Annotated in this window: 103 protein-coding genes, 1 tRNA gene and 1 pseudogene (1 of these 105 running past the window's edge); 59 read left to right on the top strand and 46 right to left on the bottom strand. The window is 70.3% G+C overall.

What is annotated here, in order from left to right:
- Positions 1-977: the 5' portion of a septum site-determining protein Ssd gene (gene ssd, locus ACFWYM_RS13765; protein WP_384834933.1), read on the bottom strand. 139 nt of this gene lie to the left of the window's left edge; the window shows 977 of its 1,116 coding nt (coding positions 1-977); the start codon lies at positions 975-977; the stop codon falls past the left edge of the window.
- Positions 978-1,504: 527 nt separating this feature from the next.
- Between ssd and ACFWYM_RS13760 the strand changes: the two genes are divergently transcribed.
- Positions 1,505-2,338, top strand: a complete 834-nt coding sequence (locus ACFWYM_RS13760) for an HAD family hydrolase (RefSeq protein WP_384834930.1) — start codon at positions 1,505-1,507, stop codon at positions 2,336-2,338.
- Positions 2,339-2,742: 404 nt separating this feature from the next.
- Here ACFWYM_RS13760 and ACFWYM_RS13755 read toward each other — a convergent pair whose 3' ends face one another.
- Entirely contained in the window at positions 2,743-3,567 is an 825-nt protein-coding gene (locus ACFWYM_RS13755; protein WP_384834927.1) for an oxidoreductase, read from the bottom strand.
- Positions 3,568-3,668: 101 nt separating this feature from the next.
- Here ACFWYM_RS13755 and ACFWYM_RS13750 point away from each other — a divergent pair, with 101 nt between their 5' ends.
- Positions 3,669-4,649, top strand: coding sequence for an ATP-binding protein (locus tag ACFWYM_RS13750; protein WP_384834924.1), 981 nt, complete (start codon positions 3,669-3,671; stop codon positions 4,647-4,649).
- On the opposite strand, the gene ACFWYM_RS13745 is transcribed toward ACFWYM_RS13750, so the two are convergent.
- Positions 4,639-5,919: a hypothetical protein gene (locus ACFWYM_RS13745; RefSeq protein WP_384834921.1), complete on the bottom strand. Its 1,281-nt coding sequence runs from the start codon at positions 5,917-5,919 to the stop codon at positions 4,639-4,641. The two genes, ACFWYM_RS13750 and ACFWYM_RS13745, sit on opposite strands and share 11 nt — an antisense overlap.
- Positions 5,920-6,215: 296 nt before the next feature.
- Between ACFWYM_RS13745 and ACFWYM_RS13740 the strand changes: the two genes are divergently transcribed.
- The 6 genes from ACFWYM_RS13740 (at position 6,216) to ACFWYM_RS13715 (ending at position 14,127) form a co-directional block, all read left to right on the top strand.
- A complete protein-coding gene (locus ACFWYM_RS13740) occupies positions 6,216-8,573 on the top strand; it encodes a bifunctional SulP family inorganic anion transporter/carbonic anhydrase (protein WP_384834918.1) in 2,358 nt (785 codons plus the stop codon).
- A 100-nt stretch (positions 8,574-8,673) separates the two neighbouring features.
- On the top strand, positions 8,674-10,632 hold the full coding sequence (acs, locus tag ACFWYM_RS13735) for an acetate--CoA ligase (RefSeq protein ID WP_384834915.1): 1,959 nt from the start codon (positions 8,674-8,676) through the stop codon (positions 10,630-10,632).
- 229 nt (positions 10,633-10,861) lie between these two features.
- On the top strand, positions 10,862-12,262 hold the full coding sequence (nhaA, locus tag ACFWYM_RS13730) for a Na+/H+ antiporter NhaA (RefSeq protein ID WP_384834912.1): 1,401 nt from the start codon (positions 10,862-10,864) through the stop codon (positions 12,260-12,262).
- A gap of 38 nt (positions 12,263-12,300) precedes the next feature.
- Positions 12,301-12,801, top strand: coding sequence for a phage holin family protein (locus ACFWYM_RS13725; protein WP_384834909.1), 501 nt, complete (start codon positions 12,301-12,303; stop codon positions 12,799-12,801).
- A complete protein-coding gene (locus ACFWYM_RS13720) occupies positions 12,798-13,757 on the top strand; it encodes an alpha/beta fold hydrolase (RefSeq protein WP_384834906.1) in 960 nt (319 codons plus the stop codon). The genes ACFWYM_RS13725 and ACFWYM_RS13720 overlap by 4 nt, the downstream gene beginning before the upstream one ends.
- Before the next feature lie 172 nt (positions 13,758-13,929).
- Positions 13,930-14,127 carry a hypothetical protein gene (locus ACFWYM_RS13715; RefSeq protein WP_384834903.1) on the top strand — a complete coding sequence of 66 codons (198 nt, stop codon included), beginning with the start codon at positions 13,930-13,932 and terminating at the stop codon, positions 14,125-14,127.
- 26 nt (positions 14,128-14,153) lie between these two features.
- Here the strand turns inward: ACFWYM_RS13715 and ACFWYM_RS13710 are convergent, their stop codons facing one another.
- The 3 genes from ACFWYM_RS13710 to nth all read right to left on the bottom strand — a co-directional run bounded on the left by ACFWYM_RS13710 (position 14,154) and on the right by nth (position 17,492).
- Positions 14,154-15,353, bottom strand: coding sequence for a MarP family serine protease (locus ACFWYM_RS13710; RefSeq protein WP_384834900.1), 1,200 nt, complete (start codon positions 15,351-15,353; stop codon positions 14,154-14,156).
- Positions 15,354-15,404: 51 nt separating this feature from the next.
- On the bottom strand, positions 15,405-16,103 hold the full coding sequence (locus ACFWYM_RS13705) for an NUDIX hydrolase (protein ID WP_384835220.1): 699 nt from the start codon (positions 16,101-16,103) through the stop codon (positions 15,405-15,407).
- A 321-nt stretch (positions 16,104-16,424) separates the two neighbouring features.
- On the bottom strand, positions 16,425-17,492 hold the full coding sequence (gene nth, locus ACFWYM_RS13700; protein WP_384834897.1) for an endonuclease III: 1,068 nt from the start codon (positions 17,490-17,492) through the stop codon (positions 16,425-16,427).
- 391 nt (positions 17,493-17,883) lie between these two features.
- Between nth and ACFWYM_RS13695 the strand changes: the two genes are divergently transcribed.
- Both ACFWYM_RS13695 and ACFWYM_RS13690 read left to right on the top strand, forming a co-directional pair.
- Entirely contained in the window at positions 17,884-18,558 is a 675-nt protein-coding gene (locus ACFWYM_RS13695; protein ID WP_161304336.1) for a Crp/Fnr family transcriptional regulator, read from the top strand.
- Between the two features lie 235 nt (positions 18,559-18,793).
- On the top strand, positions 18,794-19,648 hold the full coding sequence (locus ACFWYM_RS13690; protein WP_384834894.1) for a nucleotidyltransferase domain-containing protein: 855 nt from the start codon (positions 18,794-18,796) through the stop codon (positions 19,646-19,648).
- Between the two features lie 19 nt (positions 19,649-19,667).
- Here the strand turns inward: ACFWYM_RS13690 and ACFWYM_RS13685 are convergent, their stop codons facing one another.
- The 4 genes from ACFWYM_RS13685 to ACFWYM_RS13670 form a co-directional block, all read right to left on the bottom strand.
- The gene (locus ACFWYM_RS13685; protein WP_384834891.1) at positions 19,668-20,504 is read right to left on the bottom strand and encodes an MBL fold metallo-hydrolase; all 837 of its coding nucleotides are present in this window, start codon (positions 20,502-20,504) and stop codon (positions 19,668-19,670) included.
- Positions 20,501-21,424 carry an NUDIX hydrolase gene (locus ACFWYM_RS13680; protein ID WP_384834888.1) on the bottom strand — a complete coding sequence of 308 codons (924 nt, stop codon included), beginning with the start codon at positions 21,422-21,424 and terminating at the stop codon, positions 20,501-20,503. Before ACFWYM_RS13680 ends, ACFWYM_RS13685 begins: the two co-directional genes overlap by 4 nt.
- 77 nt (positions 21,425-21,501) lie before the next feature.
- Positions 21,502-21,975 (bottom strand): RidA family protein, encoded by a 474-nt coding sequence (locus ACFWYM_RS13675; protein ID WP_384834885.1) that lies wholly within the window; start codon positions 21,973-21,975, stop codon positions 21,502-21,504.
- The gene (locus tag ACFWYM_RS13670; protein ID WP_003975360.1) at positions 21,972-22,133 is read right to left on the bottom strand and encodes a DUF4177 domain-containing protein; all 162 of its coding nucleotides are present in this window, start codon (positions 22,131-22,133) and stop codon (positions 21,972-21,974) included. Before ACFWYM_RS13670 ends, ACFWYM_RS13675 begins: the two co-directional genes overlap by 4 nt.
- A 72-nt stretch (positions 22,134-22,205) precedes the next feature.
- Here ACFWYM_RS13670 and ACFWYM_RS13665 point away from each other — a divergent pair, with 72 nt between their 5' ends.
- On the top strand, positions 22,206-23,189 hold the full coding sequence (locus ACFWYM_RS13665) for an ArsA-related P-loop ATPase (protein ID WP_384834882.1): 984 nt from the start codon (positions 22,206-22,208) through the stop codon (positions 23,187-23,189).
- Positions 23,186-24,478 carry an ArsA family ATPase gene (locus ACFWYM_RS13660; RefSeq protein WP_384834879.1) on the top strand — a complete coding sequence of 431 codons (1,293 nt, stop codon included), beginning with the start codon at positions 23,186-23,188 and terminating at the stop codon, positions 24,476-24,478. The genes ACFWYM_RS13665 and ACFWYM_RS13660 overlap by 4 nt, the downstream gene beginning before the upstream one ends.
- Positions 24,479-24,601: 123 nt before the next feature.
- On the opposite strand, the gene ACFWYM_RS13655 is transcribed toward ACFWYM_RS13660, so the two are convergent.
- A complete protein-coding gene (locus ACFWYM_RS13655) occupies positions 24,602-24,946 on the bottom strand; it encodes a WhiB family transcriptional regulator (RefSeq protein WP_016642765.1) in 345 nt (114 codons plus the stop codon).
- 384 nt (positions 24,947-25,330) lie between these two features.
- On the opposite strand from ACFWYM_RS13655, the gene ACFWYM_RS13650 reads away from it, so the two are divergent.
- Positions 25,331-27,658, top strand: a complete 2,328-nt coding sequence (locus tag ACFWYM_RS13650) for a transglycosylase domain-containing protein (protein ID WP_384834874.1) — start codon at positions 25,331-25,333, stop codon at positions 27,656-27,658.
- A gap of 121 nt (positions 27,659-27,779) precedes the next feature.
- Here the strand turns inward: ACFWYM_RS13650 and ACFWYM_RS13645 are convergent, their stop codons facing one another.
- Positions 27,780-28,247 carry a GatB/YqeY domain-containing protein gene (locus ACFWYM_RS13645; RefSeq protein WP_384834871.1) on the bottom strand — a complete coding sequence of 156 codons (468 nt, stop codon included), beginning with the start codon at positions 28,245-28,247 and terminating at the stop codon, positions 27,780-27,782.
- Between the two features lie 76 nt (positions 28,248-28,323).
- On the opposite strand from ACFWYM_RS13645, the gene ACFWYM_RS13640 reads away from it, so the two are divergent.
- The 5 genes from ACFWYM_RS13640 to ACFWYM_RS13620 all read left to right on the top strand — a co-directional run bounded on the left by ACFWYM_RS13640 (position 28,324) and on the right by ACFWYM_RS13620 (position 32,762).
- Positions 28,324-29,253 carry a metallophosphoesterase gene (locus ACFWYM_RS13640; protein ID WP_384834868.1) on the top strand — a complete coding sequence of 310 codons (930 nt, stop codon included), beginning with the start codon at positions 28,324-28,326 and terminating at the stop codon, positions 29,251-29,253.
- A 126-nt stretch (positions 29,254-29,379) separates the two neighbouring features.
- The gene (locus tag ACFWYM_RS13635; RefSeq protein WP_384834865.1) at positions 29,380-30,177 is read left to right on the top strand and encodes a Pr6Pr family membrane protein; all 798 of its coding nucleotides are present in this window, start codon (positions 29,380-29,382) and stop codon (positions 30,175-30,177) included.
- A 55-nt stretch (positions 30,178-30,232) separates the two neighbouring features.
- Positions 30,233-30,306: transfer RNA gene (locus ACFWYM_RS13630), tRNA-Pro, on the top strand.
- 282 nt (positions 30,307-30,588) lie between these two features.
- Positions 30,589-31,353: a hypothetical protein gene (locus tag ACFWYM_RS13625; protein WP_384834862.1), complete on the top strand. Its 765-nt coding sequence runs from the start codon at positions 30,589-30,591 to the stop codon at positions 31,351-31,353.
- 197 nt (positions 31,354-31,550) lie between these two features.
- Entirely contained in the window at positions 31,551-32,762 is a 1,212-nt protein-coding gene (locus tag ACFWYM_RS13620) for a cation:proton antiporter (RefSeq protein ID WP_384834859.1), read from the top strand.
- Between the two features lie 7 nt (positions 32,763-32,769).
- On the opposite strand, the gene ACFWYM_RS13615 is transcribed toward ACFWYM_RS13620, so the two are convergent.
- The gene (locus tag ACFWYM_RS13615) at positions 32,770-33,261 is read right to left on the bottom strand and encodes a hypothetical protein (RefSeq protein ID WP_384834856.1); all 492 of its coding nucleotides are present in this window, start codon (positions 33,259-33,261) and stop codon (positions 32,770-32,772) included.
- 131 nt (positions 33,262-33,392) lie between these two features.
- On the opposite strand from ACFWYM_RS13615, the gene ACFWYM_RS13610 reads away from it, so the two are divergent.
- From ACFWYM_RS13610 to ACFWYM_RS13600, 3 genes are all read left to right on the top strand, one after another.
- On the top strand, positions 33,393-33,782 hold the full coding sequence (locus ACFWYM_RS13610; RefSeq protein WP_384544009.1) for a hypothetical protein: 390 nt from the start codon (positions 33,393-33,395) through the stop codon (positions 33,780-33,782).
- A gap of 47 nt (positions 33,783-33,829) precedes the next feature.
- A complete protein-coding gene (locus ACFWYM_RS13605) occupies positions 33,830-35,839 on the top strand; it encodes an FUSC family protein (RefSeq protein ID WP_384834853.1) in 2,010 nt (669 codons plus the stop codon).
- Positions 35,840-36,208: 369 nt separating this feature from the next.
- A complete protein-coding gene (locus ACFWYM_RS13600) occupies positions 36,209-36,619 on the top strand; it encodes a hypothetical protein (RefSeq protein WP_384544013.1) in 411 nt (136 codons plus the stop codon).
- Positions 36,620-36,661: 42 nt separating this feature from the next.
- Here the strand turns inward: ACFWYM_RS13600 and ACFWYM_RS13595 are convergent, their stop codons facing one another.
- The 5 genes from ACFWYM_RS13595 to ACFWYM_RS13575 all read right to left on the bottom strand — a co-directional run bounded on the left by ACFWYM_RS13595 (position 36,662) and on the right by ACFWYM_RS13575 (position 41,721).
- Positions 36,662-37,861, bottom strand: coding sequence for a winged helix DNA-binding domain-containing protein (locus ACFWYM_RS13595; protein ID WP_384834850.1), 1,200 nt, complete (start codon positions 37,859-37,861; stop codon positions 36,662-36,664).
- Positions 37,862-37,878: 17 nt separating this feature from the next.
- On the bottom strand, positions 37,879-39,039 hold the full coding sequence (locus tag ACFWYM_RS13590; protein ID WP_384544017.1) for an epoxide hydrolase family protein: 1,161 nt from the start codon (positions 39,037-39,039) through the stop codon (positions 37,879-37,881).
- A 134-nt stretch (positions 39,040-39,173) separates the two neighbouring features.
- A complete protein-coding gene (locus tag ACFWYM_RS13585) occupies positions 39,174-40,679 on the bottom strand; it encodes a LacI family DNA-binding transcriptional regulator (RefSeq protein ID WP_384544019.1) in 1,506 nt (501 codons plus the stop codon).
- A 32-nt stretch (positions 40,680-40,711) separates the two neighbouring features.
- Entirely contained in the window at positions 40,712-41,089 is a 378-nt protein-coding gene (locus ACFWYM_RS13580) for a helix-turn-helix domain-containing protein (RefSeq protein WP_384544021.1), read from the bottom strand.
- A gap of 125 nt (positions 41,090-41,214) precedes the next feature.
- Positions 41,215-41,721 carry a helix-turn-helix domain-containing protein gene (locus ACFWYM_RS13575; protein WP_384544023.1) on the bottom strand — a complete coding sequence of 169 codons (507 nt, stop codon included), beginning with the start codon at positions 41,719-41,721 and terminating at the stop codon, positions 41,215-41,217.
- 294 nt (positions 41,722-42,015) lie between these two features.
- Here ACFWYM_RS13575 and ACFWYM_RS13570 point away from each other — a divergent pair, with 294 nt between their 5' ends.
- The 5 genes from ACFWYM_RS13570 to ACFWYM_RS13550 all read left to right on the top strand — a co-directional run bounded on the left by ACFWYM_RS13570 (position 42,016) and on the right by ACFWYM_RS13550 (position 47,227).
- On the top strand, positions 42,016-43,284 hold the full coding sequence (locus ACFWYM_RS13570) for a DUF3631 domain-containing protein (RefSeq protein WP_384544025.1): 1,269 nt from the start codon (positions 42,016-42,018) through the stop codon (positions 43,282-43,284).
- A gap of 338 nt (positions 43,285-43,622) precedes the next feature.
- Positions 43,623-44,306 carry a DUF2637 domain-containing protein gene (locus ACFWYM_RS13565; RefSeq protein ID WP_384544187.1) on the top strand — a complete coding sequence of 228 codons (684 nt, stop codon included), beginning with the start codon at positions 43,623-43,625 and terminating at the stop codon, positions 44,304-44,306.
- Between the two features lie 331 nt (positions 44,307-44,637).
- On the top strand, positions 44,638-45,039 hold the full coding sequence (locus tag ACFWYM_RS13560) for a plasmid mobilization protein (protein ID WP_384544027.1): 402 nt from the start codon (positions 44,638-44,640) through the stop codon (positions 45,037-45,039).
- A 4-nt stretch (positions 45,040-45,043) separates the two neighbouring features.
- Positions 45,044-46,744 (top strand): mobilization protein, encoded by a 1,701-nt coding sequence (locus tag ACFWYM_RS13555; RefSeq protein ID WP_384544029.1) that lies wholly within the window; start codon positions 45,044-45,046, stop codon positions 46,742-46,744.
- Between the two features lie 102 nt (positions 46,745-46,846).
- The gene (locus tag ACFWYM_RS13550; protein WP_384544031.1) at positions 46,847-47,227 is read left to right on the top strand and encodes a hypothetical protein; all 381 of its coding nucleotides are present in this window, start codon (positions 46,847-46,849) and stop codon (positions 47,225-47,227) included.
- Here ACFWYM_RS13550 and ACFWYM_RS13545 read toward each other — a convergent pair whose 3' ends face one another.
- Positions 47,228-47,797 carry a flavoprotein gene (locus tag ACFWYM_RS13545; RefSeq protein WP_384544033.1) on the bottom strand — a complete coding sequence of 190 codons (570 nt, stop codon included), beginning with the start codon at positions 47,795-47,797 and terminating at the stop codon, positions 47,228-47,230.
- Positions 47,794-49,074 carry a helix-turn-helix domain-containing protein gene (locus ACFWYM_RS13540; RefSeq protein ID WP_384544035.1) on the bottom strand — a complete coding sequence of 427 codons (1,281 nt, stop codon included), beginning with the start codon at positions 49,072-49,074 and terminating at the stop codon, positions 47,794-47,796. The genes ACFWYM_RS13545 and ACFWYM_RS13540 overlap by 4 nt, the downstream gene beginning before the upstream one ends.
- Positions 49,075-49,127: 53 nt before the next feature.
- On the opposite strand from ACFWYM_RS13540, the pseudogene ACFWYM_RS13535 reads away from it, so the two are divergent.
- The 8 genes and pseudogenes from ACFWYM_RS13535 to ACFWYM_RS13500 form a co-directional block, all read left to right on the top strand.
- A pseudogene (locus ACFWYM_RS13535) lies at positions 49,128-49,595 on the top strand (ATP-binding protein); the annotation flags it as partial.
- Between the two features lie 129 nt (positions 49,596-49,724).
- Complete coding sequence (locus ACFWYM_RS13530; RefSeq protein ID WP_384544189.1) at positions 49,725-51,008, top strand: UDP-N-acetylglucosamine 1-carboxyvinyltransferase; 1,284 nt, start codon at positions 49,725-49,727, stop codon at positions 51,006-51,008.
- On the top strand, positions 51,005-52,240 hold the full coding sequence (locus ACFWYM_RS13525; protein WP_384544037.1) for a bifunctional metallophosphatase/5'-nucleotidase: 1,236 nt from the start codon (positions 51,005-51,007) through the stop codon (positions 52,238-52,240). The genes ACFWYM_RS13530 and ACFWYM_RS13525 overlap by 4 nt, the downstream gene beginning before the upstream one ends.
- Entirely contained in the window at positions 52,237-52,776 is a 540-nt protein-coding gene (gene dcd / locus ACFWYM_RS13520; RefSeq protein WP_384834847.1) for a dCTP deaminase, read from the top strand. Before ACFWYM_RS13525 ends, dcd begins: the two co-directional genes overlap by 4 nt.
- Positions 52,773-53,309, top strand: coding sequence for a deoxycytidine triphosphate deaminase (locus ACFWYM_RS13515; RefSeq protein ID WP_384544041.1), 537 nt, complete (start codon positions 52,773-52,775; stop codon positions 53,307-53,309). The genes dcd and ACFWYM_RS13515 overlap by 4 nt, the downstream gene beginning before the upstream one ends.
- A complete protein-coding gene (locus tag ACFWYM_RS13510; protein WP_384544043.1) occupies positions 53,306-54,427 on the top strand; it encodes a glycosyltransferase family 4 protein in 1,122 nt (373 codons plus the stop codon). Before ACFWYM_RS13515 ends, ACFWYM_RS13510 begins: the two co-directional genes overlap by 4 nt.
- Before the next feature lie 88 nt (positions 54,428-54,515).
- Positions 54,516-55,559 carry a serine hydrolase domain-containing protein gene (locus ACFWYM_RS13505; RefSeq protein ID WP_384834844.1) on the top strand — a complete coding sequence of 348 codons (1,044 nt, stop codon included), beginning with the start codon at positions 54,516-54,518 and terminating at the stop codon, positions 55,557-55,559.
- A gap of 222 nt (positions 55,560-55,781) precedes the next feature.
- Complete coding sequence (locus ACFWYM_RS13500) at positions 55,782-56,717, top strand: alpha/beta fold hydrolase (RefSeq protein WP_384544047.1); 936 nt, start codon at positions 55,782-55,784, stop codon at positions 56,715-56,717.
- A gap of 183 nt (positions 56,718-56,900) precedes the next feature.
- Here the strand turns inward: ACFWYM_RS13500 and ACFWYM_RS13495 are convergent, their stop codons facing one another.
- Positions 56,901-57,275 (bottom strand): hypothetical protein, encoded by a 375-nt coding sequence (locus tag ACFWYM_RS13495; protein WP_384544191.1) that lies wholly within the window; start codon positions 57,273-57,275, stop codon positions 56,901-56,903.
- A gap of 153 nt (positions 57,276-57,428) precedes the next feature.
- Positions 57,429-58,115 carry a DUF317 domain-containing protein gene (locus ACFWYM_RS13490; RefSeq protein WP_384544049.1) on the bottom strand — a complete coding sequence of 229 codons (687 nt, stop codon included), beginning with the start codon at positions 58,113-58,115 and terminating at the stop codon, positions 57,429-57,431.
- A 281-nt stretch (positions 58,116-58,396) separates the two neighbouring features.
- Here ACFWYM_RS13490 and ACFWYM_RS13485 point away from each other — a divergent pair, with 281 nt between their 5' ends.
- Positions 58,397-59,257: an abortive infection family protein gene (locus ACFWYM_RS13485; RefSeq protein WP_384544051.1), complete on the top strand. Its 861-nt coding sequence runs from the start codon at positions 58,397-58,399 to the stop codon at positions 59,255-59,257.
- A gap of 655 nt (positions 59,258-59,912) precedes the next feature.
- Here ACFWYM_RS13485 and ACFWYM_RS13480 read toward each other — a convergent pair.
- The 3 genes from ACFWYM_RS13480 to ACFWYM_RS13470 form a co-directional block, all read right to left on the bottom strand.
- Complete coding sequence (locus ACFWYM_RS13480; protein ID WP_384834841.1) at positions 59,913-61,430, bottom strand: LacI family DNA-binding transcriptional regulator; 1,518 nt, start codon at positions 61,428-61,430, stop codon at positions 59,913-59,915.
- 26 nt (positions 61,431-61,456) lie between these two features.
- Positions 61,457-61,834, bottom strand: coding sequence for a helix-turn-helix domain-containing protein (locus ACFWYM_RS13475; protein WP_384834838.1), 378 nt, complete (start codon positions 61,832-61,834; stop codon positions 61,457-61,459).
- A 131-nt stretch (positions 61,835-61,965) separates the two neighbouring features.
- The gene (locus ACFWYM_RS13470) at positions 61,966-62,481 is read right to left on the bottom strand and encodes a helix-turn-helix domain-containing protein (protein WP_384834834.1); all 516 of its coding nucleotides are present in this window, start codon (positions 62,479-62,481) and stop codon (positions 61,966-61,968) included.
- A gap of 298 nt (positions 62,482-62,779) precedes the next feature.
- Between ACFWYM_RS13470 and ACFWYM_RS13465 the strand changes: the two genes are divergently transcribed.
- The 4 genes from ACFWYM_RS13465 to ACFWYM_RS13450 all read left to right on the top strand — a co-directional run bounded on the left by ACFWYM_RS13465 (position 62,780) and on the right by ACFWYM_RS13450 (position 67,470).
- Positions 62,780-64,057: a DUF3631 domain-containing protein gene (locus ACFWYM_RS13465; protein ID WP_384834831.1), complete on the top strand. Its 1,278-nt coding sequence runs from the start codon at positions 62,780-62,782 to the stop codon at positions 64,055-64,057.
- A gap of 211 nt (positions 64,058-64,268) precedes the next feature.
- Positions 64,269-65,033, top strand: a complete 765-nt coding sequence (locus ACFWYM_RS13460) for a DUF2637 domain-containing protein (protein WP_384834828.1) — start codon at positions 64,269-64,271, stop codon at positions 65,031-65,033.
- Positions 65,034-65,165: 132 nt separating this feature from the next.
- Positions 65,166-65,768: a plasmid mobilization protein gene (locus ACFWYM_RS13455; RefSeq protein ID WP_384834826.1), complete on the top strand. Its 603-nt coding sequence runs from the start codon at positions 65,166-65,168 to the stop codon at positions 65,766-65,768.
- Positions 65,769-65,772: 4 nt separating this feature from the next.
- Positions 65,773-67,470, top strand: coding sequence for a mobilization protein (locus ACFWYM_RS13450; protein WP_384834823.1), 1,698 nt, complete (start codon positions 65,773-65,775; stop codon positions 67,468-67,470).
- A 10-nt stretch (positions 67,471-67,480) separates the two neighbouring features.
- On the opposite strand, the gene ACFWYM_RS13445 is transcribed toward ACFWYM_RS13450, so the two are convergent.
- Genes ACFWYM_RS13445 through ACFWYM_RS13435 form a run of 3 tightly spaced genes read right to left on the bottom strand, consistent with a single transcriptional unit; the run spans position 67,481 to position 69,985 of the window.
- Positions 67,481-68,218 carry a WbqC family protein gene (locus tag ACFWYM_RS13445; protein ID WP_384834820.1) on the bottom strand — a complete coding sequence of 246 codons (738 nt, stop codon included), beginning with the start codon at positions 68,216-68,218 and terminating at the stop codon, positions 67,481-67,483.
- Positions 68,219-68,252: 34 nt separating this feature from the next.
- The gene (locus ACFWYM_RS13440; RefSeq protein WP_384834817.1) at positions 68,253-68,942 is read right to left on the bottom strand and encodes a YdcF family protein; all 690 of its coding nucleotides are present in this window, start codon (positions 68,940-68,942) and stop codon (positions 68,253-68,255) included.
- Positions 68,939-69,985 (bottom strand): helix-turn-helix domain-containing protein, encoded by a 1,047-nt coding sequence (locus ACFWYM_RS13435; RefSeq protein WP_384834814.1) that lies wholly within the window; start codon positions 69,983-69,985, stop codon positions 68,939-68,941. Before ACFWYM_RS13435 ends, ACFWYM_RS13440 begins: the two co-directional genes overlap by 4 nt.
- A 119-nt stretch (positions 69,986-70,104) precedes the next feature.
- On the opposite strand from ACFWYM_RS13435, the gene ACFWYM_RS13430 reads away from it, so the two are divergent.
- Genes ACFWYM_RS13430 through ACFWYM_RS13415 form a run of 4 tightly spaced genes read left to right on the top strand, consistent with a single transcriptional unit; the run spans position 70,105 to position 72,611 of the window.
- Positions 70,105-70,515 carry a hypothetical protein gene (locus tag ACFWYM_RS13430; RefSeq protein ID WP_384834811.1) on the top strand — a complete coding sequence of 137 codons (411 nt, stop codon included), beginning with the start codon at positions 70,105-70,107 and terminating at the stop codon, positions 70,513-70,515.
- The gene (locus ACFWYM_RS13425) at positions 70,515-71,021 is read left to right on the top strand and encodes a hypothetical protein (protein WP_384834808.1); all 507 of its coding nucleotides are present in this window, start codon (positions 70,515-70,517) and stop codon (positions 71,019-71,021) included. Before ACFWYM_RS13430 ends, ACFWYM_RS13425 begins: the two co-directional genes overlap by 1 nt.
- Positions 70,931-72,055 (top strand): adenosylhomocysteinase, encoded by a 1,125-nt coding sequence (locus tag ACFWYM_RS13420; RefSeq protein WP_384834805.1) that lies wholly within the window; start codon positions 70,931-70,933, stop codon positions 72,053-72,055. Before ACFWYM_RS13425 ends, ACFWYM_RS13420 begins: the two co-directional genes overlap by 91 nt.
- 13 nt (positions 72,056-72,068) lie before the next feature.
- The gene (locus ACFWYM_RS13415; protein ID WP_384834802.1) at positions 72,069-72,611 is read left to right on the top strand and encodes an NUDIX hydrolase; all 543 of its coding nucleotides are present in this window, start codon (positions 72,069-72,071) and stop codon (positions 72,609-72,611) included.
- Between the two features lie 720 nt (positions 72,612-73,331).
- Here ACFWYM_RS13415 and ACFWYM_RS13410 read toward each other — a convergent pair.
- Entirely contained in the window at positions 73,332-74,039 is a 708-nt protein-coding gene (locus tag ACFWYM_RS13410) for a GAF and ANTAR domain-containing protein (RefSeq protein ID WP_384834799.1), read from the bottom strand.
- A gap of 46 nt (positions 74,040-74,085) precedes the next feature.
- Positions 74,086-74,826: a GAF and ANTAR domain-containing protein gene (locus ACFWYM_RS13405; protein WP_384834796.1), complete on the bottom strand. Its 741-nt coding sequence runs from the start codon at positions 74,824-74,826 to the stop codon at positions 74,086-74,088.
- Between the two features lie 511 nt (positions 74,827-75,337).
- Here ACFWYM_RS13405 and ACFWYM_RS13400 point away from each other — a divergent pair.
- The 7 genes from ACFWYM_RS13400 (at position 75,338) to ACFWYM_RS13370 (ending at position 86,180) form a co-directional block, all read left to right on the top strand.
- Positions 75,338-76,099 carry a GAF and ANTAR domain-containing protein gene (locus ACFWYM_RS13400; protein ID WP_384834793.1) on the top strand — a complete coding sequence of 254 codons (762 nt, stop codon included), beginning with the start codon at positions 75,338-75,340 and terminating at the stop codon, positions 76,097-76,099.
- A 49-nt stretch (positions 76,100-76,148) separates the two neighbouring features.
- Complete coding sequence (locus ACFWYM_RS13395) at positions 76,149-76,844, top strand: GAF and ANTAR domain-containing protein (RefSeq protein WP_384834790.1); 696 nt, start codon at positions 76,149-76,151, stop codon at positions 76,842-76,844.
- 212 nt (positions 76,845-77,056) lie between these two features.
- Entirely contained in the window at positions 77,057-77,869 is an 813-nt protein-coding gene (locus tag ACFWYM_RS13390; RefSeq protein WP_384834787.1) for a GAF and ANTAR domain-containing protein, read from the top strand.
- Between the two features lie 7 nt (positions 77,870-77,876).
- Positions 77,877-78,608, top strand: a complete 732-nt coding sequence (locus tag ACFWYM_RS13385; protein WP_384834784.1) for a GAF and ANTAR domain-containing protein — start codon at positions 77,877-77,879, stop codon at positions 78,606-78,608.
- A 731-nt stretch (positions 78,609-79,339) separates the two neighbouring features.
- Positions 79,340-80,683, top strand: coding sequence for a hypothetical protein (locus tag ACFWYM_RS13380; protein ID WP_384834781.1), 1,344 nt, complete (start codon positions 79,340-79,342; stop codon positions 80,681-80,683).
- A gap of 644 nt (positions 80,684-81,327) precedes the next feature.
- A complete protein-coding gene (locus tag ACFWYM_RS13375; RefSeq protein WP_384834778.1) occupies positions 81,328-85,275 on the top strand; it encodes a hypothetical protein in 3,948 nt (1,315 codons plus the stop codon).
- A gap of 137 nt (positions 85,276-85,412) precedes the next feature.
- A complete protein-coding gene (locus ACFWYM_RS13370; RefSeq protein WP_384834775.1) occupies positions 85,413-86,180 on the top strand; it encodes a glycosyltransferase family 2 protein in 768 nt (255 codons plus the stop codon).
- A 112-nt stretch (positions 86,181-86,292) separates the two neighbouring features.
- Here ACFWYM_RS13370 and ACFWYM_RS13365 read toward each other — a convergent pair whose 3' ends face one another.
- Together ACFWYM_RS13365 and ACFWYM_RS13360 are read right to left on the bottom strand one after the other, a co-directional pair.
- Complete coding sequence (locus ACFWYM_RS13365; protein ID WP_384834771.1) at positions 86,293-87,222, bottom strand: FkbM family methyltransferase; 930 nt, start codon at positions 87,220-87,222, stop codon at positions 86,293-86,295.
- A gap of 109 nt (positions 87,223-87,331) precedes the next feature.
- A complete protein-coding gene (locus ACFWYM_RS13360) occupies positions 87,332-88,570 on the bottom strand; it encodes an amidohydrolase family protein (RefSeq protein ID WP_384834768.1) in 1,239 nt (412 codons plus the stop codon).
- Between the two features lie 170 nt (positions 88,571-88,740).
- Here ACFWYM_RS13360 and ACFWYM_RS13355 point away from each other — a divergent pair, with 170 nt between their 5' ends.
- On the top strand, positions 88,741-89,193 hold the full coding sequence (locus tag ACFWYM_RS13355; protein ID WP_384834764.1) for a DoxX family membrane protein: 453 nt from the start codon (positions 88,741-88,743) through the stop codon (positions 89,191-89,193).
- 152 nt (positions 89,194-89,345) lie between these two features.
- A complete protein-coding gene (locus ACFWYM_RS13350; protein WP_384834758.1) occupies positions 89,346-89,966 on the top strand; it encodes a hypothetical protein in 621 nt (206 codons plus the stop codon).
- A gap of 125 nt (positions 89,967-90,091) precedes the next feature.
- On the opposite strand, the gene ACFWYM_RS13345 is transcribed toward ACFWYM_RS13350, so the two are convergent.
- Positions 90,092-91,507, bottom strand: coding sequence for a helix-turn-helix domain-containing protein (locus tag ACFWYM_RS13345; protein WP_384834755.1), 1,416 nt, complete (start codon positions 91,505-91,507; stop codon positions 90,092-90,094).
- Between the two features lie 478 nt (positions 91,508-91,985).
- On the opposite strand from ACFWYM_RS13345, the gene ACFWYM_RS13340 reads away from it, so the two are divergent.
- On the top strand, positions 91,986-92,960 hold the full coding sequence (locus ACFWYM_RS13340; RefSeq protein ID WP_384834752.1) for an esterase/lipase family protein: 975 nt from the start codon (positions 91,986-91,988) through the stop codon (positions 92,958-92,960).
- Positions 92,961-92,998: 38 nt separating this feature from the next.
- On the opposite strand, the gene ACFWYM_RS13335 is transcribed toward ACFWYM_RS13340, so the two are convergent.
- Both ACFWYM_RS13335 and ACFWYM_RS13330 read right to left on the bottom strand, forming a co-directional pair.
- On the bottom strand, positions 92,999-94,063 hold the full coding sequence (locus tag ACFWYM_RS13335) for a DUF3533 domain-containing protein (protein WP_384834749.1): 1,065 nt from the start codon (positions 94,061-94,063) through the stop codon (positions 92,999-93,001).
- Between the two features lie 251 nt (positions 94,064-94,314).
- Positions 94,315-95,160 (bottom strand): alpha/beta fold hydrolase, encoded by an 846-nt coding sequence (locus tag ACFWYM_RS13330; protein ID WP_384834746.1) that lies wholly within the window; start codon positions 95,158-95,160, stop codon positions 94,315-94,317.
- A 150-nt stretch (positions 95,161-95,310) separates the two neighbouring features.
- Between ACFWYM_RS13330 and ACFWYM_RS13325 the strand changes: the two genes are divergently transcribed.
- From ACFWYM_RS13325 to ACFWYM_RS13315, 3 genes are all read left to right on the top strand, one after another.
- Complete coding sequence (locus ACFWYM_RS13325; protein ID WP_384834743.1) at positions 95,311-95,859, top strand: PadR family transcriptional regulator; 549 nt, start codon at positions 95,311-95,313, stop codon at positions 95,857-95,859.
- Between the two features lie 175 nt (positions 95,860-96,034).
- On the top strand, positions 96,035-97,918 hold the full coding sequence (locus tag ACFWYM_RS13320; protein ID WP_384834740.1) for a hypothetical protein: 1,884 nt from the start codon (positions 96,035-96,037) through the stop codon (positions 97,916-97,918).
- A gap of 86 nt (positions 97,919-98,004) precedes the next feature.
- A complete protein-coding gene (locus tag ACFWYM_RS13315; RefSeq protein ID WP_384834737.1) occupies positions 98,005-98,541 on the top strand; it encodes a GNAT family N-acetyltransferase in 537 nt (178 codons plus the stop codon).
- A gap of 146 nt (positions 98,542-98,687) precedes the next feature.
- On the opposite strand, the gene ACFWYM_RS13310 is transcribed toward ACFWYM_RS13315, so the two are convergent.
- Together ACFWYM_RS13310 and ACFWYM_RS13305 are read right to left on the bottom strand one after the other, a co-directional pair.
- Positions 98,688-98,861 (bottom strand): hypothetical protein, encoded by a 174-nt coding sequence (locus ACFWYM_RS13310; protein ID WP_384834734.1) that lies wholly within the window; start codon positions 98,859-98,861, stop codon positions 98,688-98,690.
- A 94-nt stretch (positions 98,862-98,955) separates the two neighbouring features.
- Positions 98,956-99,786: a class I SAM-dependent methyltransferase gene (locus ACFWYM_RS13305; protein ID WP_384834731.1), complete on the bottom strand. Its 831-nt coding sequence runs from the start codon at positions 99,784-99,786 to the stop codon at positions 98,956-98,958.
- Positions 99,787-99,856: 70 nt separating this feature from the next.
- Here ACFWYM_RS13305 and ACFWYM_RS13300 point away from each other — a divergent pair, with 70 nt between their 5' ends.
- The gene (locus ACFWYM_RS13300) at positions 99,857-101,686 is read left to right on the top strand and encodes a S9 family peptidase (protein WP_384834728.1); all 1,830 of its coding nucleotides are present in this window, start codon (positions 99,857-99,859) and stop codon (positions 101,684-101,686) included.
- Between the two features lie 137 nt (positions 101,687-101,823).
- On the top strand, positions 101,824-102,642 hold the full coding sequence (locus ACFWYM_RS13295; RefSeq protein ID WP_384834725.1) for an SURF1 family protein: 819 nt from the start codon (positions 101,824-101,826) through the stop codon (positions 102,640-102,642).
- Positions 102,643-102,663: 21 nt separating this feature from the next.
- On the opposite strand, the gene ACFWYM_RS13290 is transcribed toward ACFWYM_RS13295, so the two are convergent.
- From ACFWYM_RS13290 to ACFWYM_RS13250, 9 genes are all read right to left on the bottom strand, one after another.
- On the bottom strand, positions 102,664-103,752 hold the full coding sequence (locus ACFWYM_RS13290; RefSeq protein ID WP_384834723.1) for a hypothetical protein: 1,089 nt from the start codon (positions 103,750-103,752) through the stop codon (positions 102,664-102,666).
- Positions 103,753-103,826: 74 nt separating this feature from the next.
- Positions 103,827-104,483 carry a SigE family RNA polymerase sigma factor gene (locus tag ACFWYM_RS13285; protein WP_384834720.1) on the bottom strand — a complete coding sequence of 219 codons (657 nt, stop codon included), beginning with the start codon at positions 104,481-104,483 and terminating at the stop codon, positions 103,827-103,829.
- 332 nt (positions 104,484-104,815) lie between these two features.
- Positions 104,816-105,883 (bottom strand): aspartate-semialdehyde dehydrogenase, encoded by a 1,068-nt coding sequence (locus ACFWYM_RS13280; protein ID WP_384834717.1) that lies wholly within the window; start codon positions 105,881-105,883, stop codon positions 104,816-104,818.
- The gene (locus ACFWYM_RS13275) at positions 105,880-107,151 is read right to left on the bottom strand and encodes an aspartate kinase (protein ID WP_384834714.1); all 1,272 of its coding nucleotides are present in this window, start codon (positions 107,149-107,151) and stop codon (positions 105,880-105,882) included. The genes ACFWYM_RS13280 and ACFWYM_RS13275 overlap by 4 nt, the downstream gene beginning before the upstream one ends.
- A 226-nt stretch (positions 107,152-107,377) precedes the next feature.
- Positions 107,378-109,762 carry a tetratricopeptide repeat protein gene (locus ACFWYM_RS13270; RefSeq protein ID WP_384834712.1) on the bottom strand — a complete coding sequence of 795 codons (2,385 nt, stop codon included), beginning with the start codon at positions 109,760-109,762 and terminating at the stop codon, positions 107,378-107,380.
- Positions 109,759-110,373, bottom strand: a complete 615-nt coding sequence (locus tag ACFWYM_RS13265) for a hypothetical protein (RefSeq protein WP_384834709.1) — start codon at positions 110,371-110,373, stop codon at positions 109,759-109,761. Before ACFWYM_RS13265 ends, ACFWYM_RS13270 begins: the two co-directional genes overlap by 4 nt.
- Before the next feature lie 101 nt (positions 110,374-110,474).
- Positions 110,475-111,134, bottom strand: a complete 660-nt coding sequence (locus ACFWYM_RS13260) for a DUF5063 domain-containing protein (RefSeq protein WP_384834706.1) — start codon at positions 111,132-111,134, stop codon at positions 110,475-110,477.
- Positions 111,127-111,726 (bottom strand): recombination mediator RecR, encoded by a 600-nt coding sequence (gene recR / locus ACFWYM_RS13255; protein ID WP_384834703.1) that lies wholly within the window; start codon positions 111,724-111,726, stop codon positions 111,127-111,129. The genes ACFWYM_RS13260 and recR overlap by 8 nt, the downstream gene beginning before the upstream one ends.
- A gap of 71 nt (positions 111,727-111,797) precedes the next feature.
- Positions 111,798-112,160 (bottom strand): YbaB/EbfC family nucleoid-associated protein, encoded by a 363-nt coding sequence (locus ACFWYM_RS13250; protein ID WP_384834700.1) that lies wholly within the window; start codon positions 112,158-112,160, stop codon positions 111,798-111,800.
- Between the two features lie 289 nt (positions 112,161-112,449).
- Between ACFWYM_RS13250 and ACFWYM_RS13245 the strand changes: the two genes are divergently transcribed.
- On the top strand, positions 112,450-113,154 hold the full coding sequence (locus ACFWYM_RS13245; protein ID WP_384835217.1) for an SLATT domain-containing protein: 705 nt from the start codon (positions 112,450-112,452) through the stop codon (positions 113,152-113,154).
- Positions 113,155-113,318: the final 164 nt, after the last annotated feature.

Here is a 113,318-nt window from a genome sequence, read left to right as displayed (position 1 = left end):
ACTTCACCCACCAGGGGCAGGCCGAGCAGCCGCGCCACCTCCTCCGCGTCAAGCCCGCCGAGTCCCGTGCCGCCCGCGGTCACGACGCGCAGGTCCCGCAGCACCATCCCGACGGACTCCGCCACCCGGCGCGCCCCCGCCACCGCACGCAGCTCCGACGGCACCACGAGCAACCCCAGGTCCAGCTGCGCCAGCGCCTCGGCCACGCCCTCGTCGACCCGCCGCGGCAGGTCCACGACGACCACGCCACCGCGCCGCCGGGCCGCCGCGAGGACCGCTCGCATCGCCTCCGGGGGAATGGCGACCGCGTCCCCGCGGTCCCAGCTCAGCACCCGCAGCGCGTGCAGCTCGGGCAGCGACTCCTCCAGGGCGCCGCCGCCGACCCGACCCCGCGACTGCGCGAACGCGGGCCAGCGCAGCCCGTCCGCCGTCTCGCCGCCGAGGAGGACGTCGAGGCCGCCGCCCAGCGGGTCGCCGTCCACGAGCATCGTGCGCCGCCCCGCCCGCGCCGCCGTGACGGCAAGGGCGCACGCCAGCGTGGAGGTCCCGGCCCCGCCGCAGCCGCCGATCACCCCCACCGTGAGCGCGGGACGGCCCGCGCCCTCGGCGACGTCGGCGATGCGGTCCACCAGCCACCGCTCGCCGTCGGGCAGGAGCAGCACGTCGTCGGCGCCGATCTCCACCGCACGCCGCCACACCCCCGGATCGTCCTGGTCGCGCCCCACGAGCACGACCCCGCGCCGCCGCGGAGCCGACCGCACCCGGGCGGCCGCGTCGTCCCCGACCAGCACGAGCGGTGCCGTCTCCCAGCCGCCTCTGCGCTCGGGCGGGCCGTGGTGCACCTCCGGCCGCGCCCCCGCCGCGGCGCACAGCCGCAGCAGATCGTCGAGGAGATCCATGTCCTCCGTGACGATCAGCGGCCCGCCCTGCTGCTCCTGCCCCAACGGCGGCCCGTCCTCCGTGATGACCCCAGCCACGATCCCCAGCCCCCTTCTCGCCGCGAGCCCCTGCGGCTCCTCGGCGAATGCCGCTTGCCCCACGCCTCATCGCACGTCACGAAGAACCGGCCAATGCAAACCGGCCATGAACTTCGCGGACTGGAATCAGCGTGCAGCGATCCCGGATTACGTGTGGATCTTGGTCAATAACTGTGGACATCGCAGTGGCTGTGAATATCCCCTTCACCCATACCAGTGACATCAAGGCGACTTCCGCAGAGCAGCCCTACGACTACACACAGTGACGGATCTTGATGCGCCTTACCCGAGGCCGAAGCGGGCGGCCGAGCCGCCAAGAGGTCGGGAAGAACCGGAGAAAACCCATCCGGACATGCGACGACCCCCGCCGGGGGGGAGAGCGGGGGTCGTCCCCACGGTCCGACTCGGGGGGGGAGGAGCCAGACCGGGTTAGCACGGTCGCGAACGATCCGTGACTTCCATGGTGTACCCGAGAGCCTTCTCAGGCAAACCCACGCGCCCCAGCTTACGCCGAATGGTGGGCCCCTATGCTCGAGCTCGTGGAAAACCACTCGTTGCCCCGCACAGCGGCCTTCTTTGACCTGGACAAGACGGTCATTGCGAAGTCGAGCACGCTCACCTTCAGCAAGTCGTTCTACCAAGGTGGCCTGATCAACCGCCGGGCCGTACTGCGGACCGCGTACGCGCAGTTCGTCTTCCTCGCGGGCGGAGCCGACCACGACCAGATCGAGCGGATGCGCGAGTACCTCTCGGCGCTCTGCCGCGGCTGGAACGTCCAGCAGGTCAGAGAGATCGTCGCCGAGACGCTGCATGACATCATCGATCCCATCATCTACGACGAGGCCGCGTCCCTCATCGAGGAGCACCACACCGCGGGCCGCGACGTCGTCATCGTCTCCACCTCGGGCGCCGAGGTGGTCGAGCCGATCGGTGAACTCCTGGGCGCGGACCGGGTGGTGGCGACCCGCATGGTCGTCGGCGACGACGGCTGCTTCACGGGTGAGGTGGAGTACTACGCCTATGGGCCCACCAAGGCGGAGGCCATCAGGGAGCTCGCGGAGTCCGAGGGATACGACCTCGAGCGCTGCTACGCCTACAGCGACTCGGCGACCGACGTACCGATGCTGGAGACCGTCGGGCACCCCTACGCCGTCAACCCCGACCGCGCGCTGCGCCGTGAGGCCCTGGCCCGGGAGTGGCCGATTCTCGACTTCCACCGCCCGGTCCGGCTGAAGCAGCGGCTGCCCGCGCTCTCCGTCCCGCCCCGCCCCGCGCTCGTCGCGGTGGCCGCCGTCGGGGCCGCCGCGGCCACCGCCGGGCTCGTCTGGTTCGCAAGCCGGCGCCGGGCGGCGGCCGGCTGAATCACCGCGCGGGGCAGGTGAATCGCGTACGTACGGCCGCGGGACACGGGCGTTCGGCGGGCGACCGAAACCGATGTCCGATTCACCCTTGTTTGAACCTAAAAGTAAAGAAGTACAGCCAGGACTTCCGCTTACTCCAGGACAGGAGTACAAAGGAGTCAACGGCCCGCGAGACCAAGGACATCCGAGAGGATCACCTTTAAACGCAAACAAGGCCCCACGGACCGAAGCATGAACATCGAGCACCCACGCGACGTCGACCCGTCGATTACGGGCCAGCCGCACCAGGTGACGGGCGAAGTACCCGACCTGATGGGCAACTTTTCGAGGACGCTTGGTAACCCGGTGAACATGCCAGCGGCGGTACGGAACTCCGTACCGCCGCAACCCTTTTCAGGGACTTTTCAGGCCGCGCCGCGCTGCAGCGCCTCGCAGACCGCCGTCGACTCCCGCACCCCCAGCTCGACCGCCCGGCCGCAGTGGGCGATCCAGGCGGCCATGCCCTCCGGGGTGCCGGACGCGTAGCCGTCGAGCGCGGCCACATAGGCCGCCCGGCCGAGCTCCGCGTGGCCCGCCTCCGCCGGGCAGACGGACTTCGGGTCGAGGCCGCTGCCCACCAGGACGATGCGCTCGGCGGCGCGCGCCACGAGGCCGTTGTGCGAACCGAAGGGGCGCAGGCTGAGCAGCTCGCCGTGGACCACGGCGGCCGTGACCAGGGCGGGCGCCTCGCTGCCCGCGATGATCAGCTCCGAGAGGCCCTCGAGGCGGCCCGCCACCTCGTCGGCGTCCGGCACCGGCAGCTCCACCAGCGGCTCGTCGACCGGCTCGTCGACCGGCTCGTCGGCCAGGCGCGGACGGCCCGCGGAGGCATCGGCCTCGGCCGCGGCGACCAGGTGCAGACGGGCCAGGACGCGCAGCGGCGACTGCCGCCAGATGGACAGGAGTTGCCCCGCCTCGGCGGTCAGGCGCAGGGCGGCGCCGAGCGTGCGCGCCTCGCCGTCGCCGCTGAAGTCGCTACGCCTGCGCACCTCTTCGAGGGCCCAGTCGGCCCCCGAGAGCGCGGCGGAACCACGGGCCCCGCGCAGCGCGGCCTCGGAGGTGATCTCGTTGCTGCGACGGCGCATGATCCGGTGCCCGTAGACCCGGTCCACGGCCTTGCGCACGGAGTCCACGGAGTCGGCCGCGCCGGGCAGGGCCCCCAGGGCGGCGAGGGGATCGGTCGTACTCATGAGTACGACCCTACGCACCCAAGTCCGCCGCCCCACTAAGGAGTGGTCTTCTTCACGAGACCCGGACACCCAAGGTGACGCAGCCGCTACCCTAAGTGGCTATGAAAATCGCTTTCGTAGGGAAGGGCGGCAGCGGCAAGACCACGCTGTCCTCGCTCTTCATCCGCCACCTCGCCGCCACCGGAGCCCCGGTCATCGCGGTGGACGCCGACATCAACCAGCACCTGGGCGCCGCGCTCGGGCTCGACGAGGCGGAGGCCGTCGAGCTGCCCGCCATGGGGGCGCGGCTGCCCCTGATCAAGGACTACTTGCGGGGCTCCAACCCGCGGATCACCTCCGCCGACACGATGATCAAGACGACGCCGCCCGGCGAGGGCTCCCGACTGCTGCGGGTGCGCGAGGACAACCCGGTGTACGACGCGTGCGCCCGGCCCGTCGAACTCGACGGCGGCGCCGTGCGGTTGATGGTCACCGGACCCTTCACCGAGGCCGACCTCGGGGTGGCCTGCTACCACTCGAAGACGGGTGCGGTGGAGCTGTGCCTGAACCACCTGGTCGACGGGCGGGACGAGTACGCCGTGGTCGACATGACCGCAGGCTCGGACTCCTTCGCCTCCGGGATGTTCACCCGCTTCGACATGACCTTCCTGGTGGCCGAGCCGACCCGCAAGGGCGTCTCCGTCTACCGCCAGTACAAGGAGTACGCACGGGACTTCGGCGTCTCCTTGAAGGTCGTCGGCAACAAGGTGCAGGGCCAGGACGACGTGGACTTCCTGCGCGAGGAGGCCGGCGACGACCTCCTGGTGACGGTCGGGCACTCGGACTGGGTGCGCGCCATGGAGAAGGGCCGTCCGCCCGCCTTCGAGCTCCTGGAGGACGCCAACCGCCGCTCCCTGCAGGCCCTTCAGGACGCCGCGGACGCCTCGTACGAGCATCGGGACTGGGAGCGCTACACGCGCCAGATGGTCCACTTCCACCTGAAGAACGCGCAGAGCTGGGGCAACGAACGCACCGGGGCCGACCTGACGGCTCAGGTCGACCCCGACTTCGTGCTGCGCGAGCGCGTCGGCGCTACGGCTTGACCGCCGGGGCTCCCGGCACGCCCTTGGGAGCCGGGGCGGCCTTGCCCGAGAGGTAGGCCGCCCAGCCCTCCTTGGGAGCCTTGCCGACCCCGAGCCCGGCCAGCTTGTCCAGGGCCTTGGGGTCCTGGGCGTCCAGCCAGTCGGAGAGCTGGCGGAACGAGACGCAGCGGACCTCCGGCTTGTTGCAGACGTTCTGGATGGTCTCCTCGACGGCACGCATGTACGTGCCGCCGTTCCACGACTCGAAGTGGTTGCCGATGATCAGCGGGGCGCGGTTGCCCTTGTAGGCGCGGTTGAAGCCCTGGATGAGGCTGTCGCGCATCTGGTCACCCCAGAACTCCTGCTTGTCCGGGTCGCCCTGGGTGGCCGAACCCGACTGGTTCACCATGTAGTTGTAGTCCATGGTGAGTTGCTCATAGGAGTGGCCGGGGAACGGAACCAGCTGCATGGAGAGGTCCCACAGGCCCTCCTTCTTCTTGGGCCACAGCTGGTTGTTGACGCCGCTGGTGTCGTAGCGGAAGCCCATGTCGCGGGCCGCGCGCATGAAGTTCTTCTGCCCCTCCAGGCAAGGGGTGCGGGCGCCGACCAGCTCCTTGTCGTAGTCGAAGGGCAGCGGGCTCGCCTTCTTCATGCCCGTGTTGGACTTCCACGCCTTCACAAAGGACTTGGCCTGGTTGATCTCGCTCTTCCAGTCGTCGACGGACCACTCGCCGACGCCGCCGCCCTTGCCGCAGAAGTGGCCGTTGAAGTGGGTGCCGATCTCATTGCCCTCGAGCCAGGCGCCGCGGAGCTGGTCCACGGTGTCCTTGATGCCCTTGCGGTCATTGAAGCCGATGTCCGAGCGGCCCGCCGAGTGCTGGGGCGGGCGGTACTGGTTCTTCTTCGCCTCGGGGAGCATGTACACGCCGCTGAGGAAGTACGTCATGGTGGCGTTGTTGGCCTTGGCCACCTTGCGGAAGTGGGAGAACAGCTTCTGGCTGTCCTCGCCCGCGCCGTCCCAGGAGAACACCACGAACTGAGGCGGCTTCTGCCCCGGTCTCATCCGCTCGGGTCTGGGCAGGTGCGGCTGGGTTCCGGTGAACGCGGTGGAGCCGTCGCCGATCAGGCGGACCGCGCTCTTGGGGGCCGGGGCACCGGCCGCCTTCTTCGCGCCAGGGGCGCCTTCCTTGGTGCCGTGCTGACCACTCTCGCCGCTCGCGCAGCCGGCCAGTGCCATGACGCAGGCCACGAGGGCGGCGAGGCTCGCGGCGGTCCTCCGGGTGGCGGCCATCTTCCGCCCACCTCTCTCCGTGCAAATAGGGACAGATAGGCACAAAAACTCGCACGGAGGCATGGGCGGACAGGTACGACAAGCCGACGACCCTTCTTGTTCACTCATCAGGGTGAGGGATTGCCCCATTTGCCCCGATAATCCTTCCTAGCTCTTTACTCTGCATTACGGTTCATTTACCGAGAGTTGAGATATCCCGCCGCTGCACGCCGTGACCCACGGCCGCGACCCGCCCTCCGGCAGCCCCGGAGGACCCCTTGTTCCGCGACCGCGCTGCCCCGGAGGAGACGGGAAACATGTCTGCCTGCGTCCCCACTCGCACCACCGACTCGGCTCACGCTCCACGCGCCCCGAGGCCCCACACCCCGCCCCCGCACCGCAGATTCCGCATCGCGGGCGCGGATGTGTCCGCCTCGATCGCCGTCTTCCTGATCGCCCTGCCGCTCTCCCTGGGCATCGCCCTGGCCACCGGCGCCCCGCTCCAGGCGGGCCTGGTCGCCGCCGCCGTGGGCGGTCTGGTCGCCGGGCGGTTCGGGGGCTCCGCGCTCCAGGTGAGCGGGCCCGCCGCCGGGCTCACCGTCGTCACGGCCGACCTCATCCAGAAGTACGGCTGGCGCGCGACGTGCGGCATCACCGTGCTCGCCGGGGTCGCCCAACTCGGCCTCGGCTGCCTGCGGGTGGCCCGCACCGCGCTCGCCGTCAGCCCCGCCGTGGTGCACGGCATGCTGGCCGGGATCGGCGTGACCATCGCCGTGGCGCAGCTGCACATCGTGCTCGGCGGGACGCCGCACAGCTCGGTGATCGGCAACGTCCGTGAGCTGCCCGACCAGTTGGCGCACCTGCATCCGGCCGCGCTGTCGATGAGCGTGCTCACGCTGGTGGTGCTGTTGCTGTGGCCGCGGATTCCGGGGCGGGCCGGGCGGATGGCGAAGGTTGTGCCCGCGGCGCTGGTGGCCGTGGCCGCGGCGACGGCCTGCGCCTCGCTCTCCGGGATCGGCCTGGACAAGGTGCACCTGCCGTCGTGGCGGAGTCACGCACTGGCGGGGCTGCCCGAGGGGCCCGTGCTCGGGATCGTCGCGGCGGTGCTCACGATCATGCTGGTGTGCAGCGTGCAGTCGCTGCTCGGCGCCGTCGCCGTGGACAAGCTGGTCGCCCAGGATCCCGCGCTGCACGCGCGCGTGGGGCGCTCCGACCTCGACCGGGAGCTGCTCGGGCAAGGGGCGGCCAATGTGGTGTCGGGGGCGCTCGGCGGGCTGCCCGTCGCGGGGGTGGCGGTGCGGAGTGTGACCAATGTGCGCGCCGGTGCCGTGAGCAGGAACTCCTCGATGCTGCACGGCGTTTGGGTTCTTGTGGCCGCCCTGCTCCTGGTGCCCGTCCTGGAGCTGATCCCGCTCGCCTCGCTCGCCGCCCTGGTGATGGCCGTCGGCATCCAGATGGTGAGCCTCAACCACATCCGTACGGTCACGCGCCACCGCGAGATCCTCGTCTACGCGGTCACCACGCTCGGCGTCGTCCTCGTCGGCGTCCTCGAAGGGGTCGCCCTCGGCGTCGCCGTGGCCGTCGCCGTCGCCCTGCACCGCCTCGCCCGCACCCGCATCACGCACACGGAGGACGAGGACGGGGTCCACCACGTGCGCGTGCGCGGCCAGTTGACCTTCCTCGCGGTTCCCCGGCTGAGCCGCACCCTGCACCTCGTACCCCAAGGAGCTGATGCTGTCGTGGAGTTGGACGGGTCCTTCATGGACCACGCCGCGTTCGAGTCGCTGCAGTGCTGGCAGGACGGGCACACCGGGCAGGGCGGGACCGTGGAGATGACCGGGCGGGCCGGGACGCGGATCGCCGAGCCCGCGAGCTCCGCGCACTCCTGCTGCCGCCCCTGGACCCCGTGGCGCAACCACCACTGCGACCGCCCCCAGGAGGCCGAGCAGGGCGCGCACGACACCGCCGGGCCCAGGCCCAGTGGGCACCAACTGGCCAGCGGCATCAGCGCGTTCCAGCGGAACACCGCGCCGCATGTGCGGGGCGAGCTGGCGCGGCTCGCGCGCGAGGGGCAGCGGCCCGCGCAGCTCTTCCTGACCTGTGCGGACTCCCGGGTGGTCACGTCGATGATCACGTCGAGCGGTCCGGGCGACCTCTTCGTCGTACGGAACGTGGGCAATCTCGTGCCGCTGCCGGGCGCCGAGAGCGGGGACGATTCGGTGGCGGCCGCGATCGAGTACGCGGTGGACGTGCTGCAGGTCAAGTCCATCACCGTGTGCGGGCACTCCGGGTGCGGGGCGATGCAGGCGCTGCTGGGCACGCCGCCCGGGGGCGCCCAGACGCCGCTGAAGCGGTGGCTGCGGCACGGTCTGCCGAGCCTGGAGCGGATGGGACGGGACGACCGGGACGACGGGCTGTGGCCGCGGCTCGCGGGGCGGGCCCCGGCCGACGCCGTCGAGCAGCTCTGTCTCACCAATGTGGTGCAGCAGTTGGAGCACCTGAGGGCGCACGAGTCGGTGGCGCGCCGACTTGCCGAGGGCAGTCTCGAACTGCACGGTATGTACTTCCACGTGGGAGAGGCCCAGGCGTATCTGCTCACGGGCGCCACCAGTGATGACGCGGTGTTGGACGAGGTCTTCGATCAGGTCGCCCCGGCGGGCCGAGTAAAGGTCTAAACCAATTTCCCGCCAGCCCTTGTCACCAGGGCTGTCCGTCTGATGAGCTGTGGCTTGGGACACAACGGTCGCCCCGGCAAAGCACCGTAAGGGAGATGTCGTGAGCAACGAAAGCCTGGCCAACCTGCTCAAGGAAGAGCGCAGGTTCGCGCCGCCGGCGGAGCTGGCGGCCGACGCCAACGTCACCGCGGAGGCGTATGAACAGGCCAAGGCTGACAGGCTCGGCTTCTGGGCCGAGCAGGCCCGTCGGCTGACCTGGGCCACCGAACCGACCGAGACCCTCGACTGGTCGAACCCGCCCTTCGCGAAGTGGTTCGCCGACGGGAAGCTCAACGTCGCGTACAACTGCGTCGACCGGCATGTGGAGGCGGGGAACGGCGACCGGGTCGCGATCCACTTCGAGGGCGAGCCCGGCGACAGCCGGGCCATCACCTACGCCGAGCTCAAGGACGAGGTCAGCAGGGCCGCGAACGCCCTGACGGAGCTGGGAGTTCAGGCGGGCGACCGGGTCGCGGTCTATCTGCCGATGATCCCGGAGGCCGTCGTCGCGATGCTGGCGTGCGCGCGCATCGGCGCCGCCCACTCCGTCGTCTTCGGCGGCTTCTCCGCCGACGCCATCGCCGCCCGCATCCAGGACGCGGACGCGAAGCTCGTCATCACGGCGGACGGCGGCTACCGCAGGGGCAAGCCGTCCGCGCTCAAGCCCGCCGTGGACGAGGCCGTGAGCCGGGTCGACGGCGTCTCCAAGGTGCTCGTCGTGCGCCGCACCGAGCAGGACGTGGCGTGGACCGAGGGCCGCGACGTGTGGTGGCACGACGTCGTCGCGCGGCAGTCGGCCGAGCACACCCCGGAGGCGTTCGACGCCGAGCACCCGCTCTTCATCCTCTACACGTCCGGTACGACGGGTAAGCCGAAGGGCATCCTGCACACCTCGGGCGGCTACCTCACGCAGGCGTCGTACACGCACCACGCGGTCTTCGACCTCAAGCCGGAGACCGATGTCTACTGGTGCACGGCCGACATCGGCTGGGTCACCGGCCACTCCTACATCACCTACGGCCCGCTCTCGAACGGCGCGACGCAGGTCATGTACGAGGGCACGCCCGACACCCCGCACCAGGGCCGCTTCTGGGAGATCGTGCAGAAGTACGGGGTCACGATCCTGTACACGGCGCCCACCGCCATCCGTACGTTCATGAAGTGGGGCGACGACATCCCCGCCAAGTTCGACCTGAGCAGCCTGCGGGTCCTCGGGTCGGTCGGTGAGCCGATCAACCCCGAGGCGTGGATCTGGTACCGGAAGAACATCGGCGGCGACACCTGCCCGATCGTGGACACCTGGTGGCAGACCGAGACCGGGGCGATGATGATCTCCCCGCTGCCCGGCGTGACGGAGACGAAGCCGGGTTCGGCGCAGCGTGCGCTGCCCGGCATCTCGGCGACCGTCGTCGACGACGAGGCGAACGAGGTCCCGAACGGCGGGGGCGGCTACCTCGTCCTGACCGAGCCGTGGCCCTCCATGCTGCGCACCATCTGGGGCGACGACCAGCGGTTCATCGACACCTACTGGTCGCGCTTCGAGGGCAAGTACTTCGCCGGTGACGGGGCGAAGAAGGACGAGGACGGGGACATCTGGCTCCTCGGCCGGGTCGATGACGTCATGCTCGTCTCCGGGCACAACATCTCCACCACCGAGGTCGAGTCGGCGCTCGTCTCGCACCCGGCCGTCGCCGAGGCCGCCGTGGTCGGCGCCGCCGACGAGACCACCGGGCAGGCCATCGTCGCCTTCGTGATCCTGCGGGGCACCGCGAACGCCGAGGACGAGGGGCTCGTCGCCGAGCTGCGCAACCACGTGGGCGCGACGCTCGGGCCGATCGCCAAACCGAAGCGGGTGCTTCCGGTGGCGGAGCTGCCCAAGACCCGGTCCGGCAAGATCATGCGGCGTCTGCTGCGGGACGTCGCGGAGAACCGCGCGCTCGGGGACGTCACGACGCTCACCGACTCCTCCGTGATGGACCTGATCCAGTCGAAGCTGCCGGCGGCGCCGAGCGAGGACTGATCCCCGTACGGCATCCCCGTACGACTTCCCCGTACAACTGCGAAAAGGGCATCCGGCGAGCGCGCCGGGTGCCCCTTTCGCGCTTAAGGTGAAGATCGCCGGATAGGTCCGCGCGCACGTTAGGTACCCTAAGGATCGCGTCAACAACGCGACAAGAAACATCTAGGTGCGCCGGGAAGTCTGGTCGGCATGTGCTCTGTCCTGCCTACCCGACCGGAGGTCGACCCCCGTGGCCGCGCCCGCACCCCAGAACAACCGCAAGGTCCTCGGACGCCTCTCCCTGCCCGAGCGCACTTTCGTGGCGAACGCGCTGCGTACCGAGACCGTCGGCGGCGTGCTGCTGCTCATCGCCGCCATCGCCGCCCTGATCTGGGCGAACACCCCGCTCAAAGAGAGCTACGAGTCCGTCCGTGACTTCCACATCGGGCCCGGCTCGCTCGGCCTGAACCTCTCCATCCAGCACTGGGCGGCCGACGGGCTGCTCGCGGTCTTCTTCTTCGTCGCCGGGATCGAGCTCAAGCGCGAGCTGGTCGCGGGCGATCTGCGCGACCCCAAGGCGGCCGCATTGCCCGTGATCGCCGCGGTCTGCGGCATGGCCGTGCCCGCGCTCGTGTACGTCCTGGTCACCACCTTCGGCAGCGGATCGACGGACGGCTGGGCGGTGCCGACGGCCACCGACATCGCCTTCGCGCTCGCCGTGCTCGCCGTCATCGGCACCTCGCTGCCGTCGGCGCTGCGCGCCTTCCTGCTCACCCTCGCCGTCGTCGACGACCTCTTCGCGATCCTGATCATCGCGGTCTTCTTCACCAGCGACCTCAACTTCGCCGCGCTCGGCGGCGCCGTCGTCGGCCTCGCCGTCTTCTGGCTGCTGCTCAGGAAGCGCGTGCGCGGCTGGTACATCTACGTGCCGCTGGCGCTGGCGATCTGGGGCCTGATGTACAACAGCGGCGTCCACGCCACCATCGCCGGTGTCGCCATGGGTCTGATGCTGCGCTGCCACCGCGAGAACGGCGAGGAGGACTCCCCCGGTGAACACATCGAGCACCTCGTACGCCCGGTCAGCGCCGGGCTCGCGGTGCCGCTGTTCGCGCTGTTCAGCGCCGGGGTCGCGGTCTCGGGCGGGGCGCTCGGCGACGTCTTCACCCGGCCCGAGACGCTGGGTGTGGTGCTCGGCCTCGTGGTCGGCAAGGCGGTCGGCATCTTCGGCGGGACCTGGCTGGCCGCGCGGTTCACCAAGGCCGAGCTGAATGACGAGCTGGCCTGGCCCGATGTGTTCGCGGTCGCCTCGCTGGCCGGGATCGGCTTCACCGTCTCGCTCCTGATCGGTGAACTCGCCTTCAAGGGCGACCAGCTGATGACGGACGAGATCAAGGCCGCCGTCCTGATGGGCTCCCTGATCGCGGCCGTGCTCGCCTCCGTACTCCTGAAGATCCGGAACGCCAAGTACCGCAAGCTGTGCGAGGACGAGGAGCGCGACGAGGACCAGGACGGCATCCCGGACGTCTACGAACAGGACAAGCCCGACTACCACCTGCGGATGGCGGAGATCTACGAGCGGAAGGCCGCCGAGCACCGCAGGCTCGCTGAAGTGGCGGGTGGGTCGCGCAGCGGGGGCGACGGTCCGGCATGATCTGAGGCAGACACCCGGAAATGAAGAGGGAGTACGCGATGAGCGCACCCGACGGCCCCGTCGGCGCCGAGCGCAGCCTCGGCCAGCTGGTCGCCACGGCGACGAGCGAGATGTCCGCCCTGGTGCACGACGAGATCGCCCTGGCCAAGGCCCAGTTGCGCCAGGACGTCAAGCGCGGCGCGGTCAGCGGCGGCGCGTTCATGGCGGCGGTGGCGGTGCTCATCTTCTCGCTGCCGATGCTGAGCTTCGCGCTCGCGTACGGGATCCGGACGTGGAGCCACTGGAACATGGCGATCTGCTTCGTGCTGTCGTTCGCCGCGAACGTTCTGGTGGCCGGGCTGCTCGCGCTGATCGGCGTCGTCTTCGCGAAGAAGGCCAAGAAGGGCAAGGGCCCGCAGAAGGTCGCCGCGTCCGCCAAGGAGACCGCCGCCGTACTGGGGAACGTCAAGCCGCACCCGCGCGCCGTGAGCCCTGCGGGTACTGCTGCCGGTGACCGCGCCCTCGAGGCCGCCGACGCTGTGGCACGCTCGTCTTCATGACGGACCCCGCCCCGCACACCACGTCCTCGTCCCCCACGCCCACGGCGCCCCCTTCACTGGTACGCATCGAAGGGCCCTGGACCCACCGGGACGTCGCCGCGAACGGGGCGCGCTTCCACATCGCCGAGCTCGGTGAGGGGCCGCTGGTCCTGTTCCTGCACGGCTTCCCGCAGTTCTGGTGGTCGTGGCGGCACCAGCTGACGGCGCTCGCCGACGCGGGCTTCCGCGCCGTCGCGATGGACCTGCGCGGCGTGGGCGGCAGCGACCGCACCCCGCGCGGCTACGACCCGGCGAACCTCGCGCTCGACATCACCGGCGTCGTGCGCTCCCTCGGCGAGCCGGACGCGGCGCTCGTCGGCCACGACCTGGGCGGCTATCTCGCCTGGACGGCGGCCGTGATGCGGCCCAAGCTGGTGCGCCGCCTGGTCGTCTCGTCGATGCCGCACCCGCGCCGCTGGCGCTCGGCGATGCTGCGCGACCGGAAGCAGACCGCGGCCGGGTCCTACATCTGGGGCTTCCAGCGGCCCTGGCTGCCGGAGCGTCAACTCGTCGCGGACGACGGGGCGTTGGTGGGGCGGCTGATCCGGGACTGGTCCGGGCCCGGGCTGCCGGACGACGAGGCCGTGGAGACGTACCGGCGCGCGATGTGCATCCCGTCGACGGCGCACTGCTCGATCGAACCGTACCGGTGGATGGTGCGCTCGCTCGCGCGGCCCGACGGCATCCAGTTCAACCGGCGCATGAAGCGGCCGGTCCGGGTGCCCACGCTGCATCTGCACGGCTCGCTCGACCCGGTCCTGCGCACGCGCAGCGCGGCCGGCTCCGGGGAGTACGTCGAAGCCCCGTACCGCTGGCGGCTGTTCGACGGTCTGGGGCACTTCCCGCACGAGGAGGACCCGGTGGCCTTCTCCAGCGAGCTGGTGAGCTGGCTGAAGGATCCTGAGCCGGACCGCTGAAGGATCCCGAGCCGGACCGCTGAGGGGCCCGGGTGCGTCCGGCTGAGGTGACGCGTGTCCACTGGGAACACCTGGGAACATCTGTCCTACGAACGCCAATTGCCTGCCGCATAGGCCAATTGGGGCCCCTGTGCGCGGTTACCGACCATGAGGCACGGGCACACGTCGGGGTATGGGCTGGACGCACGACTACAGTGACGCAGCACGCAATCGCCGCTCGGCCACAGCGGTGAACAGCCACGAAAGGGGTGGCCCGCACGATCCGGGGTACCCCGGGCAGGCCGTCTCCGCTCAAGGCATCGGCATCCCCCACATCCTGCGCCGCAGGGCCCGCTGGGTCTCGGCGCGGCTACGCCACAACCGCGACTGAGCCGTTCCCTCCCGCCACAGCTCCCCTCACAGCGCGCAACCCTGGCTGTCGACCTGCTGGTTGGCGGTGCGGCCGCGCCGGATGTCCTCGCGGATCTCGTCCGCGGTGAGCGCGTACCCGGTGTCCGGATCGTCGAGGGACTTGGCGAACACCACTCCGTAGACCTGCCCCTCGGGTGTGAGGAGCGGGCCGCCGGAATTGCCCTGGCGGACGGTCGCGAACAGCGAGTAGACGTCACGGCGGACGGTGCCCCGGTGGTAGATGTCCGGGCCGTTGGCCGTGATGCGGCCGCGCACGCGCGCGGGGCGGACGTCGTACGCGCCGTTCTCGGGGAAGCCCGCGACGATCGCGTTGTCCCCGCTGCTCGCGTCGCGCTCGGTGAACTTGAGCGCGGGCGCCCGCAGGGACGGCACGTCCAGTACGGCGATGTCGCGCTCCCAGTCGTAGAGGACGACCTTCGCGTCGTACAGGCGGCCCTGGCCGCCGATCTGGACGGTGGGCTCGTCGACGCCGCCGACCACGTGGGCGTTGGTCATCACGCGGCGGTTGTCGAAGACGAAGCCGGTGCCTTCCAGGACCTTGCCGCAGCCGGACGCCTGGCCGACGACCTTCACGATGGACTTCTGCGCGGTCGTGGCGACGCGGCTCTTGGCGAGCTTCGGGTCGGGCGGGCTGACTTCCTTGATGGGCTCGTTCGAGAACGGGCTGAAGACCTGCGGGAAGCCGTTGCGCGCGAGGACCGAGGAGAAGTCGTCGAACCAGGTGCCGGCCTCGTCCGGGAGCGCGTCGTTGACGCCGTGGAGCACCTTCGAGCCCTTGACCTCTTTGGTGAGCGACTGCAGCGACGTGCCGCCGAGCGCGCTGCCGATCAGCCAGGCGACCAGCAGCATCGCCAGTACGTTGACGAGCGCGCCGCCCGTCGCGTCCAGGACGCGGGCGGGACGCCAGGTGATGTACCGGCGGAGCTTGTTGCCCAGGTGCGTGGTGAACGCCTGGCCCACCGAGGCGCAGACGATCACGATGACGACGGCGACGACGGCCTCCGTCGTGCCCACCGTCGCCTCGTCCGTGGCGGCGTCCCAGACGACCGGCAGCAGGTACACCGCGACCAGACCGCCGCCCAGGAAGCCGATCACCGACAGGATGCCGACGACGAAGCCCTGGCGGTATCCCACGACCGCGAACCAGACGGCTGCGAGCAGGAGGAGGATGTCCACCACGTTCACCGAATCACGCCTCGCCTCGCATCATGGTCGCTTCATCAGCCCCCCACCTTGTCATGCGCGCCAGTCGAGCGGGACCTGCTTCCCCCTGTCCCAGGGGCGCTCCCAGCCCGCGAAGTGCAGGATCCGGTCGATCACTCCCGCCGTAAAACCCCAGACCAGAGCGGATGCGACGAGGAAGGCCGGGCCCTTGTGCCCACTGGGGTGCACGGCGGTGGCACGGTTGGCCGGATCCGTGAGATCGGACACGGGGACGGTGAAGACGCGGGCCGTCTCATTGGGGTCGACGACGGAGACGGGGCTCGGCGAGCGCCACCAGCCGAGGACGGGCGTCACGACGAATTCGCTCACCGGGATGTAGAGCGCGGGCAGCACGCCGAAGAGCTGCACGCCGCGTGGGTCGAGGCCGGTCTCCTCCTCGGCCTCGCGCAGGGCGGCGCGCAGGGGGCCGTCCGTCCGCGGATCGCCGTCCTCCGGGTCGAGGGCGCCGCCGGGGAAGGAGGGCTGGCCCGCGTGGGACCTGAGGGAGCCCGAGCGCTCCATGAGGAGGAGCTCCGGGCCCCGCTCGCCCTCGCCGAAGAGGACCAGGACGGCGGACTGGCGGCCTGCGCCGCTCTCCGGCGGCAGGAAGCGGCTGAGCTGGTCGGGGCGCACGGTGTCGGCGGCGCGCACGACGGGGTCGAGCCAGGTGGGGAGGCCGTCGGTGGAGAGGGGCACGTCGGTGATCTGGGTTGTGTGGGGCGCGTGGGACACATCGGTCGCATGGGTCACGTCGGTCGCGCGGGTTACGTGGGGCGCGTGGCCGTCTTTCCGGGGGGCGCCCGCCTGGCCGTTGCCGCTGGTGCCTCCGTTGACGCCGTTGACGCCGGTGCCGTCCGTACCGTGCCTGTCGATGCTGCCCCTGCCGGTTCCCTCGCCGATGTCGGTGCCGTCCCTGTCCGCGCCGCTGTCCGTGCCGCTGTCCCTGTCCGTGCCTTCGTGGATCCTGCTCGTGTGTGCCATGGGCCACCCCCGTCCGTGTGAACACAACGCCCTTGGCCTCGCGGTTCGTTCCGCGGGGTCCCCCGTCCCTCCTCAGGCGCCCAGGGGGCGGGCCGGGAGGCCGCCCGCGTCCAGGTAGGACTGCGGGGGGTTCAGGCGCTGGCCGGGGAAGCCGCCCTTCTCGTACTTCAGGAGCTTCCTGGCCTTCTCGGGGTCGGTCTCGCCCTCCCCGTACGCCGGGCAGAGCGGGGCGATCGGGCAGGCGCCGCAGGCGGGCTTGCGGGCGTGGCAGATACGGCGGCCGTGGAAGATCACGTGGTGGCTGAGCATCGTCCAGTCGCTCTTCGGGAAGAGCGCGCCGACGGCCTTCTCGACCTTGTCGGGGTCCTCCTCGTCGGTCCACTTCCAGCGGCGGACGAGGCGGCCGAAGTGGGTGTCCACGGTGATCCCGGGGCGTCCGAAGGCGTTGCCCAACACCACGAAGGCGGTCTTGCGGCCCACTCCGGGGAGCTTGACCAGGTCTTCGAGCCGGCCCGGGACCTCGCCCCCGAAGTCGTCCCGCAGGGCGGCCGCGAGACCCATGATCGACTTGGTCTTGGCGCGGAAGAAGCCGGTGGGCCTGATCAGCTCCTCGACCTCTTCGGGGTTGGCCGCGGCGAGGTCCTCGGGGGTGGGGTAGCGGGCGAAGAGGGCGGGCGTCGTCTGGTTCACGCGCAGGTCGGTGGTCTGCGCGGACAGGACGGTGGCGACCACGAGCTGGAAGGGGTTCTCGAAGTCCAGCTCGGGGTGGGCGTAGGGGTACACCTCGGCGAGCTCGCGGTTGATGCGGCGGGCTCGGCGGACCAGGGAGAGGTGGGACTCGGGCTTGGTGGCCTGGGCGGTCTTGGGGGCCTGGGCGGTCTGGGCGGTCTTGGGGGCGGCGGGCGCTTCTTTCTTGGCCGCAGTCTTCTTGGTGGCGGTTGCCTTCTTGGGGGCGGTTTCTTTCTTGGTGACGGCTGTCTTCTTGGTGGCCGTCGCTGCCTTTTGGGCGGGCGTCGCTGCCTTTTGGGCGGGCGTCGCTGCCTTCTTGGCGGGCGTCGTCTTCTTGGCTGCGGACGTCACCTTCTTGGCGGCAGGCGTTGTCTTCTTGGCCGCGGACGTCGCCTTCTTGGCTGTCGTCACCTTCTGGACCACCTTCTCGTTGGCAGAGAGCTCAGCCGCCGTCTTCCTCACGCGCCGGGAGTCCGACTCGCCCTCTTTGTCGGAATTCACTGACCTCGCGCACGCCTGTTCGCCCACAGCGGAATCGTGCGCCCCCGTCGCCGTCCCAGCCCCCTTGGCCTGCGCTCTCACCGGCTTTTTGGACACCCGGCCAGCCTAGAGCCAGCCACTGACATCCGCCCCGGAGCCCGCTAATCGGCCCCCAATTGGCCCCCTCCCGCACGGCACGCGACGCCAGTGCGGCAGACTTGTGACTGATCACACTGTTTGGACCGTCCGGCAAAATGGGGAGCACGGTCCCCTGAAAACGGGGGAGCAAGATCCCCTGAGCAGGTCGACAAGGAGAGAACTCGTGGACGACGTTCTGCGGCGCGCCCCGCTCTTCGCGGCGCTCGATGACGAGCAGGCCGCGGAGCTCCGCGCCTCCATGAGTGAGGTGACGCTCGCGCGCGGAGACGCCCTTTTCCACGAGGGCGACCCCGGAGACCGCCTGTATGTGGTCACCGAGGGCAAGGTGAAGCTCCACCGCACGTCCCCGGACGGCCGGGAGAACATGCTGGCGGTGCTCGGCCCCGGCGAGCTCATCGGTGAGCTGTCGCTCTTCGACCCGGGCCCGCGCACGGCGACCGCCTCCGCCCTCACCGAGGTGAAGCTCCTCGGCCTGGGCCACGGCGACCTCCAGCCCTGGCTGAACGCCCGCCCCGAGGTGGCCTCCGCGCTCCTGCGCGCCGTCGCCCGGCGCCTGCGCAAGACCAACGACCAGATGTCCGACCTGGTCTTCTCGGATGTCCCGGGCCGCGTGGCCCGCGCACTCCTCGACCTGTCGCGCCGCTTCGGCGTGCAGTCCGAGGAAGGCATCCACGTGGTGCACGACCTCACGCAGGAAGAGCTCGCCCAGCTGGTCGGCGCCTCCCGCGAGACGGTCAACAAGGCACTCGCCGACTTCGCGGGCCGCGGCTGGCTGCGGCTCGAGGCGCGCGCGGTGATCCTGCTGGACGTCGAGCGGCTCGCCAAGCGGTCCCGCTGACCGGCAGCTGACCAGACCAGTAGGGGGCTTCCCCCTCGGGCCTGTGCGCCCTTCCCGTACGTACGTTGACGGGGGCCGTCTCGCACCATGAGGCGGACCTCGTCGGCGTACGTACGGCGTGCCCGTCCCGGCGTACGTCTCCCTGTACATCTCCGCGTACATCTCCGCGTACATCTCGGCGACCGTCGCACAGAAATGCCGCGCGATTCGGGCCACCGCCCGGCACAGTGGCCCCATGGCCACCCGTCATCCCCCGGACCAAGCCCCGGACCGAGCACCCGGTCGAGCACCGGACCGTGGACTCGACAGCCAGGGCTACATCGCGCGTGAAGGCGCCCTCGGGCTGATCCAGGACGACTTCCGGCCACTCGTCGCGGCCGCCCGTGACCGGGTGCTCGACGCCTTCGGCTCCCGCCTGACCGCTGCGTACCTCTACGGCTCGGTCCCTCGTGGCACCGCGCGTGCCGGGCGCTCGGACCTGGATCTGCTGCTGGTCCTGAGTGCCCGGCCCACCGAGGCCGACCGGGGCGGGGCCGATGTGCTGGAGGCGGGGCTCGACAAGGAGTTCGCCCAGATCGACGGGGTCGGGATCCTGTTGGTCGACCGGGCGCAGGTGCTGAGCGAGCTGGAGACGTACGACCTGGGGTGGTTCGTGGCGTGTCTGTGCACGCCTCTGCTGGGTGAGGACCTCGCCGAGTTCCTGCCGCGCTACCGGCCCGACAGCCTGCTCGCCCGCGAGACCAACGGGGACCTGGAGCTCCATCTGGCGCGCTGGCGCGGGCAGTTGGCGGCGGCGGGCACGGACGCGGATGTGCGGGTGCTGGTCCGGCGGGTCTCCCGGCACCTCGTCCGGACCGCCTTCACGCTGGTCATGCCGCGCTGGAACGGCTGGACCAGCGACCTCGGCGAGATGGCCGAGGCGTTCGCGCGGTACTACCCGGAGTGGGGCGAGCGGATCCGGGGCGCGGCCGCTGTCGCGTACGAACCCGTCGCCGACCGGGGCGCGCTCGCCTCGTACACCGAGGAGATCGGGCCGTGGCTGGCCGCGGAGTACGCGGCCGTGCACGGGGTGAAGGCGCCTCGTCCGTGACCGGAGGGCGCCCGGCCCCTCACCCCTCGATCAGCCCGTGCTCCCCCAGGTACTCCAGCTGCGCCCGCACCGACAGCTCGGCGGCGGGCCACAGTGAGCGGTCCACGTCCGCGTACACGTGCGCGACCACGTCCGCGGGCGTCACGTGTCCGTTCTCCACCGCCGTCTCGACCTGGGCCAGGCGGTGGGCCCGGTGGGCGAGGTAGAACTCGACGGCGCCCTGGGCGTCGTCGAGGACGGGGCCGTGGCCGGGCAGGACCGTGTGCACGCCGTCGTCGACGGTCAGGGAGCGCAGCCGGCGCAGCGAGTCCAGGTAGTCGCCGAGGCGCCCGTCCGGGTGCGCGACGACCGTGGTGCCCCGGCCGAGGATGGTGTCGCCCGTCAACACGGCCTGGTCGGCGGGGAGATGGAAGCTCAGCGAGTCGGCGGTGTGGCCGGGCGTGGGCACGACGCGCAGTTCGAGGCCGCCGGTGGTCACCACGTCCCCGGCCCCGAGCCCCTCGTCCCCGAGCCGCAGCGCCGGGTCGAGCGCCCGCACCTTGGTGCCCGTCAGCTCCGCGAACCGGCCCGCGCCCTCCGCGTGGTCGGGGTGGCCGTGGGTGAGCAGGGTCAGGGCGACGCGCTTGCCGAGGCGCCCGGCGGTGGCGACGACGTTCTGCAGGTGCCCCTCGTCCAGCGGCCCCGGGTCGATCACCACGGCGAGCGCGGAGTCCGGCTCGGAGACGATCCAGGTGTTGGTCCCGTCGAGCGTCATGGCGTCGGCGTTGGGCGCGAGGACGTTCACCGCGCGGTCGGTGGCGGGTCCGGACACGACGAGCCCGCGGGGCTGGCCGGGAAGGGCTGCGGCTTCGGTCACTTGGCGTCTCCGGTTGCTCCGGCCGGGTCCGTCGAGCTCATGGAGCTCGTCGGGATGTGCTTGGTGAACTCGTCGTGCCCCGGCCACGTCAGGACCAACTCGCCCTCCTCCAGGCGCGCTTGGGCCAGGACCGGGGTCAGGTCGCGGGTGGGGGCGGCGGCGAGGGCCGCGGCCGGGGACGCGTACGGGAGGAGCTGGCGGAGCGTGGCGATGGTGGGCGGCATCATGAGGAGCTCGCCGCTGTCGTAGCCGGCAGTGGCCTCGTCAGGGGCGATCCACACCGTCCGGTCGGCCTCCGTCGAGGCGTTGCGGGTGCGCTGGCCCGCGGGCAGGGCGGCGACGAAGAAGAACGTGTCGTAGCGCCGGGGTTCGAACTCGGGGGTGATCCAGCGGGCCCAGGCGCCCAGGAGGTCGCTGCGCAGGGTCAGGCCGCGGCGGTCGAGGAACTCCGCGAAGGACAGGTCGCGGACCACCAGGGCCTCGCGGTCCGCCTCCCAGTCGGCGCCCGTGGTGTCGCCCACGACCGAGTCGGCGGTGGGGCCCGCGAGCAGGACGCCCGCCTCCTCGTACGTCTCGCGCACGGCCGCGCAGACCACGGCCTGCGCGGTCGCCGCGTCGGGCACGCCGAGGCGGTCCGCCCACACCTCGCGCGCGGGGCCCGCCCAGCGGACCAGGAGGTCGTCGTCGCGCGGGTCGACGCCGCCACCCGGATACGCGTACGCGCCTCCGGCGAAGGCCATGGAGGCGCGTCTGCGCAGCATGTGAACTTCCGGGCGGCCGGTACCCGTACCGGCCCCCGGTGCCTCGCGGAGCAGCATCACGGTCGCCGCGCGCCGCGGCGTCGCGGGCGTCAGCTCCCCGCTCGCCAGGGCGCGGATGCGATCCGGCCACTCCGGTGGGTACCACTGCCCATTTGCCATGGGCGGAGGCTATCCCTTGGCGCGCTTATGTTCGAGGGGCAACTACCGGCCGCCCCACGGCGGCCGGACGGACCGGCTCACGCCTCCGTGAGCTCCACCTGGATCTCGACCTCGACCGGGGCGTCCAGCGGCAGCACCGCGACGCCCACCGCGCTGCGGGCGTGCACGCCCTTGTCGCCGAGGACCTCGCCGAGCAGCTCGCTCGCGCCGTTGATCACGCCGGGCTGGCCGGTGAAGTCCGTGGCCGAGGCGACGAAGCCGACGACCTTCACGACCCGCGCGACGCGGTCGAGGTCGCCCGCCACCGACTTCACCGCGGCGAGCGCGTTCAGCGCGCAGGTGCGGGCGAGGTCCTTGGCCTCCTCGGGCGTGACCTCGGCGCCGACCTTGCCGGTGACCGGGAGCTTGCCCTCCACCATCGGGAGCTGGCCCGCGGTGTAGACGTACACGCCGGACTGCACGGCGGGCTGGTACGAGGCCAGCGGCGGCACGACCTCGGGCAGGGTGAGGCCGAGCTCCGCCAGCTTCGCCTCCACGGCCCCGGCGCTCATGCCTGCTTCTCCCGCTTCAGGTAGGCCACCAGCTGCTCGGGGTTGTTCGGCCCGGGCACGACCTGGACGAGCTCCCAGCCGTCCTCGCCCCAGGTGTCCAGAATCTGCTTGGTCGCGTGCACCAGAAGCGGCACCGTCGCGTATTCCCACTTGGTCATGTGGCCGACTGTAGCCGCTGCGGATGGCGGCCTCCTGCGTACTCCGTTCCGGCACTGGTTAGGCTCGAAGACGTGAGCAGGCTTCAGGTCGTCAGCGGCAAGGGCGGTACCGGCAAGACCACGGTGGCCGCGGCCCTCGCGCTCGCCCTGGCGACGGAGGGCAAGCGGACCCTCCTCGTCGAGGTCGAGGGCAGGCAGGGCATCGCGCAGCTCTTCGAGACCGAAGCGCTGCCCTACGAGGAGCGGAAGATCGCCGTCGCTCCTGGGGGCGGGGAGGTGTACGCCCTCGCCATCGACCCCGAGCTGGCGCTCCTCGACTACCTCCAGATGTTCTACAAGCTGGGGGGCGCGGGCCGGGCCCTGAAGAAGCTCGGGGCGATCGACTTCGCCACCACCATCGCGCCGGGCCTGCGGGACGTCCTGCTGACCGGCAAGGCGTGCGAGGCGGTGCGCAGGAAGGACAAGCGCGGCCGGTACGCGTACGACTGCGTGATCATGGACGCGCCGCCGACCGGGCGCATCACCCGCTTCCTGAACGTCAACGACGAGGTGGCCGGGCTCGCCAAGATCGGGCCGATACACAACCAGGCGCAGGCCGTGATGCGGGTGCTCAAGTCCCCCGAGACGTCTGTGCACTTGGTCACATTGCTGGAGGAGATGCCCGTCCAGGAGACCGCCGACGGGATCGCGGAGCTGAAGGCCGCGCAGCTGCCCGTGGGGCGCGTCATCGTGAACATGGTGCGGCCCGCGCTGCTCGACGAGGCCGCCCTGGAGCTGGGGCTCGAACAGACTCCTCGTACGGCCATCGCCAAGTCCTTGTCTGCGGCGGGCCTCGGCGGCGCCCGGCGCGGCGGGAACGCGGAGCGGCTCGTCGACCCGCTCCTGGAGCAGGCCGCCGAGTACGCCGAGCGCCACGCCCTGGAGCGCGACCAGCGGGCCGTACTGGGGGCCCTGGGGCTGCCGCTGCACGAACTCCCGCTGCTCGCCGGGGGGATGGACCTGGCGGGCCTGTACGAGCTCGCGACGGAACTGCGGAAGCAAGGGATCGCCGCATGACGCTGGACCCGGGACTCGCCCTCGACGTCGACTCCCTGCTCGACGACCCGAAGACCCGCATCGTGGTGTGCTGCGGCTCGGGCGGCGTCGGCAAGACGACCACGGCGGCGGCCCTCGGCCTGCGCGCCGCCGAGCGGGGCCGCAAGGTCGTGGTGCTCACCATCGACCCGGCGCGCCGGCTCGCCCAGTCCATGGGCATCGACTCGCTCGACAACGTGCCCCGCGAGGTCAAGGGCATCACCGGCGACGGTGAGCTGCACGCCATGATGCTCGACATGAAGCGGACCTTCGACGAGATCGTCGAGGCGCACGCGGACCAGGAGCGCGCCCGGGCGATCCTCAACAACCCCTTCTACCAGTCGCTTTCGGCGGGCTTCGCGGGCACGCAGGAGTACATGGCGATGGAGAAGCTGGGGCAGCTCAGGTCCCGGGACGAGTGGGACCTCATCGTCGTCGACACCCCGCCCTCGCGCTCGGCGCTCGACTTCCTGGACGCGCCGAAGCGGCTCGGGTCCTTCCTGGACGGGAAGCTGATCCGGCTCCTCATGGCCCCGGCGAAGGTGGGCGGCCGGGCCGGGATGAAGTTCCTGAACGTCGGCATGTCGATGATGACGGGCGCGCTCGGGAAGCTTCTGGGCGGTCAACTCCTGCGCGACGTGCAGACGTTCGTGGCCGCGATGGACACGATGTTCGGCGGCTTCCGCACGCGCGCGGACGCCACGTACCGGCTGCTCCAGGCGCCCGGCACGGCCTTCCTCGTGGTGGCGTCGCCGGAGCGGGACGCGCTGCGCGAGGCCGCGTACTTCGTGGAGCGGCTCGCCGCGGACAAGATGCCGCTCGCCGGTCTGGTGCTGAACCGGGTGCACGGCAGCGGTGCCGCCCAGCTGTCCGCCGAGCGGGCGCTCGCCGCCGCGGAAAATCTTGAGGAGAGCCGCATTGTGGATCAGGAGGGAGGGAAGGTTGGAGTTCGTAACTCCCTCGGCAACTCCCCTGATACTCCCGAGACTTCAGCCTCCGAGGCTCCTTCGACTCCCGAAGACCCACACTCTCCCGAAGACTCCCCCGAGGACCAGCTGACGCAGCTGACCGCGGGTCTGTTGCGGCTGCACGCGGAGCGGATGCGGCTGCTCGCGCGCGAACAGCGCACGCGAGACCGCTTCACCGCGCTCCACCCCGAGGTCGCCGTGGCCGAAGTGGCCGCGCTTCCCGGGGATGTGCATGACCTCGCAGGTCTGCGGGCCATCGGAGACCGGCTCGCGGCCGACGACGATCCGGCCGGAGCAGCCTGAGCCTCCACGAAAGGACCTCGGTGTGACGGGACTCGGTGTGCCGGACTCGGTGCGACTGGGACCCACTCCCGCCGGGGCCACTCACACCTGAGCACTCACATCAGGACACTCACACCTGCGCGGCTAACCCACCGCCGCGTAGCTCTCGTACGTCTCCTCGTCCTCCAAGTCCACGGGCAGCAGGCCCGTGCCACGCTCGTACTCGGAGCGTGCTGTCTCGAGCAGTCGGCGCCAGGACGTGACGGTCGGACGCCTGCGCAGCAGTGCGCGACGCTCCCGCTCCGTCATGCCACCCCACACGCCGAACTCGACGCGATTGTCCAGCGCATCGGCCAGGCACTCGGTCCGCACCGGGCATCCGGTGCACACCGCCTTGGCCCTGTTCTGCGCTGCTCCTTGAACGAACAGTTCATCCGGATCGGTAGTGCGGCAGGCCGCCTGCGCACTCCAGTCGGTTACCCAGCCCATACCGGCGCCGTCCTCTCCCGAATCGAGGCTCCCCCACGGCGGCAGCGGCATATTCACCGCCGCCAGTTGAGGACGTTACGGAAGGTCGCGACAGCGCAACACCCCCTTCGGGCCCAATCTTGAATGGCCCGAACGGACTATGCGTAAGCGGCAGATCACCCGACGGAGTGAGCCGAGGACATGCGTGAGGAACCCGGCGGAACCGGGCATTTCAGTTGGGTCACAACGGACGCCCCATGACGCATGAGGCGGATTCGGACAACAGTCCGCCGGATTCGGGAACGGCGGAGGGGTTGTTACGGGACCGCACTGCTGTGACAGTTGAGAGCAGCTTAGGCCAAGGCATATACGCCTGTCCGGCGAATCAGAACGTAGGCTGCCCTCATGCCAAAGAAGCGCTCGGGCGGTGGTCTGTCCCCAACGCAGCAGGCCGCCAAGTTCCTAGGTGTCAGCGTGCTCGCGGGGGCCGTCCTGGCCGGAATCGCCCTGCCCGCGGCCGGTGCGCTCGGCCTCGCGGCCAAGGGCTCGGTCGAGGGATTCGACGAGATCCCCGCCAACCTGCGCCAGCCGCCGCTGAGTCAGCGCACCACGATCCTCGACGCCAAGGGCGGCAACATCGCGACGGTCTACTCGCGTGACCGCACCGTCGTGCCGCTCAAGGACATCTCCCCGTACATGCAGAAGGCGATCGTCGCCATCGAGGACGCGCGCTTCTACGAGCACGGCGCGGTCGACATGAAGGGCATCCTGCGCGCGCTGAACCAGAACGCGCAGAGCGGCGGCGTCTCGCAGGGCGCCTCCACGCTCACGCAGCAGTACGTGAAGAACGTCTTCGTCGAGGAGGCCGGGGACGACCCGACCAAGGTCGCCGAGGCCACGCAGCAGACGCTCGGGCGCAAGATCCGCGAGCTGAAGTACGCGATCCAGGTCGAGGACAAGCTCGGCAAGAAGCGGATCCTCAACAACTACCTGAACATCACCTACTTCGGGCAGCAGGCGTACGGCGTCGAGGCCGCGGCCCAGCGCTACTTCTCCAAGCCCGCCAAGGAGCTGAACGTCCAGGAGGCCGCGCTGCTCGCCGGGATCGTGCAGTCGCCGAGCCGCTACGACCCGGTCAATGACACCGAGGAAGCCACGAAGCGGCGCAACGTCGTGCTGCAGCGCATGGCCGACACCCACGACATCTCGCAGCAGGACGCCGACAAGGCCAAGGAGAAGCCGCTCGGCCTGAAGGTCAGCAAGCCGAAGAACGGCTGCATCACCTCGGTCAACGGCGCCGGGTTCTTCTGTGACTACGTCCGCGAGGTGTTCCTCAACGACCCGGTCTTCGGCAAGAAGAAGGAGGACCGGGCCAAGCTGTGGAACCGCGGCGGCCTGAAGATCCAGACGACGCTCGACCCGCAGGCGCAGGAGTCGGTGCAGGCGTCGATAAAGGATCACGTGAACCAGACCGACGAGGTGGCGACCGCCGCGACCATCGTCGAGCCGGGCAGCGGCAAGATCCTCGGCATGGGCCAGTCGCGTCCGTACGGCTTCAAGAAGGACGAGACCACGATCAACCTGTCCGTGAACAAGGACATGGGCGGCGGCGCCGGCTACCAGCCCGGTTCGACGTTCAAGCCGATCGTGGCCGCCGCCGCCATAGAGGGTGGCAAGCCGCCGACGCAGAGCTACGCGTCGCCGTACGAGATGGCGTACCCGAGCTCGGTCTCGGCCTGTGACGGCAAGACCTGGTCCAACACGGCCGGTTCGAAGGTGTCGAACGAGAACGAGTCCGAGGTCGGCCCGTACGCCATGCGGGAAGCGACCGCGAAGTCGGTCAACACCTACTACGTGCAGCTGATCGGCGACATCGGCATCTGCCCGGTGACGCAGATGGCCGACAAGATGGGCGTCCACCGCGCCGACGGCAACGACATGGTCCAGGCCCCGTCGATCGCGCTCGGCACGCAGGAGATGTCGCCGCTGACGATGGCGAGCGCGTACGCGACCTTCGCCTCGCGCGGCACGTACTGCACGCCCATCGCGATCGAGTCGATCCAGACGCTGGGCGGCAAGTCGCTGCCGGTGCCCAAGACCTCGTGCTCGCGCGCGATGTCGGAGAAGACCGCCGACACCATCAACACGCTGCTCAAGGGCGTGGTCGAGGACGGCACCGGCCAGCAGGCGGGCCTCGGCGGCGGCCGTCCCAGCGCGGGCAAGACCGGTACGACGGACTTCCGCTACGCGGCCTGGTTCGTCGGCTACACCCCGAACATGTCGGGCGCGGTCTGGGTCGGCGACCCGCAGCACAAGCGGCAGATGGTGAACATCACCATCGGCGGCCAGCCCTACGACAAGGTCTTCGGCGGTGAGGTCCCCGGACCGATCTGGCGCGACGCCATGTCCGGCGCCCTCGCGGGCAAGCCCGCGCCGGGCTTCAACACCATCCACATCCCGGGTGGCGACAAGGACAAGGACAAAGACAAGGACAAGGGCCACGACGACGGGAAGCCGGGCGGCGACGACCACGGCGGCCTCATCGGCGGCATCGACGGCGGTGGCGACGGTGGCGGTGGCGACGACGGCGGTGGCGGCTTCATCGGCGGTGCCGACGGGGGCGGCGACGGCGGCGGTGGCGACATCGGCGGCTGGATCGGCGGTGCCGACGGCGGCAACGGCGGGAACAACGGGAACGGCAACGGAGGCGGGGTCGGCGGCTGGCTCGACTGAGCCCGGCCCTTTCCCTGGCTGACGGCTGACGACGACGAGGGCGCCCCCCTGGATCAGGGGGCGCCCTCATTCACGTATGTACGCGGGCCGTCTGTACGCGTGCCCGTATGTACGCGGGGACTCAGCCGCCCGCGAGCAGCTTCTTGACCGTCGCGGCGACGCGGCCGCCCTCGGCCTGGCCCGCCACCTTCGGGTTCACGATCTTCATGACCTGGCCCATGGCGCGCGGGCCCTCGGCGCCGGCGGCCTTCGCCTCCTCGACGGCCTGCGTGACGATGGCCGTCAGCTCCTCGTCGCTGAGCTGCTTGGGCAGGTAGTCGGCGAGGACCCCGCCCTCCGCCTTCTCGCGCTCGGCCTGCTCGGGGCGGTTGCCCTGCGCGAAGGCATCGGCGGCCTCGCGGCGCTTCTTCGCCTCGCGGGTGATCACCTTCTGCACCTCGTCGTCGGAGAGCTCGCGCTTCTCCTTGCCCGCGACCTCCTCCTTCGTGATGGCGGCGAGGGTCATCCGGAGCGTCGAGGAGCGCAGCTCGTCACGCCCCTTGATCGCGGCGTTGAGGTCTTCCTGCAGCTTCGACTTGAGCGTGGTCATGGGGAGATTGTCGCAGGTGTGGTGGGGCCCCTGCCCCTTGATTTCAGGGGCGGCGGCGGTCTGACACGATGGACGCATGCGCGCGCGATACGCAGTACCCCTGGGAATCTCGGCGACAGCCGCCGCCACCGTCGCCTACTCCGTGGGCATCGAGGCCCGCCTGTTCCGGCTGCGACGGGTGACGGTGCCGGTCCTGCCTCCGGGGATGCGTCCGCTCCGCGTCCTGCAGGTCTCCGACATCCACATGGTCTCGGGCCAGCGCAAGAAGCAGCGCTGGCTGCGCTCGCTCGCCGGGCTGCGCCCGGACTTCGTCGTCAACACCGGCGACAACCTCTCCGACCCCGAGGCCGTGCCCGAGGTCCTGGACGCGCTCGGCCCGCTGCTCGAGTTCCCCGGCACGTACGTCTTCGGCTCGAACGACTACTACGGTCCCAAGTGGCGCAACCCCGCCCGGTACTTGCTGGAGAAGGTGCAGGGACGCCACGGCCTGAACGGCAACAAGCCCGCGGTCGGCGTCATCCACAACCCGTGGGAGGACCTGCGCGACGGCTTCGACACGGCGGGCTGGGTCAACCTCACCAACACGCGCGGCTCGCTGAAGGTCGAGGGCTACGAGATCGGCCTGACCGGCGTCGACGACCCGCACATCAAGCGCGACCGGTACGCACAGGTGGCGGGCGGCCCCGACACGGGCGCCGACTTCTCGATGGGCATCGTGCACGCCCCGTATCTGCGCGCCCTGGACGCCTTCACCGCGGACGGCTACCCGCTGGTCCTCGCGGGCCACACCCACGGCGGCCAGGTCTGCATCCCCTTCTACGGCGCCCTGGTCACCAACTGCGACCTGGACACGGACCGGGTGAAGGGCCTGTCGACGCACGAGTCCGAGGGCCGCACGTCCTACCTGCATGTGTCGGCGGGGTGCGGCGCCAACCGCTACACGCCGATGCGGCTCGCGTGCCCTCCGGAGGCGACGCTGCTGACGCTGGTGCCCCGGGAGAACTGAACCCCCGGTACCTCCTTCTGAGGCCCCCTCGGGCAGGCGGGCCCGCGTGGGTCTGCGTACCGTGGGGGCATGATCGGGACAGACCGGACTTCGCGTGGTATGCGGGGCATCAAGGGTGTACGGGGTGTGAAAGGCACCCGAAGCGCCTTCGACTCCCGGAACGCCTTCAGTGCCCGGGGCGTTCCGGCCGAAGCGGTCGCGCCCCCTCCCGTACGCCGCCCCCTCGCCGCCGTGTTCCGCGCGCTCGTCGCGCTGGCCGCGCTGACCGGCATCGTCATCGACCTGGCCCTCGCCGACAGCGTGCCGCGCGTCCTGAGCTACTTCACGGTCCAGAGCAATGTGCTGGTGGCGGTGGTGTTCGCGGTCAGCGCGTGGCGGGCGTGGACGGCACGGCCGCCGCTGCCTCCGTGGCTGACCGGCGGCACGCTCCTCTTCATCTCCATCACGGGCCTCGTCTACCACTTCGTCCTCGCCAACGACGCGAGCAGCTTCTCGATGACCGGCGACGAGGCCGCCCCCCTGACCGGCTGGCACTCGGTCTCCAACCAGCTCCTGCACACGGTGACGCCGCTGGGCGCGCTCGCGAACTGGCTCTTCCTCATCCGCCCCGGAGGGCTCCGCCTCCGTCACGCCGGGCTGTGGCTGCTGTACCCGCTGGCCTACTTCGCCTTCGCCCTGATCCGCGGCGCGATCATGACGCCGGGCACTCCGGCGCGCTACCCGTACCCGTTCCTCGACGTCGACCAGCACGGCTACGCCGGGGTCCTGGGCAACGCCGTGATCTTCGGTCTCGCCTTCTACGCGCTGGCGCTGGCGCTGGTCGGCCTGGACCGGGTGCGGCCCCGGCCGAGGGGCCGGGGGAAGGGCGGGGCGAAGGGCCTCGGAAACCGGATTTCGTCTCAGGGCGCCGGTCCGCTAAAGTAATCGATGTCGCCGCGACCTGCGCAGCAGAAGCTGACGGGGAGCGGAGCAACGACATCGGGGTGTAGCGCAGCTTGGCAGCGCGCTTCGTTCGGGACGAAGAGGTCGTGGGTTCAAATCCCGCCACCCCGACAGCTGAAACACCAGGTCAAGAGCCTGATCCGGATTCCGGATCAGGCTCTTTCTGCGTTTCCGGTGATCGTTTGGGAGAAATCTGGGAGAAGATCTTGGTCGGCTTCTCCCAGCGCACGGCTGCCGGGCAGGTGAGGCACACAGCCCACTCATTCGCCGACACCTGCGCGTTCGCGAACTCACCTACAACGCAACGATCGTCGTTACTTACTTCGGCTCATCAGGGTGGGCGGGACTGTGTGTCGGCTCCGGCTCGTACCGGCCCGCCGCAACACTCGGGACATGAGTGAGGCGAAAGCACCCGAGTACAGCCGGGAGAGTTCCGGGCACCTGGTGCTGGTGGCGGTGGTGCTGACGGTCCCGGTGCTCAAGCTGGCCTGGACGCTCGGCGGCGGGAACGCCGCCCGGGACGCCCTGACCGCCATGGGACCGGGGAACTGGGCCGACGTCGTGATCGGCATGTTCCTCAACGAGCCCCTGCTCGCCACGGTCCTTACCGTCGTCGTCTCCCGCGCAACCTACGGCTACTTCGCGGCCAAGGGCGGCGCCCTGCGCCACCGGGACACACCCCTGCCGGTGACCGCTGCCACGGCCGCCATCGTCCCGGCCGCTCTGGGCGTGGTGGTCGGCGCCTTCAACGGCTGGGGCTGGGGCCTGCTCGCCGGTGCGCTCGGGTACCTGCTGCGGGTGGCGGTGATGATCGACTACACCACCGGCCGCCGTGTGCACGCGACGGGGCGGCGCAGCGGCCGCCGGGCCGAGACCCCTCTCCAGCACACCGCCGACGTCCTGTGGATCGCCGGGCTCCTGCTTGGCACCGTGATCCTGCCCGTCGTGGCGTTCCTCGCCGCCCTTGACGGACGCGCCTGGACCAGCGTGGAGACCTGCGACGTGAACACCGGCCAGGGCGCCCACCGCGCCCGCCTGGTCGAACTGGAGCGGCAGGGCAACGGCGTCGTCGGCTGGGACATCGCCGACTCCGAGGTCGTCAACGGCGTCAACTGCGCCGCCGACGACAACGAGACCATCCGCCCCCGGTGGTGGTGAACTCGGCCCGCAGAGCGACCAGTTCGGCGTGGCGCTCGGCCTCGCAGCACCTTCTCCTCCAGGCTCGTCGGCATTCCATGCGGGGGACGACCGTGGCGCGGCTGACTCGGCTCCTCCGTCCGTGAGTCGAGACTGACCACCACGCCGTTCCTGACTTCGACGCCCGGCCCCCTCGTTCCCCACTCCTGTGAGTCGCCGTGTTCCCGCTGCTCGTCCTCGTATCGCTGCTGTTCGTGTGGACGCTGGTGTCGGAACGCCTCGTACGGTGGAGCATCACCGCGCCGATCGCGTTCGCGCTGGCCGGCATCGTTCTCACCCGCGGCGACAGCCCGGCCGTACCGATCGACCTGGAGGCGCACCCGCACCTCTTCCAGCGCAGCGTCGAACTCGTGCTGGCCGTCATGCTGTTCACGGACGCCACCGAGGCCAGGGACTACGAACGCCTTGGCAAGTCGGTGGGGGAAGGCCGGCTGCTCGGGCTCGCGCTGCCCGCCTCGGTCGCGCTGACCACGCTCTTCGGCGCCGCGCTCTTTCCCGGCCGGAGCTGGTGGCTGCTGGGGGTGGCCGCGCTGGTGGTGATGCCGATGGATCTCGCCCCCGTCTCGACCTTCCTGCGCGACGCCCGGGTGCCGCTGCGGGTGCGGGCCGCGCTGAACATCGAAGGCGGCTTCAACGACGGCCTGGCCTCCCCGCTGTTCGTGTTCTGCGTGTCGTATCTCCTCTCCTCCGACGGCGATACGTTCACCGGCCTGCTGTTGAACGTCCTCAAGGGGGCGGCGTTGGCGGTGCTGGTCGGTGCAGGGCTCGGCCTGGGGGCCGCCTACTTGGTACGTCGTGCGCTCGATGCCGGATGGGCCCGGCCCGCCGGGCTGCGCCTGGCCACCCTGGCCATTCCCTTCATGACGTACGCCTTGTCGCTCCTGGTCGGCGGCAACGGTTTCGTCGCCGCGTTCGTCGCCGGCTGGTGCTACGCCACCACCGCCCACGCCGTCGGGCACCGTAACCTCGAACTCGCCCACGACGCCGTGGAGGTGATGGCCCTCGCCGTGTGGTTCCTCTTCGGCAAGCTGACCGCCGACGAGTTCACGGCCGACGGCCTCAGCTGGCCCGTCATCGGCTACGCGCTGCTCGCGCTCACCGTCGCCCGCATGCTGCCGGTGTACGCGTCGCTCACCGGGCTCGGCTTCACCCGGGCCGAGCGGTCCGCGGTCGGCTGGCTCGGCTCACGCGGCGTCACCTCGATCGTCTTCGCCTTCCTCGCCTACGCCCAACTACCATCCGGGGACGCGGTGTTCATCTTCAACGTGACCTGCGCGACGGTACTGCTGAGCATCATCCTGCACGGCGTGACCATGGAACCGATCGCCCGCTGGTTCCAGCGCCACCCGCAACCTGACGCCCCGGGGTGAAGTGTCTTCAGGCCCTGCGCGCGGCCTTCTCCGCTGCCCGCACCTGAGCCGCGAACTCCTTGGCCGGCAGGCGCTCAAGGGCGCCGCCGTGCCGACGGGCCAGGTCGTCGGCGGGCTGCGGGGACTGTTCATGGGCGTCGACCACGAGGGCTGCCGTCCCGTCCTCGACTCGGCTGCTGACATAGATCAGCGCACTCCCGCCCTCCGCCTCACGGGCGTTCGCGAACGCCTCGGCGGCGGCCGACGCATTGGCCAGGCCCAGGAAGGATCCGGCGGGTCCGGCCAGCAGTCCCAGCACGCCACCGATGATGCCCGCGCCGACGGTGTACCCCGAGGTGTCCTCCACATGGGACTCCGGCACATCCACGATCCCGTCGGCCGACCGCTCCAGCACCGCGGCCGCCGACACCCCGGGAAGGAGCCTGAAGTCCTCGAACGCGGCACGGCAGTGGTCCGGCTCGGCGAAGAGGACCAGCAGAACATTGTGCTCGTCGGCCATGACGACTCCTCAGCTCACGGGATACGCCCCACCAGTGGACCTGTCATCAGTACGCCCCGCCACCGGGCCCGCAAAGATTCAAACACGTTCCGCACGGAGAAAATCACAGACAGTCACTACGATCAGTTTCCATGGCCGCCCGAACCCCGCATCGCGCCCCGCTGGACCTGAGCGAAGAAGAATCGCGTCAAGCCACCCTCGCCCGCCTCGCCGCCCGCCGAGAGCGGCTGGGCGGCCGGTCGATGGCCGTCCGCGTCCTGGCCGCGGGCGCCGGAGCGGTGATGGGCCTTGGCGGACTGCTGTTGATGGTGCTGCTGCCTGAGCTGGGCATCCCGCTCCTGCTGGGCGGCCTGAGTCTGCTCGCCCTGGAATTCGACTGGGCCAGCCGCGCCGTGGTCCGGGTGGAGTGGTGGACCGTACTGCTGCGCCGCTGGCTGGCCCGCCAGTCACCCACCGTCAGGGCCCTCCTGGTCCTCGCCGTGATCGCCGTAGCCGTCCTCATCATCTGGCTGATCCTCTAGGTCCCGCAGGCCGCGCCTCCCTACGAGCCCACATGACGAGGACACCGATGGCGAACACCGCCGGCCCCGGCTCACGCCTCTCCCCACCCGGGTGGCTGGCCCGCACCCTCGACCCGCTGAAGCCGCGGCCCGCCCGCACCCCGTGGCCCGCCGTCGCCCGCGCGAGCGTCAGCATGGCATTGCCACTCGCCGCCGGGTTCGCCACCGGATATCCCGCGTACGGGGCGCTGGCCTCGATGGGCGGGCTTTCCAGTGTCATCAGCGGGGACTCCCCGACGAGCACGTACCGCATGCGCGTCTTCAACATCGGCGTGCCGCAGTTCTTCAGCTCCGTCGGCATCGCGCTTGGCACTGTGGTGTACGGGCACGGGTGGGCGGCGGTTGCCGTGGTCACCGCCGTCGCGCTGGTCTCCGGGATGATCTCCACGATCGGGGCCGTCTCCTCGGCCTCGGGCATGTTGCTGCTGATGAACACGGTCGTCGGTGCCGGGCTTCCGATGCCCGAGCCCTGGTGGGCCGGCGCCGTCCTGATGGGCGTCGGCGGGCTTCTCGTCCTCGTGCTCTCGCTGCTCGCCTGGCCGCTGCGGTCCGGGCTGCCCGAGCGGGCCGCCGTCGCCGGCACCTACCGCACGGTCGCCGACCTCCTGGAAACGGCGGCGCTCGGACCGGACACGTACGCCACCGCCCGACAGCACGTCACCCAGTCCCTCAACCAGTCGTACGACATCCTGCTCTCCCGCCGCACCCGCGACCACGGCCGCAACCAGGACCTGGTGCGCCTGGTCGGCCTGCTCAACGCCCTGATCCCCGTCATCGAGGCCGCGCCCGCCGTGCAGCAGTACGCCGAACGTTCCGCTCGTCCGCTGCCCGACACCGTGCCCGCCGCCGTGCGCACTCTCGCCGACGCCGTCGACCGAGGCTTCACCGGGCCGCTCGCCCTGCACCTGCCCGAGCCCGAAGATCCCGCCACGCGCGCGCTCGACGACGCCCTGCGCCACGCCGCCGAAACCCTCACAGACGACGACCCGGGCGATGTCGACGACCGGCTCGGCCGCCCCGCCGCCCTGCGCGCACGCGCCCGCCGCGCCGCCCGCACCGTGCTGTGCTCCGGCGCCTCCTGGCGTTACGGCCTGCGCCTGGCCCTGTGCATCGGCCTCGCCCAGACCCTGACCTCTCTCATCGAGGTGCCCCGCTCCTACTGGGTGGCACTGGCGGTCGTGTTCGTCATGAAGCCCGACTTCGGCTCGGTCTTCTCCCGGGCCGTACTCCGCGCTGTCGGCATCGCCGCGGGCCTGCTGCTCGCGGCCCTCGTGCTCTCCCAGGTACCGCGCGGCTGGTGGGACGTACTCGCCATGGCCCTACTCGCCCCGCTCATCCCCGCCCTCGCCCCGCGCGGCTACGGCTACCAGAACCTGGCCGTCACCCCGGTGATCCTGCTGATGTCCGACGTCATCAACCACCAGGGCACCCACCTGATCGCCCCACGCCTGTACGACACCCTCATCGGCTGCGGCATCGCCCTCGTCGCGGGCTATCTGCTGTGGCCGGAGAGCTGGCGCACCCGCATCGGCGACAAACTCGCCGCCACCGTGGACAACACCGCGCGCTACGTCGAGTGCGCCTTCCTCGACCCCGACGCCCCCGGCGTCCCCGACCGCGCCGCCCGCGCCCGCATGCGCAGGCAGCTCTACCTCGACCTGGCCACCGTACGCACCGAATTCCAGCGCGCCCTGACCGAACCACCACCGATGGGAACCCGCGCCGCCACCTGGTGGCCATTGGTCATCGCGGTCGAGCGCATCGTGGACGCGACCACCGCCGCACGCATCCGGATGCGCCACGGAGCCCCCTGGCCGCCACCCGCCGAAGCCAAGGAACTCGCCCTGCAACTAGAGGAGTTGGCGGAGACGGTACGTGGGACAACCTCCCTCGCACCGGTACCGGACCCGCCCGTCGAAGACGACGCCGCAGACGGCGTACTCACACCCCTACGGCGCGAGGTGCACGCCGCACGAGCCATCGCCTCACCGGACACCACGGACCACCCGGCCGCCTGACCGGTTCGCTTCGCAACGTCCGGTCGAGGGCTTCCTGCACCGTGCGGGTGTGGGCCCAGGCCGCTTGTTCGGCGGCCTCGGGGGCACGGCGGGGATCGCGTCAGCGAGGTCGGCGCGGGGGCCGGACCGGTGACCGAGCGCACGCCCTCGTACACGAAGTCGGCGAACAGGCCGACCATGCCTGACCAGAGCGCGCACCGCCAAGGACCCATATTCCTCAACTGAGTTGGTCACCTGGCGGCCCCGACTGAACACTCCGGCGCACAGCGTGCGGTCCGGCACCCGCCTCCTCATGCCGGTCGCACGCCCTTCCCGGCCCCGCAGGCCGGTACTAACGGCGGAAGTTCCCAGCGCCCACCGGGAGTCGTGATGCTCCAGACCCGCGAAATGTTCGACAGCGTCGCCGCGCGCGCCGACCACCTCGACAACCACCTCGTCGCCACCACCGCCGACGCGCTCGCCGCCTGCGAAGTCGCCGTCACCGCCTGCGCGGCCGGCATGCTCGCCGAGAAGGAGGCGGACGAACTGCGCGACGCCATCAACCGTGACCTGGACTGTGCCGACGTCACCGCTGCCACCCGCCGTGTCCTCACCCGAGGCGCCGACGCAGAACACTCCTTGCTGACAGCCCAGTTGGAAGCCTGCGCCATCGCCTGCGAGCGCAGTAACGCGCAGTGCAGTCAGCACGGCGTGCACCACGAACACTGCCGTCTGTGCGCCCAGGCCACCAAACACGCGGCCGACGCGTGCCGTCGGGCCCTCACGGGGCTGCGGGCCTGACTCGTTCCCGGAGATCGTTCTCAGGCGGCTCAGTCCCCCAGCTCAATCCGCCCGTGAAGCTGCCTCCAGGCGGCGTACGAGTGGGGTCCGCAGGTGAGGTCGGATCCGGATGTCTCCGAGGAAGTCGGTGAGTCGTTCGGCCTCGGTCGCGATGGCTGCGCGGATTCGGCGGTCCGTTGTGGCGGTGAACAGGTGCGTGACGATGTGGCCGTCCTGGTGCTGGCCCCATCCGCCGATGATGCGGCCGTCGCACCACAGGGTCGGGCAGATGTTGCCGTTGCGGTCGAAGAGTTCCGGTACGTGGGCGGGGTCGAGGTACCAGTCGCGGTCGCGCCAGCCCATCGCGGTGGGGTCCAACGTGGGCAGCAGCGATACCGCCGCCCCGGTGTCGGCCCGGTCGGGCAGGTCGAGGACGGCGTCGTCGGGCAGGACGTAGCCGGTGGCGTGGCCGAGGTCGACCTCGATGGCGTCGGTGCCTGCCAGGGCGGTGCGGGTGTCGGTGAGGTTCCAGCCGGTCCACCACTTGATGTCGTCCAGGGTGACCGGGCCGAACGCCGCCAGGTAGCGCCTGGCGAGCGTCAACCTGGCCTGGTCGGCGGGCAGTTGGGGGTGGGGCTCGGCCAGGGTCCACCGGAACTTGGCCGAGATCCACGTGCCCTGCGGGCGCCCACGGCGGATGCGGCCTTCGGCCGCCAGCACGGTCAGCACCTTGTTGCTGATCCGGGGCCGGGTCTCGTACGGCTTGCCCGGGAAGAGCGTGATCCGCTCCTTGAGCTGCGGGACCGCGTCGGCGATCTGGGTGGCGTCGGCCTCACCGAGCTCGGACAGAGCGGTGATGACATCGGCTTCGACTCCGCTCAACCACGCCTTGTCGTACGGGAGTTGCTCGGCCAGTACCTTGATCAAGGCGGCGCGTTCCCGGGCTGCCACCGTACGGGCCGTGGACGCCTCCACCACCGGCGCCAGGTCCTTGGGCACCACGAACACGGTGCGGCGCATGCACAGCATCCGCACCAGGCTGTGGTCCTCGTACAGCGCCTGCTCCACCGTCTGCGGCGTCGCTCCGGTCATCCGCGCGGCCACGGACAGGAACACCGTGGCCGGTTCGGTGGCATGCAGCGCCACCAGGGCATCGGCCACCTGCTCCACCGATGTCGCGCGGGCGGACGGTGCGAGCAGGTGACGACGGACCAGCATGGCGCGGCGCTGCCGGTCACTGATCTTGGGACGTTTCGCGGCCATGGCGGATGGGCGCCGCGTCAGCGGCGAAGGCTGCGGAAGAAGGCGCGGATGTCGTCGACGAACAGGTCGGGAACCTCGAACGCGGGGAAGTGCCCGCCCTCAGTGTGCTCCCGGAAGAAGATTCCGCTGTCGGCGGCGGGGCCGAGGACCTTGCGGACCAGCGGGTCGCTGTAGAAGAGCGAGGAGGCCATGGGGACGTCGGAGGCGCCGCCCCAACCCGGGTTGTCGGCGTGGGCGAGTTCCCAGTAGAAGTCGCCCGCCGCGGGGCCGGTCCGGGTGAACCAGTACAGGCTCGCCGTGATCAGCACGTTCTCGCGGCTGATCGGCGTGGCGGGGTTGGCCCACTGCACGAACTTCTCGGCGATCCAGGCCAGTTGGAGGATCGGCGAGTCCGCCAGACCGACCGACAGGGCGTTGGGCGCGGTCGAGTGCAGGACCCGGTAGCCCTTCATCTGCGACCAGCTGCGCTGTGCCGCTTCGAGCCCGGCCTGTTCCTCCGCGCTCAGCCCCTCCGGCACCGGGAGGTCCTCGCCTGCCATGCCGAGCTGGAGCCGGTCGCCATGGGTGTGCGCGCCGATCACCCTCTCGGGCAACAGCATCGCCATCCGACCGGTCACGCCGGCGCCGAGGTCGCCGCCTTCGACGCCGAAGCGTTCGTAGCCGAGGCGGGTCATCAGTTCCCCGTACGCCAGGGCGGTGCGCTCCAGGTTCCAGCCGCGCGACGAGAGCGGGCTGGAGAAGGCGAAGCCCGGCAGTGAGGGGATGACGACGTGAAACGCGTCGGCCGGGTCCCCGCCGTGGGCGCGCGGGTCGGTCAGCGGCCCGCTCGCTTCCAGGAACTCCACGAACGAGGTCGGGTAGCTGTGGTTCAGCAACAGCGGCGTGGCGTCCGGCTCCGGTGAGCGGATGTGTAGGAAGTGGATGGTCTGGCCGTCGATCTCGGTCAGGAAGTGCGGGAAGGCGTTCAGCCTGGCCTCGTGGGCCCGCCAGTCGAACCCGTCCGCCCAGTAGTCGGCCAGTTCATGGAGGTAGTCCGACGGGATGCCATGATCCCACTCCGATTCGGTGCCAGGTACCGGGTACGGCGACCTCGTACGAGCCAGGCGGTCGTGCAGGTCATCGAGATCGGCCTGGGGGATCTGAATCCGGAACGGGCTGAGGTCAGCGCACATGATCATCAATATATGGCGACCACGAGTGAATCGCCATGAAAGGGATGGATCGGTCGCCTGCTCCAGCAACACCCCGCAAGGGAGGCGTATGGGGACCCGGCGGATTCCGGCCCTCCTGGAGGAGGGCCGGAATCGATACGTCAGCCGCCGGTACGCAGAAGTCGATCCAGCGCGGCTACTGGGGAACGCGGGTGGAGCGCCCGCCGGAGAGCGAGCGCCGCCTCCCACTGCTCGGTCAGACCAGCCATGAGGCGTCGGCGCATGCCTGGCGTGACGTGCGCGTAGCGCGCCGAGACCGAGCCGTCGATGTGGCCCATGCGCTCGTCCATGAGGACCTTCTCGGTGCCGAGGTCCTCCATCATCGTCCGGTGGGTGTGGCGCAGGCCGTGCGGTGTGAGGCCCTTGGCGATCGGGAGCCAGCAGGCTTCCGCCCGAGCAGCAGCGCCTCGGCCTCGGGCCGGGATGCCCGGCCACGGCTCGCCGAGGATCGGTACCGGGCGGGCCTCCTGGGGTGCCTTCTTCGGGTACCAGCCGGAAACCGCTGGCGTGAACAACCAAGTGGCGAAGCCGTTGCGGCGCCAGTGAGCGGCGTGCTCGGACGTGGTGCCTCCCCGTACGAACCCGAGCTCTGCGATGGCGAGTTCGACGCGCACTCGGGTGTCCTCGCGTACGCGGTCGGGGTGGTTGAGGACGTTGGAGACCGTGCCCGTGGAGACTCCGGCGCGGCGGGCGACGTCGACGAGCCTCGCGCCCTGGTGGCCGCCAGTGCGCGCCGCACCCTGGCCACGGAAGACGTACGTCCTGCCGTGGCAGGGGCAGGGTGTCGGCTTCGTGCGGGCGATGTGGTTGAAGACCAAGGCCGACAGCCAGTCCGTCGAGTCGATGTCGCGGTAGCTGTCGTCCTTGGGCGGGCAGCGCACCAGCTCGCCCGTGTCGAGTTCGTACAGCTGCCACTCGACGCGGAAGGCGTTGGGGCGTACGAACTCCGTTTCCAGGCCGACGATTTCGCCCCAGCGCTTACCGGTGTAGCCCTTGAGGACCGTGGCGACGAACTCGTCGTCGCGACCGGAGAGCAGGGAGGCCCGCTCGGCGGTCAGCAGGATGCCGAGCGCGTCGGTGACGACCTTCTCCGGGCCACGGTCGCGCGAGCGGCCGGCGCGCTTGCCCCGGCCTCGGCGCCTCGCTGCCGGGTTGGACGTGAGCAGGCCCTCTTCGATCGCGTCCTCGAAGATCAGGTGGAGCGTGGAGCGCCAGGTCTTGACGCTGGACGCCGCGTACGAGGCCCGCTCCTTCTTCTCCCAGGCGTCGACATCCGTACGCAGAATGCCTGCGAGCGCCTTGTCGTCGAAGTCGGGGAGCAGGTGCTCCTCGATGTGCCGCCTGTAGTTCTGCATCGTCGAGGCGGCCAGGTCCTGGGCGGCGTACCAGCGGCTCGCGTACTCGCCGAAGGTCTCTTGACCTAGGCCCGGGTCGCGCCACTGGCCGCGCCGAACGGTCACCTCTTCCGCGTCTGCGGCCTGCTTGGCCTCGCGCTTGGTGGCGAACTTGACCACGACGCCCGCGGAATCGGCGACGGTGCCGTACTTGCCGTCCTCAATCTTGTAGCGGCCTCGCCAGTAGCCACCGCGCTTTTCTGCGTACCCCACAGATTTCCCTCCCTTCTGTCGTGTGGGGTGCGTTAAGCAGCGGTTCCGAACTGGGACTTGGTCATCCGGCGTGGCGGGCGGGCCTTTAGACGGACCGTGGGGGCAGCCGTCTCGGGCTGCTGCCGAGGGCGGGGCTTTCGGGTCGGTGCCGGGACGACGCCAGGGCGCTGCGGAGTCTGGGCCGGGCGCTCTTCGTGCATGCGGATGATCTCGGCAAGGTGCTCGTCCGAGAAGCGGTAGGCGCGGCCGACGCGGGTGAACGGGATGAGCCGTCGGCGGGCGCGATCCTTGACCCACCAGGCCGAGCAGCCGAGTGCGGCGGCGACTTCCTCGGGGACGTAGAGGCGCGGCAGGGCGGCCTCGGCGTACGGGGTCGTTGTGGAGGCAGGGGATATCGCGGGTTGGCGCAAGGGGTGGTTCCTCTTCTGGCGGGCATGGGCGCGGCAACGCCGGTCCGCCGGTCGATCGCTAGGGATGGGAGTGAGCTGCCCGTGCTGGGGGTTTGCGGGCCCAGGACGGGAGTGGGAGCCGGGAGCTATGCCTCTTCGACGGGGTCGGCGCCGCCAGGCGGAGGCCCGTGCATCTTCAGCATGGTCTTGCTGGCCTCCTCCGCGATGGCGTTGGAAACCATGACGTCGGCTTCCTCGCGCACGTCGGGGTGCTCGGTGAGGTAGGCGTCGAGGGCGTCGCGCGCCTCGGTGAAGGCCATGTTGGCGCGCTGGGTCGCGCGGAACGCATCGAGGATCTCGTCGATGAGCTCCATGGCGCGGGCCTTGGCGGCCAACTGCGGAGGGCCGACGAGGTTGCGCAGGTCGAGACCGAAGACCTCGGCGAAGCCGATGGTCTCGTCGAGGTTGATGCGGCGCTTGCCGTTTTCGATCCGCCAGACCGCGGACGGGTTCATCTCGAAGCCGGCCTCGTTCATGCGATCGGACAGGGCGTTGGTGCTCCAGCCGCGCGCCTCGCGTTCCAGCTTGATGCGCACCGCGACGTTGCCCTCGCCGCTGAGCAGCACGCCCTGCGGCGGGTCCTCATCCGCCATGGCCACCTCCTTCCGTTCGTAGCAGCGCCCTGCCATTCGCAAGGACCCCATAACAGTAGCATGCGTACTGCGAGATGCAGAACACTTCTGCGATATGCAATTCATGTGGCATAGTGGTGGCACCCCACCCCACCGACCTCAGGAGCCCACACGCCCGCACGCGAAATGAAAGAAGCCCCCGGCGATGCCGGGGGCTCAAGCGCAAACCTCTCAACCGCCATCCCTAGCGATCAACCTGCGGAGACCGGGATTGCCGTCCCATATGGCCCGCAAGCAGAGGAGCTGATGCCCAGTATGACCGATCTCCAGCCGAGTACGCCACCCCTTCCCGACGACGCCGCCACGTCGTGGCCTCCCGTTGCCGTGCCCGGCCAACCGGCCGACTCCACCGCACCACCCGCGGACGACGACGCGTCCAAGGCTGTGCCCATATCCGAGGGCGCGAAGATCCTGGACCACCTGCGTACGCAGATCAAGCGATACGTGGCGATGCCCAGCGAGGAGGCCGTCACAGCGGTGGCTCTGTGGATCGCGGCGACGCATCTGCAGCGTGCGTGGCAGCACGCGCCGCGTCTGGCGATCGTCGCTCCGGAGAAGCGGTGCGGTAAGTCCAGGCTCCTGGACGTGGTGACCGAGACGGTGCACAACCGCCTGATCACCGTCAACGCCACCGCAGCGGCGATCTTCCGGTCGATCGACGGGGACGACCCGCCGACCCTGCTGGTCGACGAGGCCGACGCCATGTTCAGCACCACCAAGGCCGCGGAGAAGAACGAGGAGGTCCGCGGCCTGATCAACGCGGGCCACCAGCGTGGCCGGCCGACTCTGCGGGTGTCCGGGCCCGAGCACCAGGTGCAGGAGTTCCCGACCTTCGCCATGGCCGCGCTCGCCGGGATCGGCGACCTGCCCGACACGATCATGGACAGGGCGGTGGTCATCCGGATGCGCCGTCGCGCGGCGGGCGAGAAGGTGGCCTCCTTCCGCACCGGCCGGGACACTCCTGCCCTGAACGCGATCCGCGACCGCCTCCACGCCTGGCTCCAGCCGCTCTACGAGCAGGCCCTGGAGATGGAGCCGCCCATGCCGGTCGAGGACCGCGCGGCGGACACCTGGGAACCCCTGGTCATCATCGCCGACCTCGCCGGAAGCGACTGGCCGATGCTGGCCCGCACCGCCTGCCGCACCATGACCGACTACGAGGCCGGCCAGGACGAGGAAGGCGGCCTGCGCACTCGCCTCCTGGTCGGCATCCGCCGCGCCTTCGCCGCCGTCGGCGACCCAGCCGTACTGAGCACGAAGCACCTGCTGGAGTCGCTGAACGCGGACAGGGAAGCGCCGTGGGCGGAGTACGGCGCCAACGGCTTGACCCCGCGCGGCCTGCAGCTGCTCCTGAAGCCCTACGGCATCGGCTCGGCCAACCGTCGCTTCCCCGACGGCACCCAAGCCAAGGGCTTCGCGCGCAACCAATTCCTCGACACCTGGGCCCGCTACTGCCCCGAGCCGAAGGCGACGGACGCGCCCGCCGCGTCAGCCGACGGTCCGCTTCCCGGCACCGCGGCCTGACCCGACTCCACTCGCACCACTCGTCCCTGCGCAGGTCAGCGCGGGGACGAGTGAGGGAGCCGCAACGAGTCGAGTCGACATCACCACATCACTCGTACCTGCCCTGACCAGGCATGCGACGAGTGAGACGAGACATCACACCCCACGGCGGCCGCAGCTTGCTCTGCCCTGCGCCGAAGCCGCCGCCTCCAAGCCCACCTGGAGTACCCCGCTTGTTCACCCGCATCACCGCCCTCCTCCGCCGAACTGATTCGCGTCGCCCTACTACCGATCCGCGAGCTGCTCGCCGGGTACGCGCCCACACCACCCTGGTCCTCGGCCTGGTGGCCGTCGTCCTCATGGCGTTCCGGGTCTCGTGGAACGCGCTGTCCGACGTGGCTCGCGCCGTCGGCGCCGACTACACCGCCGCCCTGCTCTACCCAATCGTGGTCGACGGACTGATGGCCCTCGCCCTGGTCGCCACCCTCGTACTGCCCGGCGCCGACCGGAAGTTCGCACTGCGGGTCCTGGCGACCTACACGATCGCCAGCCTCTTGCTGAACTACGTCCACGGCCTCGTACCGGCCCTGCACACCGAGTCTGTCCGGTGGGGCCGACTGACCGACTGGGACCTGGCGAACTGGGCCCTCGTCCTGCTGGCGACCTCCCTCCCGGTCGGGTCGATCTACTTCGGCTCCGACCTCGTGGCGAAGGTCCTGCACCACACCCCCGAGCCGGCCACCTCGCCCGACGTGGCCCCGGACACCACTGAAGTGGCTAACGGCCCGCAACCCTCCGCCGAGCCACGGGATCACGAGCCCCGCGAGATCTCTCCCGAACGGCTCGCCCTCGCGCGCACCGCGCCGCTGGGCCGCAAGGGTCGCGCCTCACGCCGCCACATCGAAGCCACGTTCCGTACCAGGGAATTGACCATCGGCAGGACGGAGGCGGACAAGCTCAAGGACATCCTTCAGGCCGAACTCGACGAGGCCGCCTCTCAGCAGCCGAGGGAACTCGCCCAGGCCCCGGCCAGCGCCGCCTGACCCCTGCGTACGCGCCGTACAGCCCACCCCGTGTCCCCGTGCATGTCTGCACGGGGACACGGGGTCACACGCAGCGAAGCACTCGTCACCAGCGCCCCACGGAGAACCACCCATGCACGACCAGCACCACGAACTCCCCTCCTCCCAAACGGAGAAAACCACCAACCTCGACGGCACCACCAGCCTCAACAGCGCAGCAAGTTGTCGGGTAAGGAGTCCTTACCCGGCCCCCGCCCCGCAGGGGGCGGAGGCTTCCGGCGCCGGGGCGGCGCCAGCGTCGGACGGCCCAGGGGTGCCGACCGAGACAGGAGGAGCCGAGCCGTCGTCGAGTGTGCCGAAGCAGTCTGCGCCGCGTCGCCGTCTGCGTGACAAGCAGCTGCGCGAGCGCCGCGTCCACCCCCGCTACAGCGACGACGAGTTCACCCTCGTGAAGAACGCTGCCGCCCTGAGCCGTATGGCGCCGGGTGGCTATGTGGCCGAGTGCTCGCTCGCCGCCGCCCGCTCCGAGGACCCCACCGCAGCCGTCGCCGACTACCGCGCCATGATCAAGGCGCTCATGGCCGCCAACGGGCAACTCGGCATGATCGGCAGCAACCTCAACCAGCTCACCTGGCACCTCCACAAGGACGGCGCCTGGCCCCACCCCGACACCGTGCAACAGCTCCTGGACCGCCTCGAAGCGACCGTCGCCGAGCTGGACACCGCCATCGCTCAGGTCACTGAGGGGCGGTGAGCACTTGATACCCAAGATCATTCTCGGCTCAGGTCCGGAGGCCACGCGCCGCACGATCGGCTACCTCTTCGGCAAGGGCCGTGCCAACGAACACATCGACCCTCACCTCGTGGCGTCCTGGAACGGCTTCGCCCCCGATCCCGGCCGCAGCCCCCAGCGCGATCCCAAGGAAGTGATGGCCCAGCTCGTCGCCCAGCTCGACCAGCCCGTGAAGATGCTCGGCGACAAGGCACCCAAGGACACCGTGTGGCACTGCCCCGTCCGCGCCGCACCCGAGGACCCGATCCTCACCGACGCCCAGTGGGCCGACATCGCCCGACGCATCGTGGCCGCCGCCGGCATCGCACCCGACGGGGATCAGGAAGCCTGCCGCTGGGTAGCTGTCCGCCACGCCGACGATCACATCCACATCGCCGCCACCCTCGTACGCCAGGACGGCCGTCGCCCCGAGCGCGGCTACGACCAGCGCGCCGTCCAGCGCGAGGCCCGCAAGATCGAAATCGACTACGGGCTCAGGCGGTTGAAGCAGGGCGACGGAACCGCCGCCAAGACTCCCACCAGCAAGGAGCACTTCAAAGCCAAGCGCCTGGGCCAGGACGCCGCCACCCGCGATGTCCTACGCCTGCGGGTACGCCGAGCCGTCGCCGCCGCATCCGACGAGACCGAGTTCTTCGCCCTGCTGGAGGCCACCGGCGTTACGGTGCGCCTCAAACTCGGCCCCTCCGGCGACGCGCTCGGCTGCAACTTCGCCCTGCCCGACGACACCAACGACAAGGGCGAGCCGGTGTTCTACGCCGGCTCCACCCTCGCCCCCGACCTGTCCCTGCCCAAGATCCGCAAGAGCCTCGCCACCACAAGCCCTGAGCCGGTCGCTGTCCGTCCAGGTGACCCGTGGCACCAGGCGACAGCCGCCGCGGAACGTATCCCCCACCACCTCTTCCTGGGCGATGAGAAGGCCGCTCAAGGCCAACTGGTCGCGCTCGGCGCGATGCTGGATCTGCTGCCGATCACCGGGCCGGCCACGGTGAGGGCTGAGCTTGAGCAAGCCGCCGTCGCCTTCGAACGCGCCACCCGCTCCCGCATCGCGGCCGACCTGGACAGCACCCGTGCCCTGCGTCGCAGCGTCCAGGCGATCTGGCGCGAGAGGCCCACCGACGGCGACGGGTCCGGGTTCGCGATGCTCCTGGACACCGTGCTCACGGCGGTGGCGTTCGCGATGCACTGGCACCGCACGCACCAGCACACCCAGCAAGAAGCAGCGGCCGAGCAGGCGCTCGTCCACCTGCAGATCGCGTACGCACAGGTCTCCGAGCCGGTCCTGGCGGGCCTCGCGCAACGCACACCCGGCCTCCAGATGAAACAGCGCTTCGCCCGCCACCTCCAGCAGGCGGTCCCCGATCACGCCGAGCGCATCCTCAACGACCCCGCCTGGGAAGCCCTCGCCACCGTGCTCGCCGAGGCAGAGGCCGCCGGGCACAACGCGACCACCGTCCTCGACCAGGCACTCGGCCAACGCCCCCTGGACGACGCCCACAGCCCCGCCCGTGCGCTGACCTGGCGCGTCCGCCGTCTCGGCGAGCGTCATGCCCCCAGTCCCCGGGCCCAGGCAGCCAAGGCTCGGAGCGCTGCACAAGGTCACGGCGCTTCAGTCCTCCCGACGGCCGTCGCCCCGCTTCAACCGCGGTCACCGTCGCACCGGCGCTGACCAGCGAGCGAGCGGAACATAGCCGACGATCCCCGGTTACCGAAACCGGGGATCGTCCGGAGCATTTGTGCCTCAACCCCCGGCCCCGGAAGGAACCCCTGTATGGCTCAGACCGAAGTTCGACCCCGCATCGTCGCCCTCCTATGCGATGCGGACTTCACCTACCGCACAGACACCCACACGTGGTCTCACACTGACGGACGGCCGTTCACGTACGCGGAACAGGTCATCGCCTTGCAGGCCACTCGCGCCGAACTCGAAGAGGCCAAGGCACAGATAGAGCGCTATCAGGAGTACCGACGCACGAAGCGGGACGCTGCCGATGTATCGGTGCGCTTTCTGGACCTGTTCTTGGAACGGCTCGGGGAGAACACCCTCGGCAACGCCGCCAAGATCATGAGCGAGGAAGACCGGGCCGAAGTCGATCGAATCCTCCGACTCGTCCGTGAACCAGTTCGTCCGTTCGCCCCGTACACCTTCTGATCAGGCCGACGCGGACAGCTTGGGAGTGAGCAGCTCCAGCGCTTCCTCCCAGCGGTAGCGGTCGGCACCGCCGCCGGCCTTCGGCTTGTGGGGCTCGTACGAGCCGATCAGGACGCCCATCTCGCGCAGCACATCGAGGCTGCGTGCGTACGCGGGGTGGGCGGCCTGGGCCCGGTTCAGGTACGGGAACGCGGCGATCGGGATGCCCATCCCGTATGCCTCGCACAGGATGCCCAGCGCCAAGGTGTCGGAGATCCCGGACGCCCACTTGTTGATCGTGTTGAAGGTCGCCGGCGCCACCGCGATGGCGTCGGCCGGCGGCAGCGGGCGAGGGTCGCCGGGCTGCCGCCAGGCCGAGCGGATCGGGTAGCCGGTCTGGGTCTCGATCGCCTCGGCGTCTATGAAGCCGAGGCCCTGAGGAGTGGCGACGACGCCCACATCCCAGTTCGCCTCCTGAGCCGCGGTGATCAGCTTGCCGACGTCGCCGGCGATGCCGCAGGCGCACACGACGACGTACAGGAACGGCTTCCTCTGGGTCGGCTCGGTCTGCTGGTCTGGCTGATCACTCACGCGGGGACTCCCAGTTGGCGACTGAAGCGGTGCAGTTCAGGCAGCGTACGGCGGCGGTCGCGGACGGCCATGTCGGCCACCAGCTCGCGGACGGCCGGGCGGCGGATGTCCTGGGCCGCGCAGCTCTCGGCGATACGTAGGGCCTGGTAGCCGTCCGCCAGGCGGCCCTGCTGGCTGTATGCGCGGCCGGCCTCGATCCACAGGGCGGCACGGCGCTCCGGGACGGGGATGTGTCGGCGCATGAGAGGTCGGGCGGTGTCCAGGGCGACGCCCGCGTCGCCGAAGACGACGGCCGCGCTGAGTCCGTGCAGGGCGACGTTGGTCGGGCTGAAGTTGGCCCAGGCGTCGGGGCTGTCGAGCGCGACGTAACGGGCGACTTCCTTCGCCTCGGTGAGGAAGTCCTGGGTCGCGGAGCGGTCACCGCCGCTGCTGGCGGCGGTGACCCCGCGCAGGAGCAGCAGTCCGAGCGCCGCGAGGTACCTCGGGGACCGCTGATCGTACGAACCCGTGAGCTGGTCGGCAGTGTGCCGGACAAGGGTGACAGCCTGGGCGGTGTGACTGTCGCGGGCCAGGGCGTGGGCGTGCACGCGGACACTGGAGGCGAGGACGACGGGGTCGCCGGAGCGTTCGGCCTCGGCCATGGCGCGTCCGACCGCGAGCCAGGCGTTGCCCTGGTCACTCTGCTTGAGCAGCAGGCTCGCCGAGGTCTGGTACGTCGTGGCGAGGAGACCGGACAGGTCGCTCGAGCCGGGGCTTTCGCTGATGGCCTGCCGTAGCTGCCCGATCAGGACGGGCAGCGTGCCCTCTAGCTCGGTGTACTCGCACGTGCAGAAGAGGCGTCGTACGCCTGTGACTTTGTCTCGCAGGCTTTGGAGATCCGGCACCGGCTCGGCAGTCACGCGGGCCGCTCCGGGCAGTAGCGACTGGACCAGGTCCTGGTGGGCGGTGGTGGGGATGGTCGGGGCCGCGAGCGCGGCGATGCCGGCGGCGAGAACGGTACGGCGGCGCATGTCCTCTGTCTCGGATGTCTCTGGTTCGGAGGGGCTGATGTCCGAAGCGGCGGCGAGGCCGAGGCGGTGCGGCGGGATCGCCAGCACCTGCGCGACCTCACGCAGCATGCGGACGTCCTCCGTGCCCCGGCCGCCTTCCAGGCGGCTCACCTTGGACTGGTGATAGCCCAGGGCGGACGCGACGTCCTTCTGCGAGCGCCGCTGTAATACGCGTGCCTGACGGATCACTTCACCGATCCGTCTCGCTTCGCTTTGTGCTTCGGCCATCTGTGCCACGGCTCCTCCTGCCGTCGCCGATCCTGCCTGCTCAACCGAGCGTAATGGACTGGCAGTTCACCGTGATGCAGCTCCTGCATAGACGATGCAGCACCGGCACACGTCCTGGTTCGCGGGGCCCGTGTGGCGGTTGCTTGGAGTGGCCGAACCGATCCAGGAGGCCGCTCATGGAGGCGCACCACATCCGGATTTCCGTCTCCGGCACACCTGCCGGTGCCGCGAACGCGCGCCGGCAGATCGCCGAGGAGATACGGAATTGGGGCGCCCTTCTGGGGTCTGAACTCCTGGATGCAGCAGAGCTGGTGGCCTCGGAGCTGATCACGAACGCGGTTCGGCACGCACACGACGGTCCCATCACGGCCGGCGCCGACCTGCACGACAGAGCACTGCGGATCGCTGTGATCGACACCAGCTCCGAGATCCCCGAGATCGGCCTGCCCAATGCGGACGAGGAAGACGGTCGCGGTCTCTTCCTCGTCGCCGCACTCGCAGATCGCCACGGCTTCGACTCGCTGCCTTCCGGCAAGCGCTGCTGGGCCGAGTTCGAGTGCAGCGTCCCGCCTCCAGTCCTCGCAACACACCTTCCCCAGCAGAGGAGTCGACTGTTGCCTGCCGTGCGGATTCCCCCAGTCGCCGCCGAAGTGGTCGCCGTGCGACCGAGCGCTCCGCTCACCGGGGCGGTGACCGTCGACGGATCGAAGAACGCCGCCCTGCCCCTGCTGGCCGCCGCGGCGGCCATCCACCGCCCGGTGCACCTGAGCAACGTCCCGGCGAACACGGATGTCGCGACGATGCTCACCCTTCTCCAGCAGGCCGGCTGGCACGCGGCCTGTCCGGTCAGCGATCCACACACCACGGTGATCCTGCCGAGCGACAAACCACAGCCTGATCCGGACCCCGAGGTCGCCGCCCGCATCCGGGCTTCGTACTACCTGGTTCCAGCACTGCTCGGCGCCTACGGACGAGCCCGCTTGCCGTGGCCGGGCGGCTGTGCCATCGGGCAGCGCGGGATGGAGCAGCACTTCAAGGTGTACGAGCGCTTCGGTGATCGCACGACCGTCGATGACCGCGGCTATGTCGTCGAGGCGGCCACGGGTGGACGCGGCACGGTGTCGATCATGCTGCCCTTCCGGTCCCGCGGAGCGAGCATCGCCGCTGTCCTGCGCGCGGTCGTCGCTGGAAGGCCGCTACGCCTGGGCCAACCGAATCTGTCGCCCGAAGTGCTCAGCGTCATAGAAGCGTTGGAGATCGCTGGGTGGGAATGTCGGATCAGCGAGACCGTCCTCACGCTCCAGCCGCCGCGGTCCGTCACCGACGACACGCTCGCGTGGAGGGTGCCCGGAGACAAGATCGAGGCCGGCACCTTGGCCTGCGCGGTCGCGGTGAGCGGGGGCAACGCACGCGTCCTCGGCGTGCGCAGCGACAACGTCGCGCCCCTCGTCAGCGCACTGCGCTGGCTCGGCGTACCCGCAGAGGCCAAGGACGGCACCCTCGCCGTCCAGGCCGAGGACGCTCAGCCCACGGGCCGACCGCTACGAGCCATCGCCTCCCTGTCCCCCGGCGGCCTGGACGCGGACTTCGAACCACCGCTGATGGCCCTGGCCCTCACCCTTCCCGGCACCCACCTGTTCTCCGACGACATCAACCCCGGCCGCCACGGCAACCTGCTGCCCCAGCTCGTCCGCCTCGGGGCCACGATCGACGAGCTGTCATCAACGCAGTGCCGCTTCGCCGGGCCGCAGCAGCTGACGGGCGCCGGAGTGGAGGCCACCGACATCCGTACGGGCTCGGCCCTGCTCATCGCCGGCCTAACCGCTCGCGGCGTGACCACGCTCGGCGGCCTCGAACAGCTCCGGCGCGGACACGCCGACCTGCCCGTCAAGCTGCACGCCTTGGGCGCCGACATCTGCGAGGTGCTCCCGTGAACCGTCAGCTACGGCGGATCATCGCCACGACCGACGTCCACTCCACCTTTGACTCGGCCATACCGATGCTCGTTTACCTCCACGCCGCCAGGCCCGACAGCCTGATCGTGGACTGCGGCGACTTCTTCGAGGGCAGCGGCTTCTACCACCTCGGCAAGGGGCGCATCGAGCGCGAGATCCTCACCACCCTGTACGACGTACTCGCACCCGGAAACCACGGCTGGCCGCACTACTTCGAGCCACGGCTACACCGGATGACGGTGTGCGCGAACACGACCGGCGACAGCGGTGAGCCGCTCTTCGACCGCGTACGCATCTCCGACATCGGAGGTCGGCGGGTCGCTGTCACCGCGGTGATGGGCCCGCAGGCGTTCAACGCCATTCCCGTCGATCAACGCGCCGGCCACCGCGTCACCAACCCCGCCCAGGCCCTGCGCGAAGTGATGCTGAACCACCACCATCGGGCCGACGCCTGGATGGTGCTGTCCCACTCCGGCTTCGAGGAGGACTTGAAGCTGGCCGCCGCCTGCCCGTTCGCCGACGTCATCTTCGCCGGGCACTGCCACAGCGACACCCTCGGCCCCACGCACGTCGGCGACACCCTGGTGGTCAAGGGACGCGAACTCGGCGCCGGATACGCCGCCGCCGAACCCGTAGGCAGCGGATGGGCCGCCCGCACCTGCACCTTCCCCGACGCCCACGCCGCTCCTCACGGCCTCGCCGCCCTGCTGGCAGAGATCTCGACCATCGGGCAGCAACTGAACAGTCCCCTCGGCACCGTGGCCGAGCCCCTCCGCAACATGCCTCTGGACCGCCGTCGCCTACTCGAAGACATCGCCGGTCGACTGCACACCGGACTCGGTGCTGACGCGGTCGTCCTCAACGAGACCGCACTGCGCCCCGTGCAGCTCGGCGCCACCCTCACCCTCGGCGACCTGCTGGCCATCGAGCCCTTCGACAACCAGCTCGTACACGCCTTCCTCCCCAAGGATCGCGCCCAGGACCACGACAAGCTGCTCGACCACCTCACCGACCGTGTCGGCCCCCTTGTCGTCGCCCCCACTCCCCTGCCACCGGAGGTCCGCACCGTGCTGACCACCGACTACCTCGCCGACAGCTATCTCGGCGGACGAACTCATCAAGCAGGCATACGACTCGGCCAGGCCGTATGCCGCGTCCTAACTGCCCCGCTCCCCAACTCCGTCGATCCTCAGGAAGAAGGCGAGCAATGATCCTCACCGGGCCCGAGATCAACGCCGCCGTGACCGACGGCCGCCTGCGCATCACCCCCTTCGCACCGGACCAGACGAACCCCAACAGCTACAACGTCCGCCTCGGCTCCACCCTGCTGACGTACGCCTCCAAGGTGATCGACGCCCACCGCGCCAACCCCACCCGTTCCATCCTGATCGGCAAGGATGGATACGTCCTCCAGCCTGGAGAGCTGTACCTCGGCCACACCGTCGAGGAGGTCGGCTCGGACGTCTTCGTCCCGCTGCTCTTCGGCCGTTCGTCGGTCGGGAGGCTCGGGTTGTTCGTCGAGATCACCGCGCCTATCGGCGACATCGGGTTCCACGGTCAGTGGACGCTGATGCTCTCGCCCATCCGCCCGCTGCGGGTGTACTCGGGCATGAAGATCGGGCAGGTCATGTTCTTCGTTTCCGCCGGCGACGTCGATCTGTACCGCGGCAAGTACCAGGGCGCCGCCGGCCCGCAGCCCTCCCGTTACTGGCGGGACTCGGCACGCATCCAGGCGGTCGCGTCATGATCCTCACGGGCCCGGCCATCGCCGCCGCCGTCCGCACGGGAGAGATCACCATCGCCCCCTACGATCCGGCACGGCTCTCCCCCAACTCCTACGACTGGCGCCTGGGCAACACGATCCGCGTCTGCGACAGCGAACTCGACGCCGCTGCGCCCACCGTGTTCACCGAACACCCCATCCCTGCCTCCGGGTTGGTTCTGCGGCCCGGAGTGCTCTACCTCGGCGTGACTCTGGAGAGGACGGGCTCGGAAACGTACGCGCAACTACTCAACGGTGACCGCACCATCGGCGCTCTCGGCATCTGGGTCCACGTCTCCGCCCCGCTCGGCCATCAGGGCCACGCGATCCGCTGGACCCTGGAGATCCGGGCCGCGAAGCCCGCCCGGATCTATCCGGGAATGACCTTCGGCAAGCTCGTCTTCCTCACAGCCCTCGGCGTCCCCGCCAGCTACCAGCAACAGCCCGCCAAGTACGCCGCCACGAACGGCATCGACATCTCCCGCCTGTACGAAGAGATCCCTCAAGGAGCGCTGTGAACCCCGCCGCACACCCGGACGCGGGTCCGCTGACCGCCACCTTCCTGGACCTCCCGGCCGGCAGCCCCGGAGGCAGCGTCGAACTCTTCCTCGACCTCTACACAGGCGACAAACCCCTGATCCCCGCGCGGGCATTCATGCTGGCGCCAACGGGCCCCAGACCCCGGCTTCCGGCGGGGCTCAACATGCTGCCGGTGTCCGGGAAGTGCATGGAAGGCGCCCGCTTCAGTCGCTACGTCGCGGCGCTGCGCCAGGCCCTCATATCCGCGATCGACCCAGCGCAGATCGGCGTACTGCACCTGCAGCACCTCACGTTCGGCGCCACACCAGCCTTGCTCCGCGCCCTGCCAACGCATCCGCGGATCGCATTGGTCCACGGCACCGACCTGCTCTTCGCCGAAGCCCACCGCGACCAACTCCAAGTCCTTCGCGAGACAGCGAGGGCCGCCGACGCGATCGTGGTCCCCACGGGCGCGATGGCCGATCGCCTTCTCCGGCTCGCCCCGCAGGTTGACCGCCACAAGGTTGTCCACATCCCCTGGGGCATCCCCGACCATCTGCTCACCGATCCGCCGTCCCGGCCCGCGCGCAGCTCGACCAGTCACCTGCGGCTGCTGTATGCAGGGCGACTGACCGCCGAGAAGGGAGCCGAACACCTGGTCACAGCCCTGGCCCCCATTCCAGGCATCGAACTGAGCATCGCCGCGCCGAGAACCCAGTTCCACGCGTTGGCCCCGCTGCTCCAGCGGACCGGAGTGCGAGCCCGGTATCTCGGCTGGCTCCGCCGCCCACAACTGTGGAAAGCCTTCGCCGAGCACGACGTACTGGTCATGCCGTCCACGACCCTGGAGGCCATGGGCCTGGTCGCGCTGGAGGCCCAAGCCTGTGGCCTGCCCGTCCTCTACCAGCCAGTGCCCGGCCTCAACGAGGTTCTCGCCGTGTCCGGGGTGGCCACCGACTTCACTCACTCCGCCGCGCTCGCCCGCGACCTGGATCGGCTGCGCACCGCGCCGGCCCTGCTGCCGGCGCTTCGGCAGGCGGGCTACGCGAACGCCGCCCGCTATCCGCTCTCGGTGACCGCTCAGGCCCTGACCGAACTCGGTCAGCAGTTCACCTGATGCCGACACCAAGGCGGAAGCGTTCCCCGAACCCTCCCGCCCGCGTCACTACCCTGACGACGGGATACCCACGACGAACAGGGAGACCATGACGTACCGCACCGATCGCATCGAGCAGCTGCTGGGTGAAGGCGTCCGAGACAAGGTCTACCCAGGCGCCGTGTGGGCCGTTGGCGACGCCGTCGGCGTCGGTGCGTCGGGCACGGCTGGCGTCCTCGACCCCGACGAGCCGGATACTCCGATGCGTCGGGACACCATCTTCGACGCTGCCAGCCTCACCAAGATCCTCGCCGTCTGGTCCTCGATCGGTGCTCTCTGGGAGGACGGCAAGCTCGACCTCGACGTCCCGCTCGACGCCTTCTGGCCCGAGGTCGCCGGCCACCCACTCGGAGCGGCAACAGCCCGGCACCTGCTGACCCACACCGCCGGCCTTCCTCTGCGGGCTCAGCTGAAGAACCTCTACGGCACCGATGCCCAGGACATCCGCGACGGCGTCCTACACGAAGCCCTGCACCGCCAGCCCGGCGAGGCCGTCGAGTACACCGACCGAGCCGCCCTCGTCCTCGGCTACCTCGCCGAATACCTGTCTGGCGAGAGCCTCAACCACCTCTCCGTGGAGAGGACTTGGCGGCCGCTCTGCATGCACTCCACCCGCTTCGGGCCGCTGCCGGCCGAGGTCGCCGCCCGCTGCGCACCGACCGAACTCGACCAGGACACCGATACGCACCTCAAGGGCGTTGCCCACGACTTCTCGGCCCGGCTCCTGGGCGGAGCATGCGGAATCGCCGGTGTCTTCACGATCCTCGACGACCTCGCCGCTTTCCTGCGCTACATGCTCGACGCCACGGCCGCCCCGGTGCGGGCCGGGTTCGGTCCGGCATGGACCGCAGAATCACTGACCGTCCAGACCGGAGCCCTGGAACCCGTACGCGGATTGTTCTGGCACCCCGCCCCCGGCACCACCCCCGCCGAAGACGTCTGGGTCCATTACGGCTTCACCGGCACCGGCATGTGGATCTCGCCTCGTCAACGGCGATGGGCGGTGTTCCTGACCAACAAGCTCTATTACACGCGCGACCGTCAACCACTGACGGACATCCGCAACACCTTCCGTGGGCTCGCCTTCGACTGAGGCGAGAGCCGCTCGGCGGGCACGCTCACTCCACGGGGCGGGCCTTGTCGACAGCCTTCGCCAGATGGGCGTCGACCAGGCCAGGAGCGCCGGAGATGACCACCAGGATGGGGACTCGAATGGCTCCCAGGACCGCTTGCAGACGGAGTGTCAGCGGATGAGGCGTACCGGCGCATGTTGATATAGCGCAGACATTCGGGACATGAGGAAGGGGGCTCCGATATGGGCATCTCTGAGGCTGCCGACCGCGCCGGGATCTTCGCCCAGCATCGGTTCAGTGAGCACACAGTGGATCTCGGCGAGATTCGGATGAACTACGTCGTGGAGGGCGATCCGAACACCCCTGCGCTTCTGCTGGTTCCGGGCGGGGCGGATTCCTGGTGGACCTACGAGGAAGCGATCGGCCTGCTGGCCTCTCAGTTCCAGGTGTTCGCGGTCGACACCCGCGGCCAGGGCCGCACCACGTGGACGCCCGGCCGCTACGCGCTGGACAACTTCGGCAACGACCTGGTCCGCTTTATGGACCTGGTCATCAAGCGGCCCGCCGTGGTGGCCGGCAACTCGGTCGGCGGCGTCATGACCGCATGGCTGGCCGCGTACGCCAAACCGGGACAGCTGCGCGCCGCGATCCTGGAAGACCCGCCACTGTTCGCCTGCGAGATCGCTCCGGCCTACGGGCCGGGAGTGCGGACGAACCTGGGGCCGGTGTTCGAGCTGCGAAGCAAGTGGCTGGGCAACCAGTGGTCGATCGGCGACTGGAATGGCCTCGTGCAGGCGGCGCCCAAGGAACTCCCCGGCATGCTGGCCGGCAGCAAGTACGATCCCGAACCTCCGCAGCACCTCAAGGAGTTCGACCCGGAGGTGGCAGCATCGTGGGCCGGCGGCCTGGCCTTCGCCTCCAGCGACCACGAGACCATCCTTGAGCAGGTGCGGGTCCCGGTTCTGTTCACCCACCACGCCCGGATGACCGACCCCGCAACCGGCCACATGCTCGGAGCCTGCACCGACCTCCAGGCGCAGAACGCCTGCCGCATCATGCAGGCCACCGGCCAGCCCGTCACCTACACCTCGCTGCCCGACGCCGCCCACCAGATGCACGCCGCAGACCCGCACCGCTATGTCCAGGTCGTGACCGACTGGATCAAGACTCTGGAATAGGCCGCATTCCCGCACGTCCCGACACAGAACGCTGACCACCCCAGCCTGTGCCGAGACGGCAGTTGGCTTGGGCCTCAGCTAGTCATTGCGCTGTTGCTGATGGTGATGCGAGACGGACGGTCTGATCGGGTCGGCCCTCCGGGTGCCGACGAACGCAGGAGTGGGGGAAGGGGTTTCGCTCTCTCAGTGGCCGAGGTGGCGCAAGCCGTCTTCGAGGGTGGGGTGGAAGCGGTCGACCGGACCGGAGTTGCGGTTGTACCAGGCGGTGTCCAGCCGGGTCTCCTGCGTCTCGTGGCCGGCCTCGCAGCGCAGCCACACCGAGTCGTCGCGCATGTTGAAGACGATCCAGTTCCGGTACGCACCGCAGTGGCACGCGTGGACCTCACCCTCGATGACGAGCGGCAGGTCCCAACGCATCATGAACCCCGACACGTTCTGCCGGCACGGCGCCCGGAACGCCGGCGGCAGGAAGTCGGGCACCACCGTGGCGTCAGCCGGCACGGTCGGGTCCGGCGCCGTGACATCCGGGTCCGGCCACTCGGTGTGCATCGCCAGCATCGCCTGGCCGGCACGCTGGACTTCACGGAACTCACGGTCGGCACGAGCACGTCGTCGGAACACGCAGAGACTCCTTCTCTCATCGGATGGGTGCAGGAAGCGGGTATCTCAGGGGAAGTCAGCGACTGGCAGCACAAGCCACTCCGGCTCCGGTCAGCTGCGGCGCACTACCCGAAGCCGACCCTCAGCGCTCTCGGGCAGGGTGCGGCGGGGCACCGGTACCGGTGATGCGAGCGAGGAGGCGAACGCGGCGACCAGGTCGTGAGGGACGCTGGCGCTGAAGCTGGCACACCACAGATACGGAGCACCGAGGACGGGTTCCGCCCATGCCTGCCAGCCCATCAAGTCGGGACGCGGGTCGGCATCCTGGACGAGCGGCGGCAGCACCTCCAGCGAAATGCTGCAGGAGAAGGCAGGGTCCGTAGCGGTGGAGCGAGGTCGGTCCACGTCACGGATCCAGCCCTGGGCGATGACAGAGTCGAGGACCTTTTCGTGGCCTTCAGGACTGACGTTAGGCGCGGGGCGGGTGCTGAGTGCGACGAGGAGATCAGCGAGCGCCTCGAACGGGACGCCAGCGGTGAAGTACGCATTCCACTCCGTCATCGCCGAGGCAGAACCAGGACGGGCGCTCAGCTGCCAGGCCACAGGCAGGCCGCCCAGCTCGAAGGGGTAGGCCGCGAGGATCCATTCGGCGCCGCACAGCTCGTCCGGGCTCACGTACAGCAGGGTGTTGCGGGCGGTGGGCCACATACGCCAGCCGAGGTCGGCCAAGGTCTTGCCGGTTCGCTCGGCGAGAGCGCCATCGTCACCGGCCAAGTGGCGCGGAGTGACCCAATACACCGGGTCGTGTGTGTCGGAGCGGAATGGGTCGTTGGGGTGGTGCGGGTACAGGGGCGCCTCCGTAGGCTCGGTGGGTGGATCTTCTAGCCGGGCGTCGTACGTTGACATGGGTTGCGCCCGTGCACCAGATCTTTCGAGATCTGTCCTGTCTGCCCGCGGCGAACTGCCACTCCTTTGGAATCCGACCGAGGCGTTTGACGCGGAAGCCAGCCGCTGGCTTCTCCGGCAGTCACTGGGAAAAGGCCGTGACGGCCGTCAAGGTCTGCTCTTATCTTCGGACTATGACCGTCACCACGCGACGGGACCTGGTGAGCCCCGCGACCCGCAACGCCTTCCGCTCCCTGGCCACCGACCTGACCATTCGGATTGTGGCCGACCTGTGGGAGGACCACGGGTTCGCACCTGTCCCTCCAGATGAGCTGAAGTACCAGGACTCGGGCCAGCGTCGAACCGAGTTCATGCTCTACGCGGAGGGTGTCGACTGGTCTGATCCGAACCAGGTGCGGCGAGCGCTCCTGGTCTTCGAGGACTTCATCCGCGCGTACCGGAACCCGGACGACCAGGGAACACCGAAGTGGTTGGACGACATCAGGGTGCGCCTAGAGCGGGACGGCTTCGCTCTCGATGGGGAGGGAAGGATCTCCTGGTCTAATCCGCCGGTGCTGGTCCGTGATCTGAGCACCCTGGGCGACGCCTCGGGCATCACGATCGAGCTGGAGCGTATCCGGAGAGACCTGACCACCGATCCTCACGGCGCCATCGGCGCGGCCAAGCAGCTCATTGAGGCGACCGCGAAGACCGCTCTCGGCGAGCTGAGCATCGAGGTCGACAAGAACGCCGCGCTCCCCACTCTGATCAGCACGGTCCAGAAGGCACTGAAGCTCGACGCCGGCTCGGCACCTGACGGGCCAGATGGCAGCAAGGCCGTGAAGAAGATCCTTTCGGGCTCGGTAAACATCGCGGTCGGGGTCGCAGAACTACGCAACCAGGGTTTCGGCAGCGGTCACGGCCAGGCAAGCACTCCATCTGGCCTTGGAGTGCGTCATGCCCGCCTGACGGTCAATGCTGCCGTCACCTGGTGCGAATTGATTCTCGACACCCTGTCGGACCCCACCGCGCCTTGGCGCAAGGCCCAGGTCTAACCTCTCCATGTCCTGCTGGCACCGCGAGAGCGGCAGGAACCTACAGTGGGTCGCGCGAACTTGCTTCCGCAATGCGCCTTGAAGCTGTGGGGCTCGGTGCGAATCCCATACGCAGCACACGGCGCTGGGAGAATCCTGGGAGATGATCTTCCTCCGGAGACCAACCGAGACCCCGTCGCACCGCCTCAGACCAACGTCCTGACCTGCGCATTTACAAGATCCGCAGGTGTCGATCTTGACCGAACCTCATTCGGGACGAAGAGGTCGTGGGTTCAAATCCCGCCACCCCGACAGCTGAAACAGCAGGTCAGGCCCGGTACTGAGAGATCAGTACCGGGCCTGATTTGCGTTTGGGGGCCAATCTGGGAGCCATTTGGGAGCCGACTTCGGGATGCGGCTCCCGGATGGCTCCCCTCTCGGAGGCTGGAGGGGTTCACTCCGAGAGGGGAGCGACCGTCTGCCACGGTGATCAGACTCTGAGCGATGGGGCTTCGGAGCCTTCGCGCGTCGGATGGTCTGTCCCTTTTCGGGACAGCGCGCTTGTCCCGCCTCGGGACAAGGGTCTTGTCCCGAAAAGGGACAGACCCCGGTGCCGCCCTCGTGACCGACGAGGTCCACGCGGTCCCCGCAACGACGCTGCGGGGACCGCGTGGAGCTATCGCAGGGAGTTCGCTCGTGCGTGCAGGAGATCGTTGAGGACTCGCACTGGTGATGTGGGGCTCATCGCGAGCCGGGCGTCGAGTGCCGCTTCCCACTGCTGGGTCAGGCCGAGCGTGAGGCGCTTGCGCATGCCGGGGGTGACGTGGGCGTAGCGGGCGGAGACCGAGCCGTCGAGGTGACCCATGCGTTCGTCCATGAGGACCTTCTCGGTGCCGAGGTCCTCCATCATCGTCCGGTGGGTGTGGCGCAGGCCGTGAGGTGTGAGGCCCTTGGCGATCGGGAGCCAGCAGGCGTCGGCGCGAGATGCTGCTCCTCGCCCTCGCGCCGGAATGCCGGGCCAGGGCTCGCCGAGGATCGGTACCGGGCGCGCCTCCTGGGGTGCCTTCTTCGGGTACCAGCCGGAGACCGCCGGGGTGAACAGCCAAGTGGCGAAGCCGTTGCGGCGCCAGTGAGCTGCGTGCTCCGAGACCACTCCACCCCGTACGAATCCGAGCTCGGAGATGGCGAGTTCGACGCGTATGCGGGTGTCCTCCCGCACGCGGTCAGGGTGGTTGAGGACGTTGGAGACCGTGCCGGTGGAGACCTCGGCTCGGCGGGCGACGTCCACGAGCTTGGCGCCTTGGTGGCCGCCGGTGCGTGCGGCGCCCTGGCCGCGGAAGACGTACGTCCTGCCGTGGCAGGGGCAAGGCGTCGGCTTCGTACGGGCTATGTGGTTGAAGACCAGGGCCGACAGCCAGTCCATCGAGTCGATGGTGCGGTAGCTGTCGTCCTTGGGCGGGCAGCGCACCAGCTCGCCCGTGTCCAGCTCGTACAGCTGCCACTCGACGCGGAAGGCGCCTCGGCGGACGAACTCCGTTTCCAGGCCGACGATTTCGCCCCAGCGCTTGCCGGTGTAGCCCTTGAGGAGCGTGGCGACGAACTCGTCGTCACGGCCTGACAGCAAGGCCGCGCGCTCGGCGGTCAGCAGGATGCCGAGCGCGTCGGTGACGACCTTCTCCGGGCCGCGGTCGCGCGAGCGGCCGGCGCGCTTGCCCCGGCCGCGCCGCCTGGCCGCCGGGTTGGACGTGAGCAGGCCCTCGTCGATCGCGTCCTCGAAGATCAGGTGGAGTGTCGAGCGCCAGGTCTTGACGCTCGAGGCCGCGTACACGGCCCGCTCCTTCTTCTCCCACAGCTCGACGTCCGTGCGCAGGATGCCGGCGAGGGCCTTGTCCTCGAAGTCCGGGAGCAGGTGCTCCTCGATGTGGCGCTTGTAGTTCTGCATCGTCGAGGCGGCCAGGTCCTGGGCGGCGTACCAGCGGCTCGCGTACTCACCGAAGGTCTCCTGGCCGAGTGACGGGTCGCGCCAGTCGCCGCGTCGGTACTTGTTCTCGGCCTCGCTCGCGGCGCGCTGGGCCTCGCCCTTGGTGGCGAACTTGATCGGCTTGCCATCCTCGCCGACGACGGTGAGGTGCTTGCCGGGTGCGATCTTGTATCGACCACGCCAGTAGTTTCCGCGCTTCTCGCCGAAACCCATGTAATCCCCCCTTCTTCGTCGTCGTGCTAGGCCGCGGTCCCGAACTGGCCCTGACGGGCCCGACGTGGCGGCCGGGCGCGCAGACGAGCCGTAGGAATGGCGGGTGACGAAGGAGGCTGCGGAGCAAGGGACTTGGCAGCAGGAGCCGCCTTCGCTGCTCGTTGCTGCGGCAGGGCAGGGCGCCCCTCGTTCATGCGGATGATCTCCGCGAGGTGCTCGCCAGTGAAGCGGTACGCACGGCCTACGCGCGTGAACGGGATGAGTCGACGGCGGGCGCGGTCCTTGACCCACCAGGCAGAGCAGCCGAGGACAGCTGCGACTTCCTCGGGGACGTAGAGGCGCGGCAGGGCACCCACAGTGTCCTGAGTCGCGACGGGGGCAGGGGGTATTGCGGGTTGACGCAAGGGGTGGGGTCCTCTTCGGATTGTGGCGGGCGTAGGCGCGGCAACGCTGACCCGCTGGTCGATCGCTAGGGATGAGATATGAAGCCCGTGCAGGGGGTTTGCGGGCCCGGCACGGGAGTTGAAGCCGGGGGCTATTCCTCGCCGGCGGGGCCGGCGTCGGGGTGCTCGCCTGGCGGCGGCCCGTACGTCTCCAGCATGTACTTGGTGGTCTCGGCGGCCATGGCGTTGGAGACCATCACGTCGGCTTCCTCGCGGATGTCGGGATGCTCGGCAAGGTAGGCGTCGAGATGGTCGGTGGCCTTCGCGTGGGCGACGGAGGCTCGCTGGCGTTCGCGCAAGGTGTCGACGACGGCATCAATGAGTTCCATTGCGCGCGCCTGGACTGCGAGCTTCGGCGGACCGACGAGGTTGCGCAGGTCAATGCCGAAGACGTCGGCGAAGCCGATGGCCTCGTCAAGGTTGATGCGCCGCTTGCGGTTCTCGATGCGCCAGACCGCGGACGGATTCATCTCGAAGCCGGCCTCGTTCAGGCGGTCGGACAGGGCGTTGGTGCTCCAGCCGCGCGCCTCACGCTCCAGCTTGATGCGCACCGCGACGTTGTCCTCGCCACTGAGCAGGACCCCCTGCGGGGCGTCTTCCTCTGCCATACCCACCCCCTTCCTTCGGTAGGGAGCCACTGCGATCTGCAGCGACCCTAAAACAGTAGCACACATTCTGCGGCTCGCAGCAACTTGCTGCGAACCGCAATCGTGTGGCATGGTTATACGACCCCCCGCATAGCCAAGGAGTCGCACCATCCCGCACCGCCATAGAAAAAGCCCCCCGATGCCAGTGGCACCAGGGGGCTCAAGCGCAAACCTCACAACCGCCATCCCTAGCGATCAACCTGCGGAGACCGGGATTGCCGTCCCATATGGCCCGCAAGCAGAGGAGCTGATGCCCAGTATGACCGATGCCCAGCCGACTACGCCATCCCTTCCCGACGGCACCGGCACGTCGTGGCCTCCGGTTGCCGTGCCCGGCCAACCGGCTGCCTCCGCTGCGCCGCCGCCAGAGGAGGACCGCGACGACGCCACCTCGGCGCCACCGCTCACCGAAGGCGCGCAGATCCTGGCCGACCTGCGGGTGCAGCTCAAGCGGTACGTGGCGATGCCCAGCGAGGAGGCCGTCACCGCGGTGACGTTGTGGACTGCGGCGACGCATCTGCAGCGGGCGTGGCAGCACGCGCCGCGTCTGGCGATCGTCGCGCCGGAGAAGCGGTGCGGTAAGTCCCGGCTGCTGGATGTCGTGACCGAGACGGTGCACAACCGGCTGATCACGGTCAATGCCAGCGCTGCTGCGATCTTCCGGTCGATCGACGGGGATGACCCGCCGACCCTGCTGGTCGACGAGGCCGACACGATGTTCGGCACCACCAAGGCCGCGGAGAAGAACGAGGAGGTGCGCGGCCTGATCAACGCCGGGCACCAGCGTGGCCGGCCGACGCTGCGGGTGTCCGGGCCCGAGCACCAGGTGCAGGAGTTCCCCACCTTCGCCATGGCCGCACTCGCCGGGATCGGCGACCTGCCCGACACGATCCAGGACCGGGCGGTGGTCATCCGGATGCGGCGCCGTGCGGCGGGCGAGAAGGTGGCGTCCTTCCGCACCGGCCGGGACACCCCCGCCCTGAACGCGATCCGCGACCGCCTCCACGCCTGGCTCCAGCCGCTCTACGAGCAGGCCATGGAGATGGAGCCGCCGATGCCGGTCGAGGACCGCGCGGCGGACACCTGGGAGCCGCTGGTCATCATCGCCGACCTCGCCGGAGGCGACTGGCCGGTGCTGGCCCGTGCGGCCTGTCGCGCCATGACCGACTACGAGGCCGGCCAGGACGAGGAGGGCGGCCTGCGCACCCGCCTCCTGGTCGGCATCCGCCGCGCCTTCACCGCCGTCGGCGACCCGGCCGTGCTGAGCACCAAGCACCTGCTGGAGTCGCTGAACGCGGACAGGGAAGCGCCGTGGGCGGAGTACGGCGCCAACGGCCTGACCCCGCGCGGCCTGCAGCTGCTCCTAAAGCCCTACGGGATCGGCTCGGCCAACCGCCGCTTCCCCGACGGCACCCAGGCCAAGGGCTTCGCACGCAACCAATTCCTCGACACCTGGGCGCGCTACTGCCCGGACCCCCAGTCGGCCGACGAGCCCACCTCGTCATCCGACGGGCCGCTGCCCGGCACCGCAGCCTGACTCGACTCCACTCGCATCACTCGTCCCGGCGCAGGTCAGCGCGGGGACGAGTGGGAGTGCTGCAACGAGTCGAGTCGACATCACCACGCCACCCGTACCTGCTCTGACCAGGCACGCAACGAGTGGTACGAGACATCGCACCTCACGGCGGCCACGCCCTGCCCTCCCCTGCACCGCGGCCGCCACCCAAGCCCACCAGGAGCATCCCCGCTTGTTCGCACGCATCGCCGCCCTGCGCGGCACCGACCTGATCCGCCTCGGCATCGCACTGCTCGCCGTATTCGCCTTCGCCCTCTCCTACGACGCTCTGCGCCAGATGGCCGCCGCCATCCACATCCGGGGGCCGCTCACCTACGTCTTCCCACTCGTGATCGACGGGTTCATCGCCGTCGGCGTCGGCGCCCTGCTCATGCTGCGCACCGCACCCTGGTACTCCCGCCTGTACGTCTGGCTGCTCGTCGGCGCGGCCACCGTGACGAGCATCTGGGCCAATGCCGTACACGCCCTCCGCCTCAACCAGCAGGCCCCACAAGGCAATGGGCTCCGTCTCGACGACATCACCGTCGGCGGCCTGTCCGCCATCGCCCCACTCGCTCTGGCCGGCGCCGTCCACCTCTACATCGTCGTCCACCACCACCCCACTTCCCACAGCCCTGCCAATGTGGCGCGAGACTCTGCCGATGTGGCTTCGGACACCACAGACGTGGCTAAGACCCCTGAGCCCTCTTCCGGCCCGCAGGATCACGAGCCCCGCGAGATCGCTCCCGAACGGCTCGCGCTGGCTCGCACCGCGCCACTGGGACGCAAGGGTCGCGCCTCGCGTCGCCACATCGAAGCCACCTTCCGGAGCAAGGACTTGACCATCGGCAGGACGGAGGCGGACAAGCTCAAGGACACCCTGCAGGCCGAACTCGACGCTGTCGCCTCCCAGCAGCCGAAGGAACTCGACACGGTCGCCGCCAGCACTGCCGCCTGAGCCCTGCCTCCACGTCGGCCGCCCCTCTCCCACCGGCCTCGCTCTGTGTCCCCCCTGTGCACCGTGCACGGGGGACACAGGCCCAGCACAGCGAAATACCCGACACCCCAGCACTCCTTGGAGATCCATCCCATGCACGACCCGCACGACGAACTCCCCACCCGCCAGCAGGAGATGACCATCGACCTCAACAGCGCAGCAAGTTGTCGGGTAAGGAGTCCTTACCCGGCCCCCACCCCGCAGGGGGCGGAGGCATCCGGCGCCGGGGCGGCACCGGGGTCGGCCGGCCCAGGGGAGCCGACCGAAACAGGAGAAGCCGAGCCGTCGCCAAGCGCGCCGAAGCAGCCTGCGCCGCGTCGCCGCCTGCGTGACAAGCAACTGCGCGAGCGCCGCGTCCATCCCCGCTACAACGACGCCGAGTTCGCTCTCGTCAAGAACGCTGCCGCTCTGAGCAAGATGGCGCTTGGTGGCTATGTGGCCGAGTGCTCGCTCGCCGCCGCCCGCTCCGACGACCCCACCGCAGCCGTCGCCGACTACCGCGCCATGATCAAGGCGCTCATGGCCGCCAACGGGCAGCTCGGCATGATCGGCAGCAACCTCAACCAGCTCACCCACCACCTCCACAAGGACGGTGCCTGGCCCCACCCCGACACCGTCCAACGACTTCTAGACCGCGTCGAGGCGACCGTCACCGAACTGGACACGGCCATCGCCCAGGTCACTGAGGGGCGGTGAGCGGGTGATACCCAAGATCATCCTCAGCTCGGGCCCGAACGCCACGCGCCGCACGATCGGCTACCTCTACGGCAAGGGCCGCGCCAACGAACACATCGACCCGCACCTCGTGGCGTCCTGGAACGACTTCGCCCCCGACCCCGGCCGCAGCCCCCAGCGCGATCCGAAGGAAGTGATGGCCCAACTCGTCGCCCAGCTCGACCAGCCCGTGAAGATGCTGGGCGACAAGGCGCCCAAGGACACCGTGTGGCACTGCCCCGTCCGCGCCGCGCCCGAGGACCCGATCCTCACCGACGCCCAGTGGGCTGACATCGCCCGCCGCATCGTGGCCGCCGCCGGTATCGCCCCAGACGGGGACAACGAAGCCTGCCGTTGGGTAGCCGTCCGTCACGCCGATGACCACATCCACATCGCCGCCACCCTCGTCCGCCAGGACGGGCGCCGCCCCGAACGCGGCTACGACCAGCGCGCCGTCCAACGCGAGGCCCGCAAGATCGAAATCGACTACGGGCTCAGGCGGTTGAAGCAGGGCGACGGAACCGGCGCCAAACGCCCCACCAGCAAGGAGCACTTCAAGGCCAAACGCCTGGGCCAGGACGCCGCCACCCGCGATGTCCTGCGCCTGCGGGTTCGCCGCGCCGTCGCCGCGGCATCCGACGAGACCGAGTTCTTCGCCCTACTGGAGGCCACCGGCGTGACCGTACGCCTCAAGCTCGGACCCTCAGGCGACGCACTCGGCTGCAACTTCGCCCTGCCCGACGACACCAACGACAAGGGCGAGCCGGTGTTCTACGCGGGCTCCACCCTGGCTCCCGACCTGTCCCTGCCCAAGATCCGCAAGAGCCTCGCCACCACAAGCCCGGAACCGACCGCGGTCCGGCAGGGTGACCCCTGGCACCAGGCCACCGCAGCCACCGACCGCATCCCCCACCACCTCTCCAGCGGTGACGACCAGACCGCCCAGGGGCAGTTGGTCGCTCTCGGTGCGATGCTGGATCTGCTTCCGATCGCCGCGCCGGCCACCGTGAGGGCCGAACTCGAGAAGGCTGCCGTCGCGTTCGAGCGTGCCACCCGCTCCCGTATCGCAGCCGACCTCGACAGCGCCCGTGCTCTCCGCCGCAGCGTCCGGGCGATCTGGCGCGAGCAGCCCTCGGATCGCGACGGGTCCGGTCTCGCGATGCTGCTGGACTCCGTGCTCACAGCGGTGGCCTTCGCCATGCACTGGCACCGCACCCACCAGCACGCCCAGCAAGAAGCAGCGGCCGAACAGGCCCTCATCCACCTGCAGATCGCGTACGCGCAGGTCGCCGAGCCAGTCCTGGCCGGCCTCGCGCAACGCGCACCCAGCGTTCAGATGAAGCAGCGCTTCGCCCGTCACATCCAGCAAGCAGTTCCCGAGCACGCCGAGCGCATCCTCAACGACGCGGCCTGGGATGCGCTCGCCGCCGTGCTCGCCGAAGCAGAGGCCGCCGGACACAACGCCACCACTGTCCTCGACCAAGCGATCGGCCAGCGCACACTGGACGACGCGAACAGCCCTGCCCGCGCACTGACCTGGCGTATCCGCCGCCTCGGCGAGCGTCATGCCCCCGGTCCTCGTGCACAGGCAGCCAAGGCTCGCAACGCCGCCCAGCGCGCCGCTGTCCCGATCCATCCCGTCGTAGCCGCTCCGCCGCAGGCACCACCAACACGGCGCCGCTGATCCAGCGTCCCTACGTGTCCTGAGAAGGGACGACGACCCGTGTCCCGAGATTGAAGGGTGCGCGCATGCCATCCGCCAGCGTCTCCGGCCCGACGTGGGCCAGCGCCCGCAGCGCACTGACCTTGCGCGCGCCTCGCCAGATCTCCGTCTCCGTATCCACAGGGGTGTGGAAAGAGACGACCTCGATCCCCTGCTCCTGGAAGGGCATCGGATCGAGGTAGCGCATGCCGCCCGTGCCGCAGAGATAGGCGGTGCTGCCGGTGAACAGGGCCAGGTCGGCCAGGCGGGTCGAGCGCCCATTGCGGGAGGGCAGCGAACTGCTGCGCAGGATCCTGCCTCGCCACCCGAGGACGCCGAGCAGGGTGCGGACGGAGGTCTCGGTGATGTCGGCGAGGCGGTCGGTTGTGGCGAAGCCGGCCAGCACCGGGTCCACCATCTCCTGGATCGACGGCCAGTGATGGCTGCGGCCGTAGTACTGCCGGATCAGCCCGGCCATCCGGCGACGGCAGCCTTCCGGATCGGCCAGGCGGGCATCTCGGATCAAGGTCGCCCGGCCCTGCGGCAGATGCGTGGCCAGGGAGAGCCACTGCCGCCGGGCCGGGTCGTTCAGGGCTGCCAGGCGTGTGCGGTGCTGATAGTCGCGGCGGGTGAACTGGACGTCGTCCAGGACGATCCACACGTCGGCCGCGTACAGCTTGGCCAGAGTGGACAGGCGCGGGAACAGGTTCGGCTGGTGGATCGCGCACACCCGCCCCAGCTGGGCCGTCGCGGGTATCGCAGGGTCAGGGGCTGATGAGGCGGCTGTCGAAGCCGGAGTGCAGGAGGCGCTCATAAGCGGCATGTACGTCCTCCGGTACGTCCTGCTCGACGGCGAACCCGAGCTTGGGGTACTCGATCACCCGCTGCAGGTCGCCGACGAGCATGTCGACGACGAGCTTCTCGTCGCCGATCGACTTGATGTAGTCGTCCAGTTCGAGCGGCTCGGAGGCACAGATGACCTCGGCCTCGGGCCACAGCTTGCGGCAGGTCGCGTACGAGCGGCGCTCCATGTACGGCTTGGAGATCAGCATCAGGGAGTCGACCTGGATGCCGGCCTGCTGGAGCAGGTCGCGGGAGAGGGTGATGTTCTGGCCGGTGTTGCCGGCGTTGGACTCGACGAGGATCGCTTCGTCTGGGACGCCGAGGGACAGGGCGTGCTCGCGATAGTGGACCGCTTCGCCGCGCGGGAAGCGGGCGCGGGTGGTGGGGCTGTTGCCGCCGCTGAAGACCAGGATCGGGAAGAGGCCGGCGCGGTAGAGGTCGGCGGAGGCGGTGGCGACGCCGAGGTCGTGGCTGCCCAGGCCGATCGCCGCCGAGCAGGGGCGGGGTTCGTGGCCCATCTGGTGGTAGTTCCAGATGAGTTCGGCGTCGTGGAACTGCTCGTCGGTGATGGTGCGCTGCTCGCGGTCCGGCACTGCGACTCCCTGGCTCATCCTTGCTGACCCTTTCTGATGCCCTCGATGCTGCGCAGCTGGTGGCTCAGGCCGTATTGCAGTGCCACCTGTGCTGCTTGGTCGAGGACGGACAGCCCATCATTCCGGGTTGCCGGGTCGGACAGAAGGATGTGCCCGTGCGCGGTGTCCAGGCGCACGCGTTGCATCGGGGAGTCGACGGTGCCGCTCTGCCGGGCGATGTCGATGTAGTGCAGTGCCTGGGTCAGGTCGCCGGCACCGCGGTGGGCGAGGGCAAGTTTCTGGTGGGCGACCGACCAGTCCTCGGGTTCGCCGAGGTCTTCGAACTCGCGGGTGGCGGTCGCCATGGCGGTGGTGGCGTAGGCATGGTTGCCCTCCTTGCTGAGCGCGGTGCCGACCCAGAGGCGGGCACGGGCTCGGTCGCGACGGCTGAGGCGTTCGTCGGTCGCCAGCTGTTCGTACTGGCGGGCGGAGTGGTCGAGCTGGCCGGCCATCTCGTTGACGACAGCGAGGGAGAGTTCAATCTGGGCAACGCGGCGCGGGATGTCGAGCTCGGCGAACAGCCCGCGAGCAGCGGCATACGACTGCCGAGCGGAGAGCGGGCCCAGGATTGCACCCTGATCGCGCTGAAGGTCACCGCGCAGGGCCAGTGAACGCCCGTACAGATACTGCCCCTTGGGATCAAGCGTGCGCGGGTTGTGGGCGCCGAGCCAGCGGTTGAGCAGGCTGGCGGCGAAGGTGAAGTTCTGGCGGCTGAGGCTGACGATGGTGCGGTCGATGTCCTCGGTCCACGTCTCGTAGTCCGCTGCTCGCTCGCCGGCCTGACTGCCCCCGAAGACCAGACGCTCGAAGCGAGCCTGCGAGTGCGTATCGGCGCGGGCAAGGGCGGTGTCCAAGATGGCCTGGGTGTCCGGGCGCGGCTGAGTGGTCTCGCCGAGGTCCTCCCATTTGGCCACGGTGCGCAGGGCCACCCCGAGGTGTTCGGCGAAGGCCCGCATGCTCATGCGCAGGGCGGCACGCAGGGCGCTCGCCTCTCGGCCGGTCCACTGCTGCACGCTGACCACGGGCTGCCTCCCTCCGCCTCGTATGGAAGCACGCACAGTGAGCAGCCGGAGCGGAAAGTGCAACGGAAGTGCAACAGGCAGTCATTTCAAGGCCGTTCTGTCACCACGACGCTGCTGGCATGGCATCCGAACCCCTCACCGAACACCGATCGGTCCACGGCCCGAACGTCTACGGCTATCTGCGACACGGCCGAGGCGGGCCTGCACGCCGCCAGGCCCTCGCCGAATCCCTGGCGCTGTACTGCATCCAGCACGAGCTGACCTTGTGTGGCGTATTCACCGAGGCCGACATCTTGGCCCGCGACATCCGCGCGCCGGCCTTCATGGGGGCGCTCGACGTCCTAGCCCTGCCGGATACGTACGGGCTCGTCATCCCCGCCCGCAGTCACCTCGGGCCCAAGCACGTCGCCGTGGAGCGTGAGCGACAGATAGCCGACCTCGACGTCCGCCTCATGATGATCCGGCCCCCACAGTCGAGGCGGGCCCATACGCCTGCCGGAGCCGGCAGATCAGCAGAGGGCGGTGCGTGATGCACCTGCGCGAGGCCCTTCGTCGGGCGCCGCTCATCGACGACCTCCCTGGCCTGCGCTTTCTGGCGGCCGGCAGCGGCTGGGACCTCCTCCGCGTGCCCGCAGAGCCCGGCTTCTGGGCCCTGGCCATCCTGCGTACGACCGGACAAGCCCTTGGCCCTGTGCTGTACGACCAGCCCAGCGCCCGTCTGTACTTCGCCATCCCCTCCGGCACCACCGGCACCTGGCAGGACCTGCCCGTACGACTGCTCTCCCACGGCTCCTGGCTGGTCGCCCCAAACCCGTACCGCGCCCACGAGTACTTCGGCGGCTGGTGCGAACTGCCCGACGACGACACCCTCACCGACCCCGAGAAGCTCCGTCATGCCCTCCACCAGCACCAGCCCACCTCCCCCACACCCGAAGAGAGGCCGTTATGGAAACCTTCGAACGCGCCCGCCTTGACGCCTACTTCAGTCGCATCGCCTCCCGCTTCACCCCGGCCGAGCGCCCTGCAGCATTCCTGATCACCCACCTGCTGCCCGAACGGCCCGCCTTCGTACGAGGAGTGGGCGCCGTCACCGAACTGCGCGCCGTGCTCCCCAAGCCCAAGTCCGTACACGACCAGGCGCTGCGCCAGGTCGAGGCCGACGGCTACGCCTGCGACAAACTGACCCGCGACCTGTTCGCCGATCCGGACCGAGCTCTGCGCTACTTCGAGGAGCGTGCCGCCGGCCGCCAGGTCGTCCTCCTCGACGTCGGCGGCTACTTCGCCCCTGCGCTCGACGCGCTGTGCGACCGCTTCTCCGGCCAGATCCTCGGCGTCGTCGAGGACACCGAGAACGGCCACCGCCGCTACGCCGACCACGACAAACTCCCCTGCCCCGTCATCTCTGTGGCCCGATCGCCACTCAAAGACCCCGAAGACTTCCTCGTCGGCCAGTCCGTCGTCTTCTCCACCGAGGCGCTGATGCGCGGACGCGGCGACATCCTGCACGGCCGCACCGCCCTCGTGATCGGCTTCGGCAAGCTGGGCAGCTCCATCGCCCGCCTGCTGCACGCCAAGGGCATCCGCGTCACCGTCTACGACATCGACCCGGTACGCCGCACACAGGCGCTCTCCCAAGGATTCACCGTCGCCCGTGACCGCGCGAGCGGACTCGAGGACGCCGGCCTTGTACTGTGCGCCACCGGATCACTGTCTCTGCGCGGCGAGGACTTCGCCCGACTGCGCAACGGGGCGTACGTCGCCACCGTCACCAGCAGCGAGGACGAACTCGAACTCGCCGGACTGCCCGACGTGTACGAGCGAGCCGGCATCGGCGACCACGTCACCCGCTACCTCACCACCGGCCACTACTTCTATCTCCTCAACGGCGGCAACGCCGTCAACTTCCTGCACGGCGCCAGCGTGGGACCGTTCATCTTCCTCGTCCAGGCCGAGATACTCGCCGCCTCCACCGCCCTCACCCGCGGCGGCCTCGACCCCGGACTCCACGAACTCCCGCCCACCGACCGCGCCACCATCGCCGCCACCTGGCTCGACTACTTCAACCGCTAGGAGACCCCGCCCCGTGCCCATCACCGCAGCCCACATCCGCACCACGCTCGACGACTACCTCGATGCCCACCCCGAGGAGAAGGTGCCCCTCGCCTCGCTCGTGGAACTCCTCGACGCCGAGGCCGACCTCACCTCACGCAAGGAGTTCCGCGGCCACGTCACGGCCGGCGCAATCCTGGCCGACCCTGATGGACGCATCCTGCACATCCGCCACCTCGCGCTGCAGTGCTGGCTACTGCCGGGCGGCCACCTGGAGGCCCATGACGACACCCTCAGTAGTGCCGCGCAGAGGGAACTGACCGAGGAGACGGGCATTCCCACTTGTGTGGTCACCCCTGCCGACCACAGGCCGATCCACATCGACGCCCACCACATCCCCGCCAACCCGGCCAAGGAAGAGCCCGAACACCGCCACTTCGACTTCCGCTTCCTCTTCCGTACGTCCGCCGACGTCATCGAGCTGCAGACCGAGGAAGTCACCGCAGCAACCTGGCGCGACGCAGACACCATCGCCGATGTGGCGCTGAGGGGCCGGGTGCTGCGCGCCTTGCGTTGACGTTCGCTGCCCGTGCGTGGACAGGCGAGCCCGAGAACCGCGAGCCTCACAAGCATGCCCAGGTCCGTTGGGCAGACGCCGGCTCCATCGCCGAGGAGCCGAACATGCGGACTGCCGGTGGCAGTCCGCAGCCGGATTCTGGGCTGTTGCGTCTTGCCCTGCTGGTTCTACCATGCGAGGTAGCGGAGAACTCAGGACGGCCGTTTGCAGATGTCGGCCGACCCCGTCTCCCATTGCTCCGGCCCCCGGACCCGGGCCTCAGCTCCAATGTGACCGTGTGGGCGGCCGGAGCCGCGCATGCGCCGACTCACGGCGGTTCCGGCCCTTCGTCCTCCTGGCTTGTTCCAGCCGGGGTGAACTCCCGCGCACCCCGGGTGCCGGTGAGGACGGTGGGTGCGAGGACCGCATGGAGGGGAGCCGCGGTTCTCGCGCTCGTGGCCGCCGCCGACGTTGGCCCATGCCTCCGGCGGCGGCCCGTCACACAACGGGCAGGAGCTGCTTGGGAGTTCAACTACCCGTTGCTGTTTCGTCTATGCCGTGCCCGGCATGCTGGGCACGGCGGGTGCTCACCGCATGGGTTGTCAAGTGGTGTGCCTCAACCGGTACGGCGGGCTGCGAAGCCAGAGTCCGGCAGGCGTTCGGGAGGCAGTGGGTCGACCGGGACCAGGGCCGCACAGCCCCACGATAGTCCCCGCCAGGCAAGCCTGGTAGGGCTTCGCCTCAGCTGCCCTTGGCGTCATCGGCGTCCAGGTGCAGCCGGTATGCCAGCGCCTGGCGGGCGATGGTGAGCAGGGGTTGCTCGTGGCGGAAGGCGTGGCCACGCAGCCGGGCCAGGGCGTGGGCGCAGTCGATGCCGAGCTGGGCGGCGAGCAGGCCGGTGGCCTGGTGGACCTCGGCGAAGTGCAGGCTGGTGCCGTTCAGGAGTCGGCTCGCGTCGCCGGGATCGGCGGCGCGGTGGATGAGGTACTGGGCGAGCAGGTCGGCCAGGATCAGCGCGGAGGTGAGCTGGTCGGTGGTCATGGGTCCGCGAGTGGTGCGGTGGCCGGTCAGGACGCCGATCGCGATGATCCCGATGCGCAGGGGAAAGGCGAACACCGCATGGATACCTAAGTCCAGGAGCGGGCCGGGCAGGCCGGGCCAGCGGGTGGGATCGAGGGCGGCCACGTCGGTGACGAGAACCATGACACCGCTACTGGCCGCCTCAGGGCTGGGGCCTTGGCCTTGGGTCAGCTGCAGGTCCTCCAGGGGCGCGGTGTGCTCGCCGAAGGCTTGCACGAGCTCACCCGACCTGCCGCCAGGCGCCAGGAGGAAGGCAAGCCCGTCCAGTCCGAGTTCCCGGCCGGCGTCCTGAAGTGGCAGGGCGGGCAGCCCCGGACCGTGATGCGCGTCCAAGGCGCGCAGCAGCGAAGCCTCGATCGGATACCGCATGGCTCTCCCGTCCCCGAACTCTCCCGGACTGGGCCTGACAACGACGTCATGCCTCGGGGTCCAGTAGGTCGGCTCCGGCGGTGCCGTTGAGGACCTGGCGGGCCACATCGGTGAGCTTGGCCCCGTGGTTGCGGGCATGGCTGCGCATCCGGGTGAAGGCGTCGTCCACGCTTGAGTGGTGGCGGTGGGCGAGGTAGCCCTTGGCCTGTTCGATGATGACCCGGGAGTCCAGCGCGTACTGGAGCTGTGCGATGACAGTCATCTGCTCATGGACCGTTCGCTGTTGGAGGATGGCGATGGTGGCGGTGTCCGCCAGTGCCTGGGCCAGGCGCAGCTGGCCGGCAGCCAGGGGGCCGGGCCGGTCGCGGAACAGGTTGAGTGCGCCGATCACCTGCTCCTGCCAGCGCAGCGGGGCTGCCACCACCGAGGTGAAGCCCAACTCCAGGGCGCGTGGCGTGAAGTGGGGCCACCTGGTGCGGGCAGCCGCGGTGTCCAGGCGTACATCGGCGATGGGGGCGCGGGTGTGGAAGCAGTCGCGACAGGGGCCCTCGTCCCATTCGACGCCGTCCAGCTCCAGCGCACGGGTGCGTACGTCGGAGGCGGCGGCCTCCACCACACGGCCCTGCGGGATGCCCAGCAGCACGCCGGCCGCCGCCACATCCAGCAGATCCACACAGTGGTCGGTCAGAGTGTGCAGGAATCCGATCACGTCGAAGTCGCGCACCAGAGTGTCGGCGAGTTCGACGAACGCGGACGCAAGCCGCTCCTCGCGCGGCACTTCAGGCATGGCGGTTGCACCGCTCTTCCCTGATAGGACACTCCGCAAGGCGGCCGAGGCCGACGGCTGCTCGCAGAGTCAGGCGACAGCCCGCCGAGCAGAGTGAGAATCATCGGCCGCACTGGACCGCTGATGTCCGCTGGCGAAGGTTCGCACTCTCCCCTCACACCCGTCGTCGCCGAACACCGGCATCAAGAGGTACGTGCACGTTGGTGGAGGCATCCGCGGACTCACCCCTACGCTACCCCGATTCGCCGCAGCCAGGCAGGGCGCCTGTGGAATTCCGGCTTCCGCACCACGATGCGGTCCCCGGCACTCCCAGCCGCAAGGGGATACGTCACCAGCCCCTCGCGCCTTGTCCGGTCCTGCGTTGTCGCGAACCCAACGGCCGTTCTTTTGAGCGGTGTTGCGCCATACCCGTGCCGGATCGGCAGGGGCGGAGTCAGAATGGTCTCAGGGCATGCTCCACACCCGCCGTAGATCACGGAGCGGCCCGAGCCGCCGGGGAGAGGTGATCAAGGTGGCGCAACCGGAGCGGGACGAGCGACTGGCACGAGCCTTTGTGGAGCTGGCGGACACGCTGGTGGACGGCTTCCATCTGGTCGACTTTCTGCACGTCATGACCGATCACGTGGGCGAGCTCCTTGACGTGGCAGCGGCCGGGGTGATCATGGTCGACGCCCAGGGGCGGCTGGTGAATGTCGCCGCCTCCACCCACAGCGCGTACCAACTGGAAGAGGTACAGCTGGAGTTCGACGAGGGGCCGTGCCGGGACTGCTGCCGGCGGCATGAGAGTGTCGGTCCCGTGGACCTGGCCGGGCCCACGGCCGCCAGACGGTGGCCGCGCTTCACCGAGGCGGCCCTCGCCGCCGGGTTCGCCGCCGTAGCAGCGCTGCCGCTGCGGCTGCGTGAGGAGGTCATCGGGGCGCTGAACCTCTTCCACACCCACCCCGGCGCCCTGTGCCCGGCCGACCTGCGTCTGGGCCAGGCCCTGGCGGATGCGGCAACCATCGGCATCCTGCACCAGCGCCTGGCCCGTGACCAGGCCGAGCAGGTCGGCCAGTTGCACACGGCGCTCAACAGCCGGATCGTGATCGAACAGGCCAAGGGAGTCCTCGTCGCCCGCCTGGACATCCCGCCCGACGCCGCCTTTACCCGACTGCGCGCCCACGCACGAGCTCACCGCAGTTCACTGACCCTGCTGTGCGCACAAGTCATCGAAGGCACCGCGGACACCGACCTGTTCGCCACACCGCCCGCCGACGCCCCGCACCGCCCCTGACGCCCGCATCACCGCGCGCACCGCGTCCCTCAGCCAAGGAGGTCCCGCTGTGCCCGCAGACACCCCCGACCTCACCGGGCTCCTCGCCGCGGCCACCGAGACCGGCCAGGGTCTCGCGGCCCTGCCGCCCGCCGCATGCGCGGCCGCACTGGGCCTCGACTCTTTGGCCATCTCCCTGTCCAACCGAGCCGGCCTCGAACTGGTCTGGCACGACCCGGCCGACACCGTCGCCACCGCCTTCGAAGACCTGCAGTACACCCTCGGAGAGGGCCCCACCTGCGACGCCGCCCGCACCGGCGAACCCGTGATCGTGCCCGACCTGCACGCGGTGCCGGAACACCGCTGGCCCGCCCTACTGCCCGCCACCCACAACCACCCGGTACGCGCCGTCTACGCCCTACCGCTGCATCTGGGCGCCATCCGGCTCGGAGCCCTCACCGGCCACCGCAGCACACCCGCGAGCCCCACCCGCACACAGATGACCGACGCCCTCACCCTCGCCGAAACCGCCACCCTCATCATCCTCACCCCCACAGGCACCCACGACCTGAGCAGCCACAACCCACTGCCCCTGCACCGCGCCCTGGTCCACCAGGCAACCGGCGCCCTCAGCGCCCGACTGCACGTCCCCATCGACCAGGCCCTGGCCCGGCTGCGCGCCTACGCCTTCACCCACGACCGCCCCCTCCTCGACGTCGCCCACGACGTCGTCCATCAACAGTCCCGCCTGGACTCGCCCTCCTGATCCGAATCCGTACACCTTGTCGGGCGCGAGCTGAAACGCCGACCACGGCGGAAGCACCGGACGGTGGCAGCTCAGCCGTGCCGTGCGGGGTTCGCAGAGTCAGCCACAGCCACGTCGGCCATGACGGCCAAGTTCCTCCGTCGCCCCGAGGCGGTGCAGGATACTGACGGATCAGGACAGTTGGCCGAGCAGGACGGGTGGAGGTGTCGAGGATGCGGCCCGAGCACCGCGACAGCGACGACACCGCGACACAGAGGAACATCACGGACGCCCTGGCTGCGGCCGCCCGTAGAGTCGCCCCCCGCCAGGTTCCCGCGGCGCTGTGCCGGCTGTGCGTGGAACTACTCCCCGTCACCGGTGCCTCCGTGTCTCTGACCGCAGGCGGCTCGGTCCACACCCTGTGGTGTGCCAGTGACAGCACTGCGGCCCGTCTCGCCGAGGCCCAGTACACGCTTGGTGACGGTCCGTGTCAGACAGCCGTGGATCTGGTGGCACCGGTCATCGCCGCGGACCTCACGCGAGGGCCGGACGCCCGCAGATGGCCGGTATTCGCCCACCAGGCCATCGAGCTGGGGGTGCGGTCGGTGTGCTCGCTGCCGCTGGGCAGCAGTGGACAGGCGATCGGCACCCTCGATCTGTACCGCGATACGGCAGGCACCTTGTCCGGGCAGGAGCTGCAGATCGCTCTGCTGGTACGGGACACGGCCACCTTCGCGGTACTGAATCTGATGCCTGACCCGGACGGAGACGGTCAGGCACCCGAGGGCGGAGTAGCGTCATGGGTAGAGGCCGCGGAAGCCGACCACGCGGAAGTACACCAGGCCGTCGGCATGATCATGGTCCAGCTGGGAGTTGACCCGCAACAGGCCCTGGACCGACTCAGAGCCCGCGCGTTCACTCAGGGGCGCACGGTGACCGAGCTCGCCCGCGACGTCCTCACTCGAACCCTCCGCTTCCATCAAGAAACAGGGCAGGATCCGGGCGACGCGGAGCGGCAACCCGGAACAGAACAAGAGGGACGGTGAACGGTTCGTGGACCGTGAACAGCAGCTCGCCGAGGCATTCGTCGGGCTGGCCGACACCCTCGCCGACGACTTCGACCCGGTCGTCCTCCTCGACCAGCTGGCCCGGCACTGCGTCACCCTGATCGGTGCCGCCGAGACCGGCATCATGATGGCCACCGCCCGGGGCAGTTTGCGCACCATGGCCGTCTCCGATGACGGCGCCGCCCTGTTCGAACTGTTCCGGCTGCAGGCCGACGAGGGCCCCTGCCTGGACTGCTACCGCACCGGAGAGCCCGTCAACGCCACCGACCTGGGCGAAAGCACCGACCGTTGGCCGCAGCTGGCGCCACTCGCGGTCCGGGCCGGCTACCGGGCCGCACACGCCCTGCCGCTGCGCGCCGACCACCAGGTCATCGGCGCGGTCAATCTGCTGCTCGAATCACCGGGCGGCCTGCCCGACGCCGAGCTGCGTCTGGCGCAGGCCCTCGCCGACGTCGCCGCCCTCGCCCTGATTCACTATCGCCCCGAGCCGGTCCGGCCCACCGACATCCTCACCCGCGTCCAGTCCACCCTGTCCGCCAAGGCCGCCGTCGAGACCGCCACCGGCATGCTCGCCCAACACGGCGACCTTGGCCTGGCCCAGGCCCACCAAGCCCTGCGCACCTACTGCAGGACCAACGGCGGACGCCTCGTCGACGCTGCCCAGGCACTCATCCGCGGCGACCTCGACCCGGCCACCGTCCTGGCCGCCGCGCCCTGACCCGTCCCTTGTGGAAGCCGGCGCCGAGCATCCCGGACCTGGCCGGGTGCGCCCATCGCGACATCCGGCGCAGGACAGAAGCGCCCGTGCGGGGGCATGGATACTCACCCACGCAAGCACGCTGGGAGCCGTTTGGGAGCCGACTTACTCCCGAAGCCCCGCCCACACCACGCGAGGCCGACCGATACCACGCCCCTGACCAGCGGAAATGCCATCCGTGCAGGCAAGATCAGCAACCGAACCTCATTCGGGACGAAGAGGTCGTGGGTTCAAATCCCGCCACCCCGACAGCTGAAATACCAGGCCAGGCCCGGTACTGAGAGATCAGTACCGGGCCTGATGTGCGTTGGGGGCCACATTTTGAAAGCCAGGTCAGACCCAGTCTGACCTGGCTTTTTCTGTTTCTGGAGAGCTGATGGGGAGGGCGCGGCTCCCTCGGCCCGTGCCGCCAGATCCAAAGGGCGCGCGAAGGGAATGCTGGGGCGCAGACCTTGCGCGGAGGGGTGCACGCGGACACGTGCTGGGGAGGGTCGCAGAGCCGAGGACTGGTCCTCCAGCTGTCCGTGCCATTTTACGGAAATGCGCCAACTGCCTTGAAAGCGGCGGGAGATCGCCGAGTTCCGAGCCTTGGGGCGGTAGGGTCCGTGCAGGATGCACCGGGTTCTGGTGTGCCCTGGACCAGAAAGGCGAACGTGATATCAAGCCGTAAACCCTCACGTACCACCTGCGCGGTGACCGCGGTCATCGGGCTGCTGACCGCCCTGATCGCCGCAACGCTGGCGATGCCGGGGGCAGCCTCTGCGCAGGAGGGAGATCCGCCGGACCGGCCGGCGAACTGGAACATGCAAGGAGGCACGTACAAGTGGGCGGAGGCCAGTCGGCTTCTGAACACGCACAACGTCGTGGCGCTCCAGGAAGCTCCGCTGGACGCCAATGGCAGCCCGGCAAGCCTCCCTGCCGGCTCGCGGCGTCTGGAGCAGAACGAGCTCCCGCACCCTCGTGAGGTGAACGGTGGTCTGCCGTACGGCGTGGGGGCCTACGCCTACCGCCCGGACGGCACCTCGCGTGGCGCCGAGCGGTACTTGTACTACCTGCCCGTTGTGGGCGATGACGAGAACCCGCAGCGCATCACCCGGGCGCTCGCCTTCCTGACCACCCAGCCGGTGCAGGACGTGGCCGTCATCGCCAACCCCTATGACCCCTACCGGCTGCGGCCGCTCCTCGGGGTGAGGCCCGCGGGCAGCAACGTGATGCACTTCAGCATTCACGGCAGCGCCGGCAGCACCGGGGGCGGCCGCGGCTTCGATACACCTCGGCTGGTGTCCCTGGCTGCGGCGTACGCACACGGCCACGGCTGGGACTGGGCCGTCCTGGGTGACTACAACCGGGAACCCGAGAGCTGGGAAGGGGAACGCCAAGGCGACTGGCACTTGCACGCCCCCAACCAGGCCACGCACCAGAGCGGCCGGGAACTCGATTACATGATCAGCAACCTCGACCCATGGGCCTGGAACGCCACGGTCCTGAACAACGGGAGCAGCGACCACTGGCCGGTGGCCTACGGCGCCCTGGCCGCCGGGGCCGGCGTGCCGGCGGCGGACGAGATCCACGCCCCCAGCGCGGGCGCCGCGATGGTCCTCGACGCAGCGGGCGCGTCTACGGACAACGGGACCCAAATCATCACCTACGACGACGAGAACCGCCCCAACCAGCAGTTCCAGTTCGTCGAGCAGGACGGGCAGTGGATCGGCGGGCACCCCGTCCTGCGCATCCAGCTGGCAGGCACCAACCAGTGCATCGACCGCTCGGCCAAGCCCGTTGAGCAGGGCAACGGCAGTGCGCTCCTCCAGCTCCAGAGCTGCCACGGCCCGAACGAAAACCTCCAGGACAGCCAGAACTTCACCCAGCTGTCCGGCGATGTCTCCGGAGCCTTCCGGCTGCGCCATGCGGAGACCGGCAATTACGTCGATGTCCTGGGCGATGCGTTCGGCAGGCGTTCCCCTCTGGGCATCTGGCCCTACAAGTACAAGGCGGGGAACCAGAACCTCGGAGACTGGGACCGCGACGAGCTCTGAGGTGCCAGGCCGCCGGGCTCCTGGCGGCCGGGAAGCCGCCCTGGGCTACGCGGTCCCGCTGCCTTCTTCAATCGGCGGGGCCGAGTTCTGCGGGCCGACTCGCAACCCGAACCCTCCCGACACCACCCAAGACCAACCACCCCGACAGCTGAAATACCAGGTCAGGCCCGGTACTGAGAAATCAGTACCGGGCCTGATCTGCGTTGTGTGTGGCTCGGGCGTCGTCCGCGTCGTGTCGGCTCCGGTCCCTCCCCACGTGGGGACCGGCACCGATACGTCGCGGACGACGCCCGCCCCATGCCGTATCGGCGTATCGGCATGGAATGGGGGATTTCCGGATCTGGAGTGATTGCCTATGATCCGGATGGGAGGGGAGGCAAAAGTCTGTTGACATCACGTGCCGACACCGTCGCAACTCGAGCGGAATTCAGACTCAGAAACATGCGGTGCCTTGAGTCGCCGCTCCGAGCACCGAGCTGGTGACCTGCCAGGACGCCGCGTAGTTGGCTCGCTACTGCGTCGTGATCCTGCCAGCTGTGGCGTGTCCGGGGGAGATTGGGGCGGCATCCGGAGTCCTAAACCGCAGGTCAGCCGTATAAAGTGAGTTTTCCGGTCCGGATGTTCAAGGGCAGCGGAGGGAAGGGGTGGACGCCTTGAGTTCCGACTCAGGGGCACGCACAGCCTTCGCGGAACGCCTCGCGCTGCTGTACTCGGAAGCCGGTAACCCTCCTCTCAAGCGCGTCTCCGATTCCGTCGTAAGACTGCAGCGGGTCGATGAAAGAGGGCGGCCCGTAAGGGTGTCCGCGCAGCGGATCAGTGACTGGCGGCGGGCCAGGAATGTGCCTGCCCAATTCGCCGCCCTCGCAGCCGTTCTGCACATCCTGATACCTGAAGCGCGGCGGGAGCGGCCCGCGCCGGTCTCCGCCGGGCTGTACGACATGGCTCAGTGGCAGCGCCTGTGGGAGCACGCGGTGTCCGGGGCCGTCGCGGAGGACGACGAGGCGCGGGGTGCCGTCGAGGAGTCGGCCGCTGCGGGCGTGTGTCCGTACCGGGGGCTCGCCTCGTACCGGCAGCAGGACGCCCAGTGGTTCTTCGGGCGGGAGCGGAGCACGGACTCGCTCGTCGCCCAGCTCCGTGCGGCACAGACCTCGGGCGGCGGGCTCGTCATGCTCGTGGGTGCCTCGGGGGCCGGGAAGTCCTCCCTGCTCAACGCCGGGCTGGTGCCTGCCCTGGAGAGGGGGGTGTTGGGGGGCGAGGGGGAAGGGGGTGGTGTGCGGCAGTTTGTGCCGGGGAGTGATCCTGTCGGGGAGTTGGTCCGGCAGATCCCTGAGCTTGCTCGGCTCATTCCCGAGGGGGGTGTGGTCGGGCGGTCCGATGGCAGGGATTCCGTCGTTCTCGACGGGCGGCCCGTCGTCATCGTCGATCAGTTCGAGGAGACCTTCACCCTCTGCTCGGACGAGGCGGAGCGGCGTACCTTCATTCGGCTGCTGCATGATCTCGGCTCGCCCGCCGACGGTGGTGAGCGGGCTGCCGCCGTCGTCGTTCTCGGGGTCCGCGCCGACTTCTACGAGGAGTGCCTGGCCTATCCCGAGCTGGCCGACGCGCTGCAGCACCGGCACATGGTGCTCGGGCCGCTGACCGCCGCGGAGTTGCGCAAGGCCGTGACGGGGCCGGCCAAGGCCGTGGGGCTCGAGCTGGAGCCGGGGCTCGCGGAGTTGATCGTGCGGGAGGTGAGCACGGACGGGCCGCGCGGGGCTCATGACGCGGGCGTGCTGCCACTGCTGTCGCATGCGCTGCTCGCCACCTGGCAGCGGCGGAAGACGGGACGGCTGACGCTGGCCGGGTACCGGGCCGCCGGAGGGATCCAGGGGGCGGTGGCGGCGACCGCCGAGCGGGCCTGGTCCGGTCTCGACCCGGCGGCGCGCACGGCCGCGCGGCTGCTGCTGCTCCGGCTCGTACGGCTGGGAGAGGACACCCAGGCCACACGGCGGCGGGGGACGCGGCGGCAGTTGGCGGACGAGTCGACGGATCCGGGCAAGACCGAGGAGTCGCTCGAGGCGCTGGTGCGCGCCCGGCTGGTGACGCTCGACGCGGAGACCGTGGAGATCACCCACGAGGCGCTGCTGCATGCCTGGCCGCGGCTGCGGGACTGGATCGACGAGGACCGCAATGACCATTTGCTGCGGCAGCGGCTCGAAGAGGACGGACGTGCCTGGGAGGACTCCGAGCGGGATACGGCGCTGCTGTACCGGGGGTCCCGGCTCGAACAGGCCCGGGGCTGGGCGAAGTCGGCCGGTGACACCTTCCTGACGCGGAGCGCGGTGGACTTCCTGGCCGCCTCGGCCCGGCTGCGCCGACGTACCGTATGGATACGCCGTGCCGCCGTGTCGGCGCTGCTCGTGCTGGCCATGGTGGCGGTCAGTGCCGCGGTGATCGCCTGGCGGCAGCGGGACGACGCGGTGTTCCAGCAGGTGGTCGCCGAGGCCGATCGCGCGCAGTTCACCGATCCGTCGCTCTCCGCCCAACTTGATCTTGTGGCACATGATTTGCGGTCCGACGACGAAGGTGTGCGGAACCGGCTCGTCTCCATCGTGAACGCGCCCCTTGCGACGCCGCTCATCGGGCACACCGGCGCCGTCTACCTCACCTCCTTCAGCCCGGACGGCAAGACCCTCGCCACCGCCAGCTACGACCGCACCGTGCGGCTGTGGGACGTACGGGATCCGCGGCATCCGCGCGCGCTCGGCAAACCCCTGACCGGGCACACGAGTTGGGTCAGCAGCGCGGTCTTCAGCCCGGACGGCAACACCCTCGCCAGCACCGGGGACGACGGGACGGTGCGGCTGTGGGACGTCCGCAACCCCCGGCATCCGCGGGCGCTCGGCGGGCCGGTGGCCGGGCACGGCGGCACGATCTATCTGCTCGCGTTCAGCCCGGACGGGCGCACGCTGGCCGCCGCCGCCGACGACCGCAAGGTGCACCTGTGGGACATGGCGGACCCACGGCGCCCGAAGGCGCTCGGCTCCCTGACCGGGCACTCCGCCGCCGTGCGCTCCGTGGCGTTCAGCCACGACGGGCGCACCCTCGCGGCCGGTGGCGACGACGGCTCCATCAGGCTGTGGGACATGGCCGATCCACGGCGCCCCCAGCGCATCGGCACCGCCCTGACCGGGCACACCGGCACGGTGCACTCCGTGGCCTTCAACCCCGACGGGCGCACCCTCGCGAGCGGCGGCGTGGACGACACCGTACGGCTGTGGGACGTGAGCGACCCGCGGCACGCGAAGTCGCTCGGGGCGCCGCTCGCCGGACACACCGGGCCCATCTGGTCGGTGGCGTTCAACCCCGACGGGTCCATGCTCGCGGCCGCCAGCGCGGACAGCACGGCGAGCCTGTGGAACGTGAGCGACCCGGCGCATCCGTCGCAGGTCGGGGAGCCGCTCGCGGGCAGCAGCGGGGAGATGTACGCCCTCGGCTTCAGCCCGGACGGGAAGCGGCTCGCCACCGGGACCGGCGACAGCAAGGTCCGGCTGTGGTCGATACCGACCTCGGACATGCTCGGCAGGACCGGGGCGTTCCGGCCGGACGGGAAGGTGCTGGCGACGGCCGCGCGGGACGACAAGGTGCGGCTGTGGAACGTGCAGCGCCCCAAGAGCCCGAGGGCGCTGAGCACACCCTTCAAGCCCAGTGCGGGGGACGTGCGTTCGCTGGTGTTCTCCCCCGACGGGCGGACCCTCGCCGTGCTGACCGGAAGCAGCGCCGTGCAGCTGTGGGACGTCTCCGATCCGGGCCGGCCCGTCGCCCACGGCCCGGCCACGACCCTGCGCACCCGCTTCACCGGCCCCCAGGCGCTGGCCTTCAGCCCGGACGGGCGCACGCTCGCGACGGCGCAGACCGACCGCACCGTTCAACTGTGGGACGTCGCCGCGCCGTCCCGGCCGCGCCCGCTCGGGGCGCCGCTCCCCGGCCACAAGGGATACATCAACTCCCTCGCCTTCAGCCCGGACGGCGACTCCCTCGCCAGTGGCAGCGCGGACGGCACGATCCGGCTCTGGAACATCGCCGACCGCCGCCACGCCGTGCGCCTCGGCGCGCCGCTCACCAGCCATCTGGGGCCGGTCAACACGCTGGCGTACAGCCCCGACGGGCACACCCTGGCCAGCGGCAGCGACGACGGCACGGTGCGGCTCTGGGAGATCGCCGACTCCGGGCGGGCGACGCGCCTCGACTCCCCCCTCACCGGCCACACCGACGCGGTGGTGTCGCTGACGTTCAGCCGGGACAGCCGGACGCTCGCGAGCGGCGGCAACGACAACACGGTCCGCCTGTGGGACGTCGCGCAGCCCTCCGACCCCGAACCCATCGGCCAGTCGATGAGCCCCAACGCCAAGACCGGCAGCTTCCTGTCCTTCAGCCCGCGGACCGACCTGCTCGGGGTGTCGAGCGGCGCGGACACCGTACGGCTGTGGAACCTGGACGCCGACGAGGCGATCCAGCGGATCTGCGCGACCACGCGGGGCGTGCTGACGCCGGAGAAGTGGGACGAGTATCTGCCGCGCCTCTCGTACGAGCCGCCGTGCGACGAGAAATGACCACAACTGCGCACTCTGGCCGAACAGTTGGCTCCCATCGCAGAAGCAACCTTGTTACGGTGGTGCCCGGCCCGATCGCTGGCGGATCCCCCGTCGCCAGCGATCGGGCCCTTCGCAACCCTGAAAGGCGGTGAGCCGTGAGCCGGCGCATCTGCATCGTCACGGCCGTGCACGGACCGTCGGCCCGCTTCCTGCCCGACGCGTACACATCGCTGTGCGCACAGGAGTTGCCCGACGGGTGGGACTGGCACTGGCTGGTCCAGGAGGACGGCGAGAGCGACGCGGTCGCGCCGTACGTGCCCGCCGACGAGCGCGTGACGTTCCGGCAGGGGCGGCCCGGCGGCCCCGGGGTCGCCCGCATGATGGCCCTGGCGCACGCCGACGGCCCGTATGTGAAGGTCCTGGACGCCGACGACCAGCTGCCCCCGGGCACGCTCGCCCGCGACCTGGCGGCACTCGAGGCCGACCCCGGCATCGGCTGGGCGACGTCGCGCGCGCTCGACCTGCTGCCCGACGGCAGGACGGTCGGCTTTCCCGGGGACCCGGAGCCCGGCCCGATCGAGCGCGGCGCCGTGACCGACCACTGGGCCGCGCACGACTACCGGGCGCAGGTCCACCCGGCGACGCTGTGCGTACGCCGCGACCTGCTGCTCGCGGTGGGCGGCTGGATGGCGCTGCCCGCCTCGGAGGACACGGGCCTGCTGCTGGCCCTCAACTCCGTTTCCCGCGGCTGGTTCTCGCCCGAGGTCGGCCTCCTCTACCGCAAGTGGGAGGGGCAGGCGACGGGCCAGGCGGCGCATGGGGACGCGGTGGAGCGGGAGGCGCGGATGGCGGTGGTGGCGGCCAGGGCGCGGGTGCTGGAGGGGCTGGGGTGGCGGTATCCGCTGTCCCGGACAAGATCCTGACCGGCGGGGACGCTCTCTCCGCTGTCCGGGACACACCGAACCCATGGCCACTCCCCTCCCCTCCTGGGCACGGTTGCGGCTCATCGACCGGGCTGGGTCTACTGCAAGAACGTCAGCGCGGGCTGCTGAGCTCCGCCGCGTCGACGCGCGAGAAGACCAGCTCCGTCTCCCCCTCGATCGGTTGCCGCAGGCGGACGGGGGAGGCGGGGCGGCGCAGGGCCCGCGGGTAGTGGGCCGCCGCGTAGTCCGTGGGCAGTCGGTAGGCGTGGAACCCGGCCCTTTGCATCGTCTCCATCAACTCATCGATCGAGTCGCCGAGTTGGGCCATGCGGTCCGGTGTGACCTCGACGGCCAGCTCCACGTCCGGGCGGAGCCGGTCGAGCAGGGGGGCGAGTCCGCGGACCACGGCGCCCTCCGCACCCTCCACGTCTATCTTGATCACGCGGGCCCTGGTCACCTCGTCCGGCTCCAGGAGCTCCGTCAGCGGCAGCGCCTCGGTCTCGAAGCGGGATTCCGCCGGACCCGCGTACGGGACGATCGAGTTGGCGCCCATGTTGTGCGAGCTGGCCAGGACGAAGGTCAGGGTCTTCTCGGTGTCCGAGACCGCTGTGTTGAGCGCTCTGATGTTGGCGCAGCCGTTCAGGGCGGCGTGCTGAACGAGCCTGCTGTGGAAGGCGGGTGAGGCTTCGATGGCCACCACCTTTCCCGTACGGCCGACCAGGCGGGACCCGAGCACCGCGAACACGCCGATGTTGGCGCCGACATCCACCATGACGTCGCCGGGGCGCAGACGGCCGCGGAGCCAGTGGGTCATGTGGGGCTCCCAGGCCCCGAAGAGGTAGAGGTAGCGCTGGATCAAGTCCTGGGTGTCGACGGCGAATCGGGCGCCGGACACGACGTCGACCACGCGCCGGCGCGGGTGGTCGCGCAGCCGGGGGTTGAGCAGACCGGCGGCCAGCGCCCCCTTGAGGAGCGAGCCGGGGGCTCGGCGGACGTAGGCGCGGCCGAGCGTGACGGCGGCCTCCGCAAGGGGGTTGCTCATCCGGTCGCCTCTCTCTGCGGATCAAGGGAGCAAGATCACGTAGATCAGGACGAAGGATAACGCTGAGGGCGGCCCCGCCCTCAGCGTCGTCGGCGGACGAACTCCTCGCTCAGTAGGGCAGATTGCCGGCGCTGTCCCGGTCGAAGGGCAGGTCCAGCATGCGGATCGCGTTGCCGCGCAGGAGTTTGTACTGGATGTCGTACGGCAGATGGCCGACGTGATCCGCCGCCACCTTCTTCGTGTGCGGCCACGTCGAGTCGACGTGCGGGTAGTCGGTCTCGAAGGTCGCGTTGTTCACGCCGACCGTCTCGATCGCCTCCACGCCGTGCTTGTCGCGGAAGAAGCAGCAGAAGATCTGCCGGTAGTAGTAGGTCGACGGCGGCTCGGGGATCAGGTCCTTCACCCCGCCCCACGCCCGGTGCTCCTCCCACACGTCGTCCGCGCGCTCCAGGGCGTACGGGATCCAGCCCATCTGCCCCTCGCTGTAGGCGAGTTTGAGCCGCGGGAACTTCACCAGGACGCCGGAGAAGAGGAAGTCCATCATCGACGCCATGGCGTTGTTGAAGCTCAGCGACGCCTGGACGGCAGGGGGTGCGTCGGGCGACGCCGCCGGCATCTGCGAGGACGAGCCGATGTGCATGTTGACGACGGTCCCGGTCTCCTCGCAGGCCGCGAAGAACGGGTCCCAGTAGCCGGAGTGGATGGACGGGAGCCCTAGGTACGTCGGGATCTCGGAGAACGTCACCGCGCGCACGCCCCGCGCCGCGTTCCGCCTGATCTCGGCGACGGCCAGGTCGACGTCCCACAGCGGGATCAGGCACAGCGGGATCAGGCGGCCGCCGCTGTCGCCGCACCACTCCTCCACCATCCAGTCGTTGTACGCCCGGACGCAGGCGAGGCCCACCTCCTTGTCCTTGGCCTCCGCGAACGTCTGGCCGCAGAAGCGCGGGAAGGTCGGGAAGCAGAGCGACGCCTCGACATGGTTGACGTCCATGTCCGCCAGGCGCGCCTTCGGGTCCCAGCAGCCGCGCCGCATCTGCTCGCGGGTGATGCCGTCGAGCGTCATCTCGTCGCGGGAGAAGCCGACGGCCGCGATGATGCGCTTGTACGGGAAGATGTCGCCCTCGTACTCCCACCAGTCGGTGATCTGGCCGTCCGGGTCCGTCGTGAACTTGTACTTGCCGCCGATGTACTCCAGTTCGCCGATACCGGCCGTGAAGGGCTTCGGCCCACGGTCCCGGTACTTGCTCGGGAGCCACCTCTCGAAGAGGTGCGCGGGCTCGATCACGTGGTCGTCCACGCTGATGACCCGGGGGAGCTCCTTGGTGCCGACGTCGTTCTTGACCACTGCTTTGCCCCCTACTGCCTGCCGGTTTCGGCATCTCGAATCTGACGATCCATCAGATTGAGGTTATGGGCGAACCTGCGGAACGGCAAGGCCCCGCACCCCCTTGCGCGATCGGCCGACATCCGCTGAACTGACGCACCGTCAGGTTGCCCTGGGGAAGGACGCGCGCGATGGAGACGATCTGGCTCAGCGGAGCCGAGTGGCTGGCCGTGCTGCGGATCGGGCTCGGCCTGTGGTGGCTGGAGAGCTGGCGCCACAAGGACAAGAAGACGTGGTTCACCGGAGGGGGGATCGACTGGGCGGTGGGCATCGCCGAGAAGCACCGCTGGCAGTTCGTGCGGGCGGGCTTCGATGTGACCGTGAAGCCTCGGCCCCAGGTGATGGCGTACATCGTCGCGTACGCGGAGCTGGCGCTCGGTCTCGGCCTGATCGTCGGCTTCCTCACGCCGATCGCCCTCGTCGGCGGGCTGCTGCTCAATCTGATCTACCTGGTCCTGATGATCCATGACTGGGCCGAGCAGGGGCAGAACCTGATGATGGCGCTGATCTCGGTGGTCGCGCTGTTCGCGATGGGGTGGCAGGTGTGGTCGGTGGATGCGGGGCTGGGGCTCTTCGGGGCGTGAGGCTCACCCCCCTCCACCCACGGCCTGTAACGCCCGCGAGTGCAATCCGTGTGGGCCTCTGGCCTGTTGGGGGCCGGCGTGCGACTCTGCCGGACGCTTGAAGCGCTGCGCACTTCTCTGCCCACGTCGGGCGGTTACGGAGATGGATGGACATGAGCGAACACGACGCCGACAACGACGCCGCGCGGGCCGGTCACGCCGTGCGTGCCAAGAGCGCCGCGACCCGGGCCGCGGCCACCCACCACTACATCCAGCAGGGCGGCCAGGCGGCCGAAGGGGTCGCCTGGAAGGCGGCGCACGCCGCTCGCGTTGCCGCACAGGCCGTCGCGGTGCTCTCCGAGAGCGAGCCGGACCCGGCCGCGGATTCGCGGTGCGCCCGGAACGCGGCGGCGTCGGCGGCGCAGGCGGCGCAGATGGGTAAGGCGCACGATGGTGCCGGGGGTGCCGGGGGTGCCGGGGGTGCCGGGGGTGCCGGGGGTGCCGGGGGTGCCGGGTCGGCGGGCGAGATGGGTGAGGCGGGCGAGGTGGCTGAGGTGGGTGAGCTCGCCGCGGCCGCGTGCGCTGCCGCGCTGAAGGCGTCCGTGGCCGCTGCTGCGGCGGCCGGTGCGGGGGCCAAGGGGGAGAACGAGGAGCTGAACGCGGCGGCGGACGCGGCGGAGGCCGAGGCGGTCGCGGCGGCGGAGGCGGCGGGGTGGATGCAGGCCGGTCAGGCGACTCCGGAGGTGGAGACCGGGACGCGGAGCCCAGAGTTGATGTCGATGCTGCATCTCTGATGTGCCGGGCCTCTTCGCTCTGCTGAGCCTCTTCGATCTACCGGGCCCGTTCGATCTACCGGGGAACTCTGACCTGTTGGGGCGGCTCCGGCTTGTCGGGTGCGTCTGATCTGTTCGTCTACGCCTCACAGGAGCGCCGCTCGTAAAGCCGCCTCCATCTCGAACCGGGCCTCGGGGTCGGTGAGTTGACCGCCGAAGAGGTGCTGCAGTCGGTGGAGGCGCTGGCGGGCGGTCTGGGGGTGGATGGAGAGGCGGGCGGCCAGTTCCGGGGCGGTGCCGTGGGGGCTCTGGAGGTGGGCGAGGAGGGTGCGGCTGAGGCGGTCGCGCTGTTTGGGGGTGAGCGTGTCGAGGGGCGCCAGGCGGCGCGCGGCCATCAGGCGTACGAGGGCCGGGTCGGCCAGGAGCAGGAGGTCGGTGAGGCGGTCGCCGGGGTCGGCGGGGTCGGCGGGAGTGGTGGATTCGGTGGGGCCGGTGGGGCCGGGGTGCGGGGGCTGCCGGGGGTGCGTGTGGAGGGTGCGGGCCCAGCGGAGGGAGTCGGCGGCCTGGGCGAGCGGGACGGTGGGGCCGACGGTGCCCGCGCGGTCCTGGAGGAGCCGCTGGACCCGGGGGTCGACGAGGTGCCGTTCGGGGTCGGGGACGAGGAGGTAGGGGGCGGGGCCGTCCAGGTCCGCGAGGACGGGGGCGGGGAGGCGTCGGGCCCGGCCCATCAGGCGGGTGGGGGTGCCGGGGTATGGCGGGGGCGGTGGGGGCAGTAGGGGCGGTGGAGGCGTTGGGGGGCCGCCGCTTCGGTGGGGGTCCGTGGGGGCTGGGGGTGCGGGGCCCGGATGCGCGGGATCTGGCGTCGTGGAGTGCGGGCTCGTGGGTGCCCCCGGGGGCGAGCCCTGGGATGTCCGGACCGGGGGCGTGGGGAGCGAGCCCGGGGATGTCCGGACCGGGGTCGTGGAGGGCGGAGGTGGAGGCTCTGCCGGTGTGGGGGGTGGGGGTGTTGCGTGGTGGGGGGTCAGGGCTACCGCTGCCACTTCCCGCGGGAGGGGCCAGTTTGCTTCTGCTGCCGCCTGGCGCAGGGGCTCTGGGGGTGGGGGGTCCGGGGAGACCAGGAGGGTGAGCAGGCGGTGGCGGCGCCGGCCCAGGGTGTCGGCCGCTTCCGCCTGGGCCTCCGCGTAGGCCGCGACCGACTCCGCCGCTATCTCGTCGATGTGCGTGAACGCCGCCTCGGCGAGCTGGGCCACGCCCTCCGTGCCCACCGACAGCCGGCGGGCCACCCGGACGTAGCGGCGCCAGGCCACCCGGGCGCCCAGGCGGTAGGAAGCCTGGAGGGCGTCCAGGCTGCGGCCCGCCAGGAGCTCGCCGCGGCCCAACGCCCGGTAGACGGAGAGGTGTTCGGCGTCCAGTTCGCGTACGCCGCCCTCGTCCACGCGGTCGACGAACTCGGCCAGCGCCGTTTCGACGCCCCGCTGGATGTCGGCGCCGAATTTCCCGGACAGCGGCTGGGAGAATTCCGGGATCTGCCGCCGTATTTCGTGGATGACTTCCGCGGCCACCGTACGGTTCTCTTTGCGCAGCTCAGCGCCGAGCTGTCGGGGCAGTTCCGTCCAGGAACCGCCGGGGCCGCCTTTTCCGCCCGGTCCACCCAACCCGCCCAGTCCGCCTATTCCGCTTCCTCGGCCTTTCGCGGTCATGCCGTCATCACGCTCACCACCCACCCCCTACGGGCCGTCCGCCCAGCAGAGTATGAGGTGAAGTTACCGGCGGGTCAAGGTGCAGGACAGAGATTAACTACCGCTGCTAGTAGGGCAGTTACCTGCGACTTTGCGCATCCTGCGAGGTGATGCGAGGGGGCGGGCGCTCATCTCCGTGACACCTTCGGCGCCGTCCCGCCGTAAACCGTGGCAGCCCTCTGAGTGGCCTACCACCCGTCCCGTCACAGGTGTTGCCCGCCCCGTCGCGTGCCTTCTACTTTGCCGCTCGTCAAGTCCCTTAATTCTCTTGGGATTCAAGAGAGAAGAGGCGGTACTGGAAATGAGACGCATACGACGCAAAGGAATGGGCGCCCTTGTCGCGGCCGCCCTCGGGATATCCGGGCTCGTCGCCGTCGGCGTATCGACGGCGAACGCCGAGGGCACCGAAGGCGTCGAGTACAACTTCAGCAAGGGGTTCCTCAAGGGGTTCTTCAAGGCGAAGGACGCGCCTGCCGGGGCCAACGACTGGTTGTGCAAGCCGAGTTCGGCGCACCCGAACCCCGTCGTCCTGATCCACGGCACGCTGGAGAACATGAACGACAACTGGGGTGGAGCCTCGCCGCTCCTCGCCAACAACGGGTACTGCGTCTTCGCCTTCAACTATGGCGCCGGTGACGGCAGTTCGCCTGTTCAGGGCACCGGGCACATGAAGGACAGCGCCGCCGTGCTCGGGGGCTTCGTCGACAAGGTGCGGGCCGCGACCGGCGCCGGTGAAGTCGATCTGGTCGGGCACTCGCAGGGCGGCGGGCCGATGCCCCGCACCTACCTCAAGAACGACCCGAGCGCCGCCGGGAAGGTCGGCAAGCTCGTCGGCATCACCCCCTCCAACCACGGCACCACCCTCGACGGCATCACCGAACTCGGCCGCGCCCTGCACCTGTTGCAGCCCGCCAACGATTTCCTCGACAAGACCTGGCCCGCCCTGTACGAGCAGGAGGTCGGCTCGCCCTTCAACAAGGAGCTCGACGCGGGCGGCGACACCGTGCCCGGCGTGGACTACACGGTCATCGCCACGAAGTACGACGAGGTCGTGACGCCTTACTCGAACGGGTTCCTCAAGGCCGGTCCCGGGGCGACCGTCAAGAACATCCTGCTCCAGGACGGCTGCGCGAAGGACCACACGGATCACCTGGAGGCCGCCTACGACCCGATCACCCTCACGCATGTCCTCAACGCGCTCGACCCCGCCCACCCGCGCGCGGTGAAGTGCCAGACCGTACTGCCGCTCACCGGGCCCACCGGGCCGGTCGAGTAGCCGAGTACCCGAGTAGCCGAGTACCCGAGTAGGGCGGCCTACTGGCGGACCTCGCTCGTCTCCACCGCCTCGCGGCCCTTCTTCAGGGACGCGAACAGGAACGTGAGGAGCGCGCCGCCCAGCGCCCACGCGGACAGGACCAGCAGCGGTCCGGTCATCGCGTTGCCGCTGAAGTACGCGATCGAGCGCGACGCCCAGGTGCCCGCGCCCGGTGGCAGGGCGGGGCCGATGGCGCGCCAGAACGGGGGCAGCAGCGGGTACGGGTAGGCTCCGCCCGCGCTCGGGTTGCCCGCGACCACGATGACCAGCACGGTCAGGCCGATGCCGACGATGCCCGCCATGCCCTGGAAGGCGAACGTCGTGGCGCCGGCCGCGAAGACCACGAGGGTGCCCACCCCCCACAGGCCGCACACGCTGCCCGGCAGGGCGCCCAGGATCGGGCCGATCACGACCGCGCCGAGGAGCCCGAGCGCCGCCGAGAACAGGGCCAGGGTCAGCAGCCGGATCGCGGCCCGCCGCACATTGGCGGGCCGTGCTCCGTAGCTGATGGCGAGGATCGCGGCGCACAGGTAGCCGCCCACGCACCAGCCGACGACCAGGTAGAAGGAGGACAGGCCGCGCGAGTCGCCCTTGCCGATGGGGGCGACGTCCACCGTCTTCACCGTGCGCGGGGGCTGCTGCGCCTTCTCCACCAGGGCCACGACCTCTTCGAGGGCGTCGGCCACGGCCGCGCCGCCGCCGCTCGCGACGCGCAGCTCGTCGGTGGTGCCGCGCGGGTCGAAGAGCAGGGCGCCGTAGATCTTCCGGTCCTTGATCTGCTGGTCCGCCTCGGCCGGGCTCGCCACCGCGCGCGGGTCGAGCGGATGGCCCGGCAACTTGTCGAGCTCGCCGACGAGTTGGGCCTTCACCTGCTCGGGGGCGACGACACCGAACGCGATGTCCTTCGGCTTGGGATGGTGGAACGCGCCCGCGTACGAGGTGATGAACAGCACGCCCAGGGCGAGGACACCGAGGACGAGCAGGGCGGAGCGGGCCGACACCGCGTCCTTGATCTCGCCGAGGAACGAGGTGGGCCGGGGGTCCGACTGCTGCTCATCGCTCATGGGATCAGGATCGGCGGGCCCGCCGGGGGGCGCTGGCTGGGATCGGCCAAACGGAGGTCCCACGGGGGCACGGGGGGCCATGGCGGCCATTGGGGCCAGGGGGGTACGGCGGCCACCGGGGCCAGGGGGGTACGGCGGCCACCGGGGGCCAGGGGGGCACGGCGGCCACCGAGGTCACGGCGACCGCGGTGGCCGCAGCGGCCAGCGGGCCAGGGGGCCAGGAAGGCCCGCAGCGGTCACCCGGCGGCCGGTCACACGGCTTGGGGCCGGGCGGGCGGCAGGGCGTCCAGGAAGCGCCTCGTCACCGCCGCGAACTCCGCCGTGTGCGAGAGGTAGAAGTCGTGGCCCGCGCCCTCGATGGCGGCGAACTGCGTGCCGGGGCGGCGGGCGGCCATCTCGGCGGTGTCCTCGGGCGACACGTACCGGCTGGTGGCGCCCCGTACGAAGAGGAACGGCTGGGCGCTGCCCGCCCAGTCGGCCCACCAGTCCCCCGTGACGCCCCGCATCACCTCGGCCATGTCGTCCCGGCGCCACAGGAAGCCCCAGCCCCGCTCGTCCTCGACCGCGCTCTCGGTGAAGTGGTCGAGGAAGCCCACGGAGTTGGCGGCCTCGATCTGCGCGCGCAGCTCCGCGAAGGTGGGGAAGCGGTCCGGCACACCGGTCAGCCAGTCGGCGCTCACGACCCCGGGGGCGAGCGCCACGGGAGAGTCAGCGATCACCACGGCCTCGACCAACTCTGGGCGGCGGGCGGCCAGTTGATAGGCGTTGATGCCGCCGAGCGAGTGGCCGATCAGGATGGCCGGGGCCAGGCCGAAGTGCTCGATCGCCGCGGCAGTGTCGGCGAGGTACGCCTCGCGGGAGTAGTCGCCGGGGCGGTCGGAGTGGCCGTGGCCGCGCTGGTCCAGGGCGATCACGCGGTAGCCGGGGCCTAGGTGCCGGGCCAGGGCGTGGAAGGAGCGGCCCCTGCCGTACGCGCCGTGCAGCGCGAGGACCGGGCGGCCCGCGCCGCCGAAGTCCGTGTAGGCGAGGCGGACGCCGTCCGGGGTACGGAACTCGCCCGTGGTCACACCTGCGTACGTAGCCGTCATTGCGGTCATGGCACAGCCCCCTTGTTGTGAGCCCGCGGGCGGTGAACCCGAAGGCGACGTACGATGACTCTAACAGAGATACCTCGATAAGAGGTATCGATATCGTGGGGCACCTTCGACGGACAACGGTTCAGACAACGGATCAGATGGGGAGGTCCCGTGCTCACGCTGAGCATCCTCGGTTTCCTGTACGAGGAGCCGCTGCACGCCTACGACCTGCGCTCCCGCCTCTCGGGCCTGAACGGGCACGTGCGGCCCGTCAGCGACGGCGCGCTCTACCCCGCCATCAGCCGGCTCCAGGCCAAGGGGCTCCTGACCAAGCAGACCGAGCCCGGCGTCGGGGCCACCCCGCGGCAGATGCTGCACCTCACCGAGAGCGGCCGCGCCGAGCTGCTGCGCCGCCTCCGTGAGCCGAGCGACGTCGAGATCACCGACCGGCACTCGTTCTTCGTGCTGCTCAGCTTCCTGCGCTTCCTGCCCGAACCGGTGGACCAGGCAAGGGTGTTGAGGCGCCGCCTGGACTTCATGAAGGAGCCCGCCAGCTTCTTCTACGACAAGGGGAAGCCGCTCAGCGCGGAGGAGATGCCCGACCGGTTCCGCTCCGGGATCCTGCTGCTGGCGCGCGCCACCAGCAAGGCCGACCTGGAGTGGCTGGAAACGACCGTCGCCGAGCTGGAGGCCGAGGCGGAATCGAAGGCCAAGGGTTAGGCACGCAGTAGTCGTACGCCCTTCGGCTGGCCCCTCGCTCCGTAGCGCAGCCCAACTTCGCGGAGGAATCCCCACCGGCCCGGTGCGGGAGGGCTCCCACAGGGGACCGTTGGCTGCATCTGAACCACTCCCCGGGGGGAGCACCAAGGGGAGCGCCATGGGGGGCGAACGAACCATGAACGAAACAAGCGCTGCCGGGTCCTACGAGGAGCGCCTGGCCCGAGGCGAGGAAGTCGACTTACGGCCCGTGCACGGGCAGCGCGTGGACGCGCGCGACGGCGCCGGGTGGGACATGGCCCGCAAGGTCGAGGCCGATGTACTGGCCCGGCTGCTCACCGTCCCGGTCGGCGCCGAGAACGGCACGCACCGGGCGCTGTGGCTCGCGGGCGCGCACATCAAAGGGACCCTCGATCTCGCCGCGGCCCATCTGACCCGGCCGCTGCACCTGGAGGACTGCTACTTCGCCGACGAGACGCCGCTGCTGCTCGACAACGCGCGCGCCATCACCGTCGAACTGCCCGGCTGCCACGTCCGCGGGCTGCAGGCCAGCGCCATGCACACACAGGGCGACCTCTGGCTCAACCACGGCTTCACCGCCACCGGGGAGGTCCGGCTGCGCGGCGCCCACATCCACGGCACCCTCGACTGCGACGGCTTGCGGCTCAGCCACGAGGGCGCCATGGCCCTCGACGCCAGCCGCCTCGTCGTCGACGGCAGCCTGTGGATCGGCTCCGCGGAGCTGACCGGCGAGGTGAAGCTGATCAACGCGTACGTCGGCGGGCAGGCCAACTTCTCCGGCTCCACCTTCGACAACCGCCTGGCCCCGCGCCCCGACGACCGGATCGCCGTCAACTGCTTCGGTCTCCTTGTGAAGGGCACGATGCTGTGCCGCGCCAAGGACGACCGGCCGTTCTGCACCTTCGGGGAATTCCGGCTGCGCGGCGCCCACATCGGCGGCGAACTGGACCTCGCGGGCGGCAGCGTCACCAACGAAGGGCGCCGGGCCCTCGACGCGTACAACATGGTGGTCGCCTCCAACATGCTGTGCAGCAAGGGGTTCACGGCGACCGGCGAGATGCGGCTGCGCGGCGCCCAGATCGGCGGTGAACTCGACTGCTCCGGCAGCACGTTCAAGAACGCGGGCCGGGACCTGAAGGCCATCGACGGCGAACGGCTCGTCGTCAAGGGCACGATGTACTGCTGCCAGCAGTTCACCGCCGAGGGCGAGGTCGACCTCGTGGGGGCGCGGATCGGTGAACTGCACTTCGAGAAGGCGTCGTTCGTGAACGGCGCCGCCTGCGACTCCGCGCTCAACCTCATGGACGCCACCGTCGCCCGGCGTGTGCTGTTCCAGCCCCGGGCGCTGACCGGCACCGTCGACCTGCGCAGCGCCAAAGCCGGTTCCTGGTACGACTCCTCGGCCACCTGGTTCGAGACCGAGGGGCCGCACGCGGGGCAGTGGCGCGGCTGCGTCCGCATCATGCTGAACGGCTTCACATACACCGCGATCGAGGCCAAGCGCATGGACGTGGGGGCCCGGCTGCGCTGGATCGGGCAGGACGCGGAGGGGTATGTCCCGCAGCCCTACAAGCAGTTGGCCGGGTTCTACCAGCGTGAGGGGCAGGAGCAGGAAGCCCGCCGGATAAAGATCGCCGCGCAGTGGCGGCGGCGCGACCAGCCCCGGTCGGGGGCCAACCGCACCCCGAAGGCGCTGCGCACCGCGTGGGCCTGGCTGTTGTGGGTGACCGTCGGCTTCGGCTACCGGCCGTGGCGGATCCTCCTGCCCATCGGGCTGTTCTACTCGTCCGGGCTGTGGCTCTTCCACCACATCGGCCGCCCCGGCTTCCGGACCACGCCCAAGTCGCTGGACCCGGACATTCACTTCAACTCCGCCGTCTACACCGCCGACTTGCTCATCCCCGGCGCCAACCTCGGAGTCCGCTCCCGCTTTGTCGCCGTGGGCGCCACGGAGATCTGGGCGACCGCGTACACGCTGGCCGGGTGGGCGCTCGCGGCGATGCTGATCGCGGGGCTCACCGGGGTCTTCAAGCGGCTTTGACCCACTCGTACCGTTCCGCTGCGTGGTCCGTGGTGTCACCATGCGGAGTCAGGCGTACGCGGGGCGCGGGGGCGGGAGGCTGATCGATGACGGAACAGGTGGCGGAGGTGTTCCTGCGGCGTCTCTCGCGCTGGCAGGCCGAGCAGCAGCGGGAGGCGGTTGCGGGGCTCCATCTTGAGGCGTACGGGGACCGGGAGGGGTTCCTGGAACGCTTTGAACACCAGGTCCAGCAGCCGGAGTTCGACATGGTCGCCGCCGACGCCGCGGGACTCGTCGGCTGCCTCTATGGGCATCGGGCGGAGCCGGACGGTGCGTGGTGGCGGGCGTTCAGCGGGCTCGTGCCCTCGCGGACCGTGGGCCAGCATCCCGTTCCCGAGCGGGTGTTCGTGCTGCGTGAGCTGATGGTCGCGCCCACGCACCGGCGCCAGGGCATCGCTTCGCGGCTGCGTGCGTTGCTGCTCGTACGGCACGCGGGCGAGCTGGTGGTCGCCGAGCTGGCGAGCGGGAGCGGGGACGAGTTGGGGCGGGCTGTGCTGCGGGCTTGGGGGTGGGTGCCGCTCGGTGGCTTCGAGGACGGTGAAGGGCTGCGGGAAGGGTGGATGCGGCCGCTGGGTGAGAGCTGAGCGCGCGGGACGTGGGGCGGGCCCCTTTCAGCCTCGGGGGGTGCCCTTCAGCCCGTCCGGCGTTTGAGGACGAGGCCGTTCAGGCCGAAGGGGGGTCTGGGGGCGCAGCCCTCAGGAGGGGGCCTCAGGGGTGACGGAGTCGCCCCTCAGCGGTTGCCCTGGCGGCGGGCCTGGGCCTTCTGCTGCATGCCGCGTGTTTTCGCCGAGATCGAGTCGACGGGGCGCTTCGCCTGCTTGGCGCGGGCCTCTGCGGCGGCGTTCCGGGAGCGCTGGGACTCTTCGCGCGGGTCGTGGGAGCGGGAATGGGAGTGCTTCGCCATGTCCGGTCTCCTCCATGCGTAGGAGCGGGGTGTCCCACCACTCTCCCCCGGGGCCCGGACATCGGCATCCGGAGCGCCGGGGAAGGCCCTTGCCCTAGAGGGCCGGCTTGCTTGCCTTCAGCGAGTACATGAGCGGGATGCGAGGGCGGTCGGCGGGGAACTCGTAGGCGCCGTCGCGGCGTTCGAGCGCACCGAAGCGCTGGAAGAGGGTGGTGTGGCGCTCGTGCAGGAACTCGATCCGCAGGCCCGCGGCCGCGAGCGCGGAGACCACCGCGCCGATGGGATGCTGCCACTCGACGCTGCGGTTGTGGACCGTGGGCGTCTCCGCGTCCGCGTAGCCGCCGGGCGTCTCGTCGACCCAGGCGTCCTGGGCGAAGTAGTCGTACACGATCCGTGAGCCGGTCTCGTCGTCCAGGACGTCGGTGAGCGGGTGGAACTCCGCGAGGTAGAGGAAGCCGCCGGGTGCGACGAGTGCGGCGGCCGTCTCGGCCCAGCGCCGGATGTCGGGGAGCCAGCACAGGGCGCCCACTCCGGTGTAGACGATGTCGTACGAGGAGTCGGGCACCGCGTCCTGTGCGTCGTACACGTCGGCGGCGACGAAGGTGGCCCGGTCGGGGCCGAGCCCGATCTCGGCGGCGAGGTCGCGGGCGGCTTCGACGGCGGGCTCGGAGAAGTCGAGGCCGACGACGTGGGAGGCGCCGCGGCGGGCCCAGGAGAGCGTGTCGAGCCCGAGGTGGCACTGCAGGTGCAGCAGCGAGCGGCCGGTGACGTCGCCCACCTCCGCCCGCTCGAAGTCCCGCAGCGAGTCCTCGCCCGCGACGAACCCTTCGATGTCGTAGAAGTCGCCGGTGAGATGGATCGGGACCCGCTCGTCCCAGCGTCTTCGGTTGGCTTCGCGCCAGTCGGCGGGGGTCGGGGAGTACATGGTCGAAAGTTATCCACAGGGTGTGGGGGCTCGCCAGCGGATTGTCGTTCGCGCCAGGCACTATGGGGCCATGAGTGAGACGGGTGTGGAAGGTACGGCTGGGGACGCAGGGTCCGAGATGCCTGTGTGGGAGCAGCGGTTTCGGGCGCCGCGCGTGTCCTTGCCCGAGTGGGCCGAGGATGCCCCGCAGCGTTCGCTGTTCGTGTCGAACGCGACAGGGACGTACGAGCTGTACTCCTGGGACCGGGCCACCGGCGAGCAGCGACAGGTGACGGAGCGGGCGAACGGGACGACGGACGGGACGCTGTCTCCGGACGGCCAGTGGGTGTGGTGGTTCAACGACAAGGACGGGGACGAATTCGGGGTCTGGATGCGCCAGCCCTTCGGGTCGGGAGCGGGTGACGGTGCCGCCGAGGTCGCGCTGCCGGGGCTCGAGCCGTCCTACCCGGCGGGCCTCGCGCTGAGCCGGGACGGTTCGTTCGCCGTCGTGGGTCGGTCCACCGACGAGGACGGTTCGACCATTCACCTCGTACGGGCCGACGAAGGGCCCGTCGAGATCTACCGCCACCGGGAGTCGGCGGGCGTCGGGGATCTGTCGCACGACGGTTCTCTCATTGCGATCGAGCACACCGAGCACGGTGACGCCATGCACTCCGCGCTGTGGGTGGTCCGGCCGGACGGGTCGTCCGTGGCCGCGCTCGACGACACCAAGGGCGGCACCGTCGAGCTGGGCCTGGAGGTGCTCGGCTTCGCGCCCGTCGACGGGGACACCCGGCTCCTCGTCGGGCACCAGCGCCGCGGCCGGTGGGAGCCGATGGTGTGGGACGTCGCGTCGGGCGAGGAGCGCGAGCTCGATCTCGGGCTGCCCGGCGACGTCTCCGCCGAGTGGTGTCCGGACGGCTCCGCACTGCTCGTCGCGCACAGCTTCGAGGCGCGCAGTGAGCTGTGGCGGTATGAGCTGGGAGGGGGCGAGCTCGTTCCGGTGCCGACGCCGGCCGGGTCCGTCTCCGGGGCCACGGCCCGGCCCGACGGGACCGTGGAGTTCCTGTGGTCCTCGGCGGCCGAGCCGCCGGTCGTGCGGTCCACGGCCGGTGGGGTGGTCCTCGACCCGCCCGGCATGAAGGCGCCCGCCTCCGTCCCGGTCACCGACGCGTGGGTGGAGGGGCCCGGCGGCCGTATTCACGCCCTCGTCCAGAAGCCCGCGGGCGCCGAAGGGCCGCTGCCCACCATCTTCGAGGTGCACGGCGGGCCGACCTGGCACGACAGCGACGCCTTCGCGGCGGGCCCGGCGGCCTGGGTCGACCACGGCTTCGCGGTCGTCCGGGTCAACTACCGCGGCTCGACCGGATACGGGCGTGAGTGGACCGATGCCCTGAAGCACCGCGTGGGGCTCATCGAGCTGGAGGACATCGCCGCCGTGCGCGAGTGGGCCGTGGACTCCGGGCTCGCCGACCCCGAGCGGCTCGTCCTGTCCGGCGGCTCCTGGGGCGGCTACCTCACGCTGCTCGGCCTCGGCACCCAGCCGGACGCCTGGGCGGTGGGTCTCGCGGCGGTCCCGGTGGCGGACTACGTCACGGCGTACGCGGACGAGATGGAGGCCCTCAAGGCCCTCGACCGGACCCTCTTCGGCGGCTCCCCCGAGGAGGTCCCGGACCGCTTCGAGGCGTCGTCGCCGCTCACGTACGTGGACGCGGTGAAGGCCCCGGTCTACATCTCGGCGGGCGTCAACGACCCGCGCTGCCCGATCCGCCAGATCGACAACTACGTGGACCGGCTCGCCGCCCGCGGCGCCCCGCACGAGGTCTACCGCTACGACGCGGGCCACGGCTCGCTCGTCGTGGACGAGCGGATCAAGCAGCTGGGCCTGGAGCTGGACTTCGCGCGCCGCCACGTCCGGTGAGCTCGTGAGCTCGTGAGTTCGGTGAGCCCGGTGAGTCCGTGAGCTCGTGAGTCCGTGAGCTCGTGACCCCGTGATGCCGTGCGTCCCGGCGGGTACCCCGAGGCGGGGTGCCCGCCGGGGCCCCGTACCGTGGGGGTGTGTACCGGTTCCTGCTGACTCCCCGCTGGTGGGGGATCAACGTCTTCCTCGTGCTGGCCGTCCCCTTCTGCGTCTTCATGGGGTCCTGGCAGCTCGGCCGCTTCGAGGACCGCGTCCAGGCGCACGAGTCCGCCGAGAAGCAGGCCGAGGAGCAGCGCGCCGACGCGGGCGGGAAGGACAAGGCCCGGCCCCTCGAGTCGCTGCTGCCGGTCGACAAGAACACCTCCGGCGAGCAGGCCACCGCCACGGGCCGCTACGGCAAGCAACTCCTCGTACCGGACCGGCAGTTGGACGAGAAGAAGGGCTACTACGTCCTGACGCTGCTGCGCACCGGCTCCGGCAAGTCGCTGCCCGTCGTGCGCGGCTGGCTCCCGGGCGACGCGTCCCCCGCGAAGGCCCCGGCCCCGCCCGCCGGCGAGGTCACCGTGACCGGCGCCCTGCAGGCCCCCGAGAGCCCCGGCTCGAACGGAGTGAGTGCGGCGGGCGGGCTGCCCGCGGGCCAGGTCGGCGCGATCAGCAACGCCTCGCTGGTGAACCTCGTCAAGGACGACCTGTACCCGGCCTGGGTCACCCTGGGGAAGGGCGGCTCGGGGATGAAGGCGGTGCCCGCCACCGCCCCGGACAACACCGGGCTCGACCTGAAGGCGTTCCAGAACCTGGGCTACACCGGCGAGTGGTTCGTCTTCGCCGCCTTTGTGGTGTTCATGTGGTTCCGGCTGTTCCGCCGCGAGCGGGAGTTCGCGCGGGACGCCGCGCTGGGGCTCGTACCGGACGAGGCTCCCGACGCCGGGACAGCGGCCGAAACCTCCCGGGCCTGAGCGCCTGACGGCGGGGCCGGGTCACTGACCCGGCAACACGCCCGTCTTGTACACCGTCCCCGCACACGCGTTGGGCACCGTAGCGCCCACCGCCGGGGAGCCCGCCTCCGCCGTCAGGTTCACCGCCACGCTGCCGTCGGCCGGCGTGCCGCCGTCCTCGCGGACCAGCTGGGTCTGGACGCCGTCCGGCGAGGACGAGCCGCCGTCCGTGCTGCCGCCGCCCTCCGAGGGGGTCGGGTCGGGCGAGGGGTCGCCGCCCTCCGAGGGGCACTCCTTGGCGGGCACCCAGGCGAACTTGACCTCGTAGGCCGCGCCGGGCTTGAGGACCAGGGACGTCGTCTCCTGGGCCGGGTCCGGCAGCCCGGCGGCCGCGTCGCCCGCCGTGTGGTCGACGACGGTGACCTTCGTGGGGTCGGCCGCGCCCTGGGCGGTGGCGGTGACGGTGCCCGCCGCCTCCACCGTGCAGGTGTTGCCCGAGGTGTTGGAGATGCGGAAGGTGCCGTAGACCGTGCCGTTCGCGTCGGCGGTGCCGACGTCGGGGGCGGCGCTGCCCAGTTGGGTCGCCTCGCAGGCGGGCGAGGTGGCGGCTTCGGAGTTCTGCGGGTCGGGGCCGCCGGTCGCGCCGCCGGTGGCGCCGCCGCCGTCCTTCCCCTTGCCGTCCTTGCCCTTTTCCTTCTTGTTCTTCTTGTCCTTGGAGGTGGTGGAGCCGGAATGACCACCGGTGTTCTTCTCCCCGGTGCCCGCCTCCCCCTTCCCCTGGTTCGACCCGTCGTGGGTCCGCTCGCTGTTGCCCGCCCCGGCGATCGAGGGGTGGTCGTCGCCGCCGCGGGAGTTGGTGACGTGCACCAGGGCGGGGACCGCCGTACCGATGAAGAGCGCCGCGGCCGCGACGCCGACGACCGCCTGGCGCTTACGGGCCCGGCGTGCGGGCACGGCGCGCTGGAGCCGCTCGAGCGCGTGGTCGTCCGGCTCGATCTCCCGCACGGACTGGCGCAGCATCCTGCGCAGCGCGAGCTCGTCGGTGCCGAACCCGTCGTCGGTGCCGAATCCGTCGGTGCCGAACCCCTCGGCGGGCTCCCCGGTGTCGGCGGGGCCGTGGCCGTCGTTCACGTTCTCGTTCCCAAAAGCCTTGTGTGCATCGCGCCCATGAGCCTGGTGCGCATCGTGGTGCCGCCGGTCGCCGCTCATGCCGGGGCCTCCATCGCCACCCGCAGCGCCGCGATGCCGCGCGAGCCGTACGCCTTCACCGAGCCGAGCGATATCCCGAGCGTCTCGGCGACCTGGGCCTCGGTCATGTCCGCGAAGTAGCGGAGCACCAGGACCTCGCGCTGGCGGCGCTGGAGGCCGCGCATCGCCTTGATGAGCTCGTCCCGCTCCAGCTGGTCGTAGGCCCCCTCCTCCGCGCTCGCCATGTCCGGCATCGGCTTCGACAGGAGCTTGAGGCCGAGGATGCGGCGGCGCAGCGCGGACCGCGAGAGGTTCACGACGGTCTGGCGCAGATACGCGAGGGTCTTCTCCGGGTCACGGACGCGCTTGCGCGCCGAGTGGACCCGGATGAACGCCTCCTGCACCACGTCCTCGCAGGACGCCGTGTCGTCCAGGAGCAGGGCCGCGAGGCCGAGCAGCGAACGGTAGTGGGCGCGATAGGTCTCGGTGAGATGGTCGACTGTGGTCCCCGCACTCACGCGCAAGTCATCGCCCTCGCGCTGATTGGGGATGCGGGCCGGCCGCGCAGCGGGCATGGGCGCGATCACCGGCATGCCACCGGGCGCGCGTCGGCGCGGCGGGCGCAGAGCCGCGCCTCTCGCCTGAACCACTGTGAAGTCGAGTACCTCTGCCACGCCTGTTGGACACGCTTCCCCCCGTAAGGGTTGTACGCGCCCGGTATCGCGTTTTCAGCATGCGCAGGCATCGCTTGTGACGATGCATCAAATGCCCCCATGCGTACCAGCTCTTCCCCTATGCCCCATTTTCCGCAGCACTCGGCCACCCCTGAGGGCGACCGCAAAGACGCGGCCCGCCTCGTCGCCGGTTGCAGTGGGCGGGTTGCGAATCTTCGAACGCGGAGACGCTCCAGTTCAAGTGGTCCGGACCATCGAACTGCTCACAGAACTTACACAGATCCCACAAAGGACTCCGCTTCGGGGCTCCGCTCCCCCATCCGGAGACCGCGCTACTGCCCCGCGAACTCCGCCGCCACCAACTCCGCGATCTGCGCCGTGTTCAGGGCGGCGCCCTTGCGCAGGTTGTCGCCGCAGACGAAGAGTTCGAGCGCGGTCGGGTCGTCCAGGGCGCGGCGCACCCGGCCGACCCAGGTCGGATCGGTGCCCACCGCGTCGGCGGGCGTGGGGAATTCACCGGCGGCGGGGTTGTCGAAGAGCACGACGCCCGGCGCGGTGGCGAGGATCTCGCGGACGTGGTCCACCGTCACCTCGTTCTCGAAGCGCGCGTGGACGGCCAGCGAGTGGGTGGTCACCACCGGGACCCGTACACAGGTGACGGCCACTTTCAGGCCGGGCAGGCCGAGAATCTTCCGGGACTCGTCCCGGACCTTCATCTCCTCGGACGACCAGCCGTCCTCGCGCAGCGTCCCGGACCAGGGCACGACGTTGAGCGCCACCGGCTCCGGGAACGGCCCCGTGTCGTCGCCCACGGCCCGGCGCACATCGCCGGGCCGCGTGCCGAGCTCGCTCTCCCGGTTCGCGGCGACGAGATCCAGCTGCCGCCGCAGCGTCTCCACGCCCTCGCGGCCCGCGCCGCTCACCGCCTGGTACGAGGAGACGATCAGCTCGCGCAGGCCGAACTCGGCGTGCAGGGCGCCGATGGCCACGATCATGGAGAGGGTCGTGCAGTTGGGGTTCGCGACGATGCCGCGCGGGCGCACCCGGGCGGCATGCGGATTGACCTCCGGGACGACCAGCGGAACGTCCGGGTCCATCCGGAAGGCGGCGGAGTTGTCGACCACGACGACGCCCTTGGCCGCGGCGATCGGCGCCCACTGCGCGGACACCTCGTCGGGCACGTCGAACATGGCGATGTCAACGCCGTCGAATGCCTCTTCGGACAGCGCGACGACCTCGACCTCCTCGCCGCGCACGGCCAGCTTGCGCCCGGCCGAACGCGGCGAGGCCACGAGTCGGATCTCGCCCCAGATGTCGGCGTGCTGCGACAGGATCTGGAGCATGACCGTGCCGACCGCCCCGGTCGCCCCGACGACCGCGAGCGTCGGCTTACGGCTCATCGCCCGGTGCCCCCATACACCACGGCCTCGTCCGTGTCGGAGTCGAGACCGAAGGCGGAGTGCACCGCGCGCACGGCTTCCTTGACGTCGTCGGCGCGCGTGACCACGGAGATGCGGATCTCCGACGTCGAGATCAGCTCGATGTTCACGCCCGCGTCACTGAGCGCCTCGAAGAAGCCCGCGGTGACGCCGGGGTTGGTCTTCATGCCCGCGCCGACCAGGGAGATCTTCGCGATCTGGTCGTCGTAGCGCAGCGAGTCGAAGCCGACGCGCGCCCGGGTCTTCTCCAGGGCGTCGATCGCCTTGCGGCCCTCGGACTTGGGCAGCGTGAACGAGATGTCGGTGAGACCGGTCGAGGCCGCCGACACGTTCTGCACGACCATGTCGATGTTGATCTCGGCGTCGGCGATGGTGCGGAAGATCGCCGCGGCCTCGCCCGGCTTGTCGGGCACGCCGACGACCGTGACCTTGGCCTCGGAGGTGTCGTGCGCGACACCGGAGATGATGGCCTGCTCCACCTTGCGGTCCCCTTGCGGTTCGTTGCTGACCCACGTGCCCTGAAGTCCGCTGAAGGACGACCGGACGTGAATCGGGATGTTGTAGCGGCGGGCGTACTCCACGCAGCGGTGGAGCAGCACCTTGGACCCGGAGCTGGCGAGCTCCAGCATGTCCTCGAACGAGATCCAGTCGATCTTGCGGGCCTTCTTCACCACCCGCGGGTCGGCGGTGAACACACCGTCGACGTCCGTGTAGATCTCGCAGACCTCGGCGTCCAGCGCGGCGGCGAGGGCGACGGCGGTCGTGTCCGAGCCGCCACGCCCCAGCGTGGTGATGTTCTTGCCCTCCTGGCTGACGCCCTGGAACCCGGCGACGATGGCGATGTTGCCCTCGTCGATCGAGGTCCGGATGCGGCCCGGGGTGACATCGATGATGCGCGCTTTGTTGTGGACCGAGTCCGTGATGACGCCGGCCTGACTGCCGGTGAACGACTGGGCCTCGTGGCCCAGGTTTTTGATCGCCATGGCCAGCAGGGCCATGGAGATCCGCTCTCCCGCGGTCAGCAGCATGTCGAATTCGCGCCCGGCAGGAATCGGGGAAACCTGCTCGGCAAGATCGATCAACTCATCCGTCGTGTCACCCATGGCCGACACCACGACAACCACTTGGTTGCCGTTCTTCTTGGCGTCGACGATGCGCTTGGCGACCCGCTTGATGCCTTCGGCATCGGCTACGGAGGAGCCTCCGTACTTCTGCACGACAAGGCCCACGTGCGCTCCTCGCTCAGTCCGTCTGTCACCGCACGTACGCGTGTACTGCGGTCGGCTCAGTCTAACGAGCGGCCGAAATTCGCCCGGCGAGTATCGCATCGTGAGATGTCCCGCTCACAAAGTGATCACCGCGGCATACGGGCCCGCTGCTCGGGCCGTACGTTCCGGCCGCTCCGGACAGACCCCTTCCCCCTTCGGAGGGCGGCACTCCGGAAAGTGGGGTGGCTCACAGAGGCTCGTCGTCCGGCTCGTCGTTCAGGAGCGAGCGGAGGCCGTCGAAGCCGCCCAGGAACATGCCGAGCATGCGTTCGGCCCGCTCAGCGGTGAGGGAGTGGCGTTCGAGCAGGTCCTCGGCCAGGTCGGGACGGCTCAGCCCCTCGTACAGGAGGGAGAGGAAGACGGTCACGGCGCCGGTGAAGACGTCCTCCGCGCCCATCTCCTGTACGCAGTCGGCCAGGAGGGGCTCGCCCACCTCTACCGCGCACTCCAGTTCCCCGGTCTGCGCGTACAGGCTCATGATCCGCATCCTGGCCCAGAGCACCTCGGGGTGCCGCTCCCCCAGTGCCACGGAGCTCTCCTGGAGCCCTCGCAGCTCGCTGTCGAGGAGTTCGCGCGTGCGCTCCGCCGATGCGGCCATGGCTCGCCCCATGGTCGTGCCCATGGCCTTCAGGCTGTCGCGGGTCGCCTCCGCGTGCGGATCGGCGTCGGCCAGGGCGACGAAGCTGTCCAACTCCGCACCGGCCGCGAAGAGTTCGCAGACCCGCGAGAGGTTGTCATGCAGCAGGGCGGCCTCCCGCGTGGCGGAGTGCTCGGCCCCCAGCCCGGCGCGCAGCCCCGGCACGGCCGCCTCCATACAGCCGAGGGCCTCCGCCACCTGCCCCATCCCCATGTGCAGGGCCCCCAGGGTGACCCGCCCCTTGTGGACCGACAGGTCCTCGGCGCCCAGCACCCGGATCCGCTCGGCGAGGTTCTCCTCCCCGAGCGGCAGGCCCTGCTGCGGCCGCCCCGACGCCAGGCAGGCCACGGCCAGTTGGCTCCGGGCGTCGAGCGTGGCCACGTGGTCCCTGCCCAGCGTGCGCAGCGCGTCGGCGAGATTGCCCTCGGCCAGCGAGTACGCGGCCTCCGGCTCTCCGGAAGCGCGCAGGCACCAGGCCAGCAGGTTGCGGGCGGCGAGGGTGTCGGGGTGTTCGCTTCCCCCGTGCCGTACGAAGCCCCGCTCCGCCCGCTCCAGGAGGGGCCGGGCCCGCCGCCCGGCGCCCTGGGCCCGCAGCCGTTCGCCGATCTGCGCCAGCAGCCCACTGACGGCGGGGGCGTCCTCCTCCTCGGTCGCGTACCGGACCAGCGCCTCCGCATGCGGCAACAGGCCGAGCACAGCGGGCCAGCCGGACTGGTCGTCCACGTCTGCCGGGAGCAGCCCGGAGAGTGCCGCCACGACATCGTCCCGCGCCACCGCCACGAACTCCGCTGTCCGGTACGGGTCTTCGGGGTCCACCGTCCGCGCCACCGCCTGCACGAGGCGGTGCACGGAGAGCCGGTCGCCGTCGACGGTGACCATGTTGTGCGCGCGCAGCCGGCCGACGGCCCGGTGGACCTCCGGCGGCCTGCCGAGCGGGTCGAGCAGCGCACGCGGGATCCCGTCCGGCGCGCACCACGCCAGCATCCGCAGGATCCGCCCCGGCAGCGGCCCCGACTCCGCGAGCAGGTCCAGGGTCAGCCGCCACACCCGCGCGACCGTCCGCTCCGCGTCGCCGCCCTCCGGCGCCGCCGCGTACAGGTCCGCCGGGAAGTCGGCGAGCAGCCCGAGGTAGGCGCGCGGGCCGATGCCGGTCTCGGCGCAGTACGCGGCGGCCTGCTCCACCGCGAGCGGCAGACAGCCGAGTTCGGCGCAGAGCTCCGGGGTGCCGTCCGGGTCGCCCGCCGGGTGAATGCGGCGGAACAGCTCAACAGCTTCCGGGAGTTCGAGCACCCCGAGGCCGATCGGGTCCGCGACGCCGTGCCAGCCCGTGGCCCGGCGGCTGGTGATCAGGAAGCGGCCCTGCGGCACCCGGGCGAGCAGCGGCTTGACGTGCGCCGGGTTCGTGACGTTGTCGAGGACGACCACCCAGCCCTCGTGCGCGGCCAGCCACTGCTCGGCCCGCTCCTGCAGGATCTCCTGCGGTACGACACCACCGCCGAGCATCGGCTGCAGCGCGCCCCCGAGCCCCGCGAGCCCGGCCGCCACGCCCTCGGCCGAGTCGGCGCTGATCCACCACACGGGGTTGCGGTGCCCGGCCCGGGTCGCCGCCCAGTGCGCGGCGAGCGTGGACTTGCCGATGCCGCCGAGCCCGTGCAGGGCCTGCACGACGACTCCTCCGGAGCCCGCCAACGCGGCGTCCAGGGCGTCGAGTTCGCCTTCCCGCCCCACGAAGAGGGCCGGGCGCGCGGGAAGGTTGCGCAGGCCCGGCGGGCAGTCGATGTCGGCGGCGGACACGAGTGCCTCCGGCGGCAGGACGGTGGCGTTCGCGATGGCCTGATGGACCGCGAGGGCTCCGTCTCCGGTGGCCACGGCACCGACGTCCCCGCCCCCGGCCACGGAGCGGTCCCCCGCGGCACTCGCCCCGGGGCCGCTCACGCGTCCCCCGTCGCCGCGCTGCCGATGTCGCCGCCCGCGGCTATGGAGCGGTCGCCGGTGGCTTGGGTGGTGCCGGGGGCAGGGGGTGCGGGAGGCGTGGGGGCGGCGGGCGTGGGGGTGTTGGGTGCTGGGGTATTGGGTGCCGGGGTGCCGTCGCCCGTGGAGGCCGAGCCGACGGAGCCGCCCGCCGCGACGGAGCGGTTGCCGGAGGCGGTCACGGTGGGCGGTGGGGTGCCCGGAGCGGGACCAGGAGCCGGAGCTGGAGCGGGAGCTGGAGCGGGAGTTGGCGCCGGAGCCGGAGCTGGCGCTGGCGCTGGTGGTGAGGCCGCCGCGCCGTCGCCCGTGGCCACTGACCCGATCGATCCGCCCGCCGCCACCGACCGCTCGCCAGAAGCGGTCACCGTCGGCGGTGGGGTGCCGTCCGGCTCAGGCGCCGTCCCGGTCCGGCGGGACCAGAGCGCCACCGCGAAGCCGAGCAGGGCCAGGACGCCGCCGCCGACGCTCGCCAGCTGGTCCGCGCTGCCGAGGTCCACGAACGCGACGGTGACCAGACCGGCGGAGCCGAGCGCGCACGCCGCAATTCCCGTCCACGTCAACGTACTTGCTGCCATGGGGACATCATCGCCCCAGGGGGCGCGGACGAGGGCCGCTCTGCGTGAATCCGCGTCCCGCCCGCGCTACCGGACCACCCGGGCCACCCGCGCCACCCGCGCTACTTGACCGTGCGCAGGCCCAGCGGTCCCGCGATCTCCTCCGCCATCACCTGACCCGCCGCCTCCGCGAGCGCGTCCTCCGCCAGGTCCTCGTCCGTGTCGAGGCCGTTGAGGTCCTCGAGGGGCTGGTTGAGGCGGACGTGGGCGACCAGGGACTGGAGGGCGCGCAGGGCGGCCGAGGCCGTGGAGCCCCAGTTCGAGAAGTAGGAGAACTGCCACCACCACAGGGCCTCCGTGACGCGGCCCGCGCGGTAGTGGGCGAGGCCGTGCGCGAGGTCCGCGACCACGTCCGCGAAGTCGTCCGAGATGCGGTGGGCGACCGGGGCCTTGCGGGGCTCGTACGGGTCGAAGACCTCGGAGTAGACGTCGATCGGGTCCAGGAGCAGCGCGAGCCGCTCGCGGAGGTCGTCGACGTCCTGCTCGGGGCCCAGGTCCGGCTCGTAGCGCTCGTCCGGGACGATGTCCTCGTGGGCGCCCAACCGGCCGCCCGCGAGCAGGAGTTGGGAGACCTCCAGGAGCAGGAAGGGGACGGCCGAGTCGGGCTCGTCGCCCTTGGCCACTTCCTTGACCGAGACGATGAAGCTCTCTACCTGGTCGGCGATCTGGACCGCGAAGTCGTTCGGGTCCTGCGTCGTCGCGTGCAGCGTGGCGTCAGACATCTAGGAGTCGTCTCCCCTCGAAGGCGCGGCCGAGAGTCACCTCGTCCGCGTATTCCAGATCTCCCCCGACAGGGAGCCCGCTGGCCAGGCGGGTGACCTTCAGGCCCATGGGCTTGATCATGCGCGCGAGGTACGTCGCCGTGGCCTCGCCCTCCAGGTTCGGGTCGGTGGCCAGGATCAGCTCCGTGACCGTCCCGTCCGCGAGCCTGGCAAGGAGTTCCCGTATCCGCAGGTCGTCCGGGCCCACGCCCTCGATGGGGCTGATCGCGCCGCCCAGGACGTGATAACGGCCGCGGAACTCGCGGGTGCGCTCGATCGCGACGACGTCCTTGGGCTCCTCGACCACACAGATGACGGCCGGGTCGCGGCGCGCGTCGCGGCAGATGTTGCAGAGCTCTTCCTGCGCGACGTTGCCGCAGGTCGCACAGAAGCGGACCTTGTCCTTCACCTCCAGGAGCGCGTGCGCGAGACGGCGCACGTCGGTCGGCTCCGCCTGGAGGATGTGGAAGGCGATCCGCTGCGCGCTCTTGGGACCGACGCCCGGCAGCCTGCCGAGTTCGTCGATGAGGTCCTGGACCACGCCTTCGTACACGCGGAACGCCTTTCCTGGGGGATTGAAGGGCCTGTCGACCCCGTACGTACGGTAGTTGGGTTCGCGGTCGCTTAGAAGGGCAGGCCCGGGAAGCCGCCACCGCCGCCGAGGCCCTGGGCGAGCGGGCCGAGCTTCTCCTGCTGGAGCGCCTGCGCGTTCTCGTTCGCCGCCTGGACCGCCGCGACGACCAGGTCCGCGAGCGTCTCGACCGTTTCTTCAGGAGAAGCAGCCTCGGGGTCGACCGCCTTCGGGTCGATGACGAGGCCGCGCAGCTCGCCGGAGCCGGTCACCGTCGCCTTGACCAGGCCGCCGCCGGCCTGGCCCTCGACCTCGGTGCGCGCCAGCTCCTCCTGCGCGGTCGCGAGGTCCTGCTGCATCTTCTGGGCCTGCTGCAGCAGCTGCTGCATGTTGGGCTGGCCACCACCGGGGATCACGAATCAGCTCCTGGTCGGTACGGGACTTACTGGACGGGGTTTCCGCCTGGGACGAGCCTACGTCGTCGGGGGTGCCCTCGCCCCAGCACTCTTTCGAGCGAATCACCGGGCTTCCTATACCTGATTAAGCAGCTCTTCCAGGCGGAAAAGCCGCGAAAGCGGGCTCATGGCCACCCATTGGGAGGTAGGACTGGACCTGCGCATCGGCACCATCCGTTACGTTGCGTCACTTGTCGTTACGTGCGCACCACCACATAGGGAGAGGGAGTGCCGGGTGAGCCAGCCGGAGATGCATGGGACGCCGGGTGCGGGTGGTTCGGACCTGTCCGGGCGGACCTTTCCCCTCGGCGACTGGGGCGAGCCCGCCGCCCGGCTCGACGAGCTCTACCGGTGGGTGGAGCGCGGCGCCCTGAACACGGCGGAGTGGTATCTCTCCGACCGCGCGTGGAAGCGGCGCGGGGCGCGGCTGCTGCGGGGCGGGGCGGCGCTGGGCGCGGTGGGCGCGGGGGTGCTGCCGCTGCTGGATCTCGCGGGGGTGGGGGCGGCGGCGGGGGCGGGGGTCGCCGCGTGGGGCTTTGTGTCGCTGCTCGCCGGGGTGGCGTGTGTGGGCTGCGATCGCTTCTTCGGGCTGACGTCCGGGTGGATGCGGGACGTCGCCACGGCGCAGGCGGTGCAACGGCGGCTGCAGGCGCTGCAGTTCGACTGGGCGTCGGAGAGCGTGCGGGAGGTGCTCGGGCCGACGGACGGGACGGCGAGTGAGGCGGCGGAGCGGTGTCTCGGGGTGCTGCGGAAGTTCTCCGAGGACGTGACGGAGTTGGTGCGGGCGGAGACGGCGGACTGGATGGTGGAGTTCCGGTCGGGGCCCGCGCCGATGGCCATGCAGGCGATGGTTCCCTCTCGGGGAGAGGTGCCGGCTCAGGGGGCGCGGGGGGCGGGGTTGCCGCCGGGGGCGCGGCCCAACATGCCGCGGCAGCGCCCGCCTGAGGCTCGCTGAGCCGTTGCCCTGCGGGGCTCCTTTCCCCAGTCCCGCCCCTTCCCGAAACTGCCGACTCCGTCGGCCCTGGGGCACCCATATCGCCGCTGACGCGGCTCGTCCTCAAGCGCCGGACGGGCTAGAGATAGCCCGTCCGGCGATTGAGGACGAGGCCGTCCAGGCCG

Origin of the sequence: Streptomyces sp. NPDC059009 (genome assembly GCF_042740175.1) — a bacterium.
Classification (GTDB): Bacteria; Actinomycetota; Actinomycetes; order Streptomycetales; family Streptomycetaceae; genus Streptomyces.
Note: the sequence above shows the minus strand (reverse complement) of the source record. Positions and strands in the feature narration are given on the sequence as shown.

What these genes read in the sequence shown, in the direction of transcription:
- ACFWYM_RS13440 (WP_384834817.1), bottom strand. Translation starts at nt 68,942, where the DNA reads ATGAGCCAGGGAGTCGCAGTGCCGGACCGCGAGCAGCGCACCATCACC.
- ACFWYM_RS13615 (WP_384834856.1), bottom strand. Translation starts at nt 33,261, where the DNA reads ATGGCCGACGAGCACAATGTTCTGCTGGTCCTCTTCGCCGAGCCGGAC.
- ACFWYM_RS13680 (WP_384834888.1), bottom strand. Translation starts at nt 21,424, where the DNA reads ATGGCAAATGGGCAGTGGTACCCACCGGAGTGGCCGGATCGCATCCGC.
- ACFWYM_RS13690 (WP_384834894.1), top strand. Translation starts at nt 18,794, where the DNA reads ATGGCCACCCGTCATCCCCCGGACCAAGCCCCGGACCGAGCACCCGGT.
- ACFWYM_RS13655 (WP_016642765.1), bottom strand. Translation starts at nt 24,946, where the DNA reads ATGGGCTGGGTAACCGACTGGAGTGCGCAGGCGGCCTGCCGCACTACC.
- ACFWYM_RS13280 (WP_384834717.1), bottom strand. Translation starts at nt 105,883, where the DNA reads ATGAGCCGTAAGCCGACGCTCGCGGTCGTCGGGGCGACCGGGGCGGTC.
- ACFWYM_RS13540 (WP_384544035.1), bottom strand. Translation starts at nt 49,074, where the DNA reads ATGGCCGAAGCACAAAGCGAAGCGAGACGGATCGGTGAAGTGATCCGT.
- ACFWYM_RS13645 (WP_384834871.1), bottom strand. Translation starts at nt 28,247, where the DNA reads ATGACCACGCTCAAGTCGAAGCTGCAGGAAGACCTCAACGCCGCGATC.
- ACFWYM_RS13590 (WP_384544017.1), bottom strand. Translation starts at nt 39,039, where the DNA reads ATGATCATGTGCGCTGACCTCAGCCCGTTCCGGATTCAGATCCCCCAG.
- ACFWYM_RS13720 (WP_384834906.1), top strand. Translation starts at nt 12,798, where the DNA reads ATGACGGACCCCGCCCCGCACACCACGTCCTCGTCCCCCACGCCCACG.
- ACFWYM_RS13675 (WP_384834885.1), bottom strand. Translation starts at nt 21,975, where the DNA reads ATGAGCGCCGGGGCCGTGGAGGCGAAGCTGGCGGAGCTCGGCCTCACC.
- ACFWYM_RS13430 (WP_384834811.1), top strand. Translation starts at nt 70,105, where the DNA reads ATGGCATCCGAACCCCTCACCGAACACCGATCGGTCCACGGCCCGAAC.
- ACFWYM_RS13750 (WP_384834924.1), top strand. Translation starts at nt 3,669, where the DNA reads ATGAAAATCGCTTTCGTAGGGAAGGGCGGCAGCGGCAAGACCACGCTG.
- ACFWYM_RS13305 (WP_384834731.1), bottom strand. Translation starts at nt 99,786, where the DNA reads ATGTACTCCCCGACCCCCGCCGACTGGCGCGAAGCCAACCGAAGACGC.
- ACFWYM_RS13600 (WP_384544013.1), top strand. Translation starts at nt 36,209, where the DNA reads ATGCTCCAGACCCGCGAAATGTTCGACAGCGTCGCCGCGCGCGCCGAC.
- ACFWYM_RS13310 (WP_384834734.1), bottom strand. Translation starts at nt 98,861, where the DNA reads ATGGCGAAGCACTCCCATTCCCGCTCCCACGACCCGCGCGAAGAGTCC.
- ACFWYM_RS13465 (WP_384834831.1), top strand. Translation starts at nt 62,780, where the DNA reads ATGACCGATGCCCAGCCGACTACGCCATCCCTTCCCGACGGCACCGGC.
- ACFWYM_RS13265 (WP_384834709.1), bottom strand. Translation starts at nt 110,373, where the DNA reads ATGGCAGCAAGTACGTTGACGTGGACGGGAATTGCGGCGTGCGCGCTC.
- ACFWYM_RS13260 (WP_384834706.1), bottom strand. Translation starts at nt 111,134, where the DNA reads ATGTCTGACGCCACGCTGCACGCGACGACGCAGGACCCGAACGACTTC.
- ACFWYM_RS13515 (WP_384544041.1), top strand. Translation starts at nt 52,773, where the DNA reads ATGATCCTCACGGGCCCGGCCATCGCCGCCGCCGTCCGCACGGGAGAG.
- ACFWYM_RS13350 (WP_384834758.1), top strand. Translation starts at nt 89,346, where the DNA reads ATGAGCGAACACGACGCCGACAACGACGCCGCGCGGGCCGGTCACGCC.
- ACFWYM_RS13505 (WP_384834844.1), top strand. Translation starts at nt 54,516, where the DNA reads ATGACGTACCGCACCGATCGCATCGAGCAGCTGCTGGGTGAAGGCGTC.
- ACFWYM_RS13610 (WP_384544009.1), top strand. Translation starts at nt 33,393, where the DNA reads ATGGCCGCCCGAACCCCGCATCGCGCCCCGCTGGACCTGAGCGAAGAA.
- ACFWYM_RS13300 (WP_384834728.1), top strand. Translation starts at nt 99,857, where the DNA reads ATGAGTGAGACGGGTGTGGAAGGTACGGCTGGGGACGCAGGGTCCGAG.
- ACFWYM_RS13245 (WP_384835217.1), top strand. Translation starts at nt 112,450, where the DNA reads ATGCATGGGACGCCGGGTGCGGGTGGTTCGGACCTGTCCGGGCGGACC.
- ACFWYM_RS13500 (WP_384544047.1), top strand. Translation starts at nt 55,782, where the DNA reads ATGGGCATCTCTGAGGCTGCCGACCGCGCCGGGATCTTCGCCCAGCAT.
- ACFWYM_RS13605 (WP_384834853.1), top strand. Translation starts at nt 33,830, where the DNA reads ATGGCGAACACCGCCGGCCCCGGCTCACGCCTCTCCCCACCCGGGTGG.
- ACFWYM_RS13495 (WP_384544191.1), bottom strand. Translation starts at nt 57,275, where the DNA reads ATGCTGGCGATGCACACCGAGTGGCCGGACCCGGATGTCACGGCGCCG.
- ACFWYM_RS13755 (WP_384834927.1), bottom strand. Translation starts at nt 3,567, where the DNA reads ATGAGTACGACCGATCCCCTCGCCGCCCTGGGGGCCCTGCCCGGCGCG.
- ACFWYM_RS13480 (WP_384834841.1), bottom strand. Translation starts at nt 61,430, where the DNA reads ATGGGTTTCGGCGAGAAGCGCGGAAACTACTGGCGTGGTCGATACAAG.
- ACFWYM_RS13670 (WP_003975360.1), bottom strand. Translation starts at nt 22,133, where the DNA reads ATGACCAAGTGGGAATACGCGACGGTGCCGCTTCTGGTGCACGCGACC.
- ACFWYM_RS13485 (WP_384544051.1), top strand. Translation starts at nt 58,397, where the DNA reads ATGACCGTCACCACGCGACGGGACCTGGTGAGCCCCGCGACCCGCAAC.
- ACFWYM_RS13455 (WP_384834826.1), top strand. Translation starts at nt 65,166, where the DNA reads ATGCACGACCCGCACGACGAACTCCCCACCCGCCAGCAGGAGATGACC.
- ACFWYM_RS13365 (WP_384834771.1), bottom strand. Translation starts at nt 87,222, where the DNA reads ATGAGCAACCCCCTTGCGGAGGCCGCCGTCACGCTCGGCCGCGCCTAC.
- ACFWYM_RS13595 (WP_384834850.1), bottom strand. Translation starts at nt 37,861, where the DNA reads ATGGCCGCGAAACGTCCCAAGATCAGTGACCGGCAGCGCCGCGCCATG.
- ACFWYM_RS13660 (WP_384834879.1), top strand. Translation starts at nt 23,186, where the DNA reads ATGACGCTGGACCCGGGACTCGCCCTCGACGTCGACTCCCTGCTCGAC.
- ACFWYM_RS13315 (WP_384834737.1), top strand. Translation starts at nt 98,005, where the DNA reads ATGACGGAACAGGTGGCGGAGGTGTTCCTGCGGCGTCTCTCGCGCTGG.
- ACFWYM_RS13405 (WP_384834796.1), bottom strand. Translation starts at nt 74,826, where the DNA reads ATGCCTGAAGTGCCGCGCGAGGAGCGGCTTGCGTCCGCGTTCGTCGAA.
- ACFWYM_RS13425 (WP_384834808.1), top strand. Translation starts at nt 70,515, where the DNA reads ATGCACCTGCGCGAGGCCCTTCGTCGGGCGCCGCTCATCGACGACCTC.
- ACFWYM_RS13625 (WP_384834862.1), top strand. Translation starts at nt 30,589, where the DNA reads ATGAGTGAGGCGAAAGCACCCGAGTACAGCCGGGAGAGTTCCGGGCAC.
- ACFWYM_RS13550 (WP_384544031.1), top strand. Translation starts at nt 46,847, where the DNA reads ATGGCTCAGACCGAAGTTCGACCCCGCATCGTCGCCCTCCTATGCGAT.
- ACFWYM_RS13410 (WP_384834799.1), bottom strand. Translation starts at nt 74,039, where the DNA reads ATGCGGTATCCGATCGAGGCTTCGCTGCTGCGCGCCTTGGACGCGCAT.
- ACFWYM_RS13650 (WP_384834874.1), top strand. Translation starts at nt 25,331, where the DNA reads ATGCCAAAGAAGCGCTCGGGCGGTGGTCTGTCCCCAACGCAGCAGGCC.
- dcd (WP_384834847.1), top strand. Translation starts at nt 52,237, where the DNA reads ATGATCCTCACCGGGCCCGAGATCAACGCCGCCGTGACCGACGGCCGC.
- ACFWYM_RS13715 (WP_384834903.1), top strand. Translation starts at nt 13,930, where the DNA reads ATGGGCTGGACGCACGACTACAGTGACGCAGCACGCAATCGCCGCTCG.
- ACFWYM_RS13335 (WP_384834749.1), bottom strand. Translation starts at nt 94,063, where the DNA reads ATGAGCGATGAGCAGCAGTCGGACCCCCGGCCCACCTCGTTCCTCGGC.
- ACFWYM_RS13565 (WP_384544187.1), top strand. Translation starts at nt 43,623, where the DNA reads ATGGCGTTCCGGGTCTCGTGGAACGCGCTGTCCGACGTGGCTCGCGCC.
- ACFWYM_RS13330 (WP_384834746.1), bottom strand. Translation starts at nt 95,160, where the DNA reads ATGACCGCAATGACGGCTACGTACGCAGGTGTGACCACGGGCGAGTTC.
- ACFWYM_RS13320 (WP_384834740.1), top strand. Translation starts at nt 96,035, where the DNA reads ATGAACGAAACAAGCGCTGCCGGGTCCTACGAGGAGCGCCTGGCCCGA.
- ACFWYM_RS13575 (WP_384544023.1), bottom strand. Translation starts at nt 41,721, where the DNA reads ATGGCGGATGAGGACCCGCCGCAGGGCGTGCTGCTCAGCGGCGAGGGC.
- ACFWYM_RS13745 (WP_384834921.1), bottom strand. Translation starts at nt 5,919, where the DNA reads ATGGCCGCCACCCGGAGGACCGCCGCGAGCCTCGCCGCCCTCGTGGCC.
- ACFWYM_RS13725 (WP_384834909.1), top strand. Translation starts at nt 12,301, where the DNA reads ATGAGCGCACCCGACGGCCCCGTCGGCGCCGAGCGCAGCCTCGGCCAG.
- ACFWYM_RS13760 (WP_384834930.1), top strand. Translation starts at nt 1,505, where the DNA reads ATGCTCGAGCTCGTGGAAAACCACTCGTTGCCCCGCACAGCGGCCTTC.
- ACFWYM_RS13470 (WP_384834834.1), bottom strand. Translation starts at nt 62,481, where the DNA reads ATGGCAGAGGAAGACGCCCCGCAGGGGGTCCTGCTCAGTGGCGAGGAC.
- ACFWYM_RS13740 (WP_384834918.1), top strand. Translation starts at nt 6,216, where the DNA reads ATGTCTGCCTGCGTCCCCACTCGCACCACCGACTCGGCTCACGCTCCA.
- ACFWYM_RS13570 (WP_384544025.1), top strand. Translation starts at nt 42,016, where the DNA reads ATGACCGATCTCCAGCCGAGTACGCCACCCCTTCCCGACGACGCCGCC.
- ACFWYM_RS13340 (WP_384834752.1), top strand. Translation starts at nt 91,986, where the DNA reads ATGAGACGCATACGACGCAAAGGAATGGGCGCCCTTGTCGCGGCCGCC.
- ACFWYM_RS13355 (WP_384834764.1), top strand. Translation starts at nt 88,741, where the DNA reads ATGGAGACGATCTGGCTCAGCGGAGCCGAGTGGCTGGCCGTGCTGCGG.
- ACFWYM_RS13420 (WP_384834805.1), top strand. Translation starts at nt 70,931, where the DNA reads ATGGAAACCTTCGAACGCGCCCGCCTTGACGCCTACTTCAGTCGCATC.
- ACFWYM_RS13640 (WP_384834868.1), top strand. Translation starts at nt 28,324, where the DNA reads ATGCGCGCGCGATACGCAGTACCCCTGGGAATCTCGGCGACAGCCGCC.
- ACFWYM_RS13390 (WP_384834787.1), top strand. Translation starts at nt 77,057, where the DNA reads ATGCGGCCCGAGCACCGCGACAGCGACGACACCGCGACACAGAGGAAC.